The sequence below is a fragment of the Streptomyces sp. NPDC029526 genome, from assembly GCF_040637405.1.
Lineage (GTDB): Bacteria > Actinomycetota > Actinomycetes > Streptomycetales > Streptomycetaceae > Streptomyces.
In genome coordinates this window covers 573215-687872 of sequence record NZ_JBEZWE010000001.1, presented here as the reverse complement: position 1 = coordinate 687872, position 114658 = coordinate 573215, and the positions used below count along the sequence as shown (strand labels likewise).

94 protein-coding genes, 4 tRNA genes and 4 pseudogenes (1 of these 102 only partly in view) are annotated in these 114658 nt (G+C 73.8%); 34 read left to right on the top strand and 68 right to left on the bottom strand.

What is annotated here, in order from left to right; genetic code table 11:
* The 3 genes from AB0F01_RS03050 to AB0F01_RS03040 all read right to left on the bottom strand — a co-directional run.
* A protein-coding gene (locus tag AB0F01_RS03050) for an ABC transporter ATP-binding protein (RefSeq protein ID WP_362089344.1) crosses the window boundary here: on the bottom strand, positions 1-809 show its start. It extends 925 nt beyond the left edge of the window; 809 of the gene's 1734 nt are visible here — the first part of the coding sequence; its start codon is at positions 807-809; the stop codon falls past the left edge of the window.
* A gap of 138 nt (positions 810-947) precedes the next feature.
* A complete protein-coding gene (locus tag AB0F01_RS03045) occupies positions 948-2405 on the bottom strand; it encodes an FGGY family carbohydrate kinase (protein WP_362089343.1) in 1458 nt (485 codons plus the stop codon).
* 104 nt (positions 2406-2509) lie between these two features.
* Positions 2510-2815 (bottom strand): YtxH domain-containing protein, encoded by a 306-nt coding sequence (locus AB0F01_RS03040; protein WP_362089342.1) that lies wholly within the window; start codon positions 2813-2815, stop codon positions 2510-2512.
* Positions 2816-2988: 173 nt separating this feature from the next.
* Between AB0F01_RS03040 and AB0F01_RS03035 the strand changes: the two genes are divergently transcribed.
* The 4 genes from AB0F01_RS03035 to AB0F01_RS03020 all read left to right on the top strand — a co-directional run bounded on the left by AB0F01_RS03035 (position 2989) and on the right by AB0F01_RS03020 (position 3711).
* Positions 2989-3061, top strand: a tRNA-Asn gene (locus tag AB0F01_RS03035).
* 5 nt (positions 3062-3066) lie between these two features.
* Positions 3067-3139, top strand: a tRNA-Asn gene (locus tag AB0F01_RS03030).
* Between the two features lie 177 nt (positions 3140-3316).
* Positions 3317-3393 (top strand) — tRNA-Ile (locus AB0F01_RS03025).
* 60 nt (positions 3394-3453) lie between these two features.
* Positions 3454-3711 carry a hypothetical protein gene (locus AB0F01_RS03020; protein WP_362089341.1) on the top strand — a complete coding sequence of 86 codons (258 nt, stop codon included), beginning with the start codon at positions 3454-3456 and terminating at the stop codon, positions 3709-3711.
* A gap of 123 nt (positions 3712-3834) precedes the next feature.
* Here the strand turns inward: AB0F01_RS03020 and AB0F01_RS03015 are convergent, their stop codons facing one another.
* Both AB0F01_RS03015 and AB0F01_RS03010 read right to left on the bottom strand, forming a co-directional pair.
* Positions 3835-3981, bottom strand: coding sequence for a hypothetical protein (locus AB0F01_RS03015; RefSeq protein ID WP_362089340.1), 147 nt, complete (start codon positions 3979-3981; stop codon positions 3835-3837).
* Between the two features lie 122 nt (positions 3982-4103).
* Entirely contained in the window at positions 4104-4790 is a 687-nt protein-coding gene (locus AB0F01_RS03010; RefSeq protein WP_362089339.1) for an ANTAR domain-containing protein, read from the bottom strand.
* Between the two features lie 198 nt (positions 4791-4988).
* On the opposite strand from AB0F01_RS03010, the gene AB0F01_RS03005 reads away from it, so the two are divergent.
* Complete coding sequence (locus AB0F01_RS03005; protein ID WP_362089338.1) at positions 4989-5345, top strand: STAS domain-containing protein; 357 nt, start codon at positions 4989-4991, stop codon at positions 5343-5345.
* On the top strand, positions 5342-6301 hold the full coding sequence (locus tag AB0F01_RS03000) for an anti-sigma factor RsbA family regulatory protein (RefSeq protein WP_362089337.1): 960 nt from the start codon (positions 5342-5344) through the stop codon (positions 6299-6301). Before AB0F01_RS03005 ends, AB0F01_RS03000 begins: the two co-directional genes overlap by 4 nt.
* Before the next feature lie 41 nt (positions 6302-6342).
* Here the strand turns inward: AB0F01_RS03000 and AB0F01_RS02995 are convergent, their stop codons facing one another.
* From AB0F01_RS02995 to AB0F01_RS02980, 4 genes are all read right to left on the bottom strand, one after another.
* Positions 6343-7380: a rod shape-determining protein gene (locus AB0F01_RS02995; protein ID WP_362089336.1), complete on the bottom strand. Its 1038-nt coding sequence runs from the start codon at positions 7378-7380 to the stop codon at positions 6343-6345.
* Positions 7381-7748: 368 nt separating this feature from the next.
* The gene (locus AB0F01_RS02990; protein WP_362089335.1) at positions 7749-9305 is read right to left on the bottom strand and encodes a carboxyl transferase domain-containing protein; all 1557 of its coding nucleotides are present in this window, start codon (positions 9303-9305) and stop codon (positions 7749-7751) included.
* Entirely contained in the window at positions 9298-10752 is a 1455-nt protein-coding gene (locus AB0F01_RS02985) for an acyl-CoA synthetase (protein ID WP_362089334.1), read from the bottom strand. Before AB0F01_RS02985 ends, AB0F01_RS02990 begins: the two co-directional genes overlap by 8 nt.
* A gap of 162 nt (positions 10753-10914) precedes the next feature.
* The gene (locus tag AB0F01_RS02980) at positions 10915-11973 is read right to left on the bottom strand and encodes a 2,3-butanediol dehydrogenase (protein WP_362089333.1); all 1059 of its coding nucleotides are present in this window, start codon (positions 11971-11973) and stop codon (positions 10915-10917) included.
* A 285-nt stretch (positions 11974-12258) separates the two neighbouring features.
* On the opposite strand from AB0F01_RS02980, the gene AB0F01_RS02975 reads away from it, so the two are divergent.
* The gene (locus tag AB0F01_RS02975) at positions 12259-13164 is read left to right on the top strand and encodes a hypothetical protein (protein ID WP_362089332.1); all 906 of its coding nucleotides are present in this window, start codon (positions 12259-12261) and stop codon (positions 13162-13164) included.
* On the opposite strand, the gene AB0F01_RS02970 is transcribed toward AB0F01_RS02975, so the two are convergent.
* The 10 genes and pseudogenes from AB0F01_RS02970 to AB0F01_RS02925 form a co-directional block, all read right to left on the bottom strand.
* Positions 13112-13723, bottom strand: coding sequence for a hypothetical protein (locus tag AB0F01_RS02970; protein WP_362089331.1), 612 nt, complete (start codon positions 13721-13723; stop codon positions 13112-13114). The genes AB0F01_RS02975 and AB0F01_RS02970 overlap by 53 nt on opposite strands.
* Positions 13689-14510, bottom strand: a complete 822-nt coding sequence (locus AB0F01_RS02965; protein WP_362089330.1) for an FkbM family methyltransferase — start codon at positions 14508-14510, stop codon at positions 13689-13691. Before AB0F01_RS02965 ends, AB0F01_RS02970 begins: the two co-directional genes overlap by 35 nt.
* Before the next feature lie 122 nt (positions 14511-14632).
* Positions 14633-14836, bottom strand: a pseudogene (locus tag AB0F01_RS02960) (Trm112 family protein); the annotation flags it as partial.
* A complete protein-coding gene (locus tag AB0F01_RS02955; protein ID WP_362090211.1) occupies positions 14833-15747 on the bottom strand; it encodes a hypothetical protein in 915 nt (304 codons plus the stop codon). The gene AB0F01_RS02955 and the pseudogene AB0F01_RS02960, both read right to left, overlap by 4 nt.
* 27 nt (positions 15748-15774) lie before the next feature.
* A complete protein-coding gene (locus tag AB0F01_RS02950; protein ID WP_362089329.1) occupies positions 15775-16512 on the bottom strand; it encodes a class I SAM-dependent methyltransferase in 738 nt (245 codons plus the stop codon).
* Positions 16509-17825, bottom strand: a complete 1317-nt coding sequence (locus tag AB0F01_RS02945) for a condensation protein (protein ID WP_362089328.1) — start codon at positions 17823-17825, stop codon at positions 16509-16511. Before AB0F01_RS02945 ends, AB0F01_RS02950 begins: the two co-directional genes overlap by 4 nt.
* Positions 17822-22093: an alpha-(1->3)-arabinofuranosyltransferase gene (locus AB0F01_RS02940; RefSeq protein WP_362089327.1), complete on the bottom strand. Its 4272-nt coding sequence runs from the start codon at positions 22091-22093 to the stop codon at positions 17822-17824. The genes AB0F01_RS02945 and AB0F01_RS02940 overlap by 4 nt, the downstream gene beginning before the upstream one ends.
* Complete coding sequence (locus tag AB0F01_RS02935; RefSeq protein ID WP_362089326.1) at positions 22090-22830, bottom strand: class I SAM-dependent methyltransferase; 741 nt, start codon at positions 22828-22830, stop codon at positions 22090-22092. The genes AB0F01_RS02940 and AB0F01_RS02935 overlap by 4 nt, the downstream gene beginning before the upstream one ends.
* Positions 22827-24014, bottom strand: a complete 1188-nt coding sequence (locus tag AB0F01_RS02930) for a glycosyltransferase family 4 protein (protein WP_362089325.1) — start codon at positions 24012-24014, stop codon at positions 22827-22829. The genes AB0F01_RS02935 and AB0F01_RS02930 overlap by 4 nt, the downstream gene beginning before the upstream one ends.
* A gap of 293 nt (positions 24015-24307) precedes the next feature.
* Positions 24308-25303 (bottom strand): DUF3068 domain-containing protein, encoded by a 996-nt coding sequence (locus AB0F01_RS02925; protein ID WP_362089324.1) that lies wholly within the window; start codon positions 25301-25303, stop codon positions 24308-24310.
* 224 nt (positions 25304-25527) lie between these two features.
* Here AB0F01_RS02925 and AB0F01_RS02920 point away from each other — a divergent pair, with 224 nt between their 5' ends.
* From AB0F01_RS02920 to AB0F01_RS02905, 4 genes are all read left to right on the top strand, one after another.
* Positions 25528-25680, top strand: a complete 153-nt coding sequence (locus AB0F01_RS02920; RefSeq protein ID WP_362089323.1) for a hypothetical protein — start codon at positions 25528-25530, stop codon at positions 25678-25680.
* A 3-nt stretch (positions 25681-25683) separates the two neighbouring features.
* Complete coding sequence (locus tag AB0F01_RS02915) at positions 25684-26943, top strand: helix-turn-helix domain-containing protein (RefSeq protein WP_362089322.1); 1260 nt, start codon at positions 25684-25686, stop codon at positions 26941-26943.
* Positions 26944-27529: 586 nt separating this feature from the next.
* Positions 27530-28303, top strand: a complete 774-nt coding sequence (locus AB0F01_RS02910) for an IclR family transcriptional regulator (protein WP_362089321.1) — start codon at positions 27530-27532, stop codon at positions 28301-28303.
* Positions 28300-29163, top strand: coding sequence for an SMP-30/gluconolactonase/LRE family protein (locus tag AB0F01_RS02905; RefSeq protein ID WP_362089320.1), 864 nt, complete (start codon positions 28300-28302; stop codon positions 29161-29163). Before AB0F01_RS02910 ends, AB0F01_RS02905 begins: the two co-directional genes overlap by 4 nt.
* 141 nt (positions 29164-29304) lie before the next feature.
* On the opposite strand, the gene AB0F01_RS02900 is transcribed toward AB0F01_RS02905, so the two are convergent.
* The 6 genes from AB0F01_RS02900 to AB0F01_RS02875 form a co-directional block, all read right to left on the bottom strand.
* Positions 29305-30705 carry an FAD-dependent monooxygenase gene (locus tag AB0F01_RS02900; RefSeq protein WP_362089319.1) on the bottom strand — a complete coding sequence of 467 codons (1401 nt, stop codon included), beginning with the start codon at positions 30703-30705 and terminating at the stop codon, positions 29305-29307.
* Between the two features lie 8 nt (positions 30706-30713).
* Positions 30714-31892, bottom strand: a complete 1179-nt coding sequence (locus AB0F01_RS02895; protein ID WP_362089318.1) for an MAB_1171c family putative transporter — start codon at positions 31890-31892, stop codon at positions 30714-30716.
* A complete protein-coding gene (locus tag AB0F01_RS02890) occupies positions 31889-33073 on the bottom strand; it encodes an MAB_1171c family putative transporter (RefSeq protein WP_362089317.1) in 1185 nt (394 codons plus the stop codon). The genes AB0F01_RS02895 and AB0F01_RS02890 overlap by 4 nt, the downstream gene beginning before the upstream one ends.
* Positions 33070-33594, bottom strand: coding sequence for a toxin (locus AB0F01_RS02885; RefSeq protein WP_362089316.1), 525 nt, complete (start codon positions 33592-33594; stop codon positions 33070-33072). The genes AB0F01_RS02890 and AB0F01_RS02885 overlap by 4 nt, the downstream gene beginning before the upstream one ends.
* Before the next feature lie 94 nt (positions 33595-33688).
* Positions 33689-34915 (bottom strand): DUF6545 domain-containing protein, encoded by a 1227-nt coding sequence (locus AB0F01_RS02880; RefSeq protein WP_362090209.1) that lies wholly within the window; start codon positions 34913-34915, stop codon positions 33689-33691.
* Between the two features lie 249 nt (positions 34916-35164).
* Positions 35165-38077 carry a beta-galactosidase gene (locus AB0F01_RS02875; RefSeq protein WP_362089315.1) on the bottom strand — a complete coding sequence of 971 codons (2913 nt, stop codon included), beginning with the start codon at positions 38075-38077 and terminating at the stop codon, positions 35165-35167.
* 374 nt (positions 38078-38451) lie between these two features.
* Between AB0F01_RS02875 and AB0F01_RS02870 the strand changes: the two genes are divergently transcribed.
* Positions 38452-39111: a DUF4360 domain-containing protein gene (locus AB0F01_RS02870; RefSeq protein WP_362089314.1), complete on the top strand. Its 660-nt coding sequence runs from the start codon at positions 38452-38454 to the stop codon at positions 39109-39111.
* Positions 39112-39372: 261 nt separating this feature from the next.
* Here the strand turns inward: AB0F01_RS02870 and AB0F01_RS02865 are convergent, their stop codons facing one another.
* The 8 genes and pseudogenes from AB0F01_RS02865 to AB0F01_RS02830 form a co-directional block, all read right to left on the bottom strand.
* Entirely contained in the window at positions 39373-41133 is a 1761-nt protein-coding gene (locus AB0F01_RS02865; RefSeq protein ID WP_362089313.1) for a histidinol-phosphate transaminase, read from the bottom strand.
* Positions 41134-41425: 292 nt separating this feature from the next.
* Complete coding sequence (locus AB0F01_RS02860; RefSeq protein WP_362089312.1) at positions 41426-42598, bottom strand: aldose epimerase family protein; 1173 nt, start codon at positions 42596-42598, stop codon at positions 41426-41428.
* Positions 42599-42649: 51 nt separating this feature from the next.
* Positions 42650-43894: a multiple monosaccharide ABC transporter permease gene (gene mmsB, locus AB0F01_RS02855; RefSeq protein ID WP_362089311.1), complete on the bottom strand. Its 1245-nt coding sequence runs from the start codon at positions 43892-43894 to the stop codon at positions 42650-42652.
* The gene (gene mmsA, locus AB0F01_RS02850) at positions 43891-45441 is read right to left on the bottom strand and encodes a multiple monosaccharide ABC transporter ATP-binding protein (protein ID WP_362089310.1); all 1551 of its coding nucleotides are present in this window, start codon (positions 45439-45441) and stop codon (positions 43891-43893) included. The genes mmsB and mmsA overlap by 4 nt, the downstream gene beginning before the upstream one ends.
* 39 nt (positions 45442-45480) lie before the next feature.
* The gene (gene chvE / locus AB0F01_RS02845; RefSeq protein WP_362089309.1) at positions 45481-46593 is read right to left on the bottom strand and encodes a multiple monosaccharide ABC transporter substrate-binding protein; all 1113 of its coding nucleotides are present in this window, start codon (positions 46591-46593) and stop codon (positions 45481-45483) included.
* 142 nt (positions 46594-46735) lie between these two features.
* The gene (locus AB0F01_RS02840; protein ID WP_362090205.1) at positions 46736-47704 is read right to left on the bottom strand and encodes a hypothetical protein; all 969 of its coding nucleotides are present in this window, start codon (positions 47702-47704) and stop codon (positions 46736-46738) included.
* 240 nt (positions 47705-47944) lie between these two features.
* A pseudogene (locus AB0F01_RS02835) lies at positions 47945-48979 on the bottom strand (alcohol dehydrogenase catalytic domain-containing protein); the annotation flags it as partial.
* On the bottom strand, positions 48976-50139 hold the full coding sequence (locus AB0F01_RS02830) for a mandelate racemase/muconate lactonizing enzyme family protein (protein WP_362089308.1): 1164 nt from the start codon (positions 50137-50139) through the stop codon (positions 48976-48978). The pseudogene AB0F01_RS02835 and the gene AB0F01_RS02830, both read right to left, overlap by 4 nt.
* Positions 50140-50851: 712 nt before the next feature.
* Between AB0F01_RS02830 and AB0F01_RS02825 the strand changes: the two genes are divergently transcribed.
* Positions 50852-51322 carry a hypothetical protein gene (locus AB0F01_RS02825; RefSeq protein WP_362089307.1) on the top strand — a complete coding sequence of 157 codons (471 nt, stop codon included), beginning with the start codon at positions 50852-50854 and terminating at the stop codon, positions 51320-51322.
* Positions 51323-51543: 221 nt separating this feature from the next.
* Here AB0F01_RS02825 and AB0F01_RS02820 read toward each other — a convergent pair whose 3' ends face one another.
* The 3 genes from AB0F01_RS02820 to AB0F01_RS02810 all read right to left on the bottom strand — a co-directional run bounded on the left by AB0F01_RS02820 (position 51544) and on the right by AB0F01_RS02810 (position 54105).
* Positions 51544-52377 carry a hypothetical protein gene (locus AB0F01_RS02820; protein WP_362089306.1) on the bottom strand — a complete coding sequence of 278 codons (834 nt, stop codon included), beginning with the start codon at positions 52375-52377 and terminating at the stop codon, positions 51544-51546.
* Between the two features lie 225 nt (positions 52378-52602).
* Positions 52603-53439, bottom strand: a complete 837-nt coding sequence (locus AB0F01_RS02815; protein WP_362089305.1) for a hypothetical protein — start codon at positions 53437-53439, stop codon at positions 52603-52605.
* A 228-nt stretch (positions 53440-53667) separates the two neighbouring features.
* On the bottom strand, positions 53668-54105 hold the full coding sequence (locus AB0F01_RS02810; protein ID WP_164444191.1) for a MarR family transcriptional regulator: 438 nt from the start codon (positions 54103-54105) through the stop codon (positions 53668-53670).
* Between the two features lie 99 nt (positions 54106-54204).
* Between AB0F01_RS02810 and AB0F01_RS02805 the strand changes: the two genes are divergently transcribed.
* Positions 54205-55227 carry an NADP-dependent oxidoreductase gene (locus tag AB0F01_RS02805; protein WP_362089304.1) on the top strand — a complete coding sequence of 341 codons (1023 nt, stop codon included), beginning with the start codon at positions 54205-54207 and terminating at the stop codon, positions 55225-55227.
* A gap of 66 nt (positions 55228-55293) precedes the next feature.
* Here the strand turns inward: AB0F01_RS02805 and AB0F01_RS02800 are convergent, their stop codons facing one another.
* Positions 55294-56451, bottom strand: coding sequence for a serine hydrolase domain-containing protein (locus tag AB0F01_RS02800; protein WP_362089303.1), 1158 nt, complete (start codon positions 56449-56451; stop codon positions 55294-55296).
* A gap of 120 nt (positions 56452-56571) precedes the next feature.
* Between AB0F01_RS02800 and AB0F01_RS02795 the strand changes: the two genes are divergently transcribed.
* Positions 56572-57381 carry an EI24 domain-containing protein gene (locus tag AB0F01_RS02795; protein ID WP_362089302.1) on the top strand — a complete coding sequence of 270 codons (810 nt, stop codon included), beginning with the start codon at positions 56572-56574 and terminating at the stop codon, positions 57379-57381.
* Positions 57382-57519: 138 nt separating this feature from the next.
* On the opposite strand, the gene AB0F01_RS02790 is transcribed toward AB0F01_RS02795, so the two are convergent.
* The 3 genes from AB0F01_RS02790 to AB0F01_RS02780 all read right to left on the bottom strand — a co-directional run bounded on the left by AB0F01_RS02790 (position 57520) and on the right by AB0F01_RS02780 (position 61131).
* A complete protein-coding gene (locus AB0F01_RS02790; protein ID WP_362089301.1) occupies positions 57520-58860 on the bottom strand; it encodes a pyroglutamyl peptidase in 1341 nt (446 codons plus the stop codon).
* A gap of 368 nt (positions 58861-59228) precedes the next feature.
* A complete protein-coding gene (locus AB0F01_RS02785) occupies positions 59229-60203 on the bottom strand; it encodes an aldose epimerase family protein (RefSeq protein ID WP_362089300.1) in 975 nt (324 codons plus the stop codon).
* Positions 60204-60213: 10 nt separating this feature from the next.
* Positions 60214-61131, bottom strand: coding sequence for an SGNH/GDSL hydrolase family protein (locus tag AB0F01_RS02780; protein WP_362089299.1), 918 nt, complete (start codon positions 61129-61131; stop codon positions 60214-60216).
* Between the two features lie 309 nt (positions 61132-61440).
* On the opposite strand from AB0F01_RS02780, the pseudogene AB0F01_RS02775 reads away from it, so the two are divergent.
* Positions 61441-61933, top strand: a pseudogene (locus AB0F01_RS02775) (DUF3145 domain-containing protein).
* Between the two features lie 385 nt (positions 61934-62318).
* Here AB0F01_RS02775 and AB0F01_RS02770 read toward each other — a convergent pair.
* From AB0F01_RS02770 to fasR, 5 genes are all read right to left on the bottom strand, one after another.
* Entirely contained in the window at positions 62319-63590 is a 1272-nt protein-coding gene (locus tag AB0F01_RS02770) for a beta-ketoacyl-[acyl-carrier-protein] synthase family protein (protein ID WP_362089298.1), read from the bottom strand.
* 87 nt (positions 63591-63677) lie between these two features.
* On the bottom strand, positions 63678-63926 hold the full coding sequence (locus AB0F01_RS02765; RefSeq protein ID WP_004988657.1) for an acyl carrier protein: 249 nt from the start codon (positions 63924-63926) through the stop codon (positions 63678-63680).
* Positions 63927-64028: 102 nt separating this feature from the next.
* Complete coding sequence (locus AB0F01_RS02760; protein WP_362089297.1) at positions 64029-65096, bottom strand: ketoacyl-ACP synthase III; 1068 nt, start codon at positions 65094-65096, stop codon at positions 64029-64031.
* A 17-nt stretch (positions 65097-65113) separates the two neighbouring features.
* On the bottom strand, positions 65114-66037 hold the full coding sequence (locus AB0F01_RS02755) for an ACP S-malonyltransferase (protein ID WP_362089296.1): 924 nt from the start codon (positions 66035-66037) through the stop codon (positions 65114-65116).
* A gap of 89 nt (positions 66038-66126) precedes the next feature.
* Positions 66127-67332 (bottom strand): fatty acid biosynthesis transcriptional regulator FasR, encoded by a 1206-nt coding sequence (gene fasR / locus AB0F01_RS02750; protein ID WP_362089295.1) that lies wholly within the window; start codon positions 67330-67332, stop codon positions 66127-66129.
* A 76-nt stretch (positions 67333-67408) separates the two neighbouring features.
* On the opposite strand from fasR, the gene AB0F01_RS02745 reads away from it, so the two are divergent.
* A complete protein-coding gene (locus tag AB0F01_RS02745; RefSeq protein WP_362089294.1) occupies positions 67409-68080 on the top strand; it encodes a pirin family protein in 672 nt (223 codons plus the stop codon).
* 159 nt (positions 68081-68239) lie between these two features.
* Here the strand turns inward: AB0F01_RS02745 and AB0F01_RS02740 are convergent, their stop codons facing one another.
* Together AB0F01_RS02740 and AB0F01_RS02735 are read right to left on the bottom strand one after the other, a co-directional pair.
* A complete protein-coding gene (locus AB0F01_RS02740; RefSeq protein ID WP_362089293.1) occupies positions 68240-68611 on the bottom strand; it encodes a metalloregulator ArsR/SmtB family transcription factor in 372 nt (123 codons plus the stop codon).
* Between the two features lie 41 nt (positions 68612-68652).
* Positions 68653-69714: an NAD(P)-binding domain-containing protein gene (locus AB0F01_RS02735; protein WP_362089292.1), complete on the bottom strand. Its 1062-nt coding sequence runs from the start codon at positions 69712-69714 to the stop codon at positions 68653-68655.
* A 110-nt stretch (positions 69715-69824) separates the two neighbouring features.
* On the opposite strand from AB0F01_RS02735, the gene AB0F01_RS02730 reads away from it, so the two are divergent.
* Both AB0F01_RS02730 and AB0F01_RS02725 read left to right on the top strand, forming a co-directional pair.
* Complete coding sequence (locus AB0F01_RS02730) at positions 69825-71234, top strand: NAD(P)-binding domain-containing protein (protein WP_362089291.1); 1410 nt, start codon at positions 69825-69827, stop codon at positions 71232-71234.
* The gene (locus tag AB0F01_RS02725; RefSeq protein WP_362089290.1) at positions 71231-72529 is read left to right on the top strand and encodes an MFS transporter; all 1299 of its coding nucleotides are present in this window, start codon (positions 71231-71233) and stop codon (positions 72527-72529) included. Before AB0F01_RS02730 ends, AB0F01_RS02725 begins: the two co-directional genes overlap by 4 nt.
* A gap of 292 nt (positions 72530-72821) precedes the next feature.
* On the opposite strand, the gene AB0F01_RS02720 is transcribed toward AB0F01_RS02725, so the two are convergent.
* The 8 genes and pseudogenes from AB0F01_RS02720 to AB0F01_RS02685 form a co-directional block, all read right to left on the bottom strand.
* Positions 72822-74015: a serine hydrolase domain-containing protein gene (locus AB0F01_RS02720; protein WP_362090204.1), complete on the bottom strand. Its 1194-nt coding sequence runs from the start codon at positions 74013-74015 to the stop codon at positions 72822-72824.
* 294 nt (positions 74016-74309) lie between these two features.
* Positions 74310-75884, bottom strand: a complete 1575-nt coding sequence (locus AB0F01_RS02715) for a S8 family peptidase (RefSeq protein WP_362089289.1) — start codon at positions 75882-75884, stop codon at positions 74310-74312.
* Between the two features lie 462 nt (positions 75885-76346).
* On the bottom strand, positions 76347-79430 hold the full coding sequence (locus tag AB0F01_RS02710; protein ID WP_362089288.1) for a hypothetical protein: 3084 nt from the start codon (positions 79428-79430) through the stop codon (positions 76347-76349).
* 2 nt (positions 79431-79432) lie between these two features.
* Positions 79433-81319: an HSP90 family protein gene (locus AB0F01_RS02705; protein ID WP_362089287.1), complete on the bottom strand. Its 1887-nt coding sequence runs from the start codon at positions 81317-81319 to the stop codon at positions 79433-79435.
* Between the two features lie 272 nt (positions 81320-81591).
* The gene (locus AB0F01_RS02700; RefSeq protein WP_362089286.1) at positions 81592-82572 is read right to left on the bottom strand and encodes a hypothetical protein; all 981 of its coding nucleotides are present in this window, start codon (positions 82570-82572) and stop codon (positions 81592-81594) included.
* 122 nt (positions 82573-82694) lie between these two features.
* Positions 82695-83408, bottom strand: a complete 714-nt coding sequence (locus AB0F01_RS02695) for a DinB family protein (protein WP_362089285.1) — start codon at positions 83406-83408, stop codon at positions 82695-82697.
* A 201-nt stretch (positions 83409-83609) separates the two neighbouring features.
* Complete coding sequence (locus AB0F01_RS02690) at positions 83610-84431, bottom strand: serine hydrolase domain-containing protein (protein ID WP_362089284.1); 822 nt, start codon at positions 84429-84431, stop codon at positions 83610-83612.
* A gap of 49 nt (positions 84432-84480) precedes the next feature.
* Positions 84481-84558 (bottom strand): annotated as a pseudogene (locus AB0F01_RS02685) (GNAT family N-acetyltransferase); the annotation flags it as partial.
* 104 nt (positions 84559-84662) lie between these two features.
* Here AB0F01_RS02685 and AB0F01_RS02680 point away from each other — a divergent pair.
* Complete coding sequence (locus AB0F01_RS02680; RefSeq protein WP_362089283.1) at positions 84663-85298, top strand: MerR family transcriptional regulator; 636 nt, start codon at positions 84663-84665, stop codon at positions 85296-85298.
* A gap of 204 nt (positions 85299-85502) precedes the next feature.
* Here the strand turns inward: AB0F01_RS02680 and AB0F01_RS02675 are convergent, their stop codons facing one another.
* From AB0F01_RS02675 to AB0F01_RS02665, 3 genes are all read right to left on the bottom strand, one after another.
* On the bottom strand, positions 85503-86351 hold the full coding sequence (locus tag AB0F01_RS02675) for a DUF4429 domain-containing protein (protein ID WP_362089282.1): 849 nt from the start codon (positions 86349-86351) through the stop codon (positions 85503-85505).
* A gap of 66 nt (positions 86352-86417) precedes the next feature.
* Positions 86418-87635, bottom strand: a complete 1218-nt coding sequence (locus tag AB0F01_RS02670; protein ID WP_362089281.1) for an alpha/beta hydrolase — start codon at positions 87633-87635, stop codon at positions 86418-86420.
* Between the two features lie 114 nt (positions 87636-87749).
* Positions 87750-88412: a TetR family transcriptional regulator gene (locus AB0F01_RS02665; RefSeq protein WP_362089280.1), complete on the bottom strand. Its 663-nt coding sequence runs from the start codon at positions 88410-88412 to the stop codon at positions 87750-87752.
* Between the two features lie 121 nt (positions 88413-88533).
* Here AB0F01_RS02665 and AB0F01_RS02660 point away from each other — a divergent pair, with 121 nt between their 5' ends.
* On the top strand, positions 88534-90150 hold the full coding sequence (locus AB0F01_RS02660) for an MFS transporter (RefSeq protein ID WP_362089279.1): 1617 nt from the start codon (positions 88534-88536) through the stop codon (positions 90148-90150).
* Between the two features lie 236 nt (positions 90151-90386).
* The gene (locus tag AB0F01_RS02655; protein ID WP_362089278.1) at positions 90387-90695 is read left to right on the top strand and encodes a small hydrophobic protein; all 309 of its coding nucleotides are present in this window, start codon (positions 90387-90389) and stop codon (positions 90693-90695) included.
* A gap of 318 nt (positions 90696-91013) precedes the next feature.
* Here AB0F01_RS02655 and aceE read toward each other — a convergent pair whose 3' ends face one another.
* On the bottom strand, positions 91014-93761 hold the full coding sequence (gene aceE / locus AB0F01_RS02650) for a pyruvate dehydrogenase (acetyl-transferring), homodimeric type (RefSeq protein WP_362089277.1): 2748 nt from the start codon (positions 93759-93761) through the stop codon (positions 91014-91016).
* Between the two features lie 397 nt (positions 93762-94158).
* On the opposite strand from aceE, the gene AB0F01_RS02645 reads away from it, so the two are divergent.
* From AB0F01_RS02645 to AB0F01_RS02620, 6 genes are all read left to right on the top strand, one after another.
* Positions 94159-94596, top strand: coding sequence for a DUF3052 domain-containing protein (locus tag AB0F01_RS02645; protein ID WP_362089276.1), 438 nt, complete (start codon positions 94159-94161; stop codon positions 94594-94596).
* Positions 94597-94721: 125 nt separating this feature from the next.
* Complete coding sequence (locus AB0F01_RS02640) at positions 94722-95180, top strand: peroxiredoxin (RefSeq protein WP_362089275.1); 459 nt, start codon at positions 94722-94724, stop codon at positions 95178-95180.
* Positions 95181-95293: 113 nt separating this feature from the next.
* On the top strand, positions 95294-95869 hold the full coding sequence (locus tag AB0F01_RS02635; RefSeq protein WP_362089274.1) for a TerD family protein: 576 nt from the start codon (positions 95294-95296) through the stop codon (positions 95867-95869).
* Positions 95870-96020: 151 nt separating this feature from the next.
* Entirely contained in the window at positions 96021-96596 is a 576-nt protein-coding gene (locus AB0F01_RS02630; RefSeq protein WP_362089273.1) for a TerD family protein, read from the top strand.
* Positions 96597-96647: 51 nt separating this feature from the next.
* On the top strand, positions 96648-97787 hold the full coding sequence (locus AB0F01_RS02625; RefSeq protein ID WP_362089272.1) for a DUF475 domain-containing protein: 1140 nt from the start codon (positions 96648-96650) through the stop codon (positions 97785-97787).
* Between the two features lie 156 nt (positions 97788-97943).
* Positions 97944-98681 carry a Tellurium resistance gene (locus tag AB0F01_RS02620; protein ID WP_362089271.1) on the top strand — a complete coding sequence of 246 codons (738 nt, stop codon included), beginning with the start codon at positions 97944-97946 and terminating at the stop codon, positions 98679-98681.
* Positions 98682-99221: 540 nt separating this feature from the next.
* On the opposite strand, the gene AB0F01_RS02615 is transcribed toward AB0F01_RS02620, so the two are convergent.
* The gene (locus tag AB0F01_RS02615; protein WP_362089270.1) at positions 99222-100139 is read right to left on the bottom strand and encodes a TerD family protein; all 918 of its coding nucleotides are present in this window, start codon (positions 100137-100139) and stop codon (positions 99222-99224) included.
* A 170-nt stretch (positions 100140-100309) separates the two neighbouring features.
* Between AB0F01_RS02615 and AB0F01_RS02610 the strand changes: the two genes are divergently transcribed.
* The 3 genes from AB0F01_RS02610 to AB0F01_RS02600 all read left to right on the top strand — a co-directional run bounded on the left by AB0F01_RS02610 (position 100310) and on the right by AB0F01_RS02600 (position 105111).
* Complete coding sequence (locus AB0F01_RS02610) at positions 100310-101476, top strand: HpcH/HpaI aldolase/citrate lyase family protein (RefSeq protein WP_362089269.1); 1167 nt, start codon at positions 100310-100312, stop codon at positions 101474-101476.
* Between the two features lie 171 nt (positions 101477-101647).
* A complete protein-coding gene (locus tag AB0F01_RS02605) occupies positions 101648-104299 on the top strand; it encodes a phosphoribosyltransferase (RefSeq protein ID WP_362089268.1) in 2652 nt (883 codons plus the stop codon).
* Positions 104299-105111 carry an HAD family hydrolase gene (locus AB0F01_RS02600; protein ID WP_362089267.1) on the top strand — a complete coding sequence of 271 codons (813 nt, stop codon included), beginning with the start codon at positions 104299-104301 and terminating at the stop codon, positions 105109-105111. The genes AB0F01_RS02605 and AB0F01_RS02600 overlap by 1 nt, the downstream gene beginning before the upstream one ends.
* A gap of 323 nt (positions 105112-105434) precedes the next feature.
* On the opposite strand, the gene AB0F01_RS02595 is transcribed toward AB0F01_RS02600, so the two are convergent.
* From AB0F01_RS02595 to AB0F01_RS02580, 4 genes are all read right to left on the bottom strand, one after another.
* The gene (locus AB0F01_RS02595) at positions 105435-106238 is read right to left on the bottom strand and encodes a DedA family protein (protein WP_362089266.1); all 804 of its coding nucleotides are present in this window, start codon (positions 106236-106238) and stop codon (positions 105435-105437) included.
* Positions 106239-106349: 111 nt separating this feature from the next.
* Positions 106350-106571 carry a zinc ribbon domain-containing protein gene (locus AB0F01_RS02590; RefSeq protein WP_362089265.1) on the bottom strand — a complete coding sequence of 74 codons (222 nt, stop codon included), beginning with the start codon at positions 106569-106571 and terminating at the stop codon, positions 106350-106352.
* 189 nt (positions 106572-106760) lie between these two features.
* On the bottom strand, positions 106761-108185 hold the full coding sequence (locus AB0F01_RS02585; RefSeq protein ID WP_362090202.1) for a hypothetical protein: 1425 nt from the start codon (positions 108183-108185) through the stop codon (positions 106761-106763).
* Positions 108186-108295: 110 nt separating this feature from the next.
* A complete protein-coding gene (locus AB0F01_RS02580; protein WP_362089264.1) occupies positions 108296-109123 on the bottom strand; it encodes a DUF4097 family beta strand repeat-containing protein in 828 nt (275 codons plus the stop codon).
* Positions 109124-109308: 185 nt separating this feature from the next.
* Between AB0F01_RS02580 and AB0F01_RS02575 the strand changes: the two genes are divergently transcribed.
* Positions 109309-109380, top strand: a tRNA-Val gene (locus AB0F01_RS02575).
* A 293-nt stretch (positions 109381-109673) separates the two neighbouring features.
* Here AB0F01_RS02575 and AB0F01_RS02570 read toward each other — a convergent pair.
* On the bottom strand, positions 109674-110036 hold the full coding sequence (locus AB0F01_RS02570; RefSeq protein WP_362089263.1) for a hypothetical protein: 363 nt from the start codon (positions 110034-110036) through the stop codon (positions 109674-109676).
* 122 nt (positions 110037-110158) lie between these two features.
* Between AB0F01_RS02570 and AB0F01_RS02565 the strand changes: the two genes are divergently transcribed.
* A complete protein-coding gene (locus AB0F01_RS02565; protein ID WP_362089262.1) occupies positions 110159-110752 on the top strand; it encodes a GNAT family N-acetyltransferase in 594 nt (197 codons plus the stop codon).
* A gap of 101 nt (positions 110753-110853) precedes the next feature.
* Positions 110854-111096, top strand: coding sequence for a DUF2277 domain-containing protein (locus AB0F01_RS02560; RefSeq protein ID WP_362089261.1), 243 nt, complete (start codon positions 110854-110856; stop codon positions 111094-111096).
* Positions 111097-111362: 266 nt separating this feature from the next.
* Here AB0F01_RS02560 and AB0F01_RS02555 read toward each other — a convergent pair whose 3' ends face one another.
* From AB0F01_RS02555 to AB0F01_RS02545, 3 genes are all read right to left on the bottom strand, one after another.
* Positions 111363-111965, bottom strand: coding sequence for a VTT domain-containing protein (locus tag AB0F01_RS02555; protein ID WP_362089260.1), 603 nt, complete (start codon positions 111963-111965; stop codon positions 111363-111365).
* Positions 111966-112239: 274 nt separating this feature from the next.
* Entirely contained in the window at positions 112240-113886 is a 1647-nt protein-coding gene (locus tag AB0F01_RS02550) for an alkaline phosphatase D family protein (RefSeq protein WP_362089259.1), read from the bottom strand.
* 68 nt (positions 113887-113954) lie between these two features.
* The gene (locus AB0F01_RS02545) at positions 113955-114599 is read right to left on the bottom strand and encodes an HNH endonuclease family protein (protein ID WP_362089258.1); all 645 of its coding nucleotides are present in this window, start codon (positions 114597-114599) and stop codon (positions 113955-113957) included.
* Between the last annotated feature and the right edge of the window lie 59 nt (positions 114600-114658).

Sequence of the window (114658 nt, the reverse complement as noted above, 5' to 3'; positions counted from 1 at the left end):
TGCATCCCGCCGCTGTCGATGCGGTGCGCGCCGAACCAGACCACCGCGATCGACGACAGGTTCACCACCGTCATGACCACCGGGAACATCAGCGCCAGCAGGTTGCCGGTGGCCAGCGACACGTCGGTGAGCTCGGTGTTGGCCCGGCCGAACCGCCGCCGCTCGTAGTCGTCCCGCACGAACGCCCGGATCACCCGGTTGCCGGTGATCTGCTCCCGCAGCACCCGGTTCACCGTGTCCAGCCGCACCTGCATGGTCCGGAACAGCGGGCGCAGCCGCCGCACGATCAGCGTCACGCAGATCCCCAGCACCGGGACCACCGCGACCAGCACCCCGGACAGCGGCACGTCCAGCCCGAGCGCCATCACGATGCCGCCCACACACATGATCGGCGCCGACACCATCAGGGTGAACGCCATCAGCACCAGCATCTGCACCTGGAGGACGTCGTTCGTGGTCCGGGTGATCAGCGAGGGCGCGCCGAAGTGACCGACCTCCCTCGCCGAGAAGGACTGCACCCGGTCGAACACGGCCGCCCGCACGTCCCTGCCGACCGCCGCCGCCGTCCTGGCGCCGTGGTACACGGCCCCGATGTTGCACCCCACCTGCACCAGCGAGACGACGAGCATCACGGCGCCGTACCGCACGATGTGACCGGTGTCGCCCCGGACGACGCCCTCGTCGATGATGTCCGCGTTCAGCGTGGGCAGGTAGAGCGTGGCGCTGGTCTGCAGGAACTGCAGCAGCACCAGCAGGGCGATGGGTCTGCGGTAGGGCCCGAGGAAGGTCCGCAGAAGTCGTATGAGCACGCTGCTTCTTTCGGCAGGGGTCGGTGGGGGCGCGGGGCGGCACGGGACGTCGCCCGTGGGCCCATCGTCGTGCACCCCACCCGCGTTACCCCAACCGAATTTCCGACGGCCCCCACCGCCGGCGCCGAAGCGGCCGAGTCACCGCTGACCGCCGAACGCCCCCGGGTGGGTCTGCTCCCGCACCGACACGAACTGCTGGCGCACCGCTTGACCCACCGCCAGCTCCTCGCCCGGATCCAGCACCTGGGCCGCCGCGCCCTGCCACACGGGCGGGGTCCGCGGATCCAGGGTGCCCTGCGAGGCGCCGAGCGCCCAGGCCGCCTGCCGGGCCGCGCCGATCGCCGCGTAGTCCGCGGGCTGCGGCACCATCACCTGCGCCCCGAACAGCGAGGGCGCCGCCGCCTGCACGGCCGGCAGCTCGGCCACCGACCCCAGCAGGAACACCCGGCGCACCTCCACGCCCCGGCCGCGCAGCACGTCCAGCGCGTCCGCGAGCCCGCACAGCATGCCCTCGAACGCGGCCCGCGCCAGGTGCTCCGGCTTCATCGACTCCCGGCGCAGCCCGGCCAGGGTCCCGGCGGTGTGCGGCAGGTTCGGGGTGCGTTCGCCCTCCAGATAGGGGAGCAGCACCAGTCCGTGCGCGCCCGGCGTCGACTTCATCGCCAGGTCGGACAGGCTCTCCAGGTCGGGCAGCCCCAGCAGTTCCGCCGTCCCGCGCAGCGTGCGGACCGCGTTCAGCGTGGTGACCACCGGCAGGTGCATGCCGGTCGCGTCGGCGAGCGCGGTGATCATGCCGGTGTGGTCGTACAGCGCCTCGGGGTGCACGGCCATCACGGACCCGGAGGCCCCCAGCGACACCACCGCGTCACCCAGGCCGATGCCCAGGCCGAAGGCCGCCGCCATCGTCTCGCCGGTACCCGCGGAGATCAGCAGGCCCTCCGGGGTCGCGCCCGCCGCCTCGGCCGGGCCGATCACCTCCGGCAGGAGGACCTGGTGCCCGAGCGCCAGCTCCACCAGGTCGGGACGGTAGCCGCCGGTGGCCGCCGCCCAGTAGCCGGTGCCGGAGGCGCCGCCGCGGTCGGTGGTGCGCCGCACCGGCCGGCCCAGCAGCTGCCACACCAGCCAGTCGTGCGCCTGGAGCGCCACGGCGGTGCGCAGCGCGTTGTCGGGTTCGGTGCGGGCCAGCCAGCGCAGCTTGGTCACCGGCTGCGCGGCCTGCGGTACGCAGCCCACCGCCTGCGCCCACGCCTCGCGCCCGCCGAGCGCGTCCACCAGGTCGGCCGCGGCCACCTGCGCCCGCTTGTCGCCGCCGACCATCGCGGGCCGCACGGTGTTGCCCTGGGAGTCCAGGGGGACGAGCGCGTTCTGCTGCGCGGAGACCCCGATGGCCTGGACGCCCTCCAGCAGCCCGCCGCCCGCCGCCTCGCCCAGCGACAGCAGCCAGGCCTGCGGGTCCACGTCGGAGGGGCGGTGACCGTCGGGGCTCTCCACCGGATGCGGCGCGTAGCCCTGCCTGAGCACGACTCCGGTGTCCGCGTCACAGACCACGATGCGAGTGAAATCGGGCGCACTGTCCAGCCCGGCGACTATCCCCATGGCCGAAATTCTGCCGTATCACCGCACCCGGGGCGGCCCAGGGAGCCGTCCGGGTGCGGGCAGGATGCCGGCCGTGCGGTTCCGGCACCCGTCGGGGGGCACGTTCAGGTGTTGCTGGTGCCCCAGTCGTCCTCGGCGGGGCCGTGCGTGCTGCGCTCGCGCAGGGTGCGCACCCGCTGGGCCACCGAGTCCGGCATGCGGTCGCCGACCCGGTCGCTGACCACGTGGTACGCCTTGCCGGCGAACTCGCGGCTCTGCTGCGCGGCCGTCTCCGCGGTGTTGCGGACGGCGGGGTTCTGCGCGAACTGCTGGGCGGACTTCTTCAGCTGTTCGTAGCGTTCCCGCCCGGCGCGCGTGCCCAGCACGTACCCCAGGACGACTCCGGCGACGAACGTGAGCCGGTACCGCATGGCGGCCACCCTTCCCTTGTGTAGGTCTGCGTGTCAGCGTCGGACTCGTGCGGCACGGCGCCCGGGAGTACCGATTGGCGGAGCACCCCCCTGCTTGCGCTAATGTATGTGTCGCAGCGAGCGCGCGCCCCCTGGCGGATACCCAGGGAGGTACGTTCGATGCAACGAGGCATTCCTCCGTAGCTCAATTGGCAGAGCAGCCGGCTGTTAACCGGCAGGTTACTGGTTCGAGTCCAGTCGGGGGAGCTCGGTCCTCCGTAGCTCAATTGGCAGAGCAGCCGGCTGTTAACCGGCAGGTTACTGGTTCGAGTCCAGTCGGGGGAGCATGCTGAACGAGGACCCCGCAGGGGTCCTTTTTCATGCCCGGGGGAACCGTTCACCACGCGGGGCAGTCCTCATGGTCGGCAGGGCCGCACGCTGCCGACCAGCCGGAGCAGGAGATCGTATGAGCGGCTATGCTGCGGCAGACGGCGCGTACACATGTACGCGACACGCCGCTATGGGGCGGTAGCTCAGCCGGTTAGAGCAACGGACTCATAATCCGTCGGCCGTGGGTTCGAGTCCCACCCGCCCCACCAGCGCAGCACTGCGAGCGGACGGTGCCGGTGCGCGGGCGTACCACGGACGAGGGACCTGGGATGACCATCGGTGACACCGAGAGCCCGGCCACCCTCTACGGGCCCGTCTCCCTCTTCTTCGGACTCCTCGGACTGGTCCTTCTCCCCTTCCTCCCGTTCTTCGGCATCCTGGCCGGCGCTCTCGCCGTCACCTTCGGTGTCCTCGGCCTGGTCAGCGGGGCCGGGAAGCGGGCCCAGTGCGCCATCGGCCTCGTGACCGGCTCGGTGGCGGTGCTCGTCCCGCTCACCCTCCTCTTCCTCTACGCCGGCGGACTCTGACGCCTCGCGGCCTTCCACGCCCCGCGGTCACCGCGCCAGCGAGCCCGCCGGCGTGATGCCGACGGGCCGATGCGGCGCGGGCGGAACGGGCGGCCGGGTGGCCGGTGGCCGGGCGGTCCGGGGTCAACCCGGGGTGGTCTCCTCGTCGTCGCGCTCGCCCTCGGCCTGCGACGGGGTGGGGTGCGGCGGGGACGCCTCGGCGCCGGGGCGGTCGTCGTCGTCGCGTTCGCCCTCGGCCTGGGACGGGGTGGGGGGCTCGGTGATGCTCATCGGATGCCTCCTGGTCACGGGTCGGGGACCGCGTCCGTCCGACGGGGACGGGGGTGTCCCCGCAGGGCGGATGCCGGGTACCCCGAACCTGCCGGGCGCACCCGGGCCCCCGCTTCCCGCGGTCAGGGGCGGCGCCGGGCCACCGCGCGGGCCAGGGCGGTGCGGACGGCCGGGGGAGGGGGCGTGCCCTCCGCCTCGGCGCCGGCGGTGAGCGCGGCGGCGACCGTGCGCAGCTTGGTGTTGGACAGCTGGGATGCCTCGCGCAGGATGTGCCACGCCTCGTCCGAGGTGCAGCCGTGGGTGGCCATGAGGATGCCGCGGGCCTGGTCGATGACGGGACGGGAGACGATCGCCTGGCGCAGCTGCTCGACCTCGGCGCGCAGCACGTGCAGCTGCTCGGCGCGTTCCAGGGCCACTGCGGAGGTGGTGGGCCCGTGCTCGGGCACCGGCTCGGGGGCGGGGGTGCGCAGCGGGTCGGTGGTGTCCAGGCCGGCCAGTTCCAGGATGCGGCGCGGCTGGCCGTTCCAGCAGGTGGCGGTGGTCGGGACGCCGTGGCGGTGGCCGTACGCGCGCAGCACGTCCAGGAAGCGCAGCCCGGCCGTGTCCATGAAGTGGACGCCGCTCATGTCCAGGTCGACGCGGGTGGCGTCGGCGGGCAGCGCGTCCAGTGTCTCGGCCAGGACGTCGGCGCAGCCCTCGACGAGTTCGCCGCGGGGCGTGAGCAGGGTGCCCCCGGCGTCCGTGTGTCCACCGATGACCAGGGTGTTGAGCCTGCCCGAGAGAGGGGGCGGGGTGGCCGCGGAGGTCATGTCACCGCCTTGTCGGTACTCGTGGGTGGTCGTCGGCCCTTCGTCCTTCCGCTGCCGGAACCGGGCGGTAGGCTGCGCGCGGTCCCGGTCGCACTGCGGTGCGCCTGCCCACCCTGCGGCTCGCTACACACCGGGCGGGGGATTGCCCCGGGCTCCTGCGGGGCAGACCTGCCCTGGTCCAGGAGTGTGGGGAGACGGGTGTTGGGCACTCACCAGCGAACACCGAGCGGGCCCGGCACGCCGGGACCCGTCCTGACGGTCCGCCCCCTCGACGGGCGCACGGGGGTGCGCGCCGCCGGGGAGGTCGGCCTGGCCACCCGGGCCGTCTGGGAGAACGTGCTGGACCGGGCGGTGCGCGAGGGGGACGCCGTGTACTGCCTGGAGCTGTCCGCCGTGACCTTCGTCGACGTGGCGGGGGCCGGGGCCCTGGCGGCTGCCGCGGGGCGGCTCGGTGACGGCCGGCGGTTCGTGGTGCACCGGCCGCCGCAGGCACTGCGCAGGGTGCTGGAGTTGTTCTGGCCGGACCTTCCGACGATCGAGGTGTCGATGTCATGACTGCTGCGGCCGAGACCGCCGGGCCGACCGCAGGCCCGGACCCCTTCCGGCATCCCGCCCTCTTCTACGGGGGCCGGGACGCGTACCTGGAGGGCACCGTGTCCTTCGTGCGCGAGGGCCTGGCGGCCGGGGAGCCGGTCGCGGTGGCCGTGCCCGGGGAGAACCTGGAGCTGATCCGGGAGGCGCTCGGGGACGACGCGTCGGCCGTGCGCCTGCTGGACATGCGGGAGGCCGGACGCAACCCGGGCCGCATCCTGCCCCGGGTGCTGCACGCCTTCGCCGACGCACCGGCGGACGGGCGGCGGGTGCGGATCGTCGGCGAGCCGGTCTGGGCCGGACGGTCCGCCGTCGAGTACCCGGCCTGCCTCCAGCACGAGGCACTGATCAACGCCGCGTTCCGGGGGCGTGCAGTGACGATTCTGTGCCCCTACGACGTGCGCACGCTGTCCCCGCGGGCGCTGGCCGACGCCCGCGTCACCCACCCGGTCGTCATCGAGGCGGGGGCCCGGACGCCCGTGGCGAGTCCGGCGTACGCGCCGGACGAGGCCGTCGCCCGCGCCAACGAGCCGCTGCCCCCGGCGCCGGAGGCGATGGTCTTCCCGTTCGTCGCGGAGACGCTGACGGCGGCCCGGCACGCCGCCTCGGACGAGGGCCGGCGGCTCGGGCTGACCGGGATGCCGCTGGAGGACCTGGCGCTGGCCACCGCCGAGCTGACCACGAACAGCGTGGTGCACGGCGGGGGTTCGGGCGTGCTGCGGGTCTGGGCGGAGGACGGCCGGGTGGTGTGCGAGGTGCGGGACGGGGGACGGTTCACCGATCCGCTCGCCGGCCGTCGTCCCGCGAGCCGGGACCAGCGCGGCGGGCGGGGGCTGCTGATGGTGCATCTGATCGCCGACCTGGTGCGCGTCCACACGGCGGAGGACGGCACCACGGTGCGGTGCTGGTTCACCGGCTGAGCACCGGTCGTCGGCCCCCGGCCGGGATGCGGGCGGCGGCGTCAGCTCGCCAGCGGGTCCAGCACCAGCGGGGCGATCCGGCCCTCCAGCATCGCGCCGAGGCCCTGGACCGCGCAGACGTCCGGGCGTTCGGCGATGTGCACGGGCATGCCGGTCGCCTCGCGCAGCATCTGGTCGAGGCCGGGCAGCAGGGCGCTGCCGCCGACCATCATGATGCCGCGGTCGGCGAGGTCGGCCACCAGGTCGGGCGGGCAGGCGCGCAGCACCTTGCCGATGCCGTCCAGGACGGCGGTGAGCGGGGTCTGGATGGCCTGCCGCACGGCGGCGGTGTCGATGGTGACCGAGCGGGCCAGTCCGGTGGCGACGTCCCGGCCGTGGATCTCCGTGGAGTCGGGCCCCTGCGGGGTCAGGCCGTTGCCGGACAGGGCGATCTGCAGCGGCCGGACGGACTGGCTGGGCAGCATCAGTTCGTGCTGGTGGCGCAGGTGCTGCACGATCGCGTGGTCCACGGCCTCGCCGCCCACCGGAATGCGTTCGGCGGTCACGATGGAGCCGAGGGAGAGCACCGCGACCTGGGTGGCGGCCGCCCCGCAGACCATGATCATGGTCGCCTCGGGCTGCTCGACGGGGAGACCGCAGCCGACGGCGGCGGCGATCAGGGTGTCGACCAGTTCCACCCTGCGGGCGCCGAGGCCGACCAGGGTCTCGGTCGCGGCGCGCCGGGCCAGCGGGTCGGAGTCGTGCGGGGTGCAGGCGGCGGCGCGCAGCCGGGGCTTGCGCCGCAGGGTGCGGCGGATCTTGTCGCCGAGCAGGTGCCGCAGCATGCGCTGGGCCATCTCGATGTCCACGACCGTGCCGCCGGACACCGGCCGCACCACCCGGATGTAGCCCGGTGTGCGGCCCGTCATCTTCTCCGCGAGTTCGCCGACCGCGATCAGCGCGCCGGTCCTGGTGTTCACGGCGGCGGCGGACGGCTGGTCGACGACGAGACCGACGCCCTTGACGTAGACCCGGGTGCGGGCCGCACCGAGGTCGACGGCGAAGTGGCAGCGGCGCAACTGCTCCAGACTGGCGGTCACGGCAGATCCTCCCGAGTGCGGACCTCGTGGTCCGCCGGCTGACGGACCTCTGCAGGCATCGTGCGCGGAAGCCGGGTGGGGCGCCTGTTCTGAGGGGCCGGGCGGGGGGCCGCCGAACGGGGGGCGCGCCGGGGAACGCGGCGGCGCCGCCTCCCTGGGACGGGGAGACGGCGCCGCGGGCGGATTCCTCCGGACGTCAGACCAGCCAGCCGACGAGGTGGACGAGGCCGGCGAGGACGTCGGTGAGAACGTTCATGAGTGCGGTGTCTCCTTGCGGTGAAGCACGAATGGGACCTGTGCCGACCACGGTCTGCAGCCCGCCGGTGGCACACCGTGAGTATGGTCAACGATGCGTGCCCCATGCACTCTCATGGGCGACGATCACCTGTTCCAGGGAACAGGTGATCGCGTGTTCGGTCGCCAGGGGGCTTGGAGCCTTCCGGAGCCTCGGACGTTGCGGGGGTCCCGGAGTTTTCCGGGGCGGTGCGGCTGTCCTCGGCGGGGCGGACCCTGTCGGTGGCCTCGGTGGCCTCGGTGGCCTCGGTGGCCTCGGTGGCCTCGGTGGCCTCGGTGGCGTGAGTGGCCCCGGTGGCCTCGGTGCCGACGATCCCGCGCACCACGCCCAGGTCCACCAGGTCCTGCGGGCGGACGCGCAGCTGGTCGGCCGTCAGCTCCACCTCGGAGCATGGGCGTTTGAGGATGGCCGCCGCCATCTCCGGCGCGATCACCGAGAAGTAGGCGTCGGGCGTCACCCAGGTCCGGCCGGGCGCGGCCAGGGCGAGGGCGCCCCCGGAGCCGCCCTCGCCGATCACCAGCGTGGTCACCGGCGTGCGGGCCTCGGCCACCGCCGCGAACAGGTCCGCGACGGCCGCCCCCACGCCCTCGCGCTCCGCCGCCGCGTCGTTGGCCGCACCCGGGGTGTCCACCAGGGTCAGCACCGGGATGCGGAGCCGGTCCGCCAGCCGTATCAGCCGGGCGGCGGTGCGGTAGCCGGCCGGACGGGTCGCCGTGCCGGTCTGCGCGGCGAAGGCGACCGTGCGCCCCGAGCGGGTGCCGAAACCGCACAGCATGCCCCCGGGGTCCGCGCCCCCGGCGCGGTCGCCGCGGAGCGGCAGCCGGTGGGAGAAGTAGGCGTCCAGGTAGGCGGTGGCGCGCGGGCGGTGCGGGGAGCGGGCGCGGAGCACCGCCTCCCAGCCGGTGGCGGGCGGCTCGGCCGAGCCGAGTGCGGCGGGCGGCGGTGCCGGTTCGGCGGAGGGCGAGGTCAGCAGCCGCAGCCACCCGCCCAGGGTCTCCCGCAGCTCCGCCGGCCGGACCACCGCGTCCACCGCGCCCGCCGCCAGTTGCGCCTCCGCGGTGTAGGCGGCCGGGTCGGCGTCCGGCGGGCGGACCCGGGAGCCCGCGAAGCCGACCTGGGCCCCGGGCAGCGCCAGGACCACGTCGGAGCCCGCCCCGAGCGTGGCCCAGCCGCCCCCGGTCGTCGGGTCCCGGACCACCGCGATCTGCGGCAGCCCCGCCCGGCGGACCAGCGCGGAGGCGCGGGCGACGCGCTGGAGCTGGGTGAGCGCGAGCATGCCCTCCTGCATGCGGCTGCCGCCGGTGGCGACGAGCGCGACCACCGGCAGCCGGTGCTCCCGTGCATGGGCGTACGCCGCGACCAGCAGGTCGCCGGTGCGCTCGCCGAGGGACCCGCCGAGGAAGCCGAACTCGAAGGCGATCAGCACGGCCGGGGTGCCCGCCACCCGGGCGGTGCCGCAGACCACCGACTCGCGCTCGCCGGTGCGTTCGGCGGCGCGGGCCCGGGAGGAGCCGTAACCGGGCCAGCCGAGCGGGCCGTCGGGCGCGGACCGGCCGCCGGGGGTGGGGAGTTCGGCGAAGTCGTCGGCGACCAGGGCGAGGACCGCGCGGGCCGGGAGGCGGTCAGTCACGGCTCAGCGCCCGCTTCATGATCTTCCCCATGTCGTTGCGCGGCAGCGCGTCCAGCAGCCGCAGCACCCGCGGGCGCTTGTGCGGGGCCAGCCGGCGGGCCACGTGGTCGGCCAGCTCCGGCAGGCCGGGCGGGGACTGCGGGTCGGCCGGGACCACCCACGCCACGATCCGCTCGCCCAGGTCGGCGTCCGGTTCCCCGGTCACCGCCGCCTCCCGCACCCCCGGGTGCTCCAGCAGGGCGTTCTCGATCTCCCCGGCACCGATCTTGTAGCCGCCGCTCTTGATCAGGTCGGTGGCCTTGCGGCCGACGATCCGGACCGATCCGTCGTCCTCGCGCACCGCCATGTCGCCGGTGCGGAACCAGCCGTCGGCGGTGAAGGCGGCGGCGGTCGCGTCGGGGCGGTTGAGGTACTCCGTGAAGAGGTGCGTGCCGCGCACCTGGATCTCGCCGACGCTCTCCCCGTCCGCCGCCGTCACCGGTGAGCCGTCCTCCTCCACCAGCCGCAGCTCCACCCCCGGCAGCGGCACCCCCACCGTGCCGGGGCGGGACGGGGAGTCGACGCGGACGCTGGTGTTCATCAGCGTCTCCGTCATGCCGTACCGCTCGATCACCCGGCGCCCGGTCGCCTTCTCGATCCGCTCGTGGTCGTGCACCGGCAGCGCGGCGGAGCCGGACACCAGCAGCCGGGCCCCGGCCAGCGCCCGGGCGAGCGCGGGGTCGCCGGGCAGCGCCTCCGCGATGCGGTGGTACATCGTCGGCACCCCGAACAGCATGGTCGCGCCGGCGGACAGCTCGCGGGTCACGCCCTCGGTACTGAACCGGCCCAGGTGGCGCAGCGACCCGCCCCGGCGCAGCGGGCCGAGCACCCCCAGCACCAGGCCGTGCACGTGGAACAGCGGCAGTCCGTGGACCAGCACGTCGTCGCCGGTCCACTGCCAGGCGTCGGCCAGCGCGTCCAGGGTCACGGCGACGGCCCGGCGGGGGATCACGGCGCCCTTGGGCGGGCCGGTGGTGCCGGACGTGTAGACGACCAGGGCCGGGTCCCCGCCGTCGGCGTCGTCTTCGGGGAGGGGGCCGTGCGGGGCGCGGTCCGTCACGTCGACCGTGCGGCGGGGCAGGTCCCCGAGCGGGCCGGGCAGGTCCGCCCCGGTCGGGGCGAGCACCAGGTCGGGGGCGCTGTCGGCGAGGATGTGCCCGAGCTCCCGGTCGCCGGACGCCGGGTTCAGCGGCACCACGGCCGCCCCGGCGCGCAGCGCCCCGACGACGGCGACCGCGGTCTCCGGCGCGGGGGTGGCCCACACGGCGACCCGCCGCGCCGTCCGCAGCCCGCCGGCGACGGCGCCGGTCGCCCCGGCGAGGTCCCCGTACGTCAGTGAGCACCCGCCGAACCGCAGGGCGGGCCGGTCGGCCGGGGCGCCGGTCAGGGCGGGGAAAAGACTGGACACGCGTCGGACTCCTCGGGTCGGTGGCCGGTGAGGGCGGTAGCGGTGATTCTGGGTGGTGCCGCAGGGGGTCCTACCCAGGGGGGTGCTCCGCATCCGACTCCGGACCGGCTCCGGGACCGGGCGCGATCACCGGTCGGCCGCCGCCGACGCGCTCCGGGGCGCCTACAGGTGGACGAGGATCTTCACTTCCTCGTCCTTGTGGTCCACCAGCCGTCGCATGCCCTCCGTCGCGAGGTCCTCGACGGGGATGCGCCGGGTGATGAAGGGGCTGAGGTCGACGCGGCCCTCCTGCACCATGCGGATCACCGCCGGGTGGTCGTCCGCGTACCCCATGCTGCCCTGGATCTCGATCTCCTTGAACAGCAGGGCCATGGTGTCCAGCGTGGGGTTGTCCCCGTACAGGGCGACGACCTGCAGCCGTCCGCCGACCTTCAGCGCCTGCAGGAGCGTGTCGAGGACCGGCTGGACGCCCGCGCACTCGAACGCGACGTCGACGCCCTTGCCACCGGTGATCTCCGTCGCGCGGGCGGCGACGTCCTCCTGGCCCGGGTCGAGGACGTGGTCGGCGACCCCGGTGTCCTTCGCCTTCTGCTTGCGCTGCCCGCTCATCTCGCTGACGATCACCGTCGCCCCCAGGGCCTTCAGCACGGCCGCGGTGAACAGGCCGATCGGGCCGGCGCCGCCGACCAGGGCCACGTCGCCCTCAGCGGCGCCGGAGAGCCGGACCGCGTGCGCGGACACGCTCAGCGGCTCGATCAGGGCCGCCTGGTCCAGCGGCAGGTCACCGACGGGGTGCACGAACCGCCGTTCGACGACGATGTGCTCCGACATGCCGCCCCCGCCGCCGGAGAGGCCGATGAAGCCCAGCTTGGCGCAGATGTTGTAGCGGCCCTCGCGGCAGGCGAAGCACTCCCCGCAGACCAGCAGCGGCTCCACGACCACGGAGTCCCCGGGCGCAAGGCCCTCCACCCCGTCACCCACCTCCTCCACGGTCCCCGAGAACTCGTGCCCGAACACCAGGGGCGGCTCCTCGCCGGAGAGCGGGTGGGGGTTGCCCTCCGTCGGCATCGGGCTGACCGGACCGCCGAAGTAGACGTGCAGGTCGGAACCGCAGATGCCGGTCCACGCGGGGGCGATCTTCACGGTCCCCGGCCGGACCTCGGGTTCCGGGACGTCGTCGACGCGGATGTCCTCGATGCCGTAGTAGCGCGCGGCCTTCATGGCGGGCTCCTTTCCGAGCCGGCGGCACACCGGGGTGCCGATGTGCCCGGTCGCCGCGCCGGGTACCCGGGCCGGGGCCGCGCGACACCCGTGGGGCGGGCGCGGACGGTGGTGCCGTGGGGCCGCGCGAGGGGGCTTGCTAGCCTGCCGGACGGCCGCCCGCCGGCCGGGTGGCGGCGCTGCCCGGGAGGCCGCCGGCCGCCCTGGGCGCCCGTCCGGCATCGCCCGCCCCGCCGGTTCCGTACACCCCGTGCGGTGCCCGGCCCGTCCGCACAGGAGTACGCCGTGCCCCGAGTCGCCCTCGTGACGTGCCGGCCCCGGCCCGGGATCGCCGAGGACCCGGACCTGCCGGTCCTGGTGCGGGAGTTGACCGGGGCCGGGGTGGAGGCGGCCGCCGTGGAGTGGGACGACCCGGCGGTGGACTGGGCCGCCTTCGACCTCGCGGTGATCCGGTCCACCTGGGACTACAGCTGGCGGGCCGCCGAGTTCACGGCGTGGGCCGAGCGCTGCGGGCGGCTCACCCGGCTGGCCAACCCGGCGGACGTGGTCCGCTGGAACACCGACAAGCGCTACCTCGGCGACCTCGCCGCGGCCGGGGTGCCCATCGTGCCCACCCGCTACCTGGCACCCGGAGACCCGCCGGACCTGCCCGCCGGGCACGCGTTCGTCGTCAAGCCCACCTCCGGCGCGGGCGCCCGGCTCGCCGCCCGCTACACCCCGGACGAGCACGACACGGCCCGGGAGCAGCTGCGGCGGATGCACGCCGAGGGGTACACCGCGATGGTGCAGCCCTACGTCACCGCCATCGACCGGACCGGCGAGCGGGCGCTCCAGTTCTTCGGCGGTCGCCTGCTGCACTCCTCCCGCAAGGGCGCCGTGCTGCGGCCCGGTACGCCCTACGACGCCCGGAAGACCGCGCAGCCCGGCCTGACGCCCTGGACGCCGGACGCGGCCGAACGCGAGGTCGCCGAGCGGGCGCTGGCCGCCGTGCCGGGGGCGCCGGAGCTGCTGTACGCGCGCGTCGACCTGGTGGACGGCGCGGACGGCCGGCCGCAGGTGATGGAACTGGAGCTGGTGGAGCCCAACCTGTTCCTGTCGCTGCACCCCGCCTCGCTGCCCGCGGTGACGGCCGCGATCGTCACGGCCGCCGCCGGTCCCCGACCGCGGTCCGCTGGAGCAGGCCCCAGGTGAACTCCGCGACCACCTCGCGGGGCACGCCGTCCGCGTCGGGGGCGGTGAACGCCAGTCCCCAGCGGGTCGGGGCGGAGCCCTGGAGGGGGCGGGCCGGGGCGAAGGCGCGGGCGGCCTCCTCGACGGTGCAGGACCAGGGCGCCAGGTCGGCCACCGTGCGCAGGACGGGCGGCGCGGCGCCCGGCGCGCGCACCAGCCACTCGTTCCACACCGCACCGCCGGGCGCCGTCAGCACCTCGAAGCGCAGGTCGGGCCAGAGCGGCAGCGGCCACTGCCACGCCTCGCAGTCCAGGTCGCCGACCCGGCGCGGGGTCCGGGACTCCGGGGCGCCCAGCACGGACCGGTAGCGGTCGAGCGCCGGGCGGGGGCGCGGCGAGCGGAGCATCGCCTGCCAGCGCCGGTTGGCCTCCCGCAGGTCGGCGGCGGAGGCGCCCAGGGCGCGCCGGGCGTCCTCCACGAGCCCGGGGTTGTGGTCGGCCATCCGGCGCAGCAGGACGAGCTGGAGGTGCACGGGCGTGAACGGTTCAGGGGGGCGTGGTCCGGTCGGCACGTGCTCCATCGTCGCGCATCGGGCCCGCGCCGGGGCGGCGCCCGTCCGGGAGGAACAGCACCGAGTTGACGTAGCGCAGGCCGCGGGGCAGCACCCGGCGGAGCAGGCCGTGGGTGGCGACGTGGCAGGAGCGGGCCTGGTGCGCCTCCAGCGGGAACCGGGACAGCGGGACCCAGTCGCCGGCGGGCAGCACCCAGCCGTCGTAGCCCAGCTCGGACAGTTGGGTGACGACCGGGGCGACGGGCTGGATGCGGGCCTCCAGCTCCACGAAGAGGGCGGGCCGGTCACGGGTGAGGATGCCGGTCGCGCCGCGCAGCACCGCCGACTCGTTGCCGTCCACGTCGATCTTGACGAAGTCGACGTCCGTCAGACCGAGGTCGTCCAGGGCGACACAGGTGACGTCGAGGGCGTCGTCGTGGATGTCCCGCCGCACCAGGGACGACACGCCCCGCTCGCCCCGGTCGCCGGAGGGCAGCCACAGGCGGGCGACGCCGGGCCGGTCGGAGGCCGCCGCGCGCACCACCCGGACGTTCGGCGGGGCGGTGGCGGCGAGCAGCCGGGCCAGGCGGGGGACCGGTTCGACGGTCACCACGCGCCGGGCCCGCGCGGCCAGCCGGTGCGTCCAGGGGCCGTACCAGCCGCCCACGTCGACCGCGGTGCCGCAGTCCGCCGGGCACAGGTCGGGCAGCCGGGCCAGTTCCGGCTCGAAGCGCGGGTAGACCGCCCGGGCCGCCGCGGCCACCACCCGGCCGGGCAGCACGGACGCCAGCCGCGCGGCCACGGTGCGGTCGCTCACGGGGCGCTCCCCGGCCGCGCGCCGGCCCCGCCGTCGGGACCGCCGTCGCCGGGGCCGGCGGCCTTCCCGGCGTCGCCGTCCCCCGGCCCGCCGACGTCCCCGCCCGCGGTCACCCGGGTCAGCAGCAGCTTCTCGTGCTCCTCGGCGGACACCTGCTCCCCGGAGGACGGCAGCAGCTGCGGGATGCCGTCGACGATGGGATAGCGGCGGCGCAGCCGCGGGTTGTAGAGCGCCTCCCCGCCGCCGTCGTCGGCGGCGAGGAGGTCCAGCGGGCCCTTGTCGAGCGGGCAGGCGAGGATCCTCAGCAGCGGGTCGTCGGCTTTCACGGCGGGGTCAACTCCTCGGCGGGGGCGGGGGACTGCGGAGCGGTGTCGTGCTTGGGCATGGCGAGCAGCACGGCGACGGCGAGCAGGGTGCCCGCCACCCGCAGGGCCAGCCGCAGCGGCTCGTCCGGCAGTTCCTCGCCGAACGTCAGCGTGCCCAGCACGGCGGTGAACAGGCAGGACACGGTCGTGCACACCGGCACGATCAGCGACGCCCGGCAGCGCTGGAGCGCCGCCTGCGACATCACCAGGCCGAACACCGCGGTGAACAGCAGCAGATACGGGTACGGCGAGCGGAGCAGGGCGGGCACCGCGCCGCCGATCCCACCGGTCGTCAGATGGCTCGACACGCCCTTGACGGCCAGCGAGCTGACGCCGTAGAGCAGGCCCACGGCCACGCCGTACTCCACGCCGGTCGTCGGCAGCCGGTGCCGGCGGCGGGCGTTGCGCTCGGCCGAGGCGTACAGCCCCACCCCGGCCGCCAGCGCGGGCACGCACACCAGCAGGATCAGCGGGTAGGGGGCGTCCCGGCCGACCGTGTCGGCGTCCGCGCCCCCCTCGCGCAGCGACAGCACCACCATCAGCAGTGCCAGCAGGATGGCGCCCAGCGCGTACCGCTCCCGGCCGCTGGTCTCCTCGCCCAGCAGCCGCGCCGACAGCAGCACCAGCAGCACCAGACCCGAGACGAAGATGCCCTGCGCGGCGGCGATCGGCAGCGTGGCGTACACCACGAGCTGGGCCGCGAACCCGGCCGCCAGCGCCAGCGAGCCGCAGATCCACAGCGGGCTGGCGAGCACCAGCCGCAGCAGCCGGGCGGGCCTGCGGACCGACACCTCGGGCAGCGCGCCGAGCGCCCGCTTCTCCAGGACGAAACCGGCGCTGTACAGGACGTTCGCCGACAGGGCCGCGAGCACTCCCCACCACATGGCCCCCCGCCCCCCTCACGTCCGGCGTGCGTGCAGCAGCAGGATCGAGGCGAGCGGCGGCCGGGCGCACGCGAGCCGGTCCACCGCGCGCAGCGGGCGCGGCACCCCGTGGAAGGGGGCGCCCCTCAGCGCCTCGACGGTGAAGCCGGACGCGGCGACGAACTCCCGCAGCGCGCGGGCGGTGTACAGCCGCAGGTGGCCCACCACCTCGCTGCCCGGCCGGCCGTGGATGCCGCGCAGGCTGACCTCGGAGAACACCGGCTGCACCCCGGCCAGCAGCAGCGCCCGGTTGTACCAGGCGGCCAGGTTCGGCGTGGACAGCATCAGGTGGCCGCCGGGGCGCAGCACGCGGCGGATCTCGTCCAGGGCCGCGTCCGGGTCCACGAGGTGTTCGAGCACCTCGCTGAAGAGCACCGCGTCGGCCGAGGCGTCCGCGAACGGCAGGCCACCGTCGGTGAGTTCACCGCGCACCGCGTACGGCAGCCGGGTGCGGGCGCGGGCCAGCGCGTCCTGCGACCAGTCGACGCCGACGAGGCGGTGACCGCGCAGGAAGGGGGCGGCGGTCGCGGCGGCCGTGCCGTCCCCGCAGCCGATGTCCAGGACCGTCCGCGCGCCGCCGGGCCCGGCCGGGCCGAGCGCGCGGGCCAGCATCCGGGCCTGGCGGCGGCTGCGGGAGGCGCCGGAGGCCACCGGCACCGCCGGGTTCTCGTAGAAGTCCCGCAGGCCGGGGGGCGGGGCAGCGGTGGTGGTCACGGCGTCGCCTCCGTCGCGTGCAGGTAGTGCGTGAACAGCTCGCGCAGCCGGACGGCGTCGCCGTGGCCGAGCAGGGTGCGCGACCAGCGCAGGGACAGGTGCAGCCGGCCCGCCGTGGACGCGGTCGTGAACGTCAGGCCGCGGGGCATCCGGGCCGGTGCGGAGAACCACACCGCGAGCGCGCGGCCCGCCTCCTCGCCGAAGTCCAGCGGATAGGGGATCCGGCCGATGTTGCTCAGCAGGGTCGTCGACGTCCACGGCGCCGCGGTGCGCCGCAGGGCGCGGGTGAGGGCGGCCCGGCAGACCACCGGGGCCCAGGGCGCGGTGAGCAGGGCGGCGCCGTGCCCGAGCTGCGGCCGGGACAGGGCCTTCAGGGCGCGGGTGCGGCGGGCGGTGCGCCGCAGCAGCTCCGGCATCAGGGCCGGGTCCAGTTCCTCCGGCGCGAAGGGCACCTCGACCAGCCGGGTGCCGTTGCCGATGGGCATGCCGGCGTCCCGGGGACGGTCGTCCACCGGCATGGTGATGCGCAGCGGGCGGGGCCGGGCGCCGTGCTCCCGGTTCCAGTGCACCAGGGTCAGCGCGGTGGCGGCCATCAGCTGGTCGTTGACGGTGTACGGGGAGCCCTTCGGCCGGTGCGGCAGGGTGAGTTCGGTGACCAGCAGCCCGTTGCCGGGCACCGTCCCGGGCCGCCCGGGGGCCACCCGGGCGGGCGGCGACCAGTTCGACGGCAGGTCGGGCGGCGGCTGCGGCTCGTCGGCCGGCCGCACGGGCGGCGCGGCCGGGGCGTTGTCCCGGCCGCCGTAGATCTCCGCGGCGGTGGCCACGATCCGCAGGCAGGCGGGGCCGTCCAGGGCGGTGTGGTTGAGGGTGAGGACCAGCGCGGTGCCGCCCGGCGGCGGGGCGGGGGAGTCCCCCTCCCCACCGCCCGCCCGGCCGTCGGAGGGGCCCCCGGAGGGGATCACCTCCAGGCGGACCGGCGGGGACGCGGTGAGCGGGGGCGCCTCGGTGAGCGCCCGGGTGCGCGCGTCCCGGAGGGCGGCGGCGCCCGGCGGCGCGAAGGTCACCACCTCCACGTCCGGGCCGTCCGTCAGCTCCCACTCGTAGCGCCGCCGGTACCAGGGACCCCCGGCCTCGCGCATCAGGACGCGCGGGTGCCGGCGCAGCGCCTCGGTGAACGCCTTGCGCAGCCGGTCCCGGTCCAGCCGTCCGGGCAGGTGCACCTCGATGTGGACGGTCTCCGGCTCCGCCTCCTGGGCGCAGTGCCGGGAGACCTCGTCCACCACCGGGAACGGGATGCGCAGGGGTGCGGTCATCCGGGCTCCCCCCGTCCCCCGGCGTCCCGCCGGGTGCCGTCCGGCCGGGCCGGGGGCGGCGGTGGTGCCGTCGCCGGGACGGGGGGCAGGACCTCCGTCGTCCCCGTGTCCCGGCCCCCGGCGCCGTCGGGTTCCGGCCCGGTCGCCCGGCCGGACGCCTCGCCGATGCTCACCAGGGCCGCGAACAGGCCGGTCAGGGCCAGGAGTTGGGCGACGTGGCCGAAGGCTCCGGAACCCGCGCCCACCGGCTCGCCGGCTCCGACGGCCGCTGCCACGCCCGCCCCGGCGAGGGACACCAGCGCGATCGGCACCAGCAGCGTGTGCCGCCGCGCCGCGAGCACCGCCAGCGCCGGCACCAGCAGCGCCCACCAGCCCGCGACGACCACGCCGGCCAGCGTCAGCGCCACCGCGCCCAGCCACAGCCCCGGCTGCGGGGGCACCGGCTGCGGGGCGTCCGGGTTCTCGGCCCGGCGGCGCCACAGCACCAGCCCGATCAGCACCGCGATCCCGGCCCCGCTGCCGATCAGCGCGGCGTCGTAGGTGGTGGCCGGGCCGTAGGACAGCTTCACGGTGCCGCCCGCGCCCGCCGGGATCTGCCAGCCCTGCTGCCAGCCGTCCAGCCGCAGCGGGGTCAGCTCCTTGCCGTCGAGGGTGGCCGTCCAGCCCTCGTTGTAGTTCTCGTACGTCGTCAGGTACGACGCCGCGCCCGAACCGACCGTCACCTCCCGCTGGTCGCCGAGCCAGTCCCGGATCTCCAGGTCCCGCCCGGTCGTCGCGGGCTGCGGGACCGTGCCCCGGACCAGGGTGACGTCGGTCAGCACCAGCGGCCCGGCGTCCCCGCCCTCCACCCGGTGCTTCCCGGCCGACAGCTCCAGCCGGGAGTCGCCCTCGCCGCCCTGGCAGAGCGTCACGTCGACCTGGCGCCGGTCGGTGAGGTCGCCCACGGTGCCCTTCACGGACGTCTCGTACAGCCGGCCGTCCACCGCCACCACGGGCCCCTTGCCGCACTCCAGGGCGAACGCGCGGTTCCGCGAGGGCTGTTCGGTGCGGGTCTCGTCCTCCAGGGCCGGCAGGTACGCCTCGGTCAGGCCGACCGGCAGTTGCAGGTCGTCGTCGACGACCGGGTTGTGCAGGGTCAGCGGTGCGGTCTGGGTGACGGTGATGTCCAGCCGGTCGGTGGTGATCGGCGGGAAGCGGACCATGCCGGTCTCGTCGACGGCGGCGATCGCCGCACCGTCCGGGGAGCTGATGTGCACCTCGGCCGCCCTGGCCGACAGGCCACCGGCGGGCGGCAGCACCAGCTCGCCGATCTCCTCCTTGCCGGACCAGCTCAGGTGGATCGTCGGCCGGTCGCCCGCGATCCACGCGGTGGTCAGGTCCCCGTCGGTGAGGTTGCGGGCCGACAGGCCGGCGCCCAGGCGCGCGGTGGAGTCCGCGGTGGCCACCACCCGTCGGCGCTGCTCCGGTGCCACCTCGTACAGCAGCCGGTCCAGTGCCTCGCCCGGTACCGCCACCGCCTTCGCGGACAGCTCGTAGGTGCCCGCGGTGCCGGTGGTGAAGGTGCGGTGCAGGCCGGCCTCGCTGCCGGTCAGGGACAGCCCGGTCGGGTCGGCGGCCCGGTGCAGCGACACCATCTGGACGGGGGAGGTGGAGTCCTCCGCGTCCTCGGGCAGCCGCAGCAGCCGGGTCACCTGCACGTCCGGCAGCTCGATCTCGGCGAAGCCCGCCCCGGTCAGGCCGGGACGCTCGGCGGTCGAGCCGACGATGGTGAGCTTCATCCAGGACGTCGGGCCCTCGGGCGCCCGGATCCGCTGCTTCTTGCCGTTGGCCTGGACGAAGGAGGTGACCGAGCCCTTCTCGGTCTCCACCCGCACCCGGGTCGGGGCCGCCCGCACGCCGTCCTGCGGCAGCGGCAGGACCCCGATCGCGTCCGGCATCGCGTAGTCGTCCTCGTCGAAGGCGATCCGCAGCCACTGCCCGTCGGGCGACTCGGCGGAGCCCTCCGCCCAGGCGGTGTCCGGGTTGCCGTCGAAGGCGTTCACCGGGTCGTACTGGGGCAGGTGGAACAGCCAGTTGCCGTACGAGGACGCGGTCACCGACTTCGCCCCCCGCAGTTCGGCCACCGTCTGGTGGCGCAGGCCCTCGGTGGGCAGGATCTGCCGCGGCCGTTCGCCCGGGTCCTGCTCCGCGTCCGGGGCGTTGCGCTCGTCGCGGGTGTACGTGTACGAGGTGTTGGCGTTGACCAGGCCGAAGCGGGTGTCCGCGTACCGCATGCCGTCACCGGTCACCTGCAGCGGCGCGGTGCCGAGCCCGGGGTGCCGGTCGCCGGTCAGCACGGCCGGCCGGCCGCGCAGCGAGTCCGCCACCGGCAGCAGTGCCTCGGGCCCGCCGGAGACCACGGCGGTGTCCGCGACCGGCGCGAGCCCCGCCTGACCCGGACGCGGGACGTCCGCACCGGCCGGGCGGTAGATCTCCACCGCCCGGTGCCGCGGGTACAGGCCCTCCACCGCCAGCGGGGCGTCCTGCGCGATGACCCCGCCGGTCATCACCGGTCCGAGCCCTTCGACGCGCTGGTACCCGGACTGCTCCAGGGTGCGCTTGACGACCGCCGTCGGCACCTGGCCGACCTGCTCGGGGTCGAGGTCGTTGCGGACCACCAGGTAGAAGATGCCCGCGCGGCTCAGGTAGTCGGCCAGCCCCGGCACCTCGGAGCCGGTCAGCAGGGCCTGTTCGACGGCGTCCATGGCCCGCCGGTTGCCGGGCGTGCCGAACGGCACGTAGTCGCGCTGCGCCCACCGCGACCCGGCGACCACGTCCAGCGGCTGGTCGATGGTCGAACCCCAGGTGTGGATGCCGTGTGCGGTCGCCGGGACCACCAGGGCCCGCGAGTCGGGGGAGTACTTCTTCAGCCAGTCGGCGGTGGCGTACCAGTACTTGGGGATCTCCTGGAACGAACCGGGGTTCAGGACCGAGCCGTTGAGGTACGGGAACACCAGCCCCGGCAGCACCAGCACCGCTGCCGCCAGCGGGGCGAGGCGCCGGCCGCGCACCGGGCGCCCGCCGCGTTCCGCCGCCGCCACGCCCACCAGGTGGGCCAGCCCCAGCACCAGCGCCAGCGCCAGGCCGGTCTGGAACTTGTAGATGTTGCGGAACGGGGCCAGCCAGCCGTCGAGCCAGTCCTGCACCACACCGTGGAAGGGCGCCCCGAACGCGCCGCCGTACCCGGCGAGCAGGATCAGCGCCGTCACCAGCACGGTCAGCACCAGCCAGCGCCGCTCCGGCATGTCCCGCCGGGCCAGGCCCGCGAGACCGAAGCCGGCCGCGAGGGCCGAGCAGACGATCACCAGCACCGAGGAGGCGACGGTCCAGCCGGCCGGCAGCCACGCCTCACCGAAGTGCAGGTAGGCGACCCAGTTGCCGCCGCCGCGCAGCGCCTCGGTGGCGGACATGGTGTCGGTGGTGGTCTTCGCGGTCTCGATGAACGGCAGGAAGTTCTCGCCGTAGACGCCCAGCAGGAGCAGCGGGATCCACCACCACGCCGTCGCCACGATCATCGCCGGGGTCCACCAGGCGATCAGCTTGCGCTGCCGCGGTCCGCGCGGGCGGGACAGCAGGTACAGGCCGACGGGCAGCAGCGACGCCAGCGTGGAGGCCGCGTTGACGCCGCCCATGAACGGCACGACCAGCGCCGAGCGCAGTGCGGCGACCCGGGCCGAGTACCGTTCGTCGGCCAGCGGCAGCAGCACCCACGGCAGGAACGCGCCGGGCAGCGCGGCGGCCGACGTGGAGCCGATGACGGCGGTGAACACCGGCCACATCGCGTAGGCGGTGGCCGCCAGGAGCCGGGAGGCGCCGCTGCCCACCCGCAGCCGTTCCGCCAGGCGCAGCGCGCCCCAGAAGGCGACCGCCACGATCAGCGACATCCACAGCCGCTCGGCCAGCCACACCGGCAGGTTCACCAGGTCGGCCAGCCAGTGGAAGGGCAGCATCGGCCACACGTAGCCGATGTACTGGTCCTGGATGCCGCCGAAGGAGTTCTGGTCGTGCCACAACTGGCCCAGGTCCTTCAGGAAGCGGCCCGGATCGACCGTCACCCCGAGTTTGGTGTCGAAGGTCTGCCGTCCCGGCTGCACCGCGAGCAGCAGGGCGAACACCACCGCCCAGAAGCCCAGCAGCCAGCGCCGCGAGCGCGGGCCCTCGGGAGGGCCCGCGCTGGCCGCGCGCGTCGGGACGGCTGCCGGAGGGGGAGCCTGGACCGTGGTCGTCATTCGGGACACCGCCGGAGGATGAGAAGGAGGTTCCAGGTAGCGAACTCGCGCAGACCGGGCACGTGGACCACGGTCTGGGTGAGGAAGGGCCAGTAGCGGGACCGCGCCGTCACGAGCGTCACGTCCTCGCGGGCGCGCACCAGCCGCAGGGTGCCGCCGATGTGCACGCGGAACAGGTTCTCGCCGAGCCGGTGCTTGGCGGGCCTGCCGGTGCGGCGCTCGTAGCGGGCGCGGGCCCGCTCGGCGCCGAGGTAGTGCCAGGGGGCCCACTCGTGCCCGCCCCACGGCGACAGCCAGTTGGTGAAGGAGACGTAGATCAGCCCGCCGGGCCGGGTGACCCGGACCAGCTCGCTGAGGAAGGTCTGCGGATCGGCCACGTGCTCCAGCACGTTGGAGGAGAAGGTGACGTCCGCGGCGCCGTCGCACAGCGGCAGCAGGTAGCCGTCGGCGATCACCGTCCCCTCGGGCGGCTTCTCGGCCAGCTCCCGAACGTCGGGCTCGAACAGGTGGGCCTGGGCGCCCCGGGCGCGGAACTCCCGGGTGAAGTGCCCGCTGCCGCCGCCGACGTCCACGACGACCCGGCCGGCCACCGGACCGTCGTACGCCTCGACCTGGTCGGCGGCGTCCCGGGCGAGCAGCGCGTAGCAGGTCTCGGGGTCCTCCTGCTCGCGCAGGAAGGCGCGGAAGAGGGCGAGGGAGCGGCGTATCGAGGGGTCCTTCCGCCCTCTGCCGCTCATGGCCGCCAGCTCCGCACCGCCTCGGTCGCGACCGCGCGGAACTGCCGGACCGTGCGGTCCCAGCGGAACCGGGCGGCGTGCTCGCGGGCGGCCTCGCCCATGCGTTCCCGGCGGGCCCCGGACAGCGCCAGGGTGCACCAGGCCGCCGCGAAGGAGGACTCGCCGGAGGCGAGGACGCCGGTCTCGCCGTCCACCACGGAGTCCCGCAGCCCGGGCACGTCGAACGCGACGGCCGGGGTGCCGCGGGCGGCGGCCTCGGTGACCACCAGGCCCCACCCCTCCACGGCGGACGGGTGCAGCAGCAGCCAGGCCGCGCACAGCAGTCGGTGCTTCTCCGCCTCCGGGACGTGTCCGGCGAACTCGACGCCGGGTCCGGCCAGGCGCTCCAGGCGCCCGCGCTCCGGCCCGTCGCCGACGATCACCAGCCGGCCGCCGGTGACCGGGCGGACCCGTTCCCACAGCCGCAGCAGCAGGTCGACGCGCTTGTACTCGACCAGCCGGCCCACCGCCACGAACAGCGGCTCGACGGAGCGGGAGGTGCGCGGACCGGGCTCCTCCACGCCGTTGTGCACGATCCGGATCCGGTCGCGCCGCACCCCGATCCCGCTCAGCGCGTCCGCGGTGGACGGGGACACGGCGACCAGCAGGCCGCGCTGCCGCGCCCCGGTCAGCGCCCAGTGCTCCAGACGCCGTCCGAGCCGCGCGGCCGGGGCCAGCGGGCCGCCGAACCGCATCGCCCACAGGTCGGTGTGCACGTGGTTGACCAGGCACAGGGTGGGCCCGCGGTGCCACAGCGGGGCCAGGTACGGCATGCCGTTGCACACCTCGACCAGCAGGTCGCAGTCGCCGACCTGGCGGGCGAAGGCGGAACGGGCCCGCAGGTAGTGGCCGTAGGGGCCGCCCGCCGACACCACGCGGTACTCACGGAAGGAGGCGGGTCCCCCGCACAGCAGGGTGACCTGGTGGCCCAGCCGGGTCAGGCCGTCGGCCAGCCGGTCCACCAGCAGCTCGGAGCCGCCGGCCGACGGGTTGTCCAGGTCGCGGTGGGCGAGGAAGACGATCCGGCGGGGGTGCGGGGGGAGCGCCGGAGGGCGCGCGGTCGCGGTGACGGCCGCGGTGCGCGGGGAGTCCCCCCGTCCGGCCGGGGCCGGCAGGGGAGGGCGGGACGGCACGTGCTGGGGCATCGGTGCTCCAACTCGTCTCGGAGTGAGGAACGTGGCGTGGGGAACGCGGTGCGCGGGGCCGGCGCGGTGGGGTGCGCCGGCGTGCGGCGGGCGGGACCGGTGGCGCGGGTGGTCGGTCGGTGACGGGGTGGGTTCCGGACCGGAGGGTCCCGGGACGGGACTCCCCGGACCGTGCGGGACGCGGGGTGCGGGCGGTGCGGTGCTTGGGTGGAGTGGGACAGTTTTCGCCGCCCCGTCCCCCACGGCTACTCACCGATGTGACAATTTCCGGCTTTGTTGAAGCCGGCGCGATGTCATTTCGTGAGCACCGGCTGGGGCGTTCCGGACGTACCGGTGGAATCCGGCCGGTCCTCTTGCTTTCGCCCACGGGCCACCAGGAGCCCCCCGGCGACCGCCAGCACCGAACCGGCCACCACCGCGCCCACCGGGAGCGTCTCGCCCACCAGGCGCAGCTGCCCGCTGTCCCGCTCGGCCTGCCGTACGGCCTCGCGCTGCGTCTCCGGGGTGAACGCGATCCTCTTCGCGTCCAGCAGCACCGCCGCGTCCTCGTCCGCGCCGGGCGCCCGCAGCGTGCGCTTCGGCCCGGTCTGCGCGTAGATCACCCGGCCGGTGCGCTGGTCCACGACCAGCTCCACGCCGTGGTTGGCGTACCACTCCTCGGCCAGCACCTGCGGCCGCTCCGGCTGGTCCACGAGGCTGCCCGGCACCAGCCGGCTGCCGGCCCGGGTGGGCGGCACCGAACCGGTGAACCGGTAACCGGTGTAGCCCTGCACCTTCTTGGTGCCCCGGTACTTCAGCACGACGGTGTCCCCGAGCGTGTTGTCCCACCACTGGTAGGAGCGTTTCTGCACGTCGAAGGGGAACTTCAGGTACGCCTCGCCCTCGATGCGCGGCGACTCCCCGCAGCAGTGCACCGGCTCGGTGGTCCGGCGGTCCAGCACCCAGCGGTGCGGGTTGAGGTCCAGGGCGTCGTGCGGATCCGCGGCGGGCAGCGACTCGTCCGTGTCGACCGAGGTGATCACGTCCCACACGGCGTGGCCGCTGCGCTCGCTCGCCTCGACGTTGCCGCGCACCCGCTGGGTGACCGTGATCCGCTGGTCCGGCACGGTCTCGATCTTCCCGGTGTCGAACACGCTGCCCCGGCCCTCGTAGACCGCGGTGGTGTCGATGTCGACCGGATTGACGGCCGCCCGGGGTTTCACGTACCAGGCCAGCAGGGGGGCCAGCACCAGCAGGAAGGTGCCGAGACCCAGCAGGATCAGGGAAAACGGGGAAGCTGTACGACGCATCCGGGCACTCCAGGGGCTTTGGGTCGGCGCGACGCGCGAGGGTCGCCACCGCGGGCATGAGCGCATGCGAGAGGGCTGGTCCACCCGACACCCCTTATGGGCCGGGAACGGTATGCGCCCCTTGACGAGGTGTCAATGTCGTGTCGACACTGGAGCGGGACAGGCGGGGGTGGCCGGTCACGTGCGGGGGTGGGGAACCTCCCGACAGAGAGGCTGACCCAGCCATGTCCAGACTGATCGCCGCCACCCTGACCGTCGCGCTCGGCGCGGCCCTGGCCGTGGCCGCCGCGTTCGGCGCGGTCGCACTGCTGGAAACGGTGCCCGACCAGCCCAACACCCCGTTGATCACCTATGAGCAGGCCGGGCAGGGGAGCTGAGCCGTGACGGCTCCCACCGGCCCGGTCAGGACGGTCACGGCCCGCTCCGCCTGGCACGACGTGCCGCGTCACCAGGTGCGCCGCTTCGCCGAGATCGCCATGGCCGAGGCGCCCGCGCTCGCGCAGGAGATCATGAACGAGATCCGGCGCGAGTACCCGCACCTGCCCGTGGTCCTCGACGACTCCGGCGAGCCGATGGCCCTGATCGGCATCCGCCGCGCCATCGAGGTCTTCGTGAGCCACCTGGAGCACGCCGACTACTCGGCCGGCCGGCCGACCGTACCGCCGGGCGTCTTCCAGGAGTTCGGGCGCGGAGAGGGCCTGCACGGCCGGTCCCTCGACTCGCTCCAGGCCATCTACCGGCTGGGGGTCCGGCTGGCCTGGCGCCGGTTCGCCGAGATCGGCCAGCGCATCGACATCCCGCCGCCCGCCATGTACGAACTCGTCGACGCCGGCTACGAGTACCTCGACGGCCTGGTCGACCAGTCCGTGCGCGGCTACGCCGAGGCCGCCGCCCGCCAGGCCGGCGAACGGCTGCGGCTGCAACGCCGGCTGATGGAGGTGCTGCTGACCGAACAGCACCGGGGCGACCCGGCCGAGGCACTCGGCGAGCGGGCCGCCCGGATCGGCTGGCCGCTGCCGGACAAGGTCGCGGTCGGGGTCCTGCGGCGCCCCGCGCGCGAGGCGGTCGCCCCCGCCGTGGGGCAGGGCGTGCTGCTCGACATGGAGTACGAGGAGCCGCGCATGGTCGTCCCCGAACCGGACGCCGCCGGCCGCTCCGACCTGCTGCACCGCGCCCTGGCCGGCTGGTCCGGCGCCATCGGGCCGCCGGTGCCACTGGCCGACGCCGCGAAGTCGCTGCGCTGGGCGGAGGCCGCCGTGCGGCTGATGCGGCGCGGGCTGCTGCCCGCCGGGGAGGTGCTGTACTGCACCGAACACACCGAGGCGCTGGTGCTGCTCCAGCCCGAGGAACTGATCGACGACCTGGCGCAGCGCTGTCTGGCCCCGCTCACCCACTGCGGCCCCACCCACGGACGGCGGCTCGCGGAGACCCTGCTGGCCTGGCTGGAGACCCGGGGCGGCGCACCCGAGGTGGCGGCCCGGCTCGGCGTCCACCCGCAGACCGTCCGCTACCGGCTGCGCCAGATCCGGGAGTTGTGGGGCGACGAGATCGACGACCCGGACCGCCGCTTCGAGCTGGAACTGGTCCTGCGGGCCCAGCGGTTGAGAGGCGAGCTGGGAGGCCCGCGGGCACGGCGCTGAGCGGCGGGGGCGGCTGCCCGGGCGGCGCACGGGGGGGTCGGGCGCCGGCCTGCCCGGCCGGCCGCGCTGCTTCCCGCTCACCTGCGTCCACTCGTCTCGTCCGCGCCTGGCCGCTGAGTCCGTGCCCGCCCGGCTGACCGGGCCGGCCGCCTGACTGCCGGGCCGGCTGGTCGCCGGTCCGCCTGCGCCCGCCCGCCCGCGCCCGCGGGCCCATCCCCCGTGCCCTCGCCCGCATGCCCGGAGCGCCCGCCAACGGGCCCCAGAGGCAGGGGGCGCCGGGCGCGGGCTGCGATCCGGGGCCCCACGGGCAGCGGGCACGGGGCGCGGGCAGCTGCTCCCGCCGCGCACGGCTCCCTTCCACCCCACCCAGCCCGCTGGGCCTGTTCCCTCCCTCCGCGCCCTTCCCTTCCGCCCCGCTCCGTCCCGCAGGCCCCCGCACCGGGGCCATTGCCCGGCCGGGTGTGGGTGGTTAGCCTGTGTTCGTCATTCCGATCGCCTGTTGATATACCGAACGCCGGTACCGTCCGCGGTGCTCCGGCGGCTCGAACGGCAGCGGGCACAGAGACAGACAGGGAGGGGGCCGGCCGTGGGACGCCTCGTACCAGCCGTGACCCGGGCTCTGGACATCCTGGAGCTCTTCCTCGACGGGGACGGGACGCTGTCGGCCCCCGAGATCGTGCGCCGGCTCCAACTGCCGCGCACCACCGTCCACGAGCTGGTGACCACGCTCGCCGCCCGCAAGTACCTGGTCCCCGTGCCGGGCGAGCCCGGACGCTACCGGCTGGGGGTCCGCCCCTACCAGCTCGGCGCCCGCTACGCCGAACACCTCGACCTCGCCGCCGAGGGCAGGCAGGTGGCCCGCTCGATCGCCGAGACCTGCGACGAGACCGTGCACGTGGCGATCCTCGAGGACACCGACGTCATCTACATCGCCAAGGTCGACTCCACCCACGCCGTGCGGATGGTCTCCGCGGCCGGGCGGCGGCTGCCCGCCCACTGCACCTCCGTCGGCAAGATGCTGCTGGCCTCCCTGCCCGAGCAGGAACTCGCCGTGCGCATCCCGGACGACGCCCGGCTGACCGCGATGACCCCCGACAGCATCACCGACCCGGCCGCACTGCGCGAGGCGCTCGCCGCGATCCGCGCCCGGGGCGTCGCCGTGGAGAACCGGGAGTCCAACCCCGACGTCAGCTGCGTGGCCGCCCCGGTGCGCGACCGCACCGGGCAGGTGGTGGCGGCCCTGTCCATCTCCGTACCGATGATCCGCTGGAGCGGGGAACGGCAGGCCGAGCTGGAACGCCTCGCCGTCAAGGGCGCCGCCGACCTGTCCGAGCGGCTCGGCCACCGGAGTCCGTCGTGAGCCGCCGGCCCCGCACCGCCTACGAGGTGGCCGTCCGGGCGGAGGCGGCCCTGGGCGAGGGACCGACGTGGGACGCGGCCACCGGCCGCCTGCTGTGGATCGACATCCTCGGCGCCCGCCTGCACGGCTACGATCCGGCCACCGGCCGGCGCACCGTCCGCACCCTGGACCAGCACGTGGGCGCGGCCAAGCCCCGCGCGGGCGGCGGCCTGGTGCTCAACCTGCGCGACGGCATCGGCCTGCTCGACCCCGACGACGGCTTCCGCTGGCTGCACCGTGAGCCCGTCCCCGGCCGGCGCGGCAACGACGCCGCCGTCGCCCCCGACGGATCCCTGTGGGCGGGCACCATGCGCTACGACGAGGCCGTCGGCGGCGGCACCCTGACCCGTTTCCTGCCGGACGGCACCGCCGAGACCGTGCTGGACGACGTGACGGTGAGCAACGGCACCGGGTGGAGCCCCGACGGCCGGCGGATGTACTACGTCGACACCCCCACCCGCCGCGTCGACGTCTTCGACGTCGGTCCCGACGGCCGGGTCTCCGGCCGCCGTCCCCTGGCCGTGGTGGAGGAGGGCGCGGGCTTCCCCGACGGGCTCACCGTCGACGCCGACGGCTGCGTCTGGGTCGCCCTGTGGGACGGCGCGGCGGTCCGCCGCTACACCCCGGACGGCACCCTGGACCGGGTCGTCCCGCTCCCCGTCCCCCGGGTCACCGCCTGCGCGTTCGGCGGTCCGGGCCTGAGCGACCTGTATCTCACCACCGCCCGCGTGGGCCTGACGGGCCCGCACCCGCTGGCCGGGTCCCTGCTGGTCGTGCCGGACGCCGGACAGGGAATGGCCCAGCCGGCGTTCGGCGGCTGAGCGGCCGCCGAGCGACGAGGGGCGCCCGGCGGAGGAGTCCGACCGAGGCGCCCGGCGAGCGAAGGCCGCACCCCCGCCGGCACCAACACCCGTGGGCCGGGGCCGCCCGCGCGGACCGGGGCGCCCCGGCCGGCCGACGCCTCAGCCCCCGGTGCGGTCCAGGCGTTCCAGCAGGGCGCGTTCGGACGGGGTCAGCGGCGGTTCGTCCGACGGGGGCAGCGGTGAACCGGCCAGCACGGCCAGGACGGTGTCGGGGCGGAACATGCGGGTCGCCGGGGTGCGCATGCTGGTGACGTCCCAGACCGCGCGGGCCGCCGGGTACGAGCCGGTGGCCGCCCGCATCATGCGCCGCGCGTACGCCCCGACGACCCGGTCGGCGACGCCCGGCCGGCCGCCCCGCACCCCCGGGTAGTGGATGTCCTGGCTGATGGCCGACGACCAGGCCGCGTCCACCGCGCGGGCGGCCCCGCGCAGCACCCGCCGGCCCAGCCCCGGCGCGGTCGGCTCCGCGCGCCCCAGCTCCCGGGCCAGCACCCGCGCCCCGAACGCGGCCACCGACATGCCCTGCCCGTAGGCCGGGTTGAACGTACCCAGCGCGTCGCCGATCACCGTGAAGCGCTCGGGCCAGCGCGGCGCCTTCTCCAGGTACCGCCGCACGTTGCTGGTCGACCGGCTCAGGTGCACGTCGGTGAGCGGTTCGGCGCCGGAGATCAGCCGTCCCACGATCGGGTCCCGCACCGACAGCGTGTAGCGCAGGAACCCCTCCGGGTCCGCCGGGGGCTCGCCGCCCCGGGTACCGCCGCAGCTCACCAGCCAGCGGTCGCCCTCGATCGGCATGACCATCGCGCTGCGCCCCGGGCGGGAGGCGTACGGGTCCGACTGCACGACGGTCAGCGGGAACCGCTCGGCGCCCTCGGGCATCCGGTAGAGGCGCGTGGCGTTGACCAGCCCGGCGTCCACGGTCCGCTCCCGGACGCCGGTCAGCCCGAGGCGGTCCAGCCAGCCCACGACCCGGGTGCCGCGCCCGCTCGCGTCGACCACGAGATCGGCCGGCAGGTCGGTGTCCCCGCCCGGGGTCGCCAGCCGCACCCCGTCCACCCGCGTGAGGGATCCCGTCAGCCCGACCACCGCCGACCGGCGGATCCGCACCGCCGGCCGTTCCAGCACCACCGAGCGCACCACCCAGTCCAGCAGCGCCCGGCTGCACGTGATCATGGCCGGTCCCTCGTGCCGCCACCGCCGCAGCCAGCCCTCCGAGGTCAGCGCGAGCATGCCGTTGCTGAGGGATATCTCGTGCGCCCCGGCGGCGAGCAGCCGTTTGCGCAGGTCCGCCTCCGGAAGGAGCTCCTCCAGGGCGTGTGCGCCACCGGCCATGAGCAGGTGGGCGTGCCGCCCCTGGGGCAGCCCCCGGCGGGGCTCGGGGCCGTCGGGCAACGCGTCGCGGTCGAGCACGATCACCTCGTCCACGCCCGCGTCGGACAGGACGGCGGCGGCCAGCATGCCGGCCAGGCCCGCACCGATGACGACTGCTCTACGCGACATGGGGCTCCTCAGGTCAGGGGGTCGGCCACCGGGGACGGCACCGCGCCGTCGGAGGCCGCGGGTGGACGGTTCAGTTCCTCGGCGAGTTCCACCAGGCCGCCCGCGCCGGACACCTCGGTGGCGTGCAGCCGGTAGGTGGCGGCGGGCTCGGGGGGTTCCTCGCGGGCGGCGGCGCGGCGGGCGGCCTCGGTGAGCATGGCCGCCTCCGCCGCGAGCCGGGCCCGGTGCGGGGAGCGGCCCGCGTCCAGGGCGGCGTCCCGCACCCGCTCCCGGAGCCGGTGGTCGAAGTAGGGGGCCAGGGTCAGCAGGGCGTCGTGGATGGCCACCTCGCGCCACTGCAGCCGCTCCTGCGGCAGCAGCCAGCGGGCCGCGTGCGGCCCGGGCGCGGTGGACGCCGGCCGCACCAGGGCCCACAGCGGTTCCAGCCGCCGGTGGTCCCGCAGAGCCCGGCGGTGGGCCAGCACCGGCGGCAGCAGCCGGGGCAGCAGGAACCCCGCCGAGCACAGCAGGGCGGCCAGCGAGGCCATCGGCGGCGCCACCCGGGTGGACAGCACGTCCAGATCGTGCCCCGCCCAACGGGCCACCACCGCCGTGTACTTGGCCAGCTGGAAACCCACCAGGTCCAGCAGCGCGCCCAGCACGATCAGCCGCAGCCCGGTGCGCAGCGACCCGGTGACCTCCCGCCCCCACTTCAGGCACACCCGGACCAACGCCAGCATCGCCGCGCTGTGCCCCAGCAGGTAGAGCACGATCATCTCGCGCAGGAACGGCGTGGTGGCGTAGTACGTGTCGAGGTCGGTGAGCCGCTCGGTGTCCGGGTCGGCGAGGGCGAACAGCACCACCAGGGCGACGGTCAGCGCGCCGTACGCGGCCACCGTGCGCAGGACCAGGCGCCGCACCCGCTCCCGGGGCCCGCCCCGCCAGTTGATGATCAGCACCAGCACGGCGCAGCTGTACGCGTTGAGCATGCCGTAGGTCAGCGGGGCGCCGAAGTTGGGGATGCCGGTGAGGTCGTTGACGGCGGCCAGGGTGGGCGGGGCGGCGCACACGAAGACCAGGGCGCCCAGCACGATCGCCAGCCAGGTGGACAGGGTGAGGGGGTTGCGCAGCGCGGCCCGGGGGCGGCGGGCGATCAGCACCGACGTCAGCCCGAACACCAGGCCGCCGAGGTAGACGAGAAGGCTCACACGGTCCCCGCAGGGGTCGTGCCGCCCGCCACCGGCGCGGCCCGCCGCGGCGGCGCCACGCAGGCCAGCGCGTCGGCGATGCGGGCCAGCCCGGCCGGTCCGGGCACCCGGTCGAGGGGCCGTCCGCCGGGGTGCGGCGGGGGCGTGCCGGGCCGGGCGTCCGCCTCGTCCCGGGCCGCCGCGGTGATGACCGCCGCCCAGGCGGCGGCCTCCGCCCACTCCGGGTCGCCCGTCGTGCCGAGGGCCGCCGCGCGGGTCCGCTCGTACAGGTGCCGGTCGAAGTACGCGTCCAGGTGGCCCAGCGCGTTGTGGATGCCCGTCTGACGCCACATCAGCCGGGTGGCGGGGGAGGCGCAGCGTGGACGGGGCAGCCGCAGCGCGCGGCGGGTGATCAGGTCGTCCAGGAGCCGCTCCAGGGGCGCCAGCCGGGCGTAGGTGCGGCGCGCCGTCCGCCATTCCGTCACCCGCGGCCCGACCAGCGGGACCAGCACGCCCACCACGGTCGTCACCGCGCCCAGCCCGGCCGCCGCCGGGGAGACGGCGGTGCCCAGCGCCGACCAGTCCCGTCCGGTCCACCGCGCGCCCACCGCGACGAGCTTGGCCACGCTGTACCCGGCGCCGCACAGGGACCCGGCGCCGAACAGCGTCAGCCCCACCCGCAGCCGGCCGCGCACCCGGCGCGCCCAGGCCAGCGACGAGGTGGTGGTGACGGCGACCGCGACCAGGTGGGCGAGGAGGTACAGCACGATCATCTGGGCGATCCACGGCGTGGTCGCGTAGTAGGTGTCCAGGTCGGTCCGGCGCTCCTCGGGCACGTCGGCGAGCGCGAACGTCACCGCGATCCCGAGGATCACGCCGGTGTAGGCGAGGGTCCAGCGCCGCGCGGTGCGGTGCACCCGGGGACCGCCCCGCCAGTGCACGATCAGCACCTGGGAGGCGGCGCAGTACGCGGTGATCGCCGCGTAGGTGACCGGCGCCGCGAGGTTGGGCACCCCGCTGAGCCGGTTGATCGCGCCGACCGTCGGGGGCGCGCCCAGCGCGAAGCAGAGCCCGGCGAGGCCCAGCACCGCGCAGATGGCCCGCAGGTAGGGATCGCCGCGGTGCCGCAGCAGGTCCGGCGCCCGGACCAGCAGGCCGAGCCAGAGCAGCCCGCAACTGAGGTAGTTGATCAGGCCGTTCACCGGCGGGTCCCGCGGTGGTTCAGCGCGGCGCCGATGCGCGCGGCGAGGTCCTGCGGCTCCTCGGCGGCGCCGCCCTCGGTGGCGAACACGGAGTCGGGGGTGGCCTCCAGCCAGGTCCGCAGCCGACGGCCCATCAGCATGCCGAAACGGTCGGCCTCCTGCTCCTCCGCCTCGTTGAAACAGGTGCGGGCGGCGACCCGTTCGGACGGGACGCCGGCGGACGCGGGCCCGGTGCCCGCCCGGTGCATGTGCCACACCTCGTGGCAGAGGATCACGATCTGGTGCCACACCGCGGCCCGTTCGTCCACCACCACGTCGTCGTGGCTCTCCCGGTCCAGCCACAGCCCGCTCGCCGTGTGCGGCGGGAACGCCGCCCGGTGGACGACGACCTCACGCCCCCGCCAGGCGCCGACCGAGGCGACCAGGGCGTCGAACAGGTCCTCCGGGTCCGCCGGGACCGCCACCCGGATGGGGTCGATGAGGGCGTCGGCGAGACGCCGCATCTCCTTCCTGGTACGCACCGCGGTCTCCCTGTTCTCCCGGAACCCTGGCCTGGTTCGGTCACCCGTGCAATATGCCAAGCGAGGTGTCGATCCGGCCACCTCTGCGCGCGGGTCACTCGGTCAGGGCCACCGCCTCGGTGGCGTGGGCGCGCACCGCGCGGAGGTCGTCGGGGCGGCGCAGGGCGCGGGAGACCGCCCCGATGCCCCGGAGCAGGTCCGTGGTGTCCGGGTCGCGGGCGTCCCGGCCGCCGTCCTCCTGAGGGCCGGCCTCCACGGCGTCCAGGATCGCCACGGCCGCGGCGAGCGCCCTGGCCCGGTCCGGCGCGAACCCCAGGGCGAGGGCGGCGGCGTGGGAGCGTTCGTGCAGCCGTTCGTCGATGCGCCGGGCCAGCGGCAGCAGCACGTCGCGGATGAAGGTCTCCCGGCGGGTCAGCCGCAGTTCGGGGCTGGCGTGCAGCGCGAACGGCACGCCGGAGCCGTGCACCCGGCGCATCAGCAGGTACAGGGGACGCAGTTGGTGGTGGGCCCGGCGCAGCCGCCACCGTTCGTGCAGGTACTGGCCGGCGTGCGGCAGGATGAAGCCGACGGCGATCGACACCGCGGACAGGCAGGCCAGCGCCGGCGCCACGTGGAGGTTCAGCCAGTCCAGGTCCCGGCCCGCCCAGCGCGCGCCGACGGCGGTGAGCTTGGCGGCGTCGAAGCCCAGGTTCAGCGCGTAGCCGATGCCCAGGAACATCAGCCCCCAGCGCAGCAGCGCGTCGAGCCCGTCGGTGCGGATCCAGTTCCAGATCAGCTTCGAGGTGATGAGGGCGGCGACCGTGTGCGCGAGGAGGTACAGCAGGATCTCCTCGCGCATGAACGGGGTGGTGGCGTAGTAGGTGTCCAGGTCGCGGGTGCGTTCCACGGGAACGTCGGCGAGGGCGAACAGCACCCACAGCAGCACGATCACGCCGCCGTAGCAGGACAGCACCCAGCGGGTGGCGCGGCGCGTGGAGGCGGAGTGCTCCGACAGGCCGTTGCGCCAGGCGATGATCAGCACCAGGCAGGACCCGCAGAACGCGGTGAGCAGTGAATACACCCACGGGGCCGAGATGTTGGGGATGCCGGTGACCCGGTTGACCCAGACGATGGTCGACGGCGCGACGAACACGAAGACCGCGCACGCCAGCAGCAGCAGCCCGCCGACCGCGCGCAGCAGCGGATCCGTCCAGAGCCGGATGATCGTGGGCAGTTTGATCGCCAGGGCGGCGGCCAGCACGGCCGCCGGCACCCACCAGAACGAGGGGTAGAAGTCGCTGAGGAACGAGGCCGGGCCCAGGGCCGCGTCCACGCGCTCCATGGCGTCCCCCGCTTCCGTCACCGCCGTGGTCACCGTCGTCCGAGACTACGCGCCCGCGCCCGCCCGCGTCAGGCGAAAACCGGCGACGCCCGGGCCGTGCGGGACGACCATAGGGCCCGCCCGGCCGGGGAGTTGACGCGGGGCGGACGACGGGCGGCGCGGCGGAGCGGACGGGCCGGCCGCTCCGTGCCCCGTCACCGTGACCCCGGGGCGGGGCCGTGCGGTCCTGCCGGGCGGCCGGCCCGTGGCTCACCGGCCCGGCGACTCCACCGGCTCCACCGGGATGCCGCCGGAGGCCGCCCCCATCAGCGTCAGCCGTACCTCGCGCGGCCCGGAGGGGGTCGTCCCGTCGGACAGCACGGCCAGGGCGAGGGTGTTGGAACCCCGGGTGCGCAGGATCCCGTTGGGCAGCACGAAGGTGTGCTGAGGGCCCACGTCGTTGATGTACTGGCCCAGGTTCCAGCCGTTGAGGAAGATCTGCGCCCGGTAGGCGCGCCCCGGGTCGTCGTCCAGGGTGAGGCCGACGGAGGCGTCCACGTCCGGGTCGACGCCCAGCCGGAACTCCGTGCGGTACCAGGCCACTCCCTGCCGCCGGTCCGCGCGCGGGGAGTCCACGGCCCGCCAGTCCGCGTCGTCGTACCCCGGCAGGTGCCAGCCCGCCCGCTCGCCGTGCAGCCCGCCGTTGTTCAGCGGTCCGCGCACCCGGTCCGGCTCCCCGGCCCCCTGGATCCGCCAGCGCACGGTGGCGTCGGCGCCCTCGAAGCCGGCGGAGGTCAGTCCGCGCGCCGCCCGGTACCCGTCGGGTCCCTCCCCGTCGGCGTGCTGCATCGGCCGCACCAGGACCGACAGCACGTGCCGGTCCCGGCCGCGCAGCTCACCGGGCACGGCGAAGGACACCGTGGCCTTCCAGCTGCCCCGGTCCGCGCTCTCGGCGTCCGGCACCGGCATCCGGTGGGTGCCCAGCGGCCGTCCGTCCAGCCAGGCCATCAACAGCCCTTGCGTGCCGGTGCGGTAGGACAGGGACACCGACGTCAGACCGCCCGCGTCGCGGATCCGGCCCCGGTACCAGACGTCGCCGTAGTGGAAGCCGTAGTCGTCGGCGAACAGCACCGGCTGCCCCTCGGGCACGGGCGTCTCCCCGGCGGACGCGGTGAGATCGGCCCGCCGCCACCCGGAGTCGTCGTACCCGGGATCGGCCTCCGGGTTCTCCGCCCGCCGCCGCCAGCCCGTCAGGGCCGGCAGCTTCGGCTCGGACACCCCCGGCAGCAGTCCCTCCAGCACCAGGCTCCCCGCCCGGCCGGCCGTGGTGCGCACCGGGCGGCCGTTCCAGGTCACGGCGGTCACACCGCGCGGCGCCCACACCTCCATGCCGGTCTCGTCGAGGGTGTCCCCGGTGAGGTGGACGGTGGAGCCGCGCACCTCGGCCTTCCGCAGCAGGGCCGGGCCGTAGACGAGCAGGGAGCCGGACGGGGTCTCGTACGGCCACATCCGCTGCGCGCTCGCGTCGTCCACGAACAGCAGCACCATCGGCGTGCCGGAGTCGCCGTCCTCCACCAGCACCCGGGCCAGTCCGCCCGCCCCCAGCGGTACGGCGACGTTGAGCCGGCCCTGGTCGTAGGACCAGGCAGGTTCCGGGTCCAGGCGGTTGGTGAGCGGCTGGGTGTCGCAGTCCAGGGTGACCTGCGCCATCTCCCCGTGGCGGCCCGCGAACACGGCGATGTCGTGCCGGCCGGCGTTCAGGCTGAGCATCGGCTGCGCGGTGGAGTACGCCAGCCTGCGGTGCCCGAGCCGGACGTCGCCGAGGAGCAGCTTGGCGTCGCGCGGGCCGATGCGCACCGGGGCGTCGACGGCGGTGCCCGGCAGGGACGTGGTGACCTGCTCGTCGGAGTCGTTGCGCAGCACGTACACCTGGGCGCCGGTGTCGGGGTTGGCCAGGTGGTACACGGTGACCCGGTCGTCCTCCGCCCGGACCTCCTTCGCCGGGTCGAGCCGGGCGAGGTCCGGCACGGTGTGCAGCAGGTGTCCGAGTTGCTGCATCGCGGCCAGTTCGGGGGAGACGCGGCGGGCCTCGTCGACGGCCGCGCCGTGGTCGTAGGAGGTGTAGACGTTCGTGCCGGGCAGCCACCCCCAGGAGGTGCCGCCGAAGGCCGTGCGGGCGTTGTGCACCGTCACCCCGCCGGCCAGCGAGGTGAGCGTGGTGCGCCGCGCGTGGGCCGCGTCGCGGGTCCGGCGGATCTCCCCGTAGCCCTTGCCGCCGGAGACCGCCCCGCCCCACGGATCGGCCGCGCCCAGCGCCGCGGCGGCCACGATGCCGGGGGTGCGCGGCCGGGAGCCGGCGCCGCCCGCGAGGCGCGCCGGGTCCGCCGGGACCCGACCGGGCGCGGTGCCGGTCTCGACGGCGTACAGCCACGGCGCGTCGGGGGCGCCCGCGGGGCCGCCGGTGCGGAACACCGGGACGTCGATGCGGTCGGCGCGCAGTCTCGTGTACACGCGCTCGGCGGCGGCGCGCGCCCGGGCGGGGTCGGCGTCCCCCGCGTCCTGGAGCTGGTACAGCAGGACGGTGCCGCCGCCGTTGGTGTACAGGTGCCGCACCGCGATGGAGTTGACCGCGCCGAGCCAGGCGTCGGCGTGCCGCAGGTACTCCGGGTCGTCGCCGCGCGCGGCGCCCGCGGTGGCCGTCAGCCAGCCGGGCAGGCCGCCCGCGTCCAGGTCGGCGCCGATGCGGGGGCCGGGGCGCAGCACCACGTACAGCCGCTCCTCGGCGGCGGTGCGCAGGAACAGGTCCAGGTCGCGCACGCCGTCGAAGTCGTGCTCGCCGGGCGCGGGGGAGTGGTGGTTCCAGGCGACCGGGACGGTGACCGCGTTGTACCCGTGGGCGCGCAGCTTCTGCAGCACGTCCCGCCAGAGCGAGGGGCTGGGCAGCCGGAAGGGGTGCATCTCGCCGGACCACAGCACCAGGCGCCGGTCGTCGACGAGGAGCGAGTACCGGTCGTGGCCGACCCGGTGCCGCCGGCCGTCGGCGGTGGGCGGCGGGGGAGGCGGACCCGTCGGCACGGCACGTGACCCGCGGGTGCCGGTGGCCGTCCCGCCGCTGCCGGCCAGGGCGAGACCGAGCGCCGCCGTCCCGGCCAGGGCGGTGAAGGTACGCCTGCTGAGCTCCAAGGGAGCGCCTCCTGCCGTGCTGCCCGCCGCCCTGCTGCCGTGGCGGGCGCGGGGGTTGCTGGTGGTGCTGGTGGGCCATTGTCTACGAATCGGCCGTCCGCCGTTCACCCGCGGTCCCGTTACGTCCGGTTCGTCCCCGCCCGATGCGCCGGACGTGAATGGCCGGAGTTCGCCCTGTCCTCCGGAGCGGGGTGCTCCGTACGATTCCACCGCTCCCGGCCTTCACAGCACCTTCATGCCTCCTTCACGGGGCCGGGGGCCGCGCTTCCGCATGTTTGGCATGTGCATGACGCTTCAATGAGTGTCGTGCGACAAGGCGCCGCCCGCCCGGTCCCGGGCGGGCGGCACACCCCCCACCGATCGGATGGAGAACCATGGCTGGTGGCCTGCTCATGAGCGCAGCGGTGGCCACGCTGCTGACCGCCGCGATACCCGCCCACAACCCGTCCGCGGGCAGCAGCTTCGAGGACCCGCCCCCGGACAGGATCGTCATCAAGGTCGCCACGGTGAACGGCTCCGGCTGTCCCGCGGGTACCGCCGCCGTCGCCGTCTCGGCGGACAACACCGCGTTCACGGTGACCTACAGCGACTACCTCGCCCAGGTGGGCGGCAACTCCGGGCCCACCGACTTCCGCAAGAACTGCCAGCTCAGCCTGCTCGTCCACGTCCCCCAGGGCTTCACCTACGCCGTGGCCAGCGCCGACTACCGCGGCTTCGCGTCGCTCCAGTCCGGCGCCAAGGGCACCCAGAGAGCCTCGTACTACTTCCAGGGCTCACCGAACACCGAGTACCGCACCCACCACTACGCCGGCCCCTACAACGACAACTGGCAGGCCACCGACACCACCGACTGGGCCCAACTGGTCTGGGCCCCCTGCGGAGTGCAGCGCAACTTCAACATCAACACGGAGCTGCGGCTGAGCGCGGGCACCTCGTCCCCGCACAAGGTCAGCTTCATGACGATGGACTCCACCGACGGGGACATCAGCACGATCTACCACCTCGCCTGGAAGCAGTGCCCGGGCAAGTCCTGAGGTGACCGGGTGGACCGGCGCGCACCCGGCGGGACGCGCGCCGGTCCGTCCGCCCGGGGCCGGTCGGTTCGCTGCGGGGGTCGCTCCGCCCGCTGTGGGGGCGATCCCGGGCGCGGTCAGTCCACCCGCAGCGGGGCCGGTCCCGGGCCCGGTCCGTCCGCTGCGGGGCCCCTCCGGGGTTCGGTCCGTCGGCCCGGGACGGTTCGTTCCGCCCGCGCACCCGGTGTGCGTCCGGCCTCCGTTCGGTGTCTTCCGCCCTGCTCAGCCCGCCGCGTTGGGCCAGGACTGGGCCCCCGGCCAGCCGGTCGCCGGGGCGGCGGAGAGGCCGTCGGTGCCCCGCACCTGGGCGGCGGTCAGACCGCCGCGGGCCGGCACCCCGGGCGGGGTGAGACCCGAGGGCTGCTGCGGCACCTGGGGCGCCGCGAACGCCGCCGCGGCGGCGGGCACCGGCTGCGGTTCGGGCACCGGCAGCGGTTCCGGGACGGGCAGTTGCGCCGGTTCCGGGACGGGCAGCTGCACCGGGTCCGGGTACGTCACCGGCCCCTGCGCGGCCGCCGGCTGCGGCACGGCCTGCGGGGCGGGCGCCGGGGCGGGTGCCGACTGCGGTGCCGGGGGCGGCAGTTGCTGCGGGAACGGCTGCGGTGGTTGCTGCGGCCCCGGGGAGGCTGCCGCCGGCACCGGCATCCCGCCGAAGGTGTCCGCCGGGGCGGCGGACGCGGCGGCGGGGAGCGGCATGCCGGTGCCGACGGCCGCGGCGGCGGGAAGCCCCGGCACGCCCGCCCCGACGGCCTGCGCGGCGAGGCCCCGGGTGCCGGCCCCGTTGGTCTCGCTCACCAGGCGGTCCACCGCCGCCGTGCCCGAGCTGTAGCCGGTCCCGTGAGCGGGCTCGGACACGGCGGCTCCCCTCCTGGACGTCCCGTAGAGCACCTGTTCCAGGCCGGACACCAGGCGACGCACGTCCACCTGGGGACGCACCACGAGACGCAGGAAGCGGCTGGAGGAACCGATCTTGTTGCCGCACTCGCGGACCAGGATCCGGTGCTCGGTGAGCATCCGGTCCCGGACCACGGTGCCCTCGGCGCCCACGGGGAGGCGCACGAAGAGGAAGTTGCCCTGCGACGGGTAGACCGTCAGACCGGGCAGTGAGGAGAGCTGGCCGGACATGTCCATCCGGTCGCGGCGCACCTGGTGCAGGCTCTGGGCGTACTCCGCCCCGTGCTCCTTCAGCATGAACACCACGTGTTCGGCGAAGGAGTTGAGGTTCCACTTGGGCAGCATGGAGCGCACCCGCCCGGCGAGCGCCGGGTTGGCGACCAGGTAGCCGAAGCGGATGCCGTGCAGGCCGAAGTTCTTGCCGAGGCTGCGCAGCACGATGACGTTGGGGCGCAGCATCGCCTCCTGCACCACGCTGGGCTCGTTCTCCGCGTCGGCGAACTCCAGGAACGACTCGTCGATCACCACCAGGTCCAGGTCGGCCATGGCGTCCATGAACTGCACCACCGCGTGCTTGTGCAGGAAGCCGCCGTCGGGGTTGTTGGGGTTGCAGATCACGGCCACCCGGGTGCCGCGCGCCCGGATGAACTCGCCGTACTGCGCGAGGTCCAGGGCGAAGCCGCTGGACTCCTGGAGCGGGAACATGTCGACCCGCTTGCCGGTCTCCATGGGCTGGTCGGTCCAGCGGCCGAAGGTGGGCACGGGGACGGCGAGCGACTCGCGGACGAGGAGGTGGTCGATCCAGGTGATCAGCTCCGTGGAGCCGTTGCCCATGGCCACGCACTGCGGGGGGAGCTGGAGCAGGCTGCACAGCTCGGCCGTGATCGTGTCGGCCCCGCTCGGGTAGTACGTGATGATGTCGCGCAGCCGGGCCGCCATCTCCTCGAACATGGCCGGGGTGGGGAAGTACGGATTGCAGGGGATGCAGAAGTCCACCGGCCCGGCCCCGTCGCTCTCCCGCGCCAGCGCCGCCATCGACGGGCTGTGCGCCGCGGTGCTGCGGAACAACGAGGTGACGTTGTCGGGCATGGAACCTCCGTGTACGGCGGGCCCGCCGGGGACGAAACGGGCCCGTCATGCGTGGGTGGCCCGCGCGGGGGAGCACGGGCCACCGGTACATACGAAGGAGGCTGGGACGCCGTTCAACGGGTGTGAAAAAACTGTGACGGCGGGAACCCGGGGCCCACCGCGCGCGTCACGCGCCTGTGGCGCACGCCTCGCGCCCGGGTGTCACGCGCCCCCGGCGCACCGCTCGGCCCCGGGGCCAGGGCCCCGCGGCACCACCGCTCGGCCCCGGTGTTCCCCGCCCGCCGCGCACCGCTCAGACGCCGAACGAGTGGACCGTCGTCGTCCGGTACACCTCGCCCGGCCGCAGCACGGTCGACGGGAACGACGGCTGGTTCGGCGAGTCCGGGAAGTGCTGGGTCTCCAGGCACAGCCCGTCGCCCTGCCGGTAGACCCGGCCGCCGGTGCCGACCAGGGTGCCGTCGAGGAAGTTGCCGGAGTAGAACTGCAGGCCCGGCTCGTTCGTGGTGATCCGCAGGGTGCGTCCCGAGGACGGGTCGCGCAGGGTCGCCGCGTGCCCCGGCCGGGAGGTGATGCCCTTGTCGAGCACCCAGTTGTGGTCGAAGCCCTGCCCGTAGAGCACCTGCTGGTGGGCGGTGCGGATGTCCCGGCCGATCGGCTTGGCCCGCCGGAAGTCGAAGGGGGTGGCCGCGACCCGGGCCCGCTCGCCGGTGGGGATCAGCCCCGCGTCGACCGGCGTGAACCGGGAGGCGTCGATGGACAGTTCGTGGTCCAGGACGGTGCCGCTGCTCTCGCCGGCCAGGTTCCAGTAGACGTGGCTGGTGAGGTTGACGACGGTGGCCCGGTCGGTGCGGGCCTCGTAGTCGATGCGCCAGTCGCCCTGGCGGGTCAGCGTGTAGGTGACCCGGACGCGCAGCGTGCCCGGATAGCCCATCTCGCCGTCGGCGCTGGTGAGGCTCAGGTGGAGGCCGACGTCGGAGCCCCGGGTGAACGGCTCCACGTCCCAGACCCGCTTGTCGAAGCCCCGCTCCCCGCCGTGCAGGCTGTTCTCGCCGTCGTTGACGGAGAGCTGGTACGTCCGGCCGTCCAGGGTGAAGCGGCCCCGGTCGATGCGGTTGCCGTAGCGGCCGATCAGGGCGCCGAAGTAGGGGCTGGAGGAGACGTAGGGCTCCAGGCTGTCGAAGCCGAGGGAGACGTTGGCGTACCGGCCCCGCCGGTCCGGGATCTCCAGGGACTGCACGATGCCGCCGTAGGACAGCACCCGCATCCGGGTGCCGCCGTTCTGCAGGGCCCAGCTGTCGACCCGTGTGCCGTCCGCGAGCCGGCCGAACGGGGTCCTGACCGGCCCGCGCCCGCCCGACCCCCCGGAGGGGCCGGAGGCCGCCTGGGCGGTGCCCCCGCCCACGGTGGCGGCGGCCAGGCCGGCCGCCGCGGCGCCCGCCATGATGGTGCGTCTGTTCAGTTCCATGAACCACTCCGTCGAGGAGGGGCCCCGCCGTCCGGCGGGGCCCGATGGGACCTACGAACCGACCTTGCGCTTGTTCCACACGTCGAAGCCGACCGCCGCGAGCAGCACCATGCCCTTGATGACCTGCTGCCAGTCGGTGCCGATGCCGACGAGGTTCATGCCGTTGTTCAGCACGCCCAGGACCAGACCGCCGATGATCGCGCCGAGCACGGTGCCCACCCCGCCGCTCATCGACGCGCCGCCGATGAACGCGGCGGCGATCGCCTCCAGTTCGAAGTTGAGTCCGGCCTTGGGGGAGGCCGCGTTGAAGCGGGCGGCGAACACCAGACCCGCCAGGGCCGCGAGCATGCCCATGTTCAGGAAGACCAGGAAGGTCACCTTCTTGTCCCGCACGCCCGACAGCTTGGCCGCGGGCAGGTTGCCCCCGATGGCGTAGATGTGCCGGCCGATGACGGCGTTGCGCATCACGTAGCCGAAGCCGACCAGCAGCGCGCCCAGGATGAGCAGCACGATGGGGGCGCCCTTGTAGCTCGCCAGCAGCAGCGTCACGGTGAGCACCGCGGCCGACAGCGCGACCAGCTTCAGCAGGAACAGCCTGGCGGGCAGCACCTCCAGGGCGAACTCCTGCTGGCGGCGGCGGTCGCGGACCTCCTGGAAGACCACCAGTGCGATCAGCCCCAGCCCCAGGAGCAGGGTGAGATTGTGGTAGTTGGTCTCCGGACCGACCTCCGGCATGAAGCCGTTGGCGACCTTCTGCAGACCCTTGGGGAACGGGCCGAGCGTCTGGCCCTCCAGGAAGATCTCGGTCAGCCCGCGGAAGGTCAGCATGCCCGCCAGGGTCACGATGAACGACGGTATGCCGCCGTAGGCGATGAAGAACCCCTGGATCGCCCCCGCGATGGCGCCGACGGCCAGGCACAGCACCACGGCCATCGGCCACGGTATGTCGTTGCGGACCATGAACACGGCCGCCATGGAGCCCACGAACGCCGTCAGCGAGCCGACCGACAGGTCGATGTGGCCCGCGATGATGACCAGCATCATGCCGATCGCGAGGATCAGGATGTAGCTGTTCTGCAGCACCAGGTTGGAGACGTTGCGCGGCAGCAGCAGGTCGCCGTCGGTCCACACCGCGAACAGCGCCACGATCAGGCCGAGCGCGATCAGCATGCCGTACTGCCGCATGTTGCGGCGCATGCCGTCCAGCATCAGCCGGAGCAGGCCGTCACCGACCCCTGGCCCGCTCTTGCCCGGCGGCGCGGCGGCCGGGCTCTTGTCGGTGACTTCCGTGCTCATCGGGACACCTCTTTGTCCTTCGTCATCTGCCGCATCAGCGACTCCTGGGAGGCCTCGGCGCGCGAGAACTCGCCGGTCAGCCGTCCGGCGGCCATGGTGTAGATGCGGTCGCACATGCCGAGCAGCTCCGGCAGCTCGGAGGAGATGAAGACGACCGCCTTGCCCTCGGCGGCCAGCCGGTCGATGACCGTGTAGATCTCGTACTTCGCCCCGACGTCGATGCCCCGGGTCGGCTCGTCGAGGATCAGCACCTCGGGACCGGCGAAGATCCACTTGCTGAGGACGACCTTCTGCTGGTTGCCGCCGGACAGCTTGCCCACCGGCTCGAACACCGTGGGCGCCTTGATGTTCATGGACGTCCGGAAACCCTCGGCGACCTGGCGTTCCTGGTGCTCGTCCACCACCCCGCGCCGGGCCACCTTGCCCAGCGCGCTGAGCGAGATGTTGCGGTTGATGGTGTCGATCAGGTTCAGTCCGTAGTGCTTGCGGTCCTCGGTGACGTACGCGATGCCGTGCGCCACCGCCTCGGGGACCGTCCGGGTGCGGATCTCCACGCCGTCCTTGAGGACGGTGCCGGAGGCGTGCCGGCCGTAGGTGCGGCCGAACAGGCTCATCGCCAGCTCGGTGCGCCCGGCGCCCATCAGCCCGGCGATGCCCACGATCTCCCCGCGCCGCACGGTCAGCGACACGTCGTCGACGACCTTGCGTTGCTGGTCGATGGGGTGGTGCACGGTCCAGCCCCGCACCTCCAGCGCCGGGGCGGCGCCCTCCTCGGGGTGGTGCGGGGTGCGCTCGGGGAAGCGGTGCTCCAGGTCGCGGCCGACCATGCCGCTGATGATGCGGTCCTCGGTGGTGGCCGGGTCCTTCACGTCGAGCGTCTCGATGGTGCGCCCGTCGCGCAGGATGGTCACCGAGTCGGCCACCCGGCGGATCTCGTTCAGCTTGTGCGAGATGATGATCGCGGTGATGCCCTGTTCCTTCAACTGCAGGATCAGGTCGAGGAGTTTGCCGCTGTCCTCGTCGTTGAGCGCCGCGGTCGGCTCGTCGAGGATGAGCAGCTTCACCTTCTTCGACAGCGCCTTGGCGATCTCCACCAGCTGCTGCTTGCCGACGCCGATGTCCGCCACCCGGGTCTCCGGGTGCTCGTTCAGGCCGACCCGGCGCAGCAGTTCGGTGGCGTGCCGCAGCGTCTCGTTCCAGTTGATCAGTCCCCGGGTGGCGTGCTCGTTGCCGAGGAAGATGTTCTCCGCGAGGGAGAGGTAGGGCACCAGGGCCAGTTCCTGGTGGATGATCACGATGCCGCGCTGCTCGCTGGCCCGGATGTCCTTGAACCGGCAGGGCTCCCCCTCGAAGAGGATCTCCCCCTCGTAGGTGCCGTGCGGGTGGACGCCGGAGAGGACCTTCATCAGGGTCGACTTGCCGGCGCCGTTCTCGCCGCAGATGGCGTGGACCTCGCCCTGCCGGACGGTCAGCGTGACGTCCGACAGCGCCTTGACGCCGGGAAAGGTCTTGACGATCGAGCGCATTTCCAGGACGGGTCCCGCCATGGTCGTGCCTTCCGGTCGGTGATGGGTCGTGGGGGACGGTTACGTGAGGTCGCTCTCCTTGATGTAGCCGGAGTCGACGACGACCTTCTGGTAGTTGGACTTGTCCACGGCGACCGGCTCCAGCAGGTAGGCGGGGACGACCTTGGCGCCGTTGTCGTAGGTCTTCTCGTCGTTGACCTCGGGCTTCTTGTCGTTCAGCAGCGCGTCGACCATGTTCGAGGCGACCTTGGCGAGTTCACGGGTGTCCTTGTAGACGGTCATCGACTGCTCGTCGGCGATGATCGACTTCACCGAGGCGACCTCGGCGTCCTGGCCGCTGACGACCGGCAGCGGCTTGGCCTTGGAGCCGTAGTCGTCGGACTTCAGCGCGGACAGGATGCCGATGGAGATGCCGTCGTACGGGGAGAGCACGGCGTCCACCCGCTCGGTCTTGTACGACGAGGTGAGGATGTCGTCCATGCGCTTCTGCGCGGTGCCGCCGTCCCAGCGCAGGGTGGTGACCTGGTTGAGGTCGGTCTGGCCGGAGCGCACGACGAGCTGCTTCTTGTCGATGTAGGGCTTGAGGACGTTCATCGCGCCCTGGAAGAAGTACCGCGTGTTGTTGTCGTCGTTGGAGCCGGCGAACAGCTCGATGTTGAAGGGGCCCTTCTCGCTGCCGTCCTTCAGGCCCAGCTTCTCGACGATGTAGCTGCCCTGGAGTTCGCCGACCTTCTCGTTGTCGAAGGAGGCGTAGTAGTCGACGTTCTCGGTGCCGAGGATCAGGCGGTCGTAGGAGATCACCGGGATGTCCGCGTCCTTGGCCTGCTGGAGGACGTTGTTCATCGACTTGTTGTCGATGGCCGCGATGATCAGGGCCTTCACGCCCTGCGTGATCAGGTTCTCGACCTGGGAGACCTGCTGGTCGGGGTCGTCCTCGCCGTAGACCAGCTTGGTCTCGTAGCCCTTGGACTTCAGGTTCTCCACGACGTTGTTGCCGTCGGCGATCCAGCGCTCGGAGGACTTGGTGGGCATCGCGACGCCGATGACGGCCCCGTCGGACCCCTTCGCGTCCTCCTCGCTGCCGCCCTCGCTGTTCTGGCCGCAGGCGGACAGGGCGAGGGAGAGGGAGACGGCACCGGCCAGGGCGGTGAGTGCGGCTCTGCGGTTACGCATGATCATCATCCTTGACGTGTGGGACGGGTCGGGCAGGAGGTGCTGCGGGGGGTGCGGAGACGGGTGCCGGGCGGGCCCACGAAGGGTTGTGTGGGATTGTGCGCGACTGTGTCTACTTCTGTGAAGTCAGATTTCAAGAACGTTATGACCCGGCGTCGAATCGGCTCAGATCACCCGGAAGTCGCGAGCCCAGCGGGGCCATGTCCCCGTCGGCACCGTGCCGGGCGAGCAGGTCCAGGGCCAGCCGGCCCCGGCGCACCCGCTCCTTGGCCGTGGCCAGGGTGAGCTCGCGCAGATGGTGGCCGTACGGGTAGATCCCGGGGGCCTTGGCCAGTCCGAACTTCAGATACAACGGGGCGCCCCGGCGGATGAGTTCGGCGATCTCGTACATCCGGACGTAGCCGCCGAGATCGTCGGGGGCCTCGACGTACAGGTCCATCGGCGTGGCCGAAACCCGCCGGATCTCCGTGACATGACGGAGCGTCAGGTCGCTCGGCACGTTGATCGAGTCCGCGCCCAGCCGCTCGTACACCGCGTACGAGGCCGGGTTGACCGGTCCCACGAGCGCGGAGACCTTCAGGGTGGTGTCGGCGGGCAGCAGGCCGGCGGCGCGGGCCCGGTGCAGCGTCCACAGCACGCCCTCGTCCGCGACGAGCAGGCAGCGCACCCCCAGCTCCGTGGCCCGCAGGGCGTCCTCCACGCAGCCCGCGACCGCGTCGTGGCCCCGGGCGCGCAGCCCCGCCCCGCGCGAGTCGGTACGGGTGGAGCCGCCGATGTCCCAGGTGCCGCGCGGACCGGTGAACAAGCAGAGCTCGATGTCCCGTTCGGCGGTGGCCTCGACCATCTCGGTGATCTCGGCGTCGGTCAGCATCCACACGCCGCTGCCCTGGCTGATCCGGTGCACCGGCACGTCCAGCCGGGACGCCTCCTTCAGCACCACCGCGAGCGCCTCGGGTCCCTCGCAGGACGGGATCTCGGTGCGCCATCGGCCGCCGCCGGGGAAGGTGTGCGGCGAGGCGTCGGCCGGGTCCGGGGCGGGCGCGCCCAGCCCCAGCGCGGTGAGTGCCTGCTCACCGGGCCTGCGGGCCGTCCGGGCGGAAGCAACGGTCACAGCGTCGGTCACGGGGTGTCCTTTGTGTTCGGTTCTGCCGTTCGGTATCCCGGACGGTGTTCGTGGCACGCGGTGCGGGCCGGGGCCGCCGGATCGTGCGCCGGGCCGGGGACCGTCAGTAGCCCCCGGCCCGGCGCACCGTCAGTGGGGTTCTTCCTCCGGCTTCCCGGGCGCCTCGGTCGCTTCGAGCGCCTCGGGCGCCTCGGGCGCCCCGGGTTCCTCGGGTTTCTCGGGCTCCTCGGGATGGAGCAGCACCTTGCCCACCGCCGGGTCGCCCGAGCCCACCAGCTCGATGGCGCGCGCGAACGCGGTGAGCGGCAGCCGGTGGGTCACCAGCGGGAGCGGGTCGAGGAGCCCGGCGGCGAACACCCGCACCGTGTGCGCCCAGGCGGCGGGCGGCGCCCCGAAGACGGTGTGCACCTCCAACTGGCGCACCACCAGGTCCGTCGGGTCCAGGCCGGCCGCGCCCGGCGCCGGGATGCCGGTGAGCACCAGCCGCCCGCCCCGCCGCAGCAGGGCGGCGGAGGTGCGCGCGGCGTCGGCGGACCCGGCGGTCTCGATCACCACGTCGATGTCACCCGGGAGTTCCTGGTCCCGGGTGCGGAAGTCCGTCGCCCCGAACTCCCGCGCCAGGCCCTCGCGGTCCCGCCGGGTGCCGACCACCAGCAGCTCGCCCGGGGAGGCGGCCCGCAGGAACTGCACGGCGAACATGCCGAGGGTGCCGGTGCCGACCACCGCCACCCGCTCGCCGGGCACCGCCCGGGCCTTGAGCGCGGCGGCGGCGACGCACGCGGCGGGCTCCAGCAGCGCGGCGGCCGTGAGGTCGGCGTCGTCGGGCAGGACGTGCAGGAGCCGGGCGGGCAGGGTGAGCGTGGGCGCCATCGCACCCGGCTCGGTGAAGCCGGTCTCCTCGTACCCGGCGGTGCACAGGGTGGTCTCGCCCGCGTGGCAGCGGTCGCAGACCTGGCAGTTGCGGAACCCCTCGCCCACCACCTTGCGGCCGAGCAGGGCCGCCGGCACCCCGGCGCCCACCCGCTCCACCGTCCCGGACCACTCGTGGCCCGGCGTCAACGGGTACCGCACGTAGCCCTCGGGGCGGTTGCCCTGGTACAGCTCGCGGTCGCTGCCGCAGATGCCGGTCGCGTGGACCCGGACCAGGGCCTCGCCGGGAGCCGGTTCGCGCGGCTCGTGCGGGGCGAGACGGTGCTCGCCGGGCGCCTCGACGACGACGCTCACCGCGCCGCCGGCCGGGCCCGCGCCCGCCGCGGGGCTCACGCCGTGCCCTTCGGCCTGCGCTGCTCCCAGCCCTCGGCCCACAGGTCGAACCGGGCCTGCTGCTGCGGGAACTCGGCCGCCGCGTCCACGTCCAGCTCCACCCCGAGGCCGGGGGCGTCGGACAGGTGGAAGCAGCCCGTCTCCGGGTCCACCTGCGGCGCGCCCTTGACGACCTTCTTGATCTCCGCGTCCGCGAAGTCGTTGAAGTGCTCCAGGATCTTGAAGTTCGGGGTGGTGAACCCGACCTGGAGGCTCGCGGCGGTGAGCACCGGGCCGCCGACGTTGTGCGGGGCGACCAGCATGTAGTGGGTCTCGGCGGTCGCCGCCAGCTTGCGGGTCTCCCAGATGCCGCCGATGTGCCCCACGTCGGGCTGGAGGATGTCGGCCGCCTGGCTCTCGAACAGCTCGCGGAACTCGATGCGGTCGTGGATGCGCTCCCCGGTCGCCACCGGCATGTCGACCTTCGCGGCGACCTTCTCCAGCGCCTTGAGGTTCTCCGGCGGCACCGGCTCCTCCAGCCAGGCCGGGGCGAACGGCGCCAGCTCCCGGGCCAGGCGCACGGCGGTGGTGGGGGAGAAGCGCCCGTGCATCTCCAGCATCAGCTCGGTCTCGGGCCCGATCGCGTCGCGCACCGCCTCGATGAGGGAGACCGCGTAACGGGTCTGCGCGTGGTCGAGTTCGTAGTGGCCGGTGCCGAACGGGTCGATCTTCAGCGCCCGGTAGCCGCGCTCCATCACCGCCCGGGCCGCCTTGTGGTACGCCTCCGGGGTGCGCTCGGTGGTGTACCAGCCGTTGGCGTACGCCTTCACCCGGTCGGTGACCCGGCCGCCGAGCAACTCCCAGACGGGGACGCCGAGGGCCTTGCCCTTGATGTCCCAGCACGCCATCTCCACGACCGCGATCCCGGACATCACGATCTCACCCGCACGCCCGAAGTCCCCGTACTTCATGCGCCGCACGAGGTCCTCGACCGCGAACGGGTCGGAGCCGGCGATGTGGTTGGCCTCGGCCTCCTTCAAGTACCCCAGCAGGGCGTCGGTGTGGCCCAGCATCCGGGTCTCACCCACCCCGGTGAGGCCCTCGTCGGTGTGCACCCGCACATAGGTCAGGTTGCGCCACGGCGTCCCGACCACGTGGGTACTGATTCCGGTGATGCGCACGGCAGTTGCCCCTCGTGTCCTCGGCCCGGCTCCCGTCGGCTCGGACCCGGATCCAGTATGTTCGATATTTCGGCACCCGTTCGAAATGCTGGCGTGACAATAAGGACGGGTCGGCGGGGTGTCAATGGGTCGCGCGCGCAGCGGTTTCGGTCGATTCCAAACCATTGGGCAACGGTCCTCACCGAACCTTCACCCAGAGCCCTGGGAACCCGACCCGAACGGAACTTAACCTTCCCGCGTCATGGACTACTGCCACCCCTGCCGACGGCACCTCAACGGCGCGCTCGCGTGCCCCGGGTGCGGCACTCCCGTCGAGACGTTCCGCACCGATGCGGAGGGGGCCGCCGGGCCGATGGGGCCAGCCGGGCCTGCGGGGCCAGCCGAGCCCGCCGGGTACGCCGGGTACGCCGGGGCCCCCGGACCCGCCGGGAACGGCGGAGGTGGTGCGGGGTACGGCGGCGGCGCCGGGTACGCCGCCGGGCAGCCGGCTCCGGAGACTCCGTCCGCAGTGGACCCCGTCCCGGCGGCGAGTCCGGACCCGAACCCGAACCGGGACCCGGAACCGGAAGCGGACCCGGGCCTGGAACCGGAACCGGAACCGGAACCGGAGGCGGAGCCCCACACGGATGCCGCCCGGGGTCCGCGCCGGAGGCCTGCGGAGGGCAGCCGCCGGGACCGCAAGGCCGCGGCACACCGCCGGCGGCGCCGTCGGGTGCTGTTCGCCACGGCCGGCGTGGTCCTGGCGGCGGGCGGGCTGGGCGTGGCCGCGCTGGGATCCGGCGCCCAGGAGCCGGGCCCGCGGCCCTCGACGGCCACGGACGAGACACCGGACGGCGGAGCGGCCGAACTGCCGCCGAGCGCGACGACGGAGAGTGCCCCCGCTCCCGGTACGTCCCCGGCGTCACCGTCGGCGGAGCCGTCCACGTCGTCCTCGCCCTCGGCATCCGCGTCTCAGTCCGAGGAGGCGGAGCCGGAGGAGGCGGCGGAGACGGCCGGGCAGAGCGGACCGCCCGCCCAGCAGACCTCCGCGCCCCGCCCCACCCGGGAGCCCACCCGCACACCCCCCGCCGGCCCCGGCACCCCGGACGCCCCGAAGCCGACGACCGGGAAACCGGACCCCGAACCGGAACCGGAACCCGAACCGTCGAAGACCTGCGACCGCTTCCTGTGGTGGTGCACGTAGGGCGGACGGTGCGGGCCGGTCACAAAGGCGCCGGTGACTCCGTCCTGCCCGAACCGTCAGCCGCGCAGGTCCCGCAGCGTGGAACGCTGTGCGGCCCAGGCCCTGTCGGTGGCGTCGTCAGCGAGAGAAGCCTGAACCGTGCTGTCCGTCCCCAGGGAGGCGGTCCATGTCCGGACCATCTCGGGGCTCTGCGTCTCAAGGACCTTGAGGAGATCGTCGGACTAGTCCGGGGGAAGCGCCCTCTTCCAGGAGGCGACCAGATGGTCGACAGGGTCCTTCTCGAAGGAAGGAACGGCCGTTGCCGGCGCCCTCGATGACAGACGGGTCCTGACCTTCTCCTCCCACGAGGCCCGCTCGTCCTCGCCCATGCCGTCCCGCGCCGCATGTGCCACCGCGTCCATGCTGCCGAGTGCCCACGCGGTGATCGACGGGTAGGGCGACAACTTCTTCTCGGATGTGGTGCGGGGTGCGGCGGCGAATGCCTGCGCCACCTCGTGGGTCACCGCCTCGCGCAGGGTCGCGTAAGCCTCGGGGCTCACGGAAAGGGACACCAGGACGCGGATCAGCGCATCGTGCGAGACCGACATGTGCGCACCCTCGGAGTCTTCCCAAGCTCCTTGAGAGGGAAGGGCGCGGCGGACGTACTCCGTGTCGCCGGGCACCAGGATCGCGTACATGTCCCGGGCGTGACCGGCCAGCGCCTTCGCGACGGAGTCGGCCAAGGGCCGGTCCAGGGTCGCGGGCTCGTCCTCGATGACGTCGCCCACGGCCACCAGTACGTCCTTCATCGCCTGGGCCTGGGGCAGTGATCGCTGTTCATGCCGTGCCCCGGTTGTCGCGTGCTCGATGGCGCGGCCGAGGTCGCCGCACTTCAGGTCGGGCTGATGCCCCGGCCCAAGAGCCGTGGAGACGCGCTCGTGTTGCAGCAGTTGTCGGCACAGGTCCGGTTCCTCACGGGAATCGAGGTACAGCCACGAACCCAGCCCTGCCAGGAGGCCACTGACGCACAGAGCGGCCATGGCCGCTCTGGGACCCGAAATCCTTGCCTGCTTCACGCTGTCTTCCCTGTGGGGGTTCGGTCGTGTCGGACCGTCAGCAGCCTTCCGGAATCTCCGATCGCCCCTACGCCCGGCCTTCGACGGGTTAAGCGGCTTGCTGAGCGGCGCTGAGGTGTGTGTCCGCGATCCCGGCACGGGGAGCGGCGTCTTTCCCCGCCTTCGCGCAATGGCCGAGATCCGCGGATCGATCAGCCTCGAGACCCCGCGTTGGGGGGCGGAGCTTCACGACCAATCAAGGAACGATTCCTCAGCCGCACGGTAGAGATTCTGAACGCGCCAGTCCTTCCTGCTCACCCCCACCTTCTCGATCCGCTCGTCCAAGGCGTTCCGCAGTCGAGGGAACCCGTACTTCTCGGTATCAGTGAAGGATTCCTTCTCGGTGATCCTGTGGAGTATGCCGGTGGCCCGCCCGAATTGCCGCATCATCCCGAGAGGTCTGTCTGTTGCCCCTGTGGGAGTGGCGGTAAAGTCCCTGCGCGTGAGCGCGTCGATTTGCCGAGAAATGATGTTGAACTGTGATTCATAGACGACGTCGAAGGCGTCGGAATCCGCACCCAGCTTGAAAATGAAGTCGCTCAGATCAGCAACCGTTACGCTCAGATTGTTCGGCTTGGTGGCAAAATATGCGTATGAGTAATCGACATCGACTTGGAGAATATCCGATACGTCGGAAGAGTAGTGGGAGAGTGCGTTCCCGAAATTCTTGCGAATGGCCTCCGGCACGACAGTCGTCTCGGACTCCGTGTAAGCGCTGATCACGCGCTCCGTCATCCTGACCTGTTCCACGGAGTGCCGATGAGTCGTCCGGGGAGCAACTTCTCCTGCAGGGCGCCCTGTCATGGCAGACTCCAACGCTTCACCACACTTGGTGAGCGGTCCCGAATCCTCACTCGACTTCGACGAAACGAGACTCCAGCAGAGCTCCTCGCCAGGGTCCGAGGCATCATCATCCGACAAGATGAAAATGCTGCCGATCACGATCAGGGCAGCGATGACCGTTGCCGTGACGGCCAAGAGGGAGCGATATGTCCTCCGTCCGCCCTCTACTGCTTCAGGCACCAGCCCTGCTCCCTTGTGACTGCCGGGGATCGGCCAAGGCTGTCGTTACGTGATGACCCAGCCGTCTCGGTCACCTCTGGAGTTCCCCCCGCCCTTCTCCGCAGTTCTCCCGGTCGGGATGGTCGCTCGGATCTGATCAACAGATCCTATGACGCGGCAGATGCGGCAGGTGCGGCAGGTGCGGCAGGTTCGCCGTGCCGGAGTCGCTCCAGCCGACGGGTGTCCGGGTCAGCCGTCCCGCAACATGGTCCGCAGCGCGTCGCGCAGGGCGACGCGCTCCGGTTCGGACAGCCCGGCCAGGGGCTCCCGGGCGAACCGCAGCGACTCCTGGAGTCCGGCCGCGACCCGCCGTCCCTCGGCTGTCGCCGCCGCCAGCTTCACGCGGCGGTCGCCCGGGTCCGGGCGGCGCTCCACGAGGCCCCGTGACTCGAGCCGGTCCACGATGCCGGTGACGTTCGACGGCTCGCACTTCAGTCGCTGCGCCAGCCTGCGCATCGGCAGCGGCTCCAGGGACAGCAGGCTCAGGAGCCGTGCCTGGGCGCCGGTCAGCGCGTGCTCGGCGGCGGCCGACTCGTACTCCTCGTGGTACCGCGCCACGACCGCGCCGATCAGCTCGACGACCTCCAGGGTCAGGGGGTCTGGGCGGGGGCTGCGCGGTACGGACATGCCGTCCAGGGTACCCACTTGCTTGACATCCTGAAATATTCACGCGCATGGTTGTTTCAGGTAGTGAAGTATTCCGAGAGTTCCAGGAGAGGTGCCCGCATGTCCGACGCCCCCACGCCCCCCGCCACCGGTCGCGCATGGCACCTGCTCAGCCGTCCCGTCGGCTGGCCCGAGCCCACGGACTTCGAGCTGGTCGAGACCGAGGTCCCCGCACCCGGCGAGGGCGAGGTGCTGGTGCGCAACCTGTACCTCTCGGTCGACCCGTACATGCGCGGCCGGATGAGCGCCGCCAAGTCCTACGTCGCCCCCTACGAGCTGGGCAAGGCGATGCAGGGCGGCGCCGTCGGTGAGGTCGTCGCCTCCAACGCCGAGGGCCTGGCCGTCGGCGACCACGTGCTGCACTTCTACGGCTGGCGCGAGTACGCCGTCGTGGAGGCGAAGAACGCCGTCCGCGTCGACCCGGAGGCGGCACCCCTGTCCGCCTACCTGGGCGTGCTCGGCATGACCGGGCTCACCGCCTACGCGGGCCTGCTGCGCACCGCCGCCTTCAAGGAGGGCGACTCCGTCTTCGTGTCCGGTGCCGCGGGCGCCGTCGGCAGCCAGGTCGGGCAGATCGCCAAGCTCAAGGGCGCCTCGCGGGTCATCGGCTCCGCCGGCTCCGACGAGAAGGTCGAACTCCTCGTCAAGGAGTACGGCTTCGACGCCGCGTTCAACTACAAGAACGGCAAGGTCAGCGACCAGCTCCGCGAGGCCGCCCCGGACGGGGTCGACATCTACTTCGACAACGTCGGCGGCGACCACCTGGAGGCGGCCATCGGCTCCCTCAACCGGGGCGGCCGGATCGCCGTCTGCGGCGCGATCTCCGTCTACAACAACACCGAGCCCGCCCCCGGCCCCCGCAACCTCGCCCGGCTCATCCAGACCCGCGGCCGCATCGAGGGCTTCCTGGTCGGCGACCACTACGACCTGCAGCCGCAGTTCGTCCAGGAGGTCGGCCCCTGGATCCGCTCGGGCGAGCTGAAGTACCGGGAGACCGTCGTCGAGGGCGTCGAGAACACCCTGGAGGCGTTCCTCGGCGTCCTGCGCGGCGACAACACCGGGAAGATGATCGTCAAGCTCTGACGGCACCGCCCGCCCGGTCACGACGAGGGCCGCACCCCGGACCCCGGGGCGCGGCCCTCGTGCCGGTCACCGCGCCAGGGCCGCCCGGTGCGCGGCCCGGACCAGCCGCTCGTTCTCCGGCGCCGGCCCGCCGGGGAAGGCGCAGCGGCGCCGGGTGAAGCCGTAGGCCAGACCGCTGCGCGGATCGGCGAAGGCCAAGGAGCCCGCGTCCCCGGCCTGCCCGAAGGCGCCCGCGCCGAGGAAGCGGTACCAGACGTCCGCGACGGCCCGGAACCCCAGTCCGAACGCCGTGTGCTCCCCGGTCACCGGGTCCCGGCCGCAGGCGTGCAGCTGACCGACCTCCGCGATGGTGTCCGCCTTCAGCAGCGGTTCGTGCTCCTCCGTCCCACTGATCGCCGCCGCGTACAGCCCGGCCAGCCCGCGCGCCGAGGCGACCCCGCCCACCGACGCCTGACCGGCGGCGCGGATCAGCCGCTCGTTGGGCAGCAGGACCGGCCCGGCCGGACCCGCCGGACCGGTGGCACCGTGGTTGAGGGCGATCGCCCGCAGGGTGTGCGGGCCGGTGGGCAGCGCGTCCAGCCGCACCTGCTCGGCGGGCGTGGGCACCAGCGGCTGCACGGAGCGGAACCGGGGCTCCTGGGACGCCGGCAGCCCCAGGTGGAAGTCCAGCGCGTACGGAGCCCGGATCCGCTCCTCGTACACCTCCTGGAGCCGGTGCCCGGTGGCGCGCCGGACCACCTCGCCGACCAGCGCCCCGATCACGAGGGGATGGGAGCCGCAGGCCGCGCCGGCCCGCCACAACGGCCGCTGGTCCGCGAGCCGTTCGGCCAGCGCCCGGTCGTCCGCCAGCTCCGCCAGGGTGAAGCCGCCGTCCGTGCCGACCACGCCCGCGCGGTGGGTGACCAGGTCCCGCAGCGTCAGCGCGCCCTTGCCCTCGGCGGCGAACTCCGGCCAGTAGTAGGTGACCTTGCGGTCCAGCTCCAGGGTGCCGTCCTGCACGAGGACCGCCACCACCAGGAACGTGGCGCCCTGGGTGGCCTCGTGGACCCCGTAGAGGGTGTCCGGGCCGATGCCCCCGGTCCACAGGTCGACGACCCTGCGGCCGTGCACGTGGACGCACAACTGACTCTCGTGGTCCGGCCGTTCCCCGGCCGCCACCGCCGCGAACTCCTCCCGGACCGCCTCGAAACCGTCGGCCACGGTGCCATGGATCTCCTGGGTCATGCGCCCTCCTCAACAGAACGGCCGCCGAAAAGCCCTCCCCGGAAGCGGTACGGCGGGGCGGGCCCGTTCGACTCAACCGCGGCCCGCGGCCGTGTCCGGCGGGCCGGATACAGTGCCCCCATGCGCGATCTCGGGGTGGGTTTCGGATATCTGCTGAGAGGCCAGCGATGGGTGGCCCGGCACGGCAAGCAGTACGGATTCGGTCTGGTACCGGGGTTGATCACCCTGGTGCTCTACGCGGCGGCCCTCGTCGCCCTCGCCCTGTGGGGGCCGGACGCCGTGGCCTGGGCGACACCGTTCGCCGACGACTGGTCGAGTCCCTGGCAGGGCCTGTTCCGCGGCTTCCTCACCGCGGTGCTGTTCGCCCTCGGCCTGCTGCTGTCCGTCCTCACCTTCACCGCGGTGACGCTGCTCGTCGGACAGCCCTTCTACGAGAGCCTCTCCGAGAAGGTGGACCGCGACGTGTCGCCCGACGGCACCGCCCCCGAGTCGGACCTGCCGCTGATGCGGGAGCTGTGGATCTCCGCCCGCGACAGCCTGCGGATCCTCGCGCGCGCCCTGGTGTGGGCGGTGCTGCTGTTTGCGCTCGGCTTCATCCCGTTCGCCGGGCAGACCGTCGTCCCGGTGATCGGCTTCTTCGTCACCGGGTTCTTCCTGACCGAGGAGCTCACCGCGGTCGCCCTCCAGCGGCGCGGGGTGGAACTCCGGGAGCGGCTCGCCCTGCTGCGCTCCCGCAAGACCCTCGTCTGGGGCTTCGGCACGCCCCTGGGGGTGGCCTTCCTGGTGCCGTTCGTGGCGGTGTTCCTGATGCCGGGCGCGGTCGCCGGTGCCACGCTCATGGCCCGCGAGCTGAGCGGCGAGGAGACCGACGAGGAGGGCGCCGCCCGCGCCGAGCCGGTCGCCGGCCCGGACACCGGCGTCACGCCCTGACCCGCTCCGCCGCGTCCTCCGGGGCCGCCGCGTCCTCCGGGAGCGCCGGGCCCACCGCAACGGCCGGGCGGCCCACAGCCACCGCCACAGCCACCGCCACCGCCCGCCGGGACCTTCCCGGCGGGCGGTTCCGCGTGCTCAGTCCCGGGAGGCCCCGGCGCCCCCGACCCGCTCCGCGGCGCCCACCGCCACGGCCACGATCGACCGCACCTGCGCCACGATGTCCCGCCGGTTCCGCACGAACTCCGGGTCCGTGACCGTCCCCGTCGCCGGATCGGCGTTGTCCGCGCCGAACTGCAGCACCGGGGTGTGGACGTGCCCGCCGGGCAGGGTCCCGTGCAGCCCGAGACGGTCCCGCAGCAGGGTCGCCCGGTAGGCGATCTCGTTCGACAGGTAGTCGCCGCCGCCCCCGGCCCGCGCCGTCGACCCGGGCGTCGGCCCGTCCGGCCGCACCACGGGCCGCGTCCCGCCGGCCGGTATCTCGGTCACACTCGTGTTGTCGTACACCGGAAAGCGCCCGGTGTCCGCGGCCACCACGTCCGCGTACGGCAGGGTCGTCGACGTCCACTGGGGCTGGGAGGACGGGTCGCTCACCGGGACGGTCTCCGTGCGCCCGACGTCGTCGTTGTCCGGGAAGCCGCCCCGCCAGGCCCCGTTGGTGCGCTCCAGGTCGAAGCGGCCCGCCCGGCCCTGGCTGACCGTGGCGAACAGGTCGGTCCGCGGCAGGTGGGGCCGCAGCGTCCGCTCCACGGTGCCGTCGCCGAAGTCCGCCCAGCGCACCGGGAACACGGCCGTCTCGATCCGCGCCGGACCGGCCGCCGTGTCGATCACCGTGCCCTCCAGGGCGAGCGCCGCCGCCCCGGAGGGGTTGGAGATCCGTGTGTCCCGGTCCAGGGTGAACGGGTCGAATCCGGTGACCAGCACGCGCTTGAGGCCCTTGCCGTGCGGGAAGCGGATCGCGTCCTGCCCGCGCGAGGACCGCTCCAGCGCCTCCAGCAGCCGGGCCCGTTCCTCCGTGCCGAGGACGAACCGCGGCCGCCAGGTGCGCAGTTCCCGGGTCATCCCCAGCCGCGCCCAGTACAGCGGCCGGTCGTCGTCCCGGCTCAGGTCGCCGCCCGCCGGGCCACGCCCCTGCACCCGGTCCACCGCGCGCCGCCACAGCGCGCTCCCCTCCCGCAGGACCGCCGCGCGGGCCTGCGGATAGGAACGGGACCGTGCCAGGGTCCGCGCGAAGTCCGGGGCCACGTCGTCGAAGCCGGAGCGGCGCAGGATCTCCCGGGGCGCCGCCCGTTCCAGGCGCTGTTCCTCGACGGTGGGGGACAGGACCCCGCTCCCGGCGGCGGCCCGGGGAGCCGGGACGGGAGCCGGGACGGGAGCGGGGACGGAGGTGGGGGAGACGGGGGCGGCGAGGGCGGGCGTGGCGGCAGCGGTCAGCAGCGCCAGCCCGAGCACACCGGTGCGCACGGGGAGCAGACTCACGGGGGTCGGGGCCTTTCCGTCGTCGTGGGGTACGTACGTGACTGCCGGGGCGCGCAGTATCACGTGACGGACGGGGACGGCGCCATGCGCCCGGGCGGCGCGCGGCCGGATCCCGACGGTCCCCGGGCGGTGGGAAACGGTTCGTTTGTGAAGGGTTCGTACGGGATCCCGGCGGGGAGCACGGAACGTGTAACCGGGAGTCACCCGGAGGATTAGCGTCTGATCCGGGTGGTAGCCATATGAGCAGCCCCGGTCCGGGACCCTGACCCCGGACCGGGGCTCATCAGTTCCCCGGCGGGCCCGGGCCGGTGGGGCTGATCCGTTCCCCGGCGATCCCGGACCCGGGCTCATCCGTTCCCCAGCAGCCGTCACCGCACGGAGAACGCGTACTCCGTCTCCGAGCGGTACACCTCGCCCGGCCGCAGCACCGTGCTCGGGAAGTCCGGCCGGTTCGGGGAGTCGGGGAAGTGCTGTGTCTCCAGCGCGATGCCGTCCCCGGGCGCGAACGGCGGGCTGAGGTGGTCCGCCGTGTACACCTGGATGCCCGGCTCGGTGGTGGACACCGTCAGGACCCGCCCCGACGCCGGGTCGTACAGCTCGGCGGCCTCCTCCGGCGCGGGCGTCACGCCCTTGTCGAGGACGAAGTTGTGGTCGTACCCGTAGCCCGCCGGCCTGGCCCGGCGGAAGTCGTAGGGCGTACCGTCGACGTCCCGCAGCTCCCCGGTCGGGATGAGACCGGTGTCGACGGGGGTGTAGCGGGAGGCGGCGAGCCGCAGTTCGTGCCCGCCGGCGCCGCCCGAGCCGGCCAGGTTCCAGTACGTGTGGCTGGTCAGGTTGACCACCGTCGGCGCGTCCGTCACCGCCTCGTAGGCGATGCTCAGCGCGCCCCGCTCGTCCAGCGTGTACGTCACCGCCGCCTCCAGGCGGCCCGGGAAGCCGTCCTCGCCGTCGGGGCTGACCCGGGTGAGCCGCAGCCCGTGGCCGCCGTCCGGCGTCACCTCCCAGATCCGCCGGTCGAAGCCGCCCTCGCCGCCGTGCAGCGAGTGCGCCCCCTCGTTCGGGGTGAGCACGTGCTCCCGCCCGTCCAGCCGGAAGCGGGCCCCGCCGATCCGGTTGGCGTAGCGGCCGATCACCGCCCCCAGGTACAGGCCCCGGTGCTCGACGTAGCCCTCCGGGCCGGGGAAGCCCAGCACCACGCTCCCGGTCCGGCCCGCCCGGTCCGGTGCCTCGACGTCCTGCACGATCCCGCCGTAGGACAGCACCCGGACGCGGACCCCGGCCCGCTCCAGGGTCCAGCGGTGCACCGGGGTGCCGTCGGAAAGTGTTCCGAAGAGTTCGTTCATGTGCGGAACATTAGGTCACGGGTTTCTCGGCCGTGACCGTGCGGTGGGCGATCTCCGCGAGCCGGGCCTGCCCGTCGACGCTCGGGTGGAAGTAGTCCCAGCGGCTCAACTGCCGCGTGCCGAACCGGAAGTCGTGCACCGCGCCGCCGTCGTGACGGCACCGGCGGTCCTCGGCGCAGACCTCCGCCAGTACCCGGTTGTAGTCCTCCACCCGCTGCCGCACCGTCTCCCGGCGCTGCACAGCCGCCGCGTCCTCCGCTTCCGGCTCGGCCAGCATCGACGGGCAGATGCCCAGCTTCCACACCTGCCGGGCCGTCTCGCTGGTCCGCCCCTGCGACCACAGCCGCTTCAGGTCCGGCACGCTCGCCACGTACACCTGCGTCTTCGGCAGGGCCGTGCGCAGCCGGCGCAGGGCGTCCTCGAAGTCGGCGCGGAACTCCTCGACCGGCGTCATGGCGGACGGGGTGGGCCGGCAGGCGTCGTTCGCCCCGATCAGCACCGTCACCAGCTCCGGACGGTGCCGCACCGCCCGGTCCATCTGCCGGGGCAGGTCCGCCATCCGCGCACCGCTCACCGCGTGGTTCCAGCTCCGGTCGGCGGCCTTCGCCCGGCCCAGCAGCCGGACGGCGAGACTGTCCACCTGCTCGCCGGTGCCCGTCGCCCACGACACCTCGGGACAGTCCGACAGCACGCCGCACGCGTCGAACCCGGTGGTGATCGAGTCCCCGACGGCGGCGACGGACCCCGGGCGGGTGTCCCACAGGGGCGTGGGGCTCGGCGACGGGCGCCCCTGCTTCGCTTCCGTGCCGGACGGCGCCGGCGCGTCACCGCCCACCGCGTCGCACCCCGACACACCCAGCACGACGGCCGCCACCACGGCCAGGACGGCCCGCGCGCGGCCGCCGTGCCGCCGCCTGTCCCGCTCCATACCGCCGCCTCCCCGCGTGTCGCCCTGATCCGGTCGTGTCACCGCCGCGCACCCGCCACGCCGCGGACCGCCGCTCCCGTCATCGTCCCCAACTCCCGGCACAGACCGAGGGTTCCCGCCGCGCGGAGGCAACGCCACCCGCCCGGACACGCGTCCTGCCGGGTGAATGGCGGATGTTTCCCGGCTCCCGGACCGACGGTACGTCACACTCCTCACGCCGACGCACGGTAGCCTCGCCATCAACGTGACCGGCCCGGTCGCGGCTGTTCCGCCCGCCTACGAGATGTCCCGCCCAGTCCGGAGGTTCCGGTGACGACACGTGGAGTTCTGTACGTGCACTCCGCTCCGCGCGCTGTGCCCGCACGTCGAGTGGGCCGTCGCCGGTGTGCTCGGCACGCGCGTCAGCCTCGACTGGATCCGCCAGCCGGCCGCCCCCGGCACCTGGCGCTCGGAGTTCTCCTGGCAGGGCCAGGCCGCCACCGCCTCCAAGCTCGCCTCCGCGCTGCGCGGCTGGCAGATGCTCCGCTTCGAGGTCACCGCCGAGCCCAGCCCCAACGCCGAGGGCGAGCGCTACAGCTGCACCCCCGACCTGGGCATCTTCCACGCGGTCACCGGCATCCACGGCGACATCCTGATCCCCGAGGACCGCCTGCGCGCCGCCCTCCTGCGCTCCGCCACCGGCGAGACGGACCTGGAGTCCGAGGTCGCCAAGCTCCTCGGCAAGCCCTGGGACGACGAACTCGAACCCTTCCGCTACGCAGGCGAAGGCGCCCCCGTCCGCTGGCTCCACCAGGTCGTCTGACCCTCCCGGGTCACCCCTCCCAGGGGCGCGGGGAACCGCGCATGAATCACGAACCCCGGGTTCACGGGCGACCTCCGGGTCACCCCTCTCAGGGGCGCGGGGAACCGCGCACGAGACACGAACCCCGGGTACACAGGCGACCCCCGGGTCACCCCCCAAGGGGCGCGGGGAACCGCGCACGAATCACGAACCCCCGGTTCACAAGCGACCCCCGGGTCACCCCTCTCAGGGGCGCGGGGAACCGCGCACGAGACACGAACCCCCGGTTCACAGGCGACCCCCGGGTCACCCCCAAGGGGCGCGAGGAACCGCGCACAGACACACCCCCAACGAAAAGGGGGCCCCGCCCACAGGCGAAACCCCCACCCCGTCAAGCCGACGGCAGTCACACGGTGCGGAACGCCAACACCACGTTGTGCCCCCCGAACCCGAACGAGTCGTTCAGCGCGGCGATCCGCCCGTCCACCGGCAGCTTCCGCGCCTCCCCCCGCACGACGTCCGCGTTGGCGGCAGCCTCGGGGTCCAGGTTCTCCACGTTGATCGTCGGCGGAGCCACCCGGTGGTACAGCGCGAGCACCGTCGCCACCGACTCCACGCCGCCCGCGCCACCCAGCAGGTGCCCGGTCATCGACTTCGTCGCGGACACCGCCATGTGGTCGGTGTCGTCGCCGAACACCTTCCGCAGTGCCTTCAGTTCGGCGATGTCACCGGCCGGCGTCGACGTAGCGTGCGCGTTGACGTGCACGATCTCCGCCGGGTCCAGGTCGGTGCCGTCCAGCAGGCTCTGCAGGGCGTGGGAGATGCCCCGCCCCTCCGGCTCCGGCTGCACGATGTCGTGCGAGTCGGCGGAGATGCCCTGGCCGACGGCCTCCGCGTAGACGCGGGCGCCGCGCGCGGCGGCGTGCTCGGCGGACTCCAGGACGATGACGCCCGCGCCCTCACCGAGCACGAAGCCGTCCCGGGCGACGTCGTAGGGGCGCGAGGCGCCCTCGGGGTCGTCGTTGTTCTTGGACATCGCCATCATGTTGCCGAACGCGGCGATGGGCAGCGGGTGGATCGCCGCCTCCGTGCCGCCCGCGACGACGACGTCGGCCCGGCCGGTGCGGATCATCTCGATCGCGTAGCCGATGGCCTCGGCACCCGACGCGCACGCCGAGACCGGCGTGTGCACGCCCGCGCGGGCGCCCACGGCCAGGCCGACGTTCGCGGACGGGCCGTTCGGCATCAGCATGGGGACGGTGTGCGGGGAGACGCGGCGGACGCCCTTCTCCTTCAGCACGTCGTACTGGTCCAGCAGGGTCGTCACGCCACCGATGCCGGAGGCGATGACCGCGCCCAGCCGGTCCGGGTCGACCTTGGGGTCCTCGCCGGCCGGGCCTTCGTAACCGGCGTCGGCCCACGCCTCCTTGGCCGCGACCAGCGCGAACTGCGCCGAGCGGTCCAGGCGGCGGGCCTGCGGCCGGGGGATGACCTCGGTCGGCTCCACGGCCACGGGGGCCGCGATCCGGACCGCCTGCTCGGCGGCCCACTCCTGCTCCAGGGGCTTGACGCCGGAACGTCCGGCGACCAGGCCCTCCCAGGTCGAGGCTGCGTCGCCACCCAGCGGTGTGGTTGCGCCGATACCGGTGACGACCACGGTGCGATTGGTCGGGCTCATCGGAATTCTTTCTCCAACGGATCTACGAGGATTCGTACGGCGCCACCGCCGGGTGGCGGGGCCGGGGGCTCCCGGCCCGAGCAGGGCTCAGGCCTGGTGCTTGAGGATGTACTCGGTCGCGTCGCCGACCGTCTTGAGGTTCTTGACGTCGTCGTCCGGGATCTTGACGTCGAAACGCTCTTCGGCGGCGACGACGACCTCGACCATGGACAGCGAGTCGACGTCCAGGTCGTCGGTGAAGGACTTGTCCAGCTGGACGTCCTCAACCGGGATGCCGGCGATCTCGTTCACGATCTCCGCGAGACCGGCGACGATCTCTTCCTGAGTGGCGGCCATGATGGCGCTCCTTCGCAGTGATTCCAGAGGGTGTGGCGCCCGCCGCGTCAGCGGCAGGTGTTGCGGTTCCCGTACCGGACCGGGTGATCCGGCACGGAGTGCCTAGGGGAGGGTAACGACCGTAGCGGCGTACACGAGACCCGCCCCGAAGCCGATGACGAGCGCGGTGTCGCCGCTCTTCGCCTCGCCGGTCGCCAGGAGCCGCTCCATCGCGAGCGGGATCGAGGCGGCCGAGGTGTTGCCGGTGGTGCGGATGTCACGGGCGACCGTGACGTGCTCCGGCAGCTTCAGGGTCTTCACCATCGAGTCGATGATCCGCACGTTGGCCTGGTGCGGGATGAAGACGTCCAGTTCGTCGGGGGAGATGCCGGCCGCGTCCAGCGCCTGCTGGGCGACCTTCGCCATCTCGAACACGGCCCAGCGGAACACCGCCTGGCCCTCCTGGGTGATCGCGGGGAACTTGACGTTGCCCTCGCTGTCCAGGGGGAGTTCGGAGACGTCGCCGGTGGGGGTCCCCCCGCCGGAGCGAAGCCGGAGGTGGGGGATGTAGCGGTCCCAGGACACGGTCTGCTTGATGGTCTCGGACTTGTCGCCCTCCGAGCCCCACACGGTCGGGCCGATCGCCGGCTCCTGGGAGGGGCCGACCACCACGGCGCCCGCGCCGTCGCCGAACAGGAAGGCCGTGGCCCGGTCCTCCAGGTCGGTCAGGTCGCTGAGCCGCTCCACGCCGATCACCAGCACGTACTCCGCGGACCCCTCGACGACCATGCCCTTGGCGAGGGTGAGTCCGTAGCCGAAGCCCGCGCAGCCCGCCGAGATGTCGAAGGCCGCGGCCTTGTCCGTGCCCAGCCGGTCCGCGATCGCGGTGGCGATGGCCGGCGTCTGGGCGAAGTGGGAGACGGTCGAGACGACGACGGCGCCGATCTGGTCCGCGCTGATCCCGGCGGCGGCGATGGCCTTGCCGGACGCCTCGACGGACATCGCCGCGACGGTCTCCTCGGGCGACGCCCAGTGCCGGGTCTCGATGCCGGAGCGCGAGCGGATCCACTCGTCGGAGGAGTCGATCGTCTCCAGGATCACCTCGTTCGGCACCACGCGCGTGGGCCGGTAACCGCCCACGCCGAGGATGCGCGCGTACGGGGCGCCCTTGCTGGGCTTGATCTTCGCCATGCGGGGCTCCTCAGGGGTCAGGCGGCGTGCTCGGCGATGAGCTCGCGGGCCGCGTCCAGGTCGGCGGGGGTCTTCAGGGCGAGCGTCTTCACGCCCGGCAGGGCGCGCTTGGCCAGCCCGGTCAGGGTGCCGCCGGGGCAGACCTCCAGCAGCGCGGTGACCCCGAGCTCCTTGAAGGTCTCCATGCACAGGTCCCAGCGGACCGGGTTCGCCACCTGGCCGACCAGGCGCTCCAGCACCTCGGTACCGGTCGCGACCGCACGGCCGTCCTTGTTCGACACGTAGGTGACCTGCGGGTCGCCCGGCGTGAGGGCCTCGGCGGCCTTCGCGAGCGTGTCGACGGCCGGACCCATGTGGTGCGTGTGGAACGCGCCGGCGACCTGGAGCATCACGACCCGGCGGACGCCCTCGGGCTTCTCCGCCTCCAGCGCGGCCAGCTGCTCCTTCGTGCCGGCCGCGACGATCTGGCCGGCGCCGTTGATGTTCGCCGGGGTCAGGCCCAGCTTCTCCAGGTGCGCCACGGTGGTGTCGGGGTCGCCGCCGAGCAGTGCCGCCATGCCGGTCTCGGTGATCGCTGCCGCGTCGGCCATGGCCAGGCCCCGCTTGCGGACCAGGGAGAGGGCGGCGGTGTCGTCGAGGATCCCCGCGAACGCGGCGGCGGTGATCTCGCCGACGCTGTGACCGGCGACCGCTCCGGGCCGGACGTCCGACAGCCCGCCGAGCGCGGACGCGGACAGCAGACCGGCCGCCACCAGCAGCGGCTGCGCGACGGCCGTGTCGCGGATCGCGTCGGCGTCGGCCTTCGTGCCGTAGTGGGCGAGGTCGAGTCCGATGGCGTCGGACCAGGCGGCGACGCGGTCCGCGGCACCGGGCAGGTCGAGCCATTCAGTCAGGAAGCCGGGCGTCTGAGCGCCCTGGCCGGGAGCGACGAGTACGAGCACTCTCACACTCTCTCTTGGGGACGGCCGGGGCCGCCCGTGAGGACAAGGACGAAGAACACGAAGGGCTTTTGTGGAGCCCCGACAAAAGACTAGGACTGAAGATCGCCGTCAGCCAGACGCCCCAGGATCAGGGCGATCCGCAAGGTGAAGGCAGAGCGTACATCGGAGGGTGACCAACCGGTGACGTCCGTCACACGTCGGAGCCGGTACCGCACGGTGTTGGGGTGAACGAACAGCATCCGCGCGGCGCCCTCCAGACTGCTCGCCTGCTCCAGATAGACGCTCAGCGTCTCCAGCAGAGCGGCCCCCGCCTCCTCCAGCGGTCTGTAGATCTCCTCCACCAACTGCTCGCGCGCCGAAGGGTCTCCGGCCATGGCCCGCTCCGGCAGCAGGTCGTCGGCGAGGACCGGGCGCGGCGCGTCCTGCCATGCCGTGCACGCCTTCAGGCCGGCCGCCGCGGCCTGCGCGGAGCGGGTGGCGGCCGGCAGGTCCGGCACCACCGGCCCCGCCACCACCGGACCGGCCGCGTACGGGCCGATCAGCGACTTGGCGACGGCGAGCGGGTTGTCGCTGCCGCCCGCGATCACCACCAGGCGGTGGCCGAGCACCCCGGTCAGCACCTGCAGCTTGGCGTGCCGGGCGGCGCGCCGGATCGCCTCCACCGTGAGCTCCGAGTCGCCCTCCGGCGCGGTGCCCAGCACCACGCACACGTGTTCCGGCGAGTTCCACCCGAGCGCCGCGGCCCGCGACACGGCACCCTCGTCGGCCTCCCCGCTGAGCACGGCGTTCACCACCAGCGACTCCAGGCGCGCGTCCCAGGCGCCCCGTGCCTCCGCAGCCTGCGCGTACACCTGGGCGGTCGCGAAGGCGATCTCCCGCGCGTAGACCAGGAGCGCCTCGCGGAGGATCGACTCGTCGCCCGGGGCGGCCACCTCGTCGATGGCCGACTCCATGACCTCGATCGTGGTGCGCACCATCTCCACGGTCTGGCGCAGCGTGATGGCCCGGGTCAGCTCGCGCGGCGCCGTGCCGAAGACGTCGGTGGAGATGGCCTGCGGGGCGTCCGGGCGCCGGAACCACTCGGTGAACGCGGCGATGCCCGCCTGGGCGACCAGCCCGATCCAGGACCGGTTCTCCGGTGGCATCGCCCGGTACCAGGGCAGGGTCTCGTCCATGCGCGCGATGGCCTGCGCGGCGAGACTGCCGGAGGACTGCTCCAGCCGCTTCAGCGTCGCGGCATGCGGGTGGGCGGGGCGCACTGCGGCGTCGGGCTTACTGGTTTCGGGTTCGGGCACGGGGACAAGACTGCCTCATCCGGGCAACGGGGTGGCCCGCCGGGTCCGGAGCGGGCGCTCGGGGCCCGGGACTACGGTGGACGGCGTGATGCACGTACGGCGCGCCGACGAGCGCTACCGGGGCGGCGACCCGGCGGCCGGGATCACCACCCGGCACGCCTTCTCCTTCGGCCCCCACTACGACCCGGACAACCTCCGCTTCGGCGCGGTGATCGCCTGCAACGAGGAGCACCTGGCCCCCGGCGCCGGCTTCGACGAGCACCCGCACAGCCACACCGAGATCGTCACCTGGGTGATCGAGGGCGAGCTGACCCACCGCGACTCCACGGGCGAGGAGACGGTGGTCCGCCCCGGCGACGTCCAACGCCTGAGCGCCGCGTCCGGCGTCCGCCACGTCGAGCGCAACGCCGGCCCGGAGCCGCTGGTCTTCCTGCAGATGTGGCTGGCCCCGCTGGAACCGGGCGGCGAGCCCTCCTACGAGGTCGTCCGGGGCGTAGCCGACTCCACCCCCTACGCCCTCCCGGAGGCCGGCGCCATGCTCCACGTCCGCCGCCTGGCGGCGGGGGAGCGGACGGCGGTTCCGGACGCGGCGTACGTCTACGCGCACGTGGTGCGGGGCGAGGTGACCCTGGACGCCGACAGCCTGGGCCCGGGCGACTCCGCGCGCCTCACCGGTACCGAGGGGGTCGCCGCGGTCGCGGGGGACGCGCCGGCGGAACTGCTGCTGTGGGAGATGCGGGGAGCCTGACGGGCCGTCAGCCGCATCCCCCTCCGCGTTGTCCTGCTGCCCACTCCGGTCCGGGTGGTGTTTGCCGGAAGACGGGGCTGGGGGCGCCGCGCCCCCATGGTGATGCACACGTCGCACACCGTGCCCGCGTCCAGGCTCCGCCCCCGCCACCGCCTCCGGTCAGGCCGTGGCCGGCAGGGCCAGCAGCTTGCCCATCGCCGCCAGTACGGACGGCTCGACCCGGTAGTAGACCCAGGTGCCGCGTCGCTCGGAGGTGAGCAGTCCGGCCTCCTTGAGCTTCTTCAGGTGGTGGGAGACGGTGGGCTGGGAGACGCCGACGTCGGAGATGTCGCACACGCATGCCTCCCCGTCCTCGTGGGAGGCCACGGCCGAGAAGAGGCGCAGGCGGACCGGGTCACCGAGCGCCTTGAACATCCGCGCCGCCGTCTCGGCCTCCTCGGCGGTCATCGGGCGCTCGGTCAGAGGCGGGCAGCACGGCGTCACCTGACCGTCGGCGGGCTCGAGCAGTGGCAGCACCTTCGCATTCGACATACATCTATGTTGACACATGTCGAACCAGTGTGGGGGGTCCGTCACCGGCGGTCCAGACGGGTGGCCAGGTGCCGGGCGACGCGCGCCGCGTCCCGGCCGACACCGCGCAGCGAGTTCGACGACAGGCTGCGCTGCCATTCCAGTCCGGCGAACGCGAGCCCCGGCACGCCGGTGGCGAGGCCCTCGCGGTGCCGGGGATTGCCTCCGGCGTCGAGGGCGCCGTCGAGGTCGGCGAGGTAGGGCAGGTCGGGACGGTAGCCGGTGGCGAGCACGATCGCGTCGACCTCCTCCCGCTGCCCGTCCGGCCAGACGAGCTCGGCTCCGTCGGCGCCGGTGAACAGCGGCCGCCGCTCGGGCCGGCCTGCGGCCAGGGCCGCCCGGTAGCGGCCGTCGTCGAGGACCGGCTGCGCCGGCGGGCGCGTGAGGATCCGGCCGAGGGGCACGGTGTCCAGGCCGGTCCGGGCCGTCCAGAAGTGCAGGTCGCGGCCGAGGATGCGCTGGGCCGCGAATTTCACGGGCCCGCGGGTGGCGAGGGTCACGTGGGCGGTCTCGGCGAGTTCGGCGGCGATCTGCACCGCGGAGTTCCCGGCCCCGACCACGACCACCCGACGGCCGGAGAAGGGGGCCGGGTTGCGGTAGTCGGCGGCGTGCAGCACCCGCCCGGTGAACTCCTCGAGGCCCGGTAGCGCGGGCCGGTGCGGGTGGCCGAACGTCCCGGACGCCGCCACGACGGCCCGCGCTGACAGCGGGCCCCCGCCCTCGAGCTCCACCGCGAAGTCGTCGCCGGTGCGGCGAACCGCCGCGACGCGGCAGCCGGTGCGGATCTCGGCCTCCAGGCGGCCGGCGTAGGCGGTGAGGTAGGCGACGACCTCGTCGCGGTGCGGGTAGCGGTCGCGGTCGGCGCCGGGGAACGGCATCCCGGGCAGGGAGCTGTACCGGGCGGGCGAGAACAGCGTGAGGCTGTCGTAGTAGTGCGGCCACGACCCGGCCGTCCGGTCGGACGCCTCCAGCACCACCGGCCGCAGCCCACTCCGTACCAGTGCATGGGCGACCGCGAGGCCCGACTGGCCGCCGCCGATCACGGCGACGTCGATGTGCTCCATCAGCGCATCCCCCTGAGTTCGATGAGTGTCTATGTTGACGCTCATCAATACCGGTGCCATGCTGGGCCGCGCAAGCCATCGACGGATGTCGAAACACGCCAGGAGTCGTCGTGAATGCGCCCACCGCCACCACCGAGCCGCCCGTCGTCGTGATCGGAGCCGGACCCGTCGGCCTGGCCGCCGCCGCCCACCTCATCGACCAGGGCATCGAGCCCCTCGTCCTGGAAGCCGGGCCCACCGCCGGCGCCGCGGTGCGCGAGTGGTCCCATGTGCGCCTGTTCTCCACGTGGGGCGAAGTCGTCGACCCCGCCGCCGAGAAGCTCCTGGCCCCCACCGGCTGGGTGCGCCCCGACCCGGCCGCCTACCCCTCCGGCGGCGACTGGGCCGACCGGTACCTGAAGCCCCTCGCCGACGTCCTCGGCGAGCGCGTCCGCACCGGCGCGCGCGTCACCGGCGTCTCCCGCACCGGCCGGGACCGGATCGTCGACGCCGACCGCGCGACCCAGCCGTTCGTCGTGCACATCGCCCGCGCCGACGGGCGCGAGGAGCGCCTCCTCGCCCGGGCCGTCATCGACGCCTCCGGCACCTGGGCCACCCCCTCCCCGGCCGGCGGCAGCGGACTGCCCGCGCTCGGCGAGAAGGCCGCCGCGGACCGGATCACCTACCGCGTCCCGGACCTGACGTCCCCCGCCGTCCGTGCCCGGTACGCGGGCAGGCGCACCGCCGTGATCGGCTCCGGCGCCTCCGCCTTCACGGCCCTCGCCCACCTGGCCGACCTCGCCGAGTCCGACGACGGCGCGGGAACGAAGGGCGTGTGGATCCTGCGCCGCGGCATCTCCGGCTCCACCTTCGGCGGCGGCGAAGCCGACCAGCTCCCCGCGCGCGGCGCCCTGGGCCTGGCGGCGAAGGCCGCCGTCGACGAGGGCCACGCGGACGCGGTCACCGGCTTCCGCACCGAGGCGATCGAACGCGACCCCGACGGCCGCCTGATCCTGGTCGGCGAGGACGGCCGCCGCCTGGACCCGGTCGACGAAGTCATCGTCCTGACCGGCTTCCGCCCCGACCTGTCCTTCCTCGACGAGCTGCGCCTGGGGCTCGACGAGCGCCTCCAGGCACCCGTCGCCCTGGCTCCGCTGATCGACCCCAACCAGCACTCCTGCGGCACCGTCCCCCCGCACGGCCACCGCGAGCTCTCCCACCCCGAGCAGGGCGTCTACCTGGTCGGGATGAAGTCCTACGGCCGCGCCCCGACGTTCCTGGCGATGACCGGCTACGAGCAGGTCCGCTCCGTGGCCGCGGCGATCGCCGGCGACCTGGACGCGGCCGACCGCGTGGAACTGACCCTGCCCGAGACGGGAGTCTGCGGCGGCGCCGGCCTGTTCGACGCCCCCGACGCCGCCGAGAGCGACGGTGGTGGGTGCTGCGCACCCGCGACACGACTCGTCCAGCTCGGCGTTCCCGCCGCGGCCGGGGCGGCGGCTGCCGAGGAGGCTCCGGCGGGCGGCTGCTGCGGCTCGTGAGTGACGTGAGCGCTTCCGCGCGTGGTGCCGCGACCGGAACAGGGGACCGGTCGCGGCCCCGCGCCGTCCTGCCCGCCCTCTGCGTCACGCAGATCGTGAGCTGGGGCAGCGTCTACTACGCCTTCCCCGTCCTCAACCCCCGGATCACCGGCGCGACCGGCTGGCCGGCTCCGGCGACCACCGCGGCGTTCTCCCTCGCTCTCGTCGTCTCCGCACTCGCCGGAATCCGCGTCGGCCGCGTGCTCGACCAGCGTGGCCCCCGCGCCGTCATGACCATCGGCTCCGTACTCGGCGTCGTCAGCCTGCTGATCGTGTCCGCAGCCCCCGACCTCGCCGTGTTCACCGCTGGTTGGATGCTCGCCGGGATCGCGATGGCGGCCACCTTCTACCAGCCCGCGTTCGCTGCTCTGACCCGCTGGTGGGCCCCCGATCACGTGCGCGCGCTGACGATCGTCACCCTCGCCGGCGGACTGGCCTCCACCGTCTTCGCACCTTTGACCGCGGCCCTCGCCGACCACCTGTCCTGGCGCCACACCTACCTCGTACTGGCCGGCATACTCGCCGCCGTCACCATCCCCGCTCACGCCCTGGCCCTGGGCGCACCCTGGCCCCGAGCCACGGCCGTCGCGGCTCCGCCCCCGGGCGCAGGCGCTGCCGGGGTCGGGCACAGCAAGCCGTTCCTGCTGCTCGCCACTGCCTTCACCTTGTCGGCCTTCGTGATGTACGCCGTCGTCGTCGCCCTCGTCCCCCTGCTCCTGGAACGCGGGTACACCACCAGCCAGGCGGCCTGGGCCCTCGGCCTCGGGGGCGCCGGACAGACCCTCGGCCGTACCCTCTATTCAGCTCTTTCCCGCCGCACCACGGCAACGGCCCGCACCACCGTCCTGATCGCGCTCGGCAGCCTGACCACCGCCGCCTTCGCAGTCGTCCCCGGCCCTTATCCCCTGCTCATTGCCGTCTCGGTCGTGGCCGGAATGGTCCGCGGCAACCTCACACTGCTGCAGGCGACCGCCATCACCGACCGCTGGGGCGCCACCCACTACGGCCGACTCTCCGGGCTCCTCGCCGCACCGGCCACCACCGCCGCAGCGCTCGCGCCCTTTGCAGGCGCCGCCCTCACCACACCCCTGGGCGGTTACGGCCCGCTCTTCTTCCTCCTGGCTGCCATCTCCATGGCAGCCGCCCTCATCGCGCCGTGGACAGGCATCCCCCGCGGGCCACTGAGGGGCTCTCGCACACGGTCCGCGAAGCGGTGCTCAGTACCCGATTCTTCCCAGTCGCCAGGCCGCCCGTAGGGCAGGAGCCGGAGCGAGCGGCCGTCACCTCCCGGTGCGGTCCAGTACTGCCTCATCCAGGACCACCCGGACCGGGTGCGGGTGGAGGTCGCCCGCTGCTGTCCGGAGCTGCCGGTGAGGGGCGCCGGGGACGGGCTTGGTGAGGGTGGGCGCGGGAGGGTGATCGTCGACGCGGTGACGGACCGATGGGGGGTGAGCGTCCCGCCCGGCGGTCACGGCAAGACGGTGTGGTTCGAGTGCCGGTGACCCGGGAGGCAGGGGTCCGTTCCCGACTACGCCACCCCTGTCGCAGTCAGCCGCGCTTCCGGTCGCCGCACACCGCGCGGTCCAGCATGCGGAGCGCGGCCTCCGCCTGCTCGAGGAAGCGCTTCTCGTCACCGAAGCGCGTGGTGAAGACAGCGGCGGCGGCCGACACCCGGCCGTCGGATGTGACGGCGGTCTCGGAGGCGGTGCCGAAGGACGTGCCGCCGTGGTACCAGATCCCGCCCTCGCAGCCGCCGGCCGGGCGCCAGGCGAGGCCGAGTCCGTAGCGGGTCCTTCCGTCGGTGGTGTATCCGGGCGCCGGGACGGTGGTGCGCATCTGCTTCAGCTGCTCCGGTGGCAGCAGCCGGCCGTCCATCAGGGCGCGCAGGAAGGTGTTCATGTCGCGGGTGGTGCTGATGATGCCGCCGTCCGCGCCGCCGCCCACGGCCAGCGTGGTGTCGGTGAGGTCGTCCCGGCCGGGGAACTGCGTGTACCCCGTGGCCGTCGGCATCGGCACGTACGGCGAGGTGCCCGGTATCAGCGTGCGGCGCAGCCCCAGCGGCGCGATGATCCGGTCGTGCACCTCCTGCGCCCAGGGGTTGCCGGTGGCCTTCTCGATGACCATCCCGAGCAGCACGTAGTTGGTGTTGGAGTACGCCCACCGCGTCTCGGCGCCCGGGTCGTCCGCGTCCGGCAGCCAGCCGGGGGCGCGCTCCATCGCCAGGGCGACCTGCTCCTCGGGGGTCTGCGAGCGGAACCGCTGTGCGTGGAAGCGCTCGGGTGTCAGCTCCGCCGGGTCCTCGAAGGCGATGTCCGTGTAGTTGGCCAGGCCGCTGGTGTGCTGGAGCAGGTTGCGCAGGGTGACGCGGCTGCCGTCGTTGCCGTTGCCGGTGACCACCCCGGGCAGCCACCGCTCCACGGTGTCGTCCAGGCTCAGCGTGCCCTCGCCGACGAGCTGGAGCGCGGTCACGGCCGTGAAGGTCTTGGTGTCGCTGCCGATGCGGTAGTAGGCGTCGAAGGGCACCCGGCCCCCGTCCTTCAGGTCGGCGGTGCCGGACCGGGCCCGCGTCTCGCGCCCGGCCGCGTCACGGGCGCGCACCGTCAGCCCGGTGGCTCCCGTGTCCCGTACCGCGTCCGCGTCCCGCTGCAGCCGCGACCGCGCGTCCCGGTCGGCGCCCATGGCCTCGGCCGTGGTGCCCGGCCCGAGAAGCGATGCGGTCCCGATCGCGGCGGCCCCGGCCATGGCCAGCCCCGCACGCCACCGTCCGGACCGGCCCCACCGCGCACTCTTCGTCGTCTCCATGGCGGGAACGCTACGGAGGGCCGGCGCTGCGGCCCATCCGGCTGGCGGCCCGTTCCGGGGTGGTGCTGGCCCCCCTGCCGCGCGGCGGCCACCACCCTCCTTCTGCGTCCTGGCCAGGTGACCTGTGTCGACCGCGTGGAATGCGGCCGTGCGGCGCTCCGGCTGACCGCCGCCGGACGGACCTCCGCCCCGGCAGGGTGATCCCTGCCGGGGCGGAGGCGGTGGTGCGGGGCGTCAGAAGGTCAGGCCCCAGCTGTTGATGTAGCCGGTGTCGCCGGAGTAGCTGTCGGTGACCCGGAGCTTCCAGGTTCCGTTGGCGGTCTCCGAGGAGGCGTTCACGGTGTACGTGGTGTTGATGTTGTCCGTGGAGCCGCCGGTTCCGGCCGACTTGAGGGTGTAGACCGAGCCGTCGGGGGCGACGAGCTGGACGGTCAGGTCACCGATGTAGGTGTGGACGATGTTCACCGGCACCTTGAGGGCCGACGGGGCGTTGCCCGAGACGCCGGTGACGGTGATCGGGGACTCGACGGTGGACCGGTCGTTGATCCGGTAGTCCGTGGAGTTGGTGAAGGTCTTGCCGGGGGGCGGGGTGGTGCCGCCGCTGCCGCCGACGTGCAGGAGGCGGTTCGGGGAGCCGCTGCCCGGGTTGCCGACGGCGCCGGAGACGGAGCCGGAGATCAGCGCGGAGGACACCTGGGCCGGGGTGGCCGAGGGGTTGTCCGCCAGGTACAGCGCCGCCGCGCCCGCGACGTGCGGGGTGGCCATCGAGGTGCCGGAGATGGAGTTGGTGGCGCTGTCGCCGGTGTGCCAGGCGGAGGTGATGGAGGAGCCCGGCGCGAAGATGTCCAGGTTGGAGCCGTAGTTGGAGTAGCTCGCGCGGGCGTCGGTGCTGGTGGTGGCGCCGACGGTGATCGCCTCGGAGACGCGGGCCGGGGAACCGGTCGCCGTGGTCGACTCGTTGCCCGCGGCGACGGCGAAGGTGACACCGGCGGCGATGGCGTTGCGGACCGCGTTGTCGAGGCTGGTGCTGGCGCCGCCGCCGAGCGACATGTTGGCGACGGCCGGCAGGACCGCGTTGTCGGCGACCCAGTCGACGCCCGCGATCACGCCGGCGGTGGTGCCGGAGCCGTTGTTGTCGAGGACGCGGACGCCAACGATATTGGCCTTCTTGGCGACACCGTGGGCGCTGCCCGCCACCGTGCCGGCGACGTGGGTGCCGTGGCCGTTGCCGTCCTGGGCGACGTTGTCGCCGTCCACGGCGTCGTAGCCGTTGCGGGCGCGTCCGCCGAAGTCGCTGTGGGAGATACGCACACCGGTGTCGATGATGTACGCGGTGACGCCCTGGCCGGCCGTGTCGTCGTAGGTGTAGGAGCCGCTCAGCGGCAGCGCCGTCTGGTCGATGCGGTCCAGGCCCCAGGACGGCGGGTTGGTCTGCGTCGCCTGGATGGTGAAGGTGCGGTTCTGCTCGACCAGGGCGACCGACGGGTCGGCGGCGAGGCGGGCGGCCTCCGCCTCGGACGCCTCGACGGTGTAGCCGTTGAGGGCCTCGCGGAAGGTGTGGTCGACCTGGGCGCCGTGCTTCTTCGCGACGCCCTTGCCGCGGGCGGAGTCCGCGTCGGTGCCGGGCTTCAGCGTGACGATGTAGCTGTCCTCGACCGCGTTCGGGGCGTCCGCGTAGGCGATCGGGCCGGTCGCGGGCTCGGCGGCGTGCGCGGGCAGGGCGGTGAGCAGGCCGCCGGCCAGGGCGACCGCGGCGATGGATCCCATGCCGGCGATCGATCTGGACCGGGCGTTTCGCTTCGCTGCCATCGGGGGTTCCTCCTCGGAGGGTGGGGAGTGTGGGGGAGGTGCGTCCGCGGGGGACGCACATGGCGGGCGCCCGCCCGGATGTGTAAACGGACGCTAGTCAGGTACATGCCAAACACGGACGCTTCGTCCGTGATCACGTGTGCCTGTCGCCAGGCGAAAGATTGATCGGTCTACGCGGATTGCACAAGAGGTGGACGGCAGCGTTAACACCGGTGTCACGCAAGGGAACTGACGCAAGACGCCCATTGCTGCTGACACAAGGTCACCAAACGGTACAGGCGTGCCGGGTAAACGAGATCACTGTCACAGGGCGGACGTGGAACCGCATCCCCCCATGTCACGTCCCCTTCGCACCGGTCCGTTCCGCGTGGCCCCATCTGGGCAGCCCCGGCCCTGCCCATCACGCGGAAGGCCCGGCGGGGGGACGGGCTGCCGCCCACCGTCCCCCCGCCGGGCACCGCCTCACGCCTCGTCGCGCAGCCTCGCCGCCAGCTCGGTCAGCGCCGCCGCCTCCTCCGTGTGGCCGAGGCCCGTCAGCAGCGGGACCGCCGCGTCGAGCCGGGCCAGAGCGGGGGCGGTGCGCTCCAGGTAGAGGCCCTCCACGGCACCCGCGAGGCGCACCGTTTCCGCCCATTCCCCGGCCTGCCCGGGATCCTCACCCGGGTCCCCCAGCAGCCCGAGCGTCCGCTCCAGCGAGGCCAGCGCCTCCTCGTAGGCGCCGGCGTAGGCGTTGACCCGCCCGTGCTCGTAGGCCAGGGCGGTGTCCAGGGACCGGCCGTGCGCCTGGTAGCCGGCGGCGCGGGCCTCGTCGGCGACCCGGGCGGCGTCGGCGAGGAAGACGCGGGCCTCGGCCAGGCCGTCCGGCCCCTCCTGCTGCGCCTTCAGACGGGCGAGTTCGCGCAGGCAGTTGCTGAGGGGCTCGTAGCGGGGCACGCGGGCGTGCGCGGCCAGCGCCTGGTCCACGACCTTGCGGGCCTGCCCGAACTCGCCCGCCTCACCGAGGAGTACGGCGGTCTCGGCGGCGATCATGGCGTGGCTGCCCGGATCGTCGTCCCAGCCCGCCGACTCGGCCGCGAGGGCGACGAACTCCGCCGTGGCGGCCTTCAGGTCGTCCCCCGCCCGCAGCGCGCGGGCCCGGGTCAGGCGCAGCTGGGCGACGAGCCGGTCGTCCAGTTCCCCGGCGACCACGTCCGGCTCGACGAGCAGGGAGTCGAGCAGCGCGATGGCGTCCTCGACGCGGCCGAGGTCCAGGCTGAGCTGCGCCGCGTTGCTGTACGTGCAGAACGCGTCGAACCGGCCGCCCCGGCGCAGGTCCTGCTCCGCAGCCCGGGTCAGGTGCCGCAGCGCCTCCTCCGGGCGGCCCAGGTGCATGCAGGTCTCCGCCAGGTCGGCGTGCAGCCGGGAGGTGTCCATCGACTCGGCCGGCCACTCGGCGGCCAGCCGCAGCCCCTCGGACAGCTCCGCGTACGCGGTCTGCGGGTCCCCGAGGCCGAGGTGCAGCCGGCCGCGCAGGGCGAGCGTCCGGGGCAGGTGCCAGGCCGGGCCGTGCTCCTTCAGCCGGGCCAGGAGGCCGTCGGTCTCCGCGAGCGCGACCGGGAGCTCGCCCGTCAGGGCGTGGGTGGTCGCCCGCAGGATCAGTGCCCCGGCGATCTGGCCGGCGAGGTCGTGCCGGGTGGCGAAGGCGTGCAGCAGGTCGATCTCGGCGCGGGCCGCCACCGCGTACTCCTCGTCGCGCGCGGTCTGCAGGCGCAGGCCCAGCGCGGTCGCCCGCAGCCGCAGCAGACGCCCCTCCTGGTAGGGGGCGAGCCCGGCCGCCTCCTCGTGCAGCCCGACCAGGGCGGCGTGCGCGGCGGTGAGCGCCGCGACCTGCGCCGCCCGCGCCCCGTCGGCGTCGGGGGCGGGGGAGGGGGCCGGAGCCCCGGCGGTGTCGGACGTGCCGGCCGCCGCACCGGCAGCGGTATCAGCACCGGTACCGGTATCGGCACCGGCAGCGCTACCGGTACCGGCATCGGAGGTGCCCGGCGACGGCGGCAGCTGGGCGGCGGCCAGCAGGGCGTTCGCGCGGGCGAGGGCCGCGTGGCCCGGCAGGCCGGCGTCCTCGTACAGGCCCGCGGCCTCCTCGTACAGGGCGACCGACTCCGCGTGGGCGTCCCGCAGGCTCGCCCGGCCCGCCTCGTCGGACAGCAGGTCCGCGTGCAGCCGCACGCGCGGGCCCACCGCCGGGTCGTCGGGGTGCGCGTAGTCGCGAGCCGCGACGAGGGTGCGCAGCCGCTCCCAGCACGCCTCCGAGTCCGGATGCCCCTCCTCCTCCAACGCCCGCGCCCGCACGACGAGTTCGGCCACCGACTCCTCCGCGTCACCGGCGCCCGCACGGGCGGCCGAAGCGGTCGCCGGGGCAGCCGCGGCCGACGCCGGGGCCATGTCGTCCAGGCCGCGCGGGCGCAGGGTCAGCTCCAGGGCGTCGAGCAGCGGGGCGCGGTCCAGGCGGGCCCGGCGGCGTTCGGTGTGGGCCGGGGTCCCGTTGCGGGCGTCGAAGCGGGCGGCCAGGTCGTCGGCGCGGTCGCGTGCGTCGGCGCGCAGCGCGCTCACCGTCCAGGTGCGGCCCGCGGGCCCGGCAGCCGGCAGGTCACCGTGGCCGAGGGCCTCGACGCGCTGGAGCAGGACCTCCACCCCGGTGAGGAAGTCGAGCACGTCCCGCGGCGAGTCCACCTCGTCGAACAGGGTCCGGTTCTCCGCGAGCAGTTCCAGGCCGCGTGCCTCGTTGCCGGTCAGCGCGCAGAACTCCAGGTGCCGGCCGACCTCCCCGGCCATCGAGGGGTCGCGGCGGCAGGCACGGTACCCGGCGAGGTGCAGGGAGCGCGCCTCGTCGGCGCGGCCGGTCCGCAGCAGCGGCAGCAGCGCGTAGGAGACGGACCGGGCCGGCTCCTCCCGGCAGGACTCCTCGCCGGCCAGGACGGGCTCCCAGGCGCGCAGCGCCCGCTCGTCGTCGCCCGCCGCCAGGTGGTACAGGGCGCGTTCGCAGGTCTCGCACGCCTCGCAGTCGCTGAGCCGGGAGCGGGACCGGCCCGCCCACAGCTCGTAGGCGAGGGCGGTGTCCTCCCCGGTGTGCGCGGCGAGCTGGTACGCCTGCCCGTAGTACGGCTGGAGGTCCAGCCCGGCCTTCTCGTAGCGGTCGCGCATCTCGGTCAGCCACTGGCGCAGGCTGGCCAGCGGTATCTCGGGCAGCGCGCGCAGGGCGTTGGCGACCCACTTGAACCGCCAGAAGAGCTGGTACCGCAGCCGCTCGTCGAAGACGTCGGGCTGCTCGTCGAAGAGGGTGAGCACCCGGGCGAAGACGACGGGCGACTTCCGGGGCTCGGCGCCGTAGGTGTACGCCTCATGGAGTTCCAGCAGGGCGTCGATCAGCGGCCGGGTCACCTGGAACTGCTCGGCGGCGTCGACGAGTTCCTCGGCGGTGACGGTCCGGGTGCGGCCGTAGGGGCGTGCGTCGTTCTCCCGGAGCGCCTCGTACAGCTCGTCGGTGGTCTGGGGTGCGGTGGTCGGCATCGTCAGCTGTCCTTGCGCAGGGCGTGGGCGAGAAGGTCGAGGAAGGAACGGTTGATCAGACTGGACTCGGCGGGCCGGAGCGGACGCCGGGACAGGAGCGCCGCCTGCCCGTACAGGGCCTCGGCGCTGGTGCGGGCCAGCTCCGGCTCGTCTATCGCGACGGCGGTGCGCACCAGCGGGTTCAGCTGGTTGAGGATCAGCTGGGCCCGGGGCGCCTCCTGCTGCAGGGCGCCCAGGATGTCGCCCCACAGGCCGCCCTCCTGCTCCCGGGCCAGCCGGGACCGGGTGCGTTCGTGCCGGGCCTCGCGGCTGTCCACCAGGAGCGCCGGGGCGGAGGCGGGCTGGAAGGTGCGCAGCGCGACGTCGCAGTCGAAGACGGCGAGGGCGTCCCGGGCCTGCGCGAGGTAGGCGGCGGCGGCCAGTTCGGTCTCCCGGTCCACGGGGTCGAGGTGGGCCGTGAGGGTCGCCGGGTCGAGGTCGGCGACGTTCGTCTCCGGCCGGATCTCGGGCAGCCGGTGGACCAGTTGCCGGTCGTAGGTGTAACCGCCGTTGACGACACCGAGACCGGCGGCCGAGGCGATGGAGGCGACCTGCCGGAACTCCTCCACGCTGGACGTCACCAGCACGGTGGCGTGGGTGCGCGCGAACTCGTCGAGGGTGCAGTGCCCGTCGGTCGTCTCGAACGGCAGCCAGGGCAGCAGCATCCGCAGGATCTCGTCGTCGTGCACGGCGAGCGACTTCACGGCCAGGTGGTGCGCCTGGAGGAAGCGGCCGAGCAGCTCCGGGTCGCTGGCGGCGGCCCGGGCGATCCACGCGCGCAACCGGTCGGCGAGGGCGTCACGGACCGCGGCGAGCGTGTCGTCCTCGTACAGCGCCTCCCGGGACGCGGTCGGGCGCAGACTCTCGGCGTCCACGACGCAGCGGACGAAGAACGCCCACTCCGGCAGGATCTCCTCGGCCTGCTCGGACAGCAGCATGCCCTTGAGGTGCACCCGGTGGCCGTGGCGCCGCCCGGCGGGCACCGCCTCGGGCAGGACGCACGCGACGCCCTTCAGGCCCACGGCCGGCAGGTCCAGTTCGATGGTGTCCAGCGGCGTGAACCCGAACACCTCCTCGCCGTACGCGGCCAGCGCGCGGGCCCGGGCCCCCGGCGTCGGGTACGACCGGGCCCAGGGTGCCGCCTCGGGGTTGACCGGGGTGCCGGTGCCGCCGTCCGGGCCGTCGTGGAAGGTCACCGGGTGGCGCAGCAGCGAGCCGAAGTGCCGGGCCAGGGTGAGTACGTGGGCCGGGCGCGTCCACTCGGCCGCGTCGGCGCGCGGCGTCAGCGTGACGGTGGTCCCGGGCCGGGGACGGGCGGAGGCCGGGAGGGCGCGCACGCTGTAGCTGCCGTCGCCGCGTCCCCGCCACTCCACGGCGGGCGCGTCGGGCGTGCGGGCGGAGCGGCTCAGCACGTGGATCTCGTCGGCGACCAGGAAGCAGGAGAGCAGACCGATGCCGAACTGGCCGATGAAGTCGGCCCGTTGGTCGATGATCCGCCCCACGCTTCCGGCTGCCCCGTCCGGGGAGGCCCCCGCGGCCCGCTTGCTGCTGCGGCCGATGGTGGCGAGGAAGGCGTGCACGTCGGCCTCGGTGAGTCCGACGCCGTCGTCCTCGACGCGCACCACCTTGCCGTCGGCGGACAGGCGGATGCCGAACGCGTCGGCGGGGGCGTCGGGTTCGAGGCCGTGCCGGGCGGTGAGGGCGTCCACCGCGTTCTGCAGCAGTTCCCGCAGGTAGACGCGTGGGCTGGAGTAGAGGTGGTGGGAGAGCAGGTCGACGAGTCCGCGCAGGTCCACCTGGAAGGTGCGGTCGGCGCCGGCCGGGTGCGGGGTGGTGTCGGGCAGAGTCATGGGGCAGTCCGTGGTGAGGGGGCGGGCGGGGTGAGGAGAGGAGGGAGAGGATCCGGCGGTGCGGGTGTGCCACGGGTGCGCGGCGGGAGTGCCTGGTCGTGCGGCCGGGTGGCAGGGCGGGCGGCGCCGGGGGAGCGGCCCGGCACGGGCGGCGGGCCGCCGCCCGTCGGTCCGCGCGGGCGGGACCGGGGCGGCGCGCGGGCACGGTCCGGGGCGCCGGCGGGGGCGCCTTCCCGGGCGCGGCCCGCCGCCACCGGTCAGGTGACGTGACCTCAGGCGTGGCGCCGGTAGTGGGCGTACAGCTTCTCCGGCCGTGCCGTGAACGTCCACGGCCACGTCGTGTACGCGCCGTCCAGCTCGTGGAAGACGCGACGGCACACGGTGCTCTCGGCGGACAGGGCCAGCGCCATGGCGAAGATGTTGAAGTCGCCGTGCCAGCCCGGGAGTCGCTCGTAGTCGGGGTGCAGGATGCTGCGCCGGGCGGCTTCCGCCAGCTCGGCCTGGATCTCCGGCCGGTCCAGGCAGTCCCCGTCGTCCGACTCGACCCACTCCTCGATGTGGGCCATGGCGACCAGGCAGCCCAGACGGTGGCCCTGGGGCGCGCGGGCGGACGCCTCGCGGGCGAACGCCAGCGCCGCGCCCGGCTCACCGCCCCAGCGGGGCTGCAGGTGCGACAGCCACTCGGTGTGCAGCTCCAGGCCCAGCGGCTCACGGCGCAGACCGGCCTCGAACCGCGTCTCGTTGACCGTGTCGCCGAGCGACATGCCGCGCCCCGAGGTCAGCAGCCGGCGCCACGGCGTGACCCACTCCGGCCGCAGCTCCGCGGCCTCGAACAACTGCTGCTCGGCGAGGTGCAGCCGCTCGTGGAAGACCTGCCACTGCTCCCGCGACACGTCCACGGCCCGCGCGCTGGTCCGCGCCTCCCAGCCCCAGATGATGTGGCGTGCCCCGGAGACGAGCAGTGCCTCGGCGCGGTGCTCCTTGTCCTCCTCGACGGCCCGGCCGATCCACTCCTGCACGCCGTCCACATCGGCCAGTTCCCCCAGGACCTGGTGGTCGCGGCCCAGGTCGAACGGGGCGAGCGCCGCCTTCACGGCCTCCCAGTCGCCGGCCCGGGCCGCCTCCAGCAGCGCCAGCACCCGGGTGTCCCCGAGGGCCTCGACGGTGTACATCCCGTTCTTCCGCCGGGGGACGGGGAGGGCGTACGGATCCGCCGGTCTCTCCTCGCCCCTGCCGAACAACCTGCCGAACATGCCGCGCCCTCCCCTTGGTCCGCGTGCGTCCGCGTGACGCCCCCGCGTGATCTTGCGGTGCAGCATAAGGCGCACCACCGACACCGCTTCCACAGGGTTTTCACCGCTGCTCCACGCCACGGTCAGCGCACCGGCCGGGCCGCCCACAGGTCGCGCAGCAGCGCGATCTCCGCCATGTGGTGGATCAACTCCAGGTTGGCGCCCGCCAGGACGGAGACGAACGGGTCGTGCGGGTCGGACCCGTAGGGGTACTGAGAGAAGCCGACGGTGTCGAGCTGTTCCTCCGTCACCTGAGCCACGCTCGCGCGCCAGCGGTCCAGCTGGGACCGGAACGCCTCCAGCGCCGGGCCGGCGGCGGGACCGAAGTCGACGATCAGCCGGGGATCGCGGCGGCGCTCGCCGAAGGTCCACTCCCAGACGCCCGCGAAGCAGAAGTGCAGATGGCCGAGGCGCCACGCGATGGTCGTCACCGGGTTCACGTCGGGCTCCGGCTCGCCCCGGTGGGCGAGCACCTCCTCGACCCGCCCGGTGCTCACACTCCAGTCCCCGGCGATCTCGGCGACCGTCATCCCGGCGGCCCGCTGCCGGGCGATCTCGGCGTACTCGCTCGCCGGGATGTCCGGGGCGCCCTGGTCGAGCACCCACTCACCCGGCCCGAACGCCCTCGGTGTGACCGCCTCGCCCCGGCGCCGCACCGACCAGCAGCCGGGCACCGGCTCCCACCGGTACTCCTCGTCGCCGAGGCCCTTCAGCCGGACCTGCGCCATCTCCCTGGCCTGGTCGAACTGCGCCAGCAGCAGCTCCAGCCGGCCCGTCCGCGTGCCCCCGGCCCCCATGGCGGCCCCCTTCGCGTCGCGTGGAGCCGGAACGTAGCGCCCGTGGCGGGCCACCCGCGACCGAATGACCCGTGCCGTCCGCGGAACCGGGCCGCGTTGGGCGTGTGGTGCGGGGGTGGGGTCGGGCCGCGTCGGGCGTGCGGTGCGGGGGTGGGGTCGGGCCGCGTCAGCCGTGCGGTGCGGCGGTCGGGCCGGGCCGCGTCAGCCGCGCGCCTCCGCCAGGACGGCGTCGGTGAACGGCGGCCACGCCTCGACCGCCCAGGGGCCGAACGCGCGGTCGGCCAGGGCCGCGCAGGCCAGGCCCGCGTCCGGGTCGATCCACAGGAAGGTGCCGGACTGCCCGAAATGGCCGAAGGTCCGGGGGGAGGACGCCGACCCCGTCCAGTGCGGGGACTTGCCGTCGCGGATCTCGAAGCCGAGGCCCCAGTCGTTGGGGTTCTGGTGGCCGTAACCCGGCAGCACGCCCTTGGTGCCCGGGTACTGCACCGTCATCGCCGCGGCCACGGTGCGCGGGTCCAGCAGGCGCGGCGCCTGCACCTCGGCGGCGAAGCGCAGCAGGTCGTCCACGGTGGACACGCCGTCCTTCGCGGGCGAGCCCTCCAGCGAGGTGCCCGTCATGCCCAGCGGCTCCAGCACCGCCTGCCGCAGGTACTCGGCGAACGGGATGTCGGTCGCCTTCTCGACGTGGTCCCCGAGCTGCTCGAACCCGGCGTTGGAGTACAGCCGCCGCTCCCCGGGCGCGGAGGTCACCCGGTGCTCGTCGAAGGCCAGGCCCGAGGTGTGGGCCAGCAGGTGGCGGACCGTGGAGCCGTCCGGCCCGGCCGGCTCGTCCAGCTCGATCGCGCCCTCCTCGTACGCCACGAGCACCGCGTACGCCGCGAGCGGCTTGGTCACCGAGGCCAGCGGGAAGCGGTGGCCGGCGGGCCCGTGCGTGCCCAGCACGGTGCCGTCCGCGCGGACGACGCCCGCGGCGGCGGTGGGTGCCGGCCAGTTCTCGATCAGCGTGAGGCTCTTCAGCGACATGCCATCGAGCCTAAGCGCTCGGAGCACCGGTTCCAGCAAGGGGTCGGACCATCGAGTCGATCATCACCTGGCGCAGACGCAGCACGTCCGGCGCGTCCTCGGGTACGGCACGGCGTACGACAGTCATACCGGGCACCGTAACGGCCGGACGGCGCGCCGCCCACGTGTGTCCGCCGGTCTCCCGCCCGGCGCGCTTGCCCGGAGCGCACCCCGACGTTCTAGCGTGGAGGCATGACGGTGACGGAAACCACGGGCACCAGGGCCGAGGCGGGTACCAGGACGGACGCGGCTACGACGACCGACACGGGCACCACGACCGAGGCGTGCACCACGACCGAGGCGGGGACGACGACCGGCACGCGGACGACGACCGAAGCGGGCGCCAAGAGTGAGGCGAGCACGACGACCGACGCGGGCACCCCGCCCGACCACTGCGCCGGGCCGCCCCGGGACGACCGGCGGCCGGACGGCGCGGACCACTACACGATCAGCGAGGTCGCCGCCCTGACCGGGCTCAGCGCGCACACCCTGCGCTGGTACGAGCGGATCGGGCTGATGCCGCACGTCGACCGCTCGCAGACCGGCCGGCGCCGCTACAGCAACCGGGACCTCGACTGGCTCGGCCTGGTCGGCAAGCTGCGGCTGACCGGGATGCCGGTGGCCGACATGGTGCGCTACGCGGAACTGGTGCGCGCCGGCGACCACACCCACCCCGAACGCCTGGAACTCCTGACGGCGACCCGCGAGAACGTGCGCACTCGGATCGCCGAGCTGCGGGGCACGCTGGCCCTGCTCGACCGGAAGATCGACTTCTACACGGACGCCGGGGGCGCCCAGGCGCCGGCGACGACGCAGGGCGACGGCTGAGGGCCGACGGCACCACCCCGACGGGCGGCCGTCCACGCCCGAGGCGGGGGCACACGGGCGGCCGTCCCCCCGAGGCAGGAGCACAAGCCTCGGCCGCCCACCCATGGCGGGAGCGGACGGGCGGCAGGAGATCGACGCCTGGCCGGAAGGCGACGCCTGGCCGGAAGGCGATGCCCGGCCAGGCGTCGCCCTCCGGCCGTCCCGCTACAGCTGCGCCAGCAACTCCGCCTTCTTGGACGAGAACTCCTCGTCCGTCACCAGCCCCGCCTGGTGCAGTTCCCCGAGGTGACGGATCCGCTCGGCGATGTCCGCCGGGTCGCGGCGGCGCGGGACCGCGGCCACCGCGGGCACCGGCTCGCTGGTGCGGGCCGCCGCCAGGACCGCCGCCGCGAACGGCAGCGACTCGTGCACCGGCCCGTACCCGAGGCCGAACAGGACGGCCGCGGGGTCCTGGTCGGCCTGCGCCGGCGCTTCCCGGCCGTCCCGCGGCAGCAGCCGCAGGTAGCCCTCGAAGGCCTCCGGCGAGCGCCACTCCACGCCCGCCAACTCGCCCACCGGGAAGCGCTGGTCACCGGCCTTCCACTTGGCGGTGGAGGCGCCCGTCCAGAACCAGCGGAAGGAGACCGCGGTGCCGTCGAAGGTCGCCCGGCCGTCGTAGGCCTTGAACCGGAGCGGGGCCGGCGGTGCCTCGACCAGATGGTGGTCGGCCGGGCCCGACTCGGTGATCCGGTCGCGCAGTTCGTCCGCGTAGTACTCGGCGAGCGTCTCCCGTTCCGCGGGCAGGACCAGCCGGTAGGGGTCGCTGTGCTCCTTCAACTGCCCGGCGGCCGCCTCCATCAGCGGGTCCGCGCCGGGTCGCGGCTGGATGCGCAGCACCACCGTGCCGCGCCGGCCGGCCGTCAGCGTGACCCCGGCGATCGCCTCGAACGGAACGCGCCGCGAGCCGAGTGCCTGAAACAACTTCGGTGTGCGAAGGCCCCTTTCGTAGCGGATGAGCACGGAGTCGGACTCCAACTCCCAGGCGGCATGAAATCCGGCCAGTACGTCACCCATGCGGCTCATCGTATGCGGCACGAGCATCTTCGTCCCCTCCCCTCGTCCAGGGCAGTTTCTCCGCTTCTACGCGCGTCCGGAAGTGTCCGTACCGGACAAACCCCTCCGACACGTGTCGTCTTCGTGTGCGCAGTCCACCGCGCGGTATGCGCCAACGCCGATCTCGGCGAAATTGCGCAGACTGTCCGTGCCCGGTACGAAGTACCCGCTGTGCCCCTTCGCCCGGTGCGCGGACAGCACGCGCGCGCCGAACCCGGTGGACACCGGATCGGCGCCGTGGCCCAGCCCGCCGACCTCCAGGTACGGCACGTCCTGCACCCAGTCGTCGGCGTCCCGCATCGCCCACACCCGCGCCGAGGTGCGCAGGTCGTCGGCCCGGTCCGCCCGCATGCCGGGGCTGCCGGCCACCGCGATGTCGGCCACCCGGCGGGGGAGCGCGTCCGCGGCCAGTCCGCACACCACCGAGCCGTAGCTGTGGCAGAACAGCGAGACGGGGGCCGTGCCGGGCAGTCCCCGCAGCAGTGCGTTCAGCCGCAGCGCGCCGCTCTCCGCGCGCATCGCCGTGGCGGCGTCCATGCCGAGGCCGCGCGGGGCGGTGTAGTCGGCCCAGGCGATCACGGCGGTGCGGGTGGCCGGGGCGGCTTCACGCTCGGCCGCGTACAGGGCCCGCGCCATGCCGACGGGCGCCGTGTGGGCGCGGCGGGTGCGCTGGAAGGTGAGCAGGTCGGTGTCGACGCCCGGGACGACGACGGAGATCCGGTCGGCGCGGCGCAGGCTGCCGAAGACCTCGGCCACCCGGCCGGAACCGGCGGGGTCGAAGGCGAGGATGTGCCGTCCGGGACGCAGCAGCGCGTCGATGCGGTCCAGCCGCCGGGCCGCGTGCCGCTGCCCGGCCGCGGTGAGGTCGCGGTCGTGCACGCGCTCCCGTTCGACCTGGCGCGCCTGCCGCAGGGCGATCCGGTTGGCGCGGTACCGCAGTTCGACGGGTGCCCCGTTCATGTTGCCGACCGCGAGCGGGTAGCGGTGGGCGAGCAGCGTGCGCTGGGCGTCGTCGAGGCCGGCGAAGAAGCGGGCCAGCCGGGTCGGCTCCGACCGCGGGTCCGGCAGCCGCTGTCCGGCGACGCTGCCGTGGGTCCACGCGTCGAGCGAGGCCTGGAGCGGGGTGGCCTCCCGCTGGCTGCGTATGGCCGTCCAGCCGGTGGTCGCCAGCATGACGAAGACGACGGCGAGCGCGAGCAGCACCCGCCAGGCGTTCAGCTGCGGGGAGGTGTCGAAGGAAGTCACTGGAAGGACACACTAGGAGAACGAGACGGTCTCGCGTCGGCCAAGTGACCGGTATCACGTTTCGGCGTGCCGGTATGGGGATGGGGTGCGGACGGTACGGGGATCGGGTGCCGATCACTCCGTGCGCCAGGGCCCCGCGAGGTCCGGTCCCAGCCGTTCCAGGTACCGGGCGGTGAGGTCCCGCAGGGCGGCGGCGGTCGGCTCGTCCCCGGCGGACCACAGCCTTTCGGCGACCCGGACACCGCCCGCCACGGCGGCGACCAGCAGCCGCGGCCGGGGGTCGTCGTCCACGTCGAGTCCTTCGCGCTCGGCGACGGTGCGGGCCAGTTCCTCCTCCAGTTCGGCGGACCGCCGCAGATGGGCGGCGAGCAGCGCGGGGGTGGACTCGATGACCCGGTAGACCCGCATGTGCAGCTCCACGGGGACGATCTGCTCCACGGCCTCGGTGATGCCGTCCCAGCTGCCCAGCACGGCCCGGCGCAGCGCCTCCAGCGGCGGCTCGTCCGGCGGGCGGGCGCGGAGCGCCTCGACGATCCGCGCCTCCGCGAGCCGCTGGACGTGGAACGCGACGTCCTCCTTGCCGGCGAAGTAGCGGAAGAAGGTGCGCTGGGAGACGCCGACGGCGTCGGCGATGTCGTCGACGGTGGTGCCCTCGAACCCCCGGGAGGCGAACAACTCCAGGGAGGCCCGGACCAGCGCGTCGCGGGTGCGCCGTTTCTTCAGCTCCCGCAGGCCCGGCCGCGGCGCCCCGGTGACGACGCCGCCGACCGGTTCCACGACTCCCCCTCGACGCCTTCCGAACGCTTCCCGCAGCTCAGGCTATACGCGGCTGACGCCTCGGCGACCGCATGGCGAAATGGTGTGGCACCTGTCAGTGGCTGACATTAGTTTTCGTCCTATGACTGGTCGGATCACCATGGACAAGAGCACGGGGGACGGCGGCCCGGCCGCACCCCGGGCGGCGGAGCGCGGCACCGGACTGCGGGGCCACCCCTGGCTCACCCTGGTGACCGTGGCCGTCGGCGTGATGATGGTCGCCCTGGACGGCACCATCGTGGCGATCGCCAACCCGGCCATCGCCAAGGACCTCGGTGCCACCTGGTCCAACCTGCAGTGGATCACCAACGCCTACTTCCTCGCCCTCGCGGTCTCGCTGATCACCGCGGGCAAGCTGGGCGACCGCTTCGGCCACCGGCAGACCTTCCTCATCGGCGTGGCCGGCTTCGCCGCCGCCTCGGCCGCCATCGGCCTGTCCCAGGGCATCACCATGGTGATCGTCTTCCGGGTGTTCCAGGGCCTGTTCGGCGCGCTGCTGATGCCGGCCGCGCTCGGGCTGCTGCGGGCCACCTTCCCCGCCGAGCGGCTCAACATGGCCATCGGCATCTGGGGCATGGTCATCGGCGCCTCCACCGCGGGCGGTCCGATCCTCGGCGGCGTCCTCGTGGAGCACGTCAACTGGGAGTCGGTGTTCTTCATCAACGTGCCGGTCGGCGTCCTCGCCGTCGCCCTCGGCGCGTGGATCCTGCTCGACCACCGTGCGGAGAACGCCCCGCGCTCCTTCGACATCCCCGGCATCGTCCTGCTGTCCGCGGCGATGTTCTGCCTCGTCTGGGCCCTGATCAAGGCCCCCGAGTGGGGCTGGGGCGGCCTGTGGACATGGCTGTTCATCGGCGCCGCGATCGCCCTCTTCATCGGCTTCGCAGGCTGGGAGACGCAGGTCCGCGAACCCCTGATCCCGCCGGCCCTCTTCCGGTCGGTCCCGCTGTCCGCGGGTGTGGTGCTGATGGTCCTGATGGCCATCGCCTTCATGGGCGGCCTGTTCTTCGTCACGTTCTACCTGCAGAACGTGCACGGCATGAGCCCGATCGACGCCGGCCTGCACCTGCTGCCGCTCACCGGCATGATGATCGTCGGCTCGCCGCTCGCCGGCGTGCTGATCACCAAGGCCGGCCCGCGCGTCCCGCTGGCCGGCGGCATGGCGCTCACCGCGCTCGCCATGTACGGCATGTCGACGCTGGAGACGGACACCGGCAGCGGCGTGATGTCGCTCTGGTTCGCGGTGCTGGGGCTCGGCCTGGCCCCCGTCATGGTCGGCGCCACCGAAGTCATCGTGGGCAACGCCCCGATGGAGCTGTCCGGGGTGGCCGGCGGCCTCCAGCAGTCCGCGATGCAGATCGGCGGCAGCCTCGGCACGGCGGTGCTGGGCGCGGTCATGGCGTCCAAGGTCGACAACGACCTGCCGGGCAACTGGCAGGAGGCCGGGCTCCCGCCGCTCGGTCCCGAACAGGCCGAAGCGACCGCGGAGGCCGTCCAGTTCGGCATCGCGCCGGTCAGCCCGGACCTGCCGCCCGAGGTGGCCGGGACGATCACCGAGGTCGCGCACGACACCTTCATGTCCGGCATGCACCTCGCCTCCCTCACGGCCGCCGCGGTCGCCGCGGTGGCGATCGCGGTCGCGTTCCTCACCAAGCGCGGCGCGAACGCGGAGGCGGGTGCGGGCGTCGGCCACATCTGACGGTTCGTGGGGCCGGGATCGCTCGTCAGGGTGAACCGAGGCGGTGATCCCTCCCGCTCGGGAGCACCGCAGGTCACAGTGGGTCAAGTCCTCCGCAGGAATTGGAGGGCGCCCGGCTGCTGCGCGCTGCTGGAGGGGGGCAGCGCGCAGGCAGCGGGACACCGGCCGTGCGCGCCACGGGAATTCACCGGGGAAGCGGGGGTACCCGCCATGTCGACGAACCCTTCAGGGAGTTGATGATGGCGAGCTTCGGACACGGAACGCGCAGGCACCCCCGCACACGTGGCCGGATGGGGTCACAGTCCGGGCCGGATCGCGCGACGCTCGGGATCATCGGACTCGTCTGCGCGGTCGCCGGCTTCTTCGTGCTGGGGATCATCCTCGGCCCGGTGGCGATCGTCTGCGGATGGCTGGCCATGGGCCGCAGCTGGGCGGGCCCCCGCCCGGTACCGGCCCTGGTCGCCGTGGTCCTGGGTGCCATCGACACGCTCCTCGCCGTGATCGCGCTGGCGGGGGCGACGACGATGGGGTACGGCATGTTCTGACCCTTCGTCGGCACGAGCGGAAGTGAGCAACGGGCCCCGGCATCAGACTCTCGCCGGGGCCCGTTGCTGTGCGCACGGCACGGCCACGGCACGCGCACCCGCACCGAAACCCTCAGGCAACGCACGCGCACCGGCACCGCATCCCCAGGCACCGCATGCCCACCGCCCACCGCGCGCCCTCTCCCCACCCCACGGACCGACCGGCTCCCGGTGGCGGCGTCCGAACAGCGCAGAGCCCCGGCGGTCTTCCGCCGGGGCCCTCAGCGGCGGGCCGTGGCGCCGTCCGCCACCGCCCTACGCGTCGCCGTCCGCCCTGCCCTACGCGTCGCCGCCCGCGACGCCCGGGTCGGCCGCCGTCACGTCCAGCAGCTGGTACCGGTCGATCGCCTGCTTCAGCACGGACCGGTCCAGGTGGCCCTCGCGGACCAGCTCGGTCAGCACCGCCACCACGATCGACTGGGCGTCGATGTGGAAGTACCGGCGGGCCGCACCGCGGGTGTCGGCGAAGCCGAAGCCGTCGGCGCCCAGCGACTGGTACGTCCCCGGCACCCAGCGGGCGATCTGGTCCGGCACCGAGCGCATCCAGTCCGAGACCGCCACGACCGGCCCCTGCGCCGAGGCCAGCTTGCGCGTCACGTACGGGGTGCGCTGCTCCTCCTCGGGGTGGAGCAGGTTGTGCCGCTCGCAGTCCACCGCCTCGCGCCGCAGCTCGTTCCACGACGTGGCCGACCAGACGTCCGCCTTGACGTCCCACTCCTCGGCGAGGATCTTCTGCGCCTCGACCGCCCACGGCACGGCGACACCGGAGGCGAGGATCTGCGCCGGCAGCGCGCCGCCCGGGCCCTCGCCGAGGCGGTAGAGGCCCTTGAGGATGCCCTCGACGTCCACGTTCTCCGGCTCGGCCGGGTGCTGGATCGGCTCGTTGTAGACGGTCAGGTAGTAGAAGACGTCCTCGCCGTGCGGGTGCTGCTCGTCCCCGCCGTACATCCGGCGCAGGCCGTCCTTGACGATGTGCGCGATCTCGTAGCCGAAGGCCGGGTCGTAGGCCACGCACGCCGGGTTGGTCGAGGCCAGCAGCTGGGAGTGGCCGTCCGCGTGCTGGAGCCCCTCACCGGTCAGGGTGGTGCGGCCGGCGGTCGCGCCCAGGACGAAGCCGCGGGACAGCTGGTCGGCCATCTGCCAGAACTGGTCGCCGGTGCGCTGGAAGCCGAACATCGAGTAGAAGACGTACACCGGGATGAGCGGCTCGCCGTGCGTGGCGTACGCGGAGCCGGCCGCGATCAGCGACGCCGTGCAGCCCGCCTCGGAGATGCCGTCGTGCAGCATCTGCCCGTTCGGCGCCTCCTTGTAGGCGAGCAGCAGCTCCCGGTCCACGGCCTCGTACTGCTGGCCCAGCGGGTTGTAGATCTTGGCGCTCGGGAAGAAGGAGTCCATGCCGAACGTGCGGTACTCGTCCGGCGCGATCAGCACGAACCGCTTGCCGATCTCCTTGTCCCGCATGAGGTCCTTCAGGAGCCGCACGAAGGCCATGGTCGTCGCGATGGACTGCTGGCCCGAGCCCTTCTTGACCGTCGCGTAGGTCTTGTCGTCGGGCAGCGTCAGCGGCTTGGCGCGCACCACCCGGGTCGGCACGTAGCCGCCGCAGTTCCTGCGCCGGTCGTGCATGTACTGGATCTCCTCGGAGTCCCGGCCCGGGTGGTAGTAGGGCGGCAGACCGGACTCCAGGTCCTTGTCGGCGATCGGCAGGTGCAGCCGGTCCCGGAAGCGCTTGAGGTCGTCGACCGTCAGCTTCTTCATCTGGTGGGTGGCGTTACGGCCCTCGAAGTTCGGGCCGAGCGTCCAGCCCTTGACGGTCTTGGCCAGGATCACCGTGGGCTGGCCCTTGTGCTCCTTGGCCGCCTGGTAGGCCGCAAAGATCTTGCGGTGGTCGTGGCCGCCGCGGCCCAGGTGCAGGATCTGGTCGTCGGTCATGTTCTCGACCATGGCGCGCAGCCGGTGGTCGTCACCGAAGAAGTGGTCGCGGATGTAGGCGCCGGACTCGGTGGCGTAGGTCTGGAACTGGCCGTCCGGCGTGGTGTTCATGCGGTTGACCAGCACGCCGTCCCGGTCCTGCGCGAGCAGCGGGTCCCACGAGCGGTCCCAGACCAGCTTGATCACGTTCCAGCCGGCGCCCCGGAAGACGGACTCCAGCTCCTGGATGATCTTGCCGTTGCCGCGCACCGGCCCGTCGAGGCGCTGGAGGTTGCAGTTGACCACGAAGGTCAGGTTGTCCAGGCCCTCCCGGGCCGCGATGGACAGCTGGCCCAGCGACTCCGGCTCGTCCATCTCGCCGTCGCCGAGGAACGCCCACACGTGCGACTTCGAGGTGTCCGCGATGCCGCGCGCGTGCATGTAGCGGTTCATCCGCGCCTGGTAGATCGCGCCGATCGCGCCGAGCCCCATCGAGACCGTGGGGAACTCCCAGAAGTCCGGCATCGACCGCGGGTGCGGGTACGACGACAGCGCGTACGGGGCCTTCGACTTCTCCTGGCGGAACCCGTCGAGGTGCTGCTCGGTCAGCCGGTCCAGCAGGTAGGCGCGGGCGTAGATGCCGGGGGAGGCGTGCCCCTGGAAGAAGACCTGGTCGCCGCCGTCGCCCTCGTCCTTGCCGCGGAAGAAGTGGTTGAAGCCCACGTCGTACAGCGACGCCGAGGACGCGAAGGTGGCGATGTGGCCGCCCACCCCGATGCCGGGCCGCTGCGCGCGCGAGACCATCACCGCGGCGTTCCACCGCGTGGCGTTGAGGATCTTGCGCTCGATCTCCTCGTTGCCCGGGAAGAACGGCTCGGCCCGGGTGGGGATCGTGTTCACGTAGTCCGTGCTGCGCATCTCCGGCACGGCCACGCGCTTCTCACGGGCGCGCTCGATCAGCCGCAGCATCAGATAGCGGGCCCTCTCCCGGCCGCGCGCGTCGACGGCGGCGTCGAGGGAGTCGAGCCACTCCTGGGTCTCCTCCGGGTCGAAGTCCGGGACCTGACTCGGAAGGCCGCCAATGATGATCGGGTTGCGATCGGATGCGGAAGCCACGCTGATCCTTACCTGTCGAGGGCCGTGAGGGACGGCCGGGTGGGTTGCAGCCGGGTCTGCGCCGCTCCCATGGTCCACCCGAGGGGCGTAAACGTCATCTCTACCGCGAGGTAACCCGGATGTGCGGCCACGGCGGGACCCGGGAGGGGGTCTCGTCCGGGTCGCCTACCCACGGACGGTTCCCAAATGCCCAAACGGGGCACAAGGGTGTGGTGCACCTCACTACCTGCCGCAACGACACGTATCGGCTTGCGGTGAACAGGCCCGGATCGTCACCGTTTCGGCGGTCTCGGCGGCCGGGTACTTGCGCGATCCGTCCCGCCCGTGTGGACTACGGCCAATGCTTCGCGCACGCGCGTGGCTGAGTTATTCCCAATCCATGATCAGGAGGCAACCCGTGAGCGCGACCGCGGACCACGCGGAGGAGCGGACGAACCCTGCCGCCAGGCTGGGGTTCCAGCCCGGGCAGGTGGTCCAGGAGATCGGCTACGACGACGACGTCGACCAGGAGCTCCGCGAGGCCATTGAAGGCGTCATCGAGACCGATCTGGTCGATGAGGACTACGACGACGTGGCTGACGCCGTTGTGCTGTGGTTCCGCGACGACGACGGCGACCTGACGGATGCGCTGGTGGATGCCGGCACGTACATCGAAGAGGGTGGCGCGATCCTGCTCCTCACGCCGAAGACCGGCCGCTCGGGCTACGTCGAGCCGAGCGACATCTCGGAGGCCGCCACCACGGCGGGCCTGACGGCGTCGAAGAGCGTCAGCGTCGGCAAGGACTGGAGCGGCAGCCGCCTGGCGACGCCGAAGGCCGCCAAGTCCCGGCGGTAGTCCCGCCGCGACGAACCGTCCCGGACGGGCTGACCCCGGTCAGCCCGTCCGTCGGCCTGTCGTACCCCTTGCGTAGGGTGGGTAGCGCAAGCGGCACCGACCCCCGGGAAGGGACGACAGCGGCCATGGCGATCAGGCCCGGCGACGAGGCCCCCGAATTCGAGCTCAGGGACAACCACGGCCGCACGGTGCGGCTGTCCGGCTTCCGGGGCCGGCGCAACGTGCTGCTCGTCTTCTACCCCTTCGCCTTCACCGGTGTGTGCACCGGAGAACTGTCCGAGCTGCGGGAGAACCTCCCGCGCCTCACCGAGCGCGACACGCAGCTGCTCGCCGTGTCCAACGACTCCATCCACACCCTGCGGGTCTTCGCCGAGCAGGAGGGCCTGGAGTACCCGCTGCTCTCCGACTTCTGGCCGCACGGCGCGGCCTCGCGCGCCTACGGCGTCTTCGACGAGGCCAAGGGCTGCGCGGTGCGCGGCAGCTTCGTCATCGACAAGGAGGGCGTCGTGCGCTGGACCGTGGTCAACGGCCTGGCCGACGCCCGTGACCCGAACGAGTACGTCACGGCGCTCGACACCCTGTAATGGTTCCTCCGCGGGGAATGCGTGCCCCGGGAACCCGTCACTAGGATCGACTCGTTGATCCGACAGCCAACGCACCAAGGGGCACCCCGCCCCCGGACACCAAGGGAGGACTCGTGGGAGTCAGCCTCAGCAAGGGCGGCAACGTATCGCTGAGCAAGGAGGCCCCGGGCCTCACCGCCATCGTCGTCGGACTGGGGTGGGACGTCCGTACCACGACCGGCACCGACTTCGACCTCGACGCCAGCGCCCTGCTGCTGAACAGCGCGGGCAAGGTCGGCAGCGACGCCGACTTCGTCTTCTTCAACAACCTCAAGAGCCCGGACGGCTCCGTCGAGCACACCGGTGACAACCTCACCGGTGAGGGCGAGGGCGACGACGAGCAGATCAAGGTCAACCTCGCCGCCGTCCCCGCCGGGATCGAGAAGATCGTCTTCCCGGTCTCCATCTACGACGCCGAGAACCGCCAGCAGTCCTTCGGCCAGGTGCGCAACGCGTTCATCCGCGTCGTCAACCAGGCCGGCGGCGCCGAGATCGCCCGGTACGACCTGTCGGAGGACGCCTCCACCGAGACCGCCATGGTCTTCGGCGAGCTGTACCGGCACGGCGCGGAGTGGAAGTTCCGGGCCATCGGCCAGGGCTACGCCTCCGGCCTGCGCGGCATCGCGCAGGACTTCGGTGTGAACGTCTGAGCAGCACCGAGCGCAACGCTCACCGTCCCGGGCGGGCCCGCCCGGGACCGGCCGTGTCGAACGGCCGTTCCGTCCGGCGCCGCACGGTTTACGTGTGGCGCCGGACGTGCAGGACCACCTGAGAAACAGAACCCGGGGAGGGACCAGCATCATGGGCGTCACACTCGCCAAGGGAGGAAACGTCTCCCTGTCCAAGGCCGCACCCAACCTCACGCAGGTCATGGTCGGTCTCGGCTGGGACGCGCGCTCCACCACCGGCGCCCCCTTCGACCTGGACGCCAGCGCGCTGGTCTGCAGCGACGGCCGGGTCATGGGGGACGAGTGGTTCGTCTTCTACAACCAGCTCAAGAGCCCCGACGGGTCCGTCGAGCACACCGGCGACAACCTGACCGGCGAGGGTGACGGCGACGACGAGTCGCTGCTGGTCGACCTCTCCAAGGTGCCGGTCCGCTGCGACAAGATCGTCTTTCCGGTCTCCATCCACATGGCCGACGAGCGCGGTCAGACGTTCGGGCAGGTCAGCAACGCGTTCATCCGCGTGGTCAACCAGGCCGACGGGCAGGAGCTGGCCCGGTACGACCTCAGCGAGGACGCCTCCACCGAGACGGCGATGATCTTCGGTGAGCTGTACCGCTACCAGGGCGAGTGGAAGTTCCGGGCGGTCGGCCAGGGGTATGCGTCGGGCCTGCGCGGCATCGCTCTAGACTTCGGCGTCAACGTTTCGTAAAGCCGACTCACGGCGGCGGGGGAGCCCGTTCGCAACACAATGGGGTAGCCAGTGGTTCTGAAAACCTTCGGCTGGTCGTTCGCGGTGACCGCGGGCGGCCTGGTCGCAGCATTCCTCTTCGGGGGGTGGACCGCCTTCGGAATCGTGGCGATCCTCTCGATCCTCGAGATCTCGCTGTCCTTCGACAACGCGGTGGTCAACGCCGGAATCCTGAAGAAGATGAATGCCTTCTGGCAGAAGATCTTCCTCACGATCGGCATCCTGATCGCCGTCTTCGGCATGCGGCTGGTCTTCCCCGTCGTTATCGTCGCGGTCAGCGCCCAGATGGGCCCGATCGAGGCGGTCGACCTCGCGCTCAGCGACAAGGACCGCTACCAGGAGCTCGTCACCGACGCGCACCCGGCGATCGCCGCCTTCGGTGGCATGTTCCTGCTCATGATCTTCCTCGACTTCATCTTCGAGGACCGGGACATCAAGTGGCTGGCGTGGCTGGAGCGCCCGCTGGCCAAGCTCGGCAAGATCGACATGCTGTCGGTCTGCGTCGCGCTGATCGTCCTGCTCGTCTCGGCCCTGACCTTCGCCGCCAACGCCCACCAGCACGGCGGCACCCATGTCGACAAGGCCGAGACGGTGATGCTCTCCGGCATCGCCGGTCTGATCACCTACATGATCGTCGGCGGACTCTCCGGCTTCTTCGAGGACAAGCTGGAAGAGGAGGAGGAACGCGAGCACGAGGAGGAGGAGAAGGCCGTACGCCAGGGCAAGCCCCGCTCGGCGGTCGCCCTCGCCGGCAAGGCCGCGTTCTTCATGTTCCTCTACCTCGAGGTGCTGGACGCGTCCTTCTCCTTCGACGGTGTGATCGGCGCCTTCGCCATCACCAACGACATCGTCCTGATGGCCCTCGGCCTCGGCATCGGCGCCATGTACGTCCGGTCCCTGACCGTCTACCTGGTCCGCCAGGGCACCCTGGACGACTACGTCTACCTGGAGCACGGCGCGCACTACGCCATCGGCGCCCTCGCGCTGATCCTCCTGGTCACCATCCAGTACGAGATCCACGAGATCATCACCGGTCTCATCGGCGTGGTCCTCATCGGCTGGTCCTTCTGGTCGTCGGTGCGCCGCAACAAGCGGCTCGCCGCGGCCGAGGGGGACGCGGGACAGAAGACCGAGGTGCCCTCGGGGGTGTGACGGCACCCCCCAGGAGGGAACGCTCTGGACGGGGCGGCGGGCCGAGGACCAGTCCTCGCGGCCGGCCGCCCCGTCGGCCGTCCGGGAGCCCTGGAGGCACCGGGGCGGCCTTTCCGGGCGGGGATTCGAGGCACGAGGACATGGGGCGGGACGGGAATGGGCTTCCTGGACGGACTGTGGCGAGGACGCGGGACGGACTTCGACTCGGGCAACGTGGCCACCAACGCCATCGAACTGACCAAACGGCACGGCCAGGTCTCCCTCACCAAGCAGGGGGCGGCCACCGGCCATCTGCGCATCAACCTGAGCTGGCGCATGCGGACGTCCGACTTCGGCGGCCCCCAGCGGGAGAGCCTGCTGCGCCACCCCCTCAAGGCGCTCAAGCCGCCGGAGGTCGTCGCGCACAGCCAGAGCATGGTCAACGTCGACCTGGACCTGGGTTGCCTGTACGAACTGCAGGACGGCACCAAGGGCGTGGTGCAGCCGCTGGGCGGCTACCTCGGCGAGGTCAACGCCCCGCCGTACGTCAAGCTCAGCGGCGACGACCGGTTCGGTTCGGCGTCCGGCGAGACGATGTACATCAACCTGGACCAGCGGGAGAACATCAAGCGCCTGCTGGTCTTCGCGTACATCTACGACCAGACGCCCGCCTTCGACCGCACCCAGGCGATGGTCACCCTCTACCCCAGCAACGGCCCCCGGATCGAGATCGGCCTGGACGAACGCCAGCCGCAGGCCCGCTCCTGCGCGGTGGTGATGATCGAGAACGTCAAGGACGAGATCATCGTCCGCCGTGAGGTGCGGTTCGTCTACGGCTTCCAGGCGGAACTCGACCGGTTGTACGGGTGGGGGCTGCAGTGGGGGCGGGGCTTCAAGACGAAGGTCGACCGCTGAGCGGCCGGCCGGTGACGGCTGTCCGGACATCGGCCGGTCGGACGTCGGCCGGTCGGACGTCGGCCGGTCGGACACCGGCCGGTCGGACACCGGCCGGTCGGACACCGGCCGGCTCGTGACCGGTGCCGGCTTCCGCCGGGAACGGGTCGGGCGCGGGTCCGGGAGCGGGTGGGGCGCGTCTCCGGGAACGGCGGGGCGCGGGCCGGGAGGGCTCCCGTCCGGTAGGGCTCTCGTCCGGTCGGGACCCCATGCGGTAGGGCTCTGGCCCGGTCCGGTCGCGGATCGGGCCGTCCGGTCGGGTCCGGTCCGGGAAGGGCCCGGTCCGGGAAGGTCCTTGGTCCGGTCGGGCTCGGCGGTGAGTCGTCCTGCCGGGTGCTGAGCTGTCCGGGCGGGGTGCCGTCCGTGTGCCGTTCCGCGGGGGCCGCCCGTGGGCGGGCGGCCGGGTCGACTGCCGTCGGGGCGGGCTGCCCGGCGGTGTGCCGTTCCGCGGGCGTCCGCCCGTGTCCGGGCTGCCCGGGGCCCCCGGGCTGCCCGGGGCGCCTACCGTCCGATGAACTGCGGTCCCTGCGGCGGCAGCCGGAAGTCCGGGTCGGGGGCCGAGCCGGCCGGGGGGAAGCCGTGGGCGGCGGGTGCCGCGGCGGGCTGCTGGGGGTAGCCGTAGGCGGGCTGCGCCGCCGGGTGCGGGTAGCCGTAGGCGGGCTGGGCGGCCACCGGCTGGGCGGGCGCCGGGGGCTGCTGCGGCGGGTAGCCGTACGCGGGCTGGGCCGGCACACCGGCCGGCTGCTCCGGCGGGAGGGGGCCGGAGACCTCGGGCGCGGCCGGGACGTGCGGCTGCGTAGGTGCCTCGGGGTGCACCCGGGACGGTGCGGGCGCCGGTGCCGGGTCACCGGCGGCGGGCTCCTCGGCGGCGGCCTCCGACTCGTCCACCGAGATGCCGAAGTCGGTGGCCAGGCCCTTCAGCCCGTTCGAGTAACCCTCGCCGAGCGCCCGGAACTTCCAGCCCTCACCGCGCCGGTACAGCTCGCCGCAGATCAGGGCGGTCTCCTGGCCGGTCTCCGGCTTGATGTCGAAGGAGGCGAGCGGCTCCGCGTCCGGGGTCTGGGCGTCGTACAGCAGGATGCGCAGGTCGCGCACCCGGTCGAAGGTGACGCCGTCCGCCGAGGCGACCAGCAGGACCCGTCCGACGCCGGGCTCGGTGCCGGCGAGGTCTGTCTGGATCGTGTCGGTCAGGCCGTCCGCGTCGCGCTTCTTGCCGAGCCGCCAGACGGTGCCCGAGGGGTGCCGCGGCTGGTTGTAGAAGACGAAGTCCTCGTCGGAACGCACACGGTCGTCGGCGCCGAGCAGCAACGCCGAGGCGTCCACGTCGGGTACCCCCTGCCCGGGCGACCAGCGCAGCACGGCGCGTACCGTGGTGGCTTCGAGAGGGACGTTCGACCCCTTCAGCATCGCGTGCGTCATGCCGTCATCCTGCCTGCTGCGTCCTGGTCACGACAATGCGGGGGGCGGCCGACACGGCGGAGTCATACGCCGTTAACGCTCGGTGGGAACCGTCGACATCGTTCTGTACGTACTATTACCGGCCACCTTCTGACGTGTCACTGTCGTACCAAAGGCCCCGAGGGAGTCCCATGCATCATTTCGGTCACATAGCCCTCGAGGTGCGGAAACGTCTCTTCTACCGGGAGCCCTGCGTCTTCACACCGGATTCCCCGGGCCGGCTGCTCTCCGCCGCCCTCGGCGCCACGCTCTACAGTCCGGCCATCCGTCCCCGCCTCGCCGACGACGTGGTGAAGCAGGCCGGACGGGGTGTCGTCTCGATGGTGCTGTGCCTGGAGGACTCCATCAGCGACGCGGACGTGACCGACGCCGAGGAGAACCTGGTACGCCAGTTCGCCGACCTGGACGCCCGGACGGGCGTGGAACTGCCGCTGCTGTTCATCCGGGTGCGCACCCCGGAGCAGATACCCGACCTCGTGCGCCGCCTCGGCCCCGCCGTCCGCCTGCTGTCCGGATTCGTACTGCCGAAGTTCACCCAGGAACACGGCATGCCCTTCCTGGAGGCCCTCACCGACGCCGAGGCGACCAGCGGGCGGCGGCTGTTCGCCATGCCCGTCCTGGAGTCGCCCGAGCTGCTCTACCGTGAGTCCCGGGTGGAGGTCCTGGAGGGCATCTTCCGCACCGTCGACAAGTACCGGGACCGGGTCCTCGCCCTGCGCCTGGGCGTGACCGACTTCTGCTCCTCCTACGGGCTGCGCCGGGGCCCCGACATGACGGCCTACGACATACAGGTCGTCGCCTCGGTGATCTCCGACGTGGTGAACATGCTCGCCCGCGCCGACGGCACCGGCTTCACCGTGACCGGGCCGGTCTGGGAGTACTTCCGGGTCCAGGAGCGGATGTTCAAGCCGCAACTGCGGCAGAGCCCCTTCCTGGAGGGCCGGGCGGTCGCCCTGCGCGAGCAGCTCATCAAGCACTCCATGGACGGGCTGCTGCGCGAGATCTCCCTCGACCAGGCCAACGGGCTGCTCGGCAAGACCTGCATCCACCCCTCCCACGTGCTGCCGGTGCACGCGCTGTCCGTCGTCAGCCACGAGGAGTACAGCGACGCCCAGGACATCCTGCGTCCGGAAAGCGGCGGTGGGGGTGTCATGAAGTCGGCCTACACCAACAAGATGAACGAGGTGAAGCCTCACCGGGCCTGGGCCGAGCGGACCCTGCTGCGCGCCGAGGTGTTCGGCGTGGCCAACGAGGACATCGGCTTCGTGGAACTGCTCGCCGCGGGTCTCACGAAGTGACGGCGGCCGACGACGGGCACGGCCGCCGGCCGTGAGCCGCCGGGCCCGACGCCCGCCGGACCGGTCGGCACGCCGGACACCGGCACCCGCCCGGCCGCACGGTCCGCCGCCCAGCCGGCGGACGACCGCCGGACGCCGAAGGCCGGCGCCGGACACGAACGCAAGGAATCCATGGAGAAGGCAGTGAACGAGGGGGCGCACCGGGCGGTGCGCGACGCCACGCCGGACGGCGGGGACGTCTGGTCCGGGGCCTGGGTCGCTGAGCGGCTCGGCGTGGAGCTGGTCGGCGACGACACGCTGACCGGCCTGCTGGGCCTGGCGCTGCGGCGCAACCCCAAGCGGGCGCACCTGCTGGTGTCGAACGTCCTCGGCAAGCACGTGCCCCGGTCCCCGTCCGTGGTGTACGGCCACGGCGTCGCCCTCGGCCGCCGGGTCCGCGACCTGCTCGGCGACGCGGCCCACCGGGCGGTGGTCCTCGGCTACGCGGAGACCGCGACCGGCCTCGGCCACTCGGTGGCGGACGGCCTGGGCACCGCCCCCTACCTGCACTCCACCCGCCGCCCCGTCCCCGGCGTGCCCACCGCGGGCGGCTTCGAGGAGTCCCACTCGCACGCCACCTCCCACCTGCTGCTCCCCGAGGACCCCCGGCTGCTGGCCGGTGACGGCCCCCTGGTCCTGGTGGACGACGAGTTCTCCACCGGCAACACGGTCCTCAACACCGTCCGCGCCCTGCACGCCCGCTACCCGCGTGGGCGGTACGTGATCGTGGCCCTCGTCGACATGCGCTCGCCCGCCGACGCCGGGCGGCTGGACGCCTTCGCCCGGGAGATCGGGGCGCGCATCGACCTGGTGACGACCGCCTCGGGCACCGTGCGGCTGCCCGCGGACGTCCTGGCGAAGGGGCAGGCCCTGGTGGCGCGCCACGAACGCACCGCGGACGAGACGGAGGAGGCGGCGGGGACCGGGCGGACGGGACGGACCGCGTCCCCGGCCGCCGCGTCCCCGCCCGCCGGCGACGACCCGCACCCCGCCGCTGCCGGTGCCACGCGGTCCGGGCCGCGGGTCGGCCGCGTCGACCTGGGCTGGCCCGCCGGTCTCCCCGACGGCGGACGCCACGGCTTCACCCCCGCCCACCGGGCCCGCCTGGAGGATGCCCTGCCCGCCATGGCCGCCCGCCTCGCCGGTGCGCTGCCCGCCGGCGCCCGCCGGGTCCTCGTCCTCGGCTGCGAGGAGCTGATGTACGCGCCGCTGCGCCTCGCCCGGGAACTCGAACGCCTCGCCCCGGCCGCCGACGTCCGCTTCTCCACCACCACCCGCTCACCCGTCCTCGCCGTGGACGACCCCGGTTACGCCATCCGCACCCGCCTGGTCTTCCCGGCCCACGACGACCCGGCCGACGGCCCCGGCGAGCGCTACGCCTACAACGTGGCCGGCGCGGGCTTCGACGCCGTGATCGCCGTCGTCGACTCGGCCGCCGACACCCCCGCCCTGCACGCGCCCGGCGGACTCACCGACCGGCTCGCCGCGCACACCCCGCACGTCCTCCTCGCGGTCGTACCGTCGTACGCGCCCGCCCCCGCCCGGGAGAAGCCCCGGGACGACGACCGACCGGACGCCCCCGAAAGGCCCGCCGCCATGCTGCCCGACCCGCTCAGAGGCCCCGCTTTCTCCTCGTACGCGCCCGAGGAGGTCGGCTGGCTGCTCCAGGACCTCTCGGACGTGACGCTGGAGGCGCCGACCGAGGAGCGCGAGGAGGCCATCCAGAGCGGCGGCGCCCACTACGCCGAGTCGCTGCCGGTCGAGTACCAGCCCAGCGAGCAGTACCAGGAGCTGTTCCACGCAGCGCTGGACGCCTCGGCGGCCCGCCTGGCCCACGCGGTCGGCGTCGTCACCGAGATCGTGCTCGCCGAGCGCTCCCGGCCCCGCTCCGGCGGGGAGGCCCCCGTGCCCCGCCCGGTCCTGGTCTCCCTGGCCCGCGCCGGGACACCGGTCGGCATCCTCATGCGCCGCTGGGCACAGCACCGGCACGGCCTCGACCTGCCGCACTACGCCGTCTCCATCGTCCGGGGCCGGGGCATCGACGCCAACGCCCTGCACTGGCTCGCCGCCCACCACGACCCGCGCGACGTGGTGTTCGTCGACGGCTGGACCGGCAAGGGCGCCATCACCCGCGAACTGGCCCAGGCCGTCACCGAGTTCGAGAAGGCCGGCGGCACACCCGGCTTCGACCCCGAGATCGCCGTCCTCGCCGACCCCGGCTCCTGCGTCCGCACCTACGGCACCCGCGAGGACTACCTCATCCCCTCCGCCTGCCTCAACTCCACCGTCTCCGGCCTGATCTCGCGCACCGTGCTCCGCGCCGACCTGGTCGGCCCGCACGACTTCCACGGCGCCAAGTTCTACCGCGAACTCGCCGACGCCGACCGCTCGGTGGCCTTCCTCGACGCCGTCTCCGCCCGCTTCCCCGAGGTCACCGAAGCGGCCCGCGCCCGCGCAGAGGAACTCCTCGCCACCGACCGCACCCCCACCTGGGAGGGCTGGGCCGCGGTGGAACGCATCAGCGAGGAGTACGGCATCCACGACGTCAACCTCGTCAAGCCCGGCGTCGGCGAGACCACCCGGGTGCTGCTGCGCCGGGTGCCCTGGAAGGTGCTCGCCCGCACCGGGGCCGGCAGCGACCTCGACCACGTGCGCCTGCTCGCCGAGCAACGGGGCGTCCCCGTCGAGGAGGTCGACGGCCTCCCGTACACCTGCGTCGGACTGATCCACCCCCGCTACACGCGCGGCGCGACCGGCGCCGACGGCAAGGCGGTGACCCGCTGATGCCCGTCCTCGTCGCCAGCGACCTCGACCGCACCCTCATCTACTCCGCCGCCGCCCTCGCCCTGACCATGCCGGACGCGCGGGCGCCCCGGCTGCTGTGCGTGGAGGTCCACGAGAGCAAGCCGCTGTGCTACCTGACCGAGACGGCGGCCCAGCTGCTCACCGACCTCGGCGACAGCGCCGTCTTCGTCCCCACCACCACCCGGACCCGCAAGCAGTACCAGCGCATCAACCTCCCCGGCCCGGCCCCCGCCTACGCGATCTGCGCCAACGGCGGCCACCTGCTGGTCGACGGCGTGTCCGACCCGGACTGGCAGGCGCAGGTGACCGCCCGTCTCGCCGACGAGTGCGCCCCGCTCGCCGAGGTCCAGGAGCACCTGCTGCGCACCGCCGACCCGGTCTGGCTGCGCAAGCACCGGGTGGCCGAGGACCTGTTCGCCTACCTCGTCGTCGAACGCGAACTGCTGCCCGCGGACTGGGTGAAGGAACTGGGCGCCTGGGCGGAGAACCTCGGCTGGACGGTCTCCCTCCAGGGCCGCAAGATCTACGCCGTGCCCAAGCCGCTCACCAAGAGCGCGGCCATGCGCGAGGTCGCCCGCCACACCGGCGCCGACCTCACCCTCGCCGCCGGCGACTCCCTCCTCGACGCCGACCTGCTCCTCGCGGCGGACCGCGGCTGGCGTCCGGGCCACGGCGAACTGGCCGACGTCGGCTGGACCGCGCCCACCGTCACGTCCCTGCCCGAGCGGGGGGTCGCGGCCGGTGAGCGCATCCTGCGGGAGTTCCTGCGGACGGTGCGGGGGGCCGGGTAGGACGGGCACGGCGCTGGGGAAACGGCCCCGGACGAAACGGCCGGCGGAAACGGGACCTGAGGAGACGGGACCGGAGAGAGGGGAGCGGCGGAGACGGGACCGGCGAACCGGCCTGGCGGAAACGGGTGGCGTGCGCTCCGGGCGCGGGCCGGGCGTGTCCTCCACGTCCGGCCGGACCAGGTGTCTTCGCACCCGGTCCGGCCGGTTCCGTGGCGCCTCTCGGCTTGTTCCTGTCCTGCTCTGCTCTGCGCCACCTGTCGGTGGTCTCTGGCCCACCGGTCGGTGGTTCCCGGCTCACCTGTGGGTGGTTCCCGGCGGTCGTCCTACCGGTCCGAGGGTTCGTGGTGCCGGGGGCGCAAGGTGAGGGTGTCGGTGGTGCCGCCGCCGTCGTGGCTGTCGGCGGAGGGACTGGCGTCCGCGTCCGCGTCGGCGTCCTCCGCGTCGCCGGAGCCGTCCGTCCGCCCGGTCCGCCTGCGGCGGCCGGCTCCGGGGCGCATCAGCCGCAGGACGAGGAAGGCCACCAGCGCGAGCGCGGCGACCCCCAGCACGACCTTCGAGTAGGTCGACGCGATGGCCGTGACCTGCTCCCAGTTGTCCCCGAGGGCGTAACCGGCCAGCACGAACACGGTGTTCCAGATGGCGCTGCCGAGCGCGGTCAGACCGAGGAACACCGGCAGCCGCATGCGCTCCACCCCGGCCGGCACCGAGATGAGGCTGCGGAAGATCGGGATCATCCGGCCGAAGAACACCGCTTTGGTCCCGTGCCGCAGGAACCACGCCTCGGTCTTCTCGATGTCCGCGACCTTCACCAGCGGCAGCCGGGCGGCGATGCCCAGCGTCCGGTCCCGGCCGAGCAGCGCGCCCACCCCGTACAGCGCCAGCGCCCCGATCACGGACCCGGCGGTCGTCCACAGCAGCACGCTGAGCAGTCCCATGCGCCCGCTGCTCGCGGTGAATCCCGCCAACGGCAGGATCACCTCGCTCGGGATCGGCGGGAAGAGGTTCTCGAGCGCGATGGCGAGGCCCGCCCCGGGCGCGCCCAGCGCCTCCATGAGGTCGGTGACCCACTGGGGTCCGGGACTGTCGCCCGCGGCGGCGACGACCCCGTGTGCTGCGATGGCTGTCATGGGACCACGCTAGGGAAGGGGAGCTGAAGAGATCCTGAGGACGACGGGCGGACGGGTGCCCGGACCGGCGTCCGCCACACCTGCGGTGCCGTCGGCCCCGTCCCCGGGGCGTCAGCCGCAGCAGCCCCCGCCGCAGCAGCCGCCTCCGCCACCGCCCGACGCGGGGGTCGGGGCCGGGGCGGCGGAGGTGCCGCCCACCGCGACGGTGGACAGGAGCTTGACGGTGTCGTCGTGACCCGCCGGGCAGGCCGCCGGGGCGGAGGACTCCGCCATGGGACGGCTCAGTTCGAAGGTGTCGCCGCAGGTCCGGCAGCGGTACTCGTAACGAGGCATGCGCCCAGGTTAACCGGACCGCACCCGGGCGGGTACGGCCCGCGCCAGGGTGGGCACGGCCCTACGCGCACGGGTGCGGGCCGGGCGGGGACAGGCGGTGCCGGGCCGGGACGCGTGGCGCCCCGCCCTGTCGGCCCGCGTCGGGCCGCCCGCGACCTGTCGGCCCGTGCCATGTCGGTCCGCGCCGGGTCAGGACGCGCCCGCGCCGCGTTCCTCACGGATCTGCGACACCACCCGGGCCACCGTCTGCCGGACCGTGTCCGTCTCCGTCAGGAAGTGCCAGTAGTCGGGGTGGCGGCCCTCCAGGGTGGTGATGGCGCGTTCCAGCCGGGCCACCGCGTCGTCCAGGGGGCGGGCGTGCCGCGGGTCGGGCGTGTTCCGTCCGGCCATCGCCAGCCGCTGGGCGTCGCGGATGGCGAACCGGGTGCGCTCGATCTCCTGCTCGGGGTCCTTCTGCACCGCGTTCAGCTGCTGCAGCCGGTCACCGGCGGCGGACACGGCCTCGTCGGTGGTGTTCAGCAGCGCCCGCACCGTCGACAGCAGGGCCGTCGCGTCCGCCCAGCGCTGCTCCTGCCGGGCGGTGCGGGCCTCGGCCAGCCGCGCCTCCGCCTGCCGGACGTTCTCCGCGGCGACCTCGGGGACCCGCTGGAGGTCCTGCCAGCAGGCCACCGAGAAGCGGCGGCGCAGCTCGCTGAGCACCGGGTCGACCTGCTCGGAACGGGTGGTGAGGGCCTGGGCGCGGGTGCGCAGCGAGACGAGCCGGCGGTCGATCTCGGCGGCCCGTTCCGGCAGGCGCTCCGCCTCGGCGCGGACGGCCTCCGCCTCGCGGGTGACGCGCGCGGCCCGCTCCAGGGTCTGCGGCACCCCGTGCTGTCCGGCGCCCTGGTTCAGCGCGGTCAGCTCGGGGGAGAGCGCGGCGAGCCGGGCCGCGAGGTCGTCGGCCTTCAGGCCGGCGTCGCGGGTGGCGTCGAGCGCCCGGGAGGCGGCGAGCAGGGCCTGCCGGGCGCGCTCCACCGCGGGCGCCAGCCGGGCCAGCTGTGTCTCGGCCTTGTCGAGCAGCGGCCCGAGTCCGTCGGTGAAACGGTCCAGCTCCTGCTTGACCCGCCCCAGTTCGTCCTTGGCGGCGGTCAGTTCGGCGCGGGCACGGGAGGCCGCGGACGCCTCCAGGTCGTCGCGGTCGAGGTCGTGCGCGTCGACGGCGGCGATGTAGTGGTGGCTCGCCTCGTCGATGCGGCGGCCGATCGCCTCGAAGTCGGCCACGGCCTTGCGGGCGGCCGGGGAGGAGTCGACCGCGACGATGGTCTCGATGGAGATGCGCAGGTCGCGCTGTGCGGTGTCGAGCTCGTAGAACGCTGCTGCCGCCGCGTCCTTCGCGGCCTGCGCCTCGGCGCGCTGGCTCTCCGCCCGCCCGCCGAACCAGCGCCGGGTGCCGCCGCCGGTGAACGCGGCGGGCAGGGCCAGCACCGCCACCAACGGCAGCCCCACCAGGGCGAGCACGTCCCCCAGGGCACCGCCGGACCGGCGCGCCCGGGCCCGCGGCACGGACGGGCGCACGGACGGTGGCGCCGGTGGGGGAGGGGGTACGGCGCCACGCGTGCGCGGCACGCATGGCATCGACGGCGAGTGCGGCTGCGCTGATGTCGCCGTCACATCCCTCTCCCGTACTGTCGTTCGCCCGGCCCGGTGCCATTGTCCCACCGGTGAAGGACGAACACACGGGCCGGTCAGTTCACTGTACGGACGGTGAGGCTTCCGTCGCCGGTGCGCGCCTTCACGACGTGGCGGCTGGCGTCGTCGCGCGGCACGGACACGCGTTCGGGGCCGTCACCGGTGCGGGTGTCCACCTTGTAGGCGGCCCGGGGCAGCTCGATGGTCACGGAACCGTCCCCGCTGTGCGACTCCACCCGGTCGGGCACGGCCCGCAGTTCGAGGCGGACGGAGCCGTCGCCGGAGCGGGTGCGCACCGTGCGGGACGACACCTCCGCGCGCACCGACCCGTCCCCGCTGCGCAGTTCCAGCGGTCCGGAGGTGTCGGTGACGTGCACGGAGCCGTCCCCGGTGCGGATGCTCAGGGGGTCCTGGAAGCCGCTGGCCCGCACGCCGCCGTCGCGCTCCCGCACCGTGACGGCGATCCCGCGGGGCACCTCCACCCGGTGCCGGGCGGCGCAGTCGGCGATGATGCCCGAGCACTTCAGCCGCAGCTCGAGGCGGTCGTCCTTCATGGACCAGGTGACCTTCGGGTCCGAGCCCACCACGACCCGCCCCCGGAACCACCGGGTGACCCTGATCTTCCCCGGCGCGTGACCGTCGGCCGCGACGATCTCCAGGCCGGCGTCGTGGGAGTCGACGGTGAGGGTGTCGCCCGCCAGGGCGAACGTCCGGCGGTCGGGCTCCGTGTCGTCGGCGGCCGACGCCCCGCAGCCCGCCAGCCCCGCCACCAGCACCGCCGCGGCGCCGACGACCGCCACGGCCCGCACCCCGGTCCGGCGGTACGGGGCGGAACGGGCGGCAGCGCGGGCTGCGGCAGCGGACGTGCGGTGCGTGCGGGTCATGACGGTCTCCCCTGGGACGGACGGTGCGCGCTTCTCGACGCCCTCCGACCGTAGGGACCGGGAGCGTCCCGGGGGATCCGGCCCGCTCCCGTGTCCGGGGTGGGGAAAGCCCCCGGTACGGGTGTGCCGGGGGCCGAGCGGGGCCATGTAGGCTGTCCACTCGACCTGGGGCGGACCCGGGTCACGGGTGCGTAGCTCAGGGGTAGAGCGCCTGCCTTACAAGCAGGATGTCGGCGGTTCGAAACCGTCCGCGCCCACCCAGGTCAGAGGCCCCTCACGGTTCCCGTGAGGGGCCTCTCGTGGATCCCCCAGGAGATCCTCAGGAGATCGCCTCCGCGGCGTGCACGGCGTGCGCTTCGACGTCCGCGCCGCTCGTCGGCGCCGTTCCCACCCCGGCCCCGCTCGCACGGGGTCCGGGCGGCCGGCCGCGCAGCAGGCGCTCGCGCACCTCACGCCCCTCTCGCGACTCCGGTACCGGCGTCGCGAGCACCGTCCACGCCCACGGGCCGGTGCGACGGCAGCCCCGGGCGGTTCCGGTTTCCCGGGGGCGTCACGATGCGCCGGTGGCCGTCTCGTCCGTGCCGCCGTCCGGGCCGGTCGCGTGCTTGAGGTGCGAGCGGGCGTGCACGCGGTCGGCGCCGGTCAGGGCGTCCCAGTAGCGGTGGGTGCTGACGAAGACGGCGAGCTCGTGTTCGCGCCGGCGCAGCTTCTCCACCTCGGCCTGTTCGTCCTCGCTCCAGCCGGGCGAGGCGGGGCGTTCGACCCGGCGCCAGCCGGTGTCGTCGCTGAAGCCGTCGAGGGGCTCGACCGACCAGGGGAGGCGCTTCAGCAGGGCCGACAACTCGGCCCGGACCTGATGCAGTTCCTCCTGACCGGCGAGGAGGTCACTGGGGAAATCATAGGTCGCAGCCACGGTCCAATGATACGCCTGTTCGAATTGAGGTGGCGCGTTCCCCACGGTTCCGCCGGGAGGTTCACCCGATCGTGAGCAGCCCGCCCGCGCCTTTGTCCGCGGCCGGTCGTACGGTGATCGCCATGGACATCGTGGGTGGGGGCAGCGTGGGCGGGAACGACGGGCCGGACGGGCCGGACGGGCCGGTCGGTCCGACGGACGCAGGGGCGGACGCCGGCAAGGTGGCGGTCCTGCTGGTGCCGTGGGCGGAGGACGACCTCTGGCTGCTGCGGCGCACCAACAGCCTGGAGATGACCGGGCAGCTGGGCGGCCCGGAGAGCGAGGAACAGCTGCTCGCGCGGCACGAGCGGTACCTGACCCTGGAGCCGGGGCGGATGTACCGGGTCACGCTGGAGGGCGACGGGCAGACCGTGGGTTCCATCGGCTTCTGGGAACGGGAGTGGAAGGGCGGGACGGTCTGGGAGACGGGCTGGGCCGTGCTGCCCGAGTTCCAGGGCCGCGGCCTCGCCTCGGCCGCCGCCCGCGCGGTCGTCGGCGCCGCCCGTGCCGCCGGCCGCCACCGCTACCTGCACGCCTTCCCCAAGGCGGTCCACGCGGCGTCCAACGCCGTGTGCCGCAAGGCGGGCTTCACCTTGCTGGGCGAGGTGGCGTTCGAGTACCCGAAGGGCCACCCGATCACGTCCAACGACTGGCGGGTGGACCTCGACGAGGACTGAGCCCGGCGCCCGCCGGGCGCTGGTGGACGAGGACCGAGCCGGCGCCCGGAGCCCCCGTCGGGCGCTGGTGCGGGCCGGGGGCGCGGGGTGAGACTGGGGGCATGTGCCGGAGTATCAAGACCCTGCGTCCGCCCGCCCTGCCCGAGGAGGCCACGGAGGAGGAGATCCGGGCCGCCGCCCTGCAGTACGTGCGGAAGGTGTCCGGCTTCCGGGCACCCGCCGCCCAGAACCGCGAGGTGTTCGACCGGGCCGTGCAGGCCGTCGCCGAGGCCACCGCCGAGCTGCTGGACGGACTGGAGGTGCGCGGCACGCCCGCACGGCAGCCGCAGCAGGCCGCGAGCTAGCCGGGGACGCTGCCCGGGGTCGGTGGCCGTACGAGCCCGCCCGGGTGTGAGGTGCGCCCGCACCCGCGCTTGTGCCGACAGCCGCGGGGCGGGCGACGGTCGGTGAGCCGCGGGTGAGTCGTGCGTGCGCCGCATACGGACCATGGGTGAGCCGTGAGCCGTGAGCCGTGAGCCGTGAGCCGTGAGCCGTGGGCCGTTAGGCGTGGGTGGGGCCGGGGCCGGCGGCCCGTCCGTCCACCGGCCCGCCCAGTTCACCGGCCCGAGCGCTATGAGACCTCGGTGGTCCGAGGCCGTCGGCGGACCAGGTACCCGGCGCCCGCTCCCGCCGCGAACAGCGCGCCCACGGACACCGCCGTCGCCAGCCAGGTGGCACCGAGCCAGTGGGCGCCGAAGTAGCCGAGCGCCACGCTGTAGCCGGCCCAGAACAGACCCGCCAGCGCCGACCAGGGCAGGAACTCCCGCGCCCTGCGCCGGGCGGCGCCCGCGCCGAGGGAGACGAGTGAGCGGCCCGCGGGCGCGAAGCGGGCCAGGATCACCAGGGCGCCGCCGCCCCGGGCCAGGGCCGCGCCGAGACGTTCCTGCGCACCGGTGAGCCGCCGGGAGCGGGCGATGGCGCGGTCGAACCGGGCGCCGCCGCGCCAGGCGAGCCGGTAGGCGACCAGGTCGCCCAGGACGGACGCGGTGGCCGCGCAGAGGACGAGCGCCAGGATGTCGGGGACGCCGGTCGCGGTGCTCGCCGCGGCTGCCGTGGCGGCGGTGATCACCAGGACGCCGCTGGGCAGCACGGGCAGGAACACGTCCAGCAGCACCGACAGGGCCACCACCGCGTAGATCCATGGGCTGCCGATCAGCGACCCGAAACTCTCCACCCGAAACTCCCGTGGCTCCCCCGTGGGGCCAGCCCGTGCCGCGCTGTCGCGGTGGGAGCGGCAGGAGTGGCAGGAGTGGCCAATGACAGACAGCCATACAGCGTACGCCGGGCGGGTGACGACAGGGTCACGGGGGGCTTGCCCGTTCCGCATCACCGACGCCCGGCGCCGTCCGCACCGTCCACACCGCCGCGGCGGCCCGAGTGGCCCCGGACGGCCCAGACGGCCTGGACGGCACGGGCGGCACGGGCGGCGCGGGCGGCCCGTGCGGTTCTCAGCGGGTGAGGTCCGTCTCCATGATCGTCGTGAGGCGGGCCCCCGCCTCCTCCGCCCGGGCGTGCTCCAGGCGGAGGGTGGCCGCGCGGCCCCGGGTCGTCAGGGTCATCAGCTGGTTGCCGAACCAGGGGCCGCCCGTCCGGCGCCAGGACACCGGTGGGCGTCCGCAGCCGCCGTGGCGGGCGAAGGCGCGGCCCAGCAGCCGGGCGAGGCCGCTCCAGCCGAAGCGGAAGCCGAGCTTGATCGTCATCGGGACGGAGTTGTGCACCGGGGAGCAGGTCAGCTGCACCACGCGGGCGTCCGGGCCGGGCCGCCCGCGCCAGGAGGGTTCGGCGACGTAGGCGTGGTGGACGTCCCCCGAGAGCACGCACACGGTCGCCGGCGCGTCCGGGCCGCTGCCCGCCTCGGCGATCAGCTCGCCGAGCGCGGCGAAGGAGTCCGGGAACGCCGCCCAGTGCTCCAGGTCCGCCGCCCGCCGCAGTTTCTCCCCGAACCGGGCCCAGCGCGGCCCCTTGTCGCCCCGGGCCAGCACGGAACTCCACGCCTCGACGTCGTGCACCAGGTGCGGCAGCAGCCAGGGCAGGGACGTGCCGATGAGGAGGTGGTCGCAGGAGGCGGGGTCGTCGAGGGCCTGTTCGCGCAGCCAGGCGGCCTCGCCCGGGTCGAGCATGGACCGCTCGCCCTCCGCGAGGACCCGGGCCGCGCGGCTGTCCACCATCAGCAGCCGCACCCGCCCGAGGTCGCGCCGGTAGCTCCAGCGGACGGTGGTGGCGTCGGCCTCGGCGTCGGAGGCGAAGGCGCGCAGCACGTCGGTGCCGTCGGGCTCCTCCCGTACGGCCGCGTACACCGGGTCGGCGGCCAGCTCGCGCGGGGAGAGGTTGCCCAGGTGCTGGTACACCCAGTACGACATCAGGCCGCTGAGCACCCGTTCCCGCCACCAGGATGTGGCCCGCATGTCCTCGACCCAGGAGGCGGAGGTGTTCCAGTCGTCGATCACGTCGTGGTCGTCGAAGATCATGCAGGTGGGGACAGTGGACAGCAGCCAGCGCACCTTCGGGTCGAGCCAGCTCTCGTAGTACAGGTGGGTGTACTCCTCGTAGTCCGCCACCTGGCTGCCCGGGGCCTCGCGCAGGTCGCGGCGGGCGGCCAGCCAGGCGCGGGTGGCCTCGGAGGTCTCGTCGGCGTACACCTGGTCGCCCAGCAGGACCAGCACGTCCGGCCGTTCGCCCCCCGGGTCGGCCGCGATGCGGGCGGCGAGGGCGTCCAGGGCGTCCGGGCCGACGGGGTCGTGCTCACCGGTGGGCGGGGAGGCCCAGCGGCAGGAACCGAAGGCGATGCGCGTGTCGTCGGCCCGTCCGGGGGTGGCGATGACCGACGGCGGGAGGCCGGGGAACGGGTCGTCGGGCAGCGGCCACACGCGGGTGCCGTCGAGGTGCACCTCGTACGGCACGGCCGTGCCCGGGGTCAGGCCGCTCACCTCGACGAGCGCGTAGTGGTGACCGGCGACCTGGAACGTCTCCGCCCGGCCGCCGGCCCCGTCCGCGCAGCGCACCTCGGCGGTGCCCGGACGGCTCGTCTCGACCCAGACGGTCGCGGACGAGCCGTCGACGTGGCGCAGCAGCGGTCCGAGTCGCAGTCCGGCCATGTGGTGACCCCTTCCTCCGTCGCCCCGTACGGTACGCAGCGACGGAGGACGGCGGGAGAACCGTGCGGTCAGCAGTTCGCCAGGTGGCTCTGCAGGGCCGACTTCTCGGCCGAGTCGACCGAGAGGCCGTAGTAGTACTTCACGTGTACCCAGGCACGCACGTACGTGCAGCGGTAGGCGGTGCGGGAGGGCATCCAGGCCGCCGGGTCCTTGTCGCCCTTGGCCTGGTTGACGTTGTCCGTGACCGCGATGAGCTGCGGGCGGGTGAGGTCGTTGGCGAAGGACTGGCGCCGGGAGGTGGTCCACGCGCCGGCGCCGGAGTCCCACGCCTCGGCGAGCGGCACCACGTGGTCGATGTCGACGTCGGAGGCGGCGGACCAGGTGGCGCCGTCGTACGGGGAGTACCAGCTGCCGCTGGTCGCGGCGCAGGAGGAGTTGGTGACGACGTTGGTGCCGTCGCGCTTGAGGACGGTCTCACGGGTGTTGCAGGTGCCGCTGATCGTGCTCCAGTGCGGGAACAGGTCGCGGTTGTAGCCGGTGCGGTCCTCGACGCGGACCGGGAGGGAGGCGAGGTAACTGCGGGCGGTGGCGGCGCTGACCGGGGTCGGGAGCGCCGCGGAGGCGGCCGGGCCGTTGAACAGCCCGGCGGAGGCTATGAGTCCGGTGAGCGCCGCGACGATGCCGAGCCGTCGACGCGCGTAGACCTGGGGCATGCGAACTCCCTTGTGGGGTGCGGGCGTTGAAGTGAGCAGGGGAATGCTCGCCACGCCGG

Bases quoted from the DNA above. Each gene is read 5' to 3' on its own strand.
- AB0F01_RS03045 (WP_362089343.1), bottom strand. From the start codon at position 2,405: ATGGGGATAGTCGCCGGGCTGGACAGTGCGCCCGATTTCACTCGCATC.
- AB0F01_RS03040 (WP_362089342.1), bottom strand. From the start codon at position 2,815: ATGCGGTACCGGCTCACGTTCGTCGCCGGAGTCGTCCTGGGGTACGTG.
- AB0F01_RS03020 (WP_362089341.1), top strand. From the start codon at position 3,454: ATGACCATCGGTGACACCGAGAGCCCGGCCACCCTCTACGGGCCCGTC.
- AB0F01_RS03015 (WP_362089340.1), bottom strand. From the start codon at position 3,981: ATGAGCATCACCGAGCCCCCCACCCCGTCCCAGGCCGAGGGCGAACGC.
- AB0F01_RS03010 (WP_362089339.1), bottom strand. From the start codon at position 4,790: ATGACCTCCGCGGCCACCCCGCCCCCTCTCTCGGGCAGGCTCAACACC.
- AB0F01_RS03000 (WP_362089337.1), top strand. From the start codon at position 5,342: ATGACTGCTGCGGCCGAGACCGCCGGGCCGACCGCAGGCCCGGACCCC.
- AB0F01_RS02980 (WP_362089333.1), bottom strand. From the start codon at position 11,973: ATGAAGGCCGCGCGCTACTACGGCATCGAGGACATCCGCGTCGACGAC.
- AB0F01_RS02970 (WP_362089331.1), bottom strand. From the start codon at position 13,723: ATGGAGCACGTGCCGACCGGACCACGCCCCCCTGAACCGTTCACGCCC.
- AB0F01_RS02945 (WP_362089328.1), bottom strand. From the start codon at position 17,825: ATGACCGCACCCCTGCGCATCCCGTTCCCGGTGGTGGACGAGGTCTCC.
- AB0F01_RS02940 (WP_362089327.1), bottom strand. From the start codon at position 22,093: ATGACGACCACGGTCCAGGCTCCCCCTCCGGCAGCCGTCCCGACGCGC.
- AB0F01_RS02935 (WP_362089326.1), bottom strand. From the start codon at position 22,830: ATGAGCGGCAGAGGGCGGAAGGACCCCTCGATACGCCGCTCCCTCGCC.
- AB0F01_RS02930 (WP_362089325.1), bottom strand. From the start codon at position 24,014: ATGCCCCAGCACGTGCCGTCCCGCCCTCCCCTGCCGGCCCCGGCCGGA.
- AB0F01_RS02925 (WP_362089324.1), bottom strand. From the start codon at position 25,303: ATGCGTCGTACAGCTTCCCCGTTTTCCCTGATCCTGCTGGGTCTCGGC.
- AB0F01_RS02920 (WP_362089323.1), top strand. From the start codon at position 25,528: ATGTCCAGACTGATCGCCGCCACCCTGACCGTCGCGCTCGGCGCGGCC.
- AB0F01_RS02900 (WP_362089319.1), bottom strand. From the start codon at position 30,705: ATGTCGCGTAGAGCAGTCGTCATCGGTGCGGGCCTGGCCGGCATGCTG.
- AB0F01_RS02880 (WP_362090209.1), bottom strand. From the start codon at position 34,915: ATGGAGCGCGTGGACGCGGCCCTGGGCCCGGCCTCGTTCCTCAGCGAC.
- AB0F01_RS02870 (WP_362089314.1), top strand. From the start codon at position 38,452: ATGGCTGGTGGCCTGCTCATGAGCGCAGCGGTGGCCACGCTGCTGACC.
- AB0F01_RS02865 (WP_362089313.1), bottom strand. From the start codon at position 41,133: ATGCCCGACAACGTCACCTCGTTGTTCCGCAGCACCGCGGCGCACAGC.
- AB0F01_RS02860 (WP_362089312.1), bottom strand. From the start codon at position 42,598: ATGGAACTGAACAGACGCACCATCATGGCGGGCGCCGCGGCGGCCGGC.
- mmsB (WP_362089311.1), bottom strand. From the start codon at position 43,894: ATGAGCACGGAAGTCACCGACAAGAGCCCGGCCGCCGCGCCGCCGGGC.
- mmsA (WP_362089310.1), bottom strand. From the start codon at position 45,441: ATGGCGGGACCCGTCCTGGAAATGCGCTCGATCGTCAAGACCTTTCCC.
- chvE (WP_362089309.1), bottom strand. From the start codon at position 46,593: ATGCGTAACCGCAGAGCCGCACTCACCGCCCTGGCCGGTGCCGTCTCC.
- AB0F01_RS02810 (WP_164444191.1), bottom strand. From the start codon at position 54,105: ATGTCCGTACCGCGCAGCCCCCGCCCAGACCCCCTGACCCTGGAGGTC.
- AB0F01_RS02805 (WP_362089304.1), top strand. From the start codon at position 54,205: ATGTCCGACGCCCCCACGCCCCCCGCCACCGGTCGCGCATGGCACCTG.
- AB0F01_RS02800 (WP_362089303.1), bottom strand. From the start codon at position 56,451: ATGACCCAGGAGATCCATGGCACCGTGGCCGACGGTTTCGAGGCGGTC.
- AB0F01_RS02795 (WP_362089302.1), top strand. From the start codon at position 56,572: ATGCGCGATCTCGGGGTGGGTTTCGGATATCTGCTGAGAGGCCAGCGA.
- AB0F01_RS02785 (WP_362089300.1), bottom strand. From the start codon at position 60,203: ATGAACGAACTCTTCGGAACACTTTCCGACGGCACCCCGGTGCACCGC.
- AB0F01_RS02780 (WP_362089299.1), bottom strand. From the start codon at position 61,131: ATGGAGCGGGACAGGCGGCGGCACGGCGGCCGCGCGCGGGCCGTCCTG.
- AB0F01_RS02770 (WP_362089298.1), bottom strand. From the start codon at position 63,590: ATGAGCCCGACCAATCGCACCGTGGTCGTCACCGGTATCGGCGCAACC.
- AB0F01_RS02765 (WP_004988657.1), bottom strand. From the start codon at position 63,926: ATGGCCGCCACTCAGGAAGAGATCGTCGCCGGTCTCGCGGAGATCGTG.
- AB0F01_RS02760 (WP_362089297.1), bottom strand. From the start codon at position 65,096: ATGGCGAAGATCAAGCCCAGCAAGGGCGCCCCGTACGCGCGCATCCTC.
- AB0F01_RS02740 (WP_362089293.1), bottom strand. From the start codon at position 68,611: ATGTCGAATGCGAAGGTGCTGCCACTGCTCGAGCCCGCCGACGGTCAG.
- AB0F01_RS02735 (WP_362089292.1), bottom strand. From the start codon at position 69,714: ATGGAGCACATCGACGTCGCCGTGATCGGCGGCGGCCAGTCGGGCCTC.
- AB0F01_RS02720 (WP_362090204.1), bottom strand. From the start codon at position 74,015: ATGGCCGGGGCCGCCGCGATCGGGACCGCATCGCTTCTCGGGCCGGGC.
- AB0F01_RS02715 (WP_362089289.1), bottom strand. From the start codon at position 75,884: ATGGCAGCGAAGCGAAACGCCCGGTCCAGATCGATCGCCGGCATGGGA.
- AB0F01_RS02710 (WP_362089288.1), bottom strand. From the start codon at position 79,430: ATGCCGACCACCGCACCCCAGACCACCGACGAGCTGTACGAGGCGCTC.
- AB0F01_RS02705 (WP_362089287.1), bottom strand. From the start codon at position 81,319: ATGACTCTGCCCGACACCACCCCGCACCCGGCCGGCGCCGACCGCACC.
- AB0F01_RS02700 (WP_362089286.1), bottom strand. From the start codon at position 82,572: ATGTTCGGCAGGTTGTTCGGCAGGGGCGAGGAGAGACCGGCGGATCCG.
- AB0F01_RS02695 (WP_362089285.1), bottom strand. From the start codon at position 83,408: ATGGGGGCCGGGGGCACGCGGACGGGCCGGCTGGAGCTGCTGCTGGCG.
- AB0F01_RS02690 (WP_362089284.1), bottom strand. From the start codon at position 84,431: ATGTCGCTGAAGAGCCTCACGCTGATCGAGAACTGGCCGGCACCCACC.
- AB0F01_RS02680 (WP_362089283.1), top strand. From the start codon at position 84,663: ATGACGGTGACGGAAACCACGGGCACCAGGGCCGAGGCGGGTACCAGG.
- AB0F01_RS02675 (WP_362089282.1), bottom strand. From the start codon at position 86,351: ATGGGTGACGTACTGGCCGGATTTCATGCCGCCTGGGAGTTGGAGTCC.
- AB0F01_RS02660 (WP_362089279.1), top strand. From the start codon at position 88,534: ATGACTGGTCGGATCACCATGGACAAGAGCACGGGGGACGGCGGCCCG.
- AB0F01_RS02655 (WP_362089278.1), top strand. From the start codon at position 90,387: ATGATGGCGAGCTTCGGACACGGAACGCGCAGGCACCCCCGCACACGT.
- AB0F01_RS02640 (WP_362089275.1), top strand. From the start codon at position 94,722: ATGGCGATCAGGCCCGGCGACGAGGCCCCCGAATTCGAGCTCAGGGAC.
- AB0F01_RS02630 (WP_362089273.1), top strand. From the start codon at position 96,021: ATGGGCGTCACACTCGCCAAGGGAGGAAACGTCTCCCTGTCCAAGGCC.
- AB0F01_RS02620 (WP_362089271.1), top strand. From the start codon at position 97,944: ATGGGCTTCCTGGACGGACTGTGGCGAGGACGCGGGACGGACTTCGAC.
- AB0F01_RS02615 (WP_362089270.1), bottom strand. From the start codon at position 100,139: ATGACGCACGCGATGCTGAAGGGGTCGAACGTCCCTCTCGAAGCCACC.
- AB0F01_RS02610 (WP_362089269.1), top strand. From the start codon at position 100,310: ATGCATCATTTCGGTCACATAGCCCTCGAGGTGCGGAAACGTCTCTTC.
- AB0F01_RS02605 (WP_362089268.1), top strand. From the start codon at position 101,648: ATGGAGAAGGCAGTGAACGAGGGGGCGCACCGGGCGGTGCGCGACGCC.
- AB0F01_RS02600 (WP_362089267.1), top strand. From the start codon at position 104,299: ATGCCCGTCCTCGTCGCCAGCGACCTCGACCGCACCCTCATCTACTCC.
- AB0F01_RS02595 (WP_362089266.1), bottom strand. From the start codon at position 106,238: ATGACAGCCATCGCAGCACACGGGGTCGTCGCCGCCGCGGGCGACAGT.
- AB0F01_RS02590 (WP_362089265.1), bottom strand. From the start codon at position 106,571: ATGCCTCGTTACGAGTACCGCTGCCGGACCTGCGGCGACACCTTCGAA.
- AB0F01_RS02585 (WP_362090202.1), bottom strand. From the start codon at position 108,185: ATGCCATGCGTGCCGCGCACGCGTGGCGCCGTACCCCCTCCCCCACCG.
- AB0F01_RS02580 (WP_362089264.1), bottom strand. From the start codon at position 109,123: ATGACCCGCACGCACCGCACGTCCGCTGCCGCAGCCCGCGCTGCCGCC.
- AB0F01_RS02565 (WP_362089262.1), top strand. From the start codon at position 110,159: ATGGACATCGTGGGTGGGGGCAGCGTGGGCGGGAACGACGGGCCGGAC.
- AB0F01_RS02560 (WP_362089261.1), top strand. From the start codon at position 110,854: ATGTGCCGGAGTATCAAGACCCTGCGTCCGCCCGCCCTGCCCGAGGAG.
- AB0F01_RS02550 (WP_362089259.1), bottom strand. From the start codon at position 113,886: ATGGCCGGACTGCGACTCGGACCGCTGCTGCGCCACGTCGACGGCTCG.
- AB0F01_RS02545 (WP_362089258.1), bottom strand. From the start codon at position 114,599: ATGCCCCAGGTCTACGCGCGTCGACGGCTCGGCATCGTCGCGGCGCTC.